We start from the raw sequence: 115343 nt of genomic DNA on the forward strand, positions 1-115343 counted from the left end.
CACCACCGGGCCCGGTGGCAGCCGTACCGACCAGTCGGCACGACCACAGGAATGGAAGTGATCACGCGCGTGCGCATCCCCCGTCCCCGCCCGATCCCGGACGCCCACTTGCCGGAGGGCCGCCTTCCAGGAGCCCGCCTCCTGGGCGCGGCGCTCGTCGGGGGTCTGGGCCTGACCGGCTGCTCGGCGGACGGGCCGTCGGCCTATCGGAGCGACTACGCGGCCCACCGGCCCCTGCGCGTCGTCGGCTATCCCTCCACGGGCAGTCTGGAAGTGGTGCAGAAAGCCGTGTGGCGCCTGGCGGACGGTGACGCGGCGGGCCTGGCCGCGCTTGCCGCGAAGGGGGGCCGGGCCGACGCGACGGCCCACAACTGGATCAGGGCGTTCGGGGCCGCGGCCCGGTCCGACGTGACGGCGGACTTCTACGACGAGGGCTCCACCCGCCAGGTCGTGGTGCTCTACTTCGCCGACGGCGAGCGGACCGCCGACGGCGAGCGGACCGCCGACGGCGAGCGGACCGCCGACGGCGAGCGGACCGCCGATGGCGAGCGGACCGCCGATGGCGAACGGACCGAAGGGGTCAAGGAGATCGAGGTGCGCCTGGACGGCGACGCCTGGGGCATCACCCTCGACGAACCGACACTCTCCGAAGCCGCGGCGAAACCCTCCTGGGCGCCCGCCGAACCCGGCGGCTCCGGCTCCCGGACGGCCGACGGGTAGCGGGCCGGCCGACGGGTCGCGGACGGCCGGTGGCAGCCGTTCGCGGCCGACGGCCGACGGGCGGCCGACCATGGTCCCGCGACCGACGGGGCCGGACACCGGAGAAGAACGTTCCGCCCGGTTGTCCGATAGCGCATGACGAGAACTTTGTCATGTCCGTCAGGAAAAGAACGCATGTAGAGGGCACACGGTCGGACCGTGGTGCACACTCTGGCAGACACTGCTTCGTGTCAATCGCGTGGGGAGGCGAGGGCGTGTTCGCAGGGATCGAAGAGGTCGACTGGGCCTCGATGGAGCATGCCTACGGGCCTGCCGATGACGTACCGGCGATGCTGCGGGGGCTCGCCTCCGACGATCCGGTGGTACGCGAGACCGCACTGGACGGCATGTACGGGGCCGTGCACCACCAGGGCGAGGTGTACGCCTGCACCCTGGCCTGCATTCCGTTCCTCTTCGAGCTGATCGTGGATCCGGACGTCCAGGACCGGGGCAGCGTCGTGGAGCTGCTCACCAGCATCGGCGGCATCGATCTGGGCGAGGACGACGAGGACGAGATCGCCGAGGAGGAGATCGAGGGGGCGGCGAACTACGCGATGGCGGCGACCGCCGTCACCGCGGGGTCCGGGGTGTTCTGCGAGCTGGTGGCGGACGAGGACCCCGGGGTGCGGCTCGCCGCACCGCTGGCGCTCGCCGGGCTCCACAGCCACCCGTCGCGGGTGCTCGCGCTGCTGCGGGAGCGGCTGCCGGTGGAGCCGTCCGAGGAGGTACGGCTCGCGCTGGTCGAGGCGGCCGGGCGGGTCGCGCTGCGGCACCGTTCGCTGGCCGGGGAGGCTTCGGTCTGGCTGACCCGGCTGACCGGCGAGGGGTTCCCGCCCGGGCTGCGGCTCGCCGCGCTGGCCCAGTTGGCGCGGTGCGCGCCGGACGCGCTGCCGGGCGATGTCGTACGGGTGGTGACGGGCCTGCTGCGTCAGCTGCGCCAGGCCCCCGCACGGCGCTCCGCCCCGACCGCCTACGGCACGGGCGAGCCCCGGCCCGGCCCGGCCGCCGACGTGATCGCGGCTCTCGACGCGCACCCCGAGGCGTCCGGCGCCGGGGAGCCGCCGACGGAGGAACGGGCCGCGTCCGCGGCCCGGCTGGGCCAGGCCCGGGCGCTGTCCGGCGAGGAGGTCCCGGCCCGCGCCGCGCCCTGGACCGCGGATCTGCTGCGTACGCTCCACACCGGCCTCGACGACCGGGTCGCCGAGCGGACGGCGCTGCTGACCGATCAGCTGCGCAGCCCCGACCACCAGCAGCGGATCGACGCGCTCCGGATGAGCAGTGCGTTGATCCGGGTCTGGCGGGGGTCCTACGACGAGCTGGTCCGGCTGGTCGGCGAACAGCTCGCCACGCCCGAGCCCCGGCTGGCCGGCGCCGCGGCCCAGGTGCTGGAGGACCTCTTCGGGCTGGCCGCGCCCGCCTCGGACGCGCTGGCGGCGCGGGTCGCGGCGGATCCCGCCTCGTGGGTACGGGACTGGTCCAGCGGTCCCCCGGCGCTCGGCAGCGCGGTGAAGTCGCTGGCCCGCCTCGGCGACCCCCGCGCCGTACCGGCGCTGGCCGCGGCCCTGGAGCGGCGCGAGATACCCCACGACGTGGGGTTCGCCATCGGCTTCCTGGGGCCGGCGGCGGCCCCGCTGGCGGGGGTGCTGCGCCGCAGGCTGGGCGAGGTCCGGCTGGACGAGGCGGCGTACGACCGGGCGAGCCCGCTGCTGATGGCCCTGACCGCGATACCCGCGGGCGAGGCGGTGCCGGAGGTGCTGCGGGTGCTGCGCGGCGCCCCGGCCTACCGGGGCGAGTGGCTGCGCACGGCGGCACTGCGGGCGCTCGGTTCGTTCGGGCCCGCCGCGCGTGACGCCGTACCGGATCTGCGGGTACTGCTGCGCGACCCCGGGGCGGTCTCGGCGGTGGAGGCCGTCGAGGCGGCCCAGGCCCTGTGGGCGGTCGACGGGGACACCGACGCCGTACTGCCGGTGCTGACCGAGGGGCTGCGGGCGGGACGTGTCCACGAGGTGCGCGCCGCCGTCAACGCCGTGGCCGGGCTCGGGGCGCGGGCGGCGGCGGCCGCGCCCCGGCTCCGTGCGCTGCTCCACCACGAGGAGTTGTGGCTGCGGGTGGACGCGGCGGCCGCGCTGTGGGAGGTTTCGGGACGGGCCGAGGAGTCCGTTCCGGTGCTGCTGACGGCCTGGGAGCGGAGCCGTCAGTCCCGGGTCCGCGTGGCGCGGTGCCTGGCGCGGATGGGGGCCGCCGGTGCCGGGCCGGAGGCGGCGGGGGCGCTGCGCGCCGAACTCGCCTCCGTGCGCCGCCACAACGCGATGGACGGCACCTTCGGCAGCCACGACACATACGACGACGAACAGCTGCTGGCGTTCTGTCGGCAGGCGCTTCTGGGCGACACGGGGAAGGGCCCCACGGCGTGATCATTTTCGGTACGCGGGGATATCTGTACCAGCTGGCCGTGCTGACGCTGGTCTGCGGCTGGTGCGGCAATCCGGCCGCGCACACGCTGCGCAAGCGGGTCACCAAGTTCACGCTGTTCTTCGTGCCGCTGTTCCCCTTCTCGACCAAGTTCGCGACGCAGTGCACGTTCTGCGGCGGGGAGCAGCAGATACCGAAGGAGCAGGCGGAGCAGCTGCTGGCACAGCACGCGACCGCGCAGCAGGGCAACCCGTTCGGACAGGCGCAGGGCCAGGGACACCCGGGGTACGCGCCGGGCGGACCCGGTCGGAACCCGTACCAGAACTGAGACCGACCACCTGCCGTACGCGGCGGCCTCGGTGATCAACACGCCGGGGTTTCGCGCTCCACTGCCCGGATTCCGTTCATAGAACGCCGACTTCCGGTCACAATCCGGTCAAGCCCGCTTCACCGTCACTTACCCCGCAGCATCCGGTCTGACAACATCACCGGAAGGTCTGGGGCGAGGGTGACAGCAGAGGCTTGGGGGAAGCCGAGTGACGAGGTATGGGGGGCGTTTCGCAGGGCGTTCGGGGCGTGCCGCGCTCGTCCTGGCGAGGGCGCGCGCGCATCGCCCGCTGATCGCCGCCGCGCTCGTCACCGTCCTGCTGACCACGTCCGTGCTGGCGGCCCTGGCCGCCTACTCGACCGCGATCGGCGACGCGGCCCTGCGCCACTCGCTGGCCGAACCGCGCAACGCCGCCGATGCCGCGCTGGTCGTCAAGGCCGAGGTGGCGGCCGAGCGTCGCCGGGACGCCGACGCCGCCGTACGCGACGGAGCGCGCCGGATCTTCGACGGACTGCCGGTGACCGTGCGGACGCTGGTGCGCTCCGGCCCGTACGCCCTGCCCGCGACCCCCCGGGCCGCAGCCGCCCGGCCCGGCGACAAGCCCGACCTCACGCACTTCGCGGCGCTCGACTCCACGCAGGTGCGGATCAGCGGGGGGCGCCTGCCACGCGCGGGCGCGTCGGAGGTCGAGGTGGCGATGCCCGAGACCGCCGCGCGGCGGCTGCGACTGGCGCCGGGCGCCCGCCTCACCGTCACCGACCGGCTCGACGGGCCGCCCGTGCGGATCCTCGTCACCGGCGTGTACCGGCCGACCGACCCGGCCTCCCCCTACTGGCTGCTGGACGAACTCGGCGGTCGGGGCGTACGGGCGTCCACCTTCACCACCTACGGCCCCCTGCTGACGACGCCCTCCGTCGTCACCGGCGACCGGGTGAGCGACGGAGGGTCGGCGTGGCTCGCCTCCGCCGACTTCGCCCGCCTCACCGCCGACCGCGTCGGCGCCCTGCGCGCTTCCGCGCGGACCGGGCCGGCCACCCTGCTCAAACTGCCCACGGGGGACGACAGCAAGGGCGGTACGGTCGGCGGGGCGACCGCGAGCACCGCCCTCCCCGAGGTCCTCGACCGGATCGAGCGCTCCCTGCTCGTCTCCCGCTCCACCCTCCTGATCGTCGCCCTCCAGCTTGCCCTGCTCGCGGTCTGCACGCTGCTGCTCGTGGCCCGGCTGCTCGCCGCCGAACGCACCGGCGAGACCCGACTGCTGCGCGCCCGCGGCGCCTCCCGCGCCACCCTCGCCGGCCTCGCCGCCCGGGAGGCGCTGCTGCTGGCCGGGCCCGCGCTGCTGATCGCCCCGCTGCTGGCGGGCCCGCTGATCCGGCTGCTGGCCGGGCAGGGGGCGCTGGCCCGGCTCGGGCTGGAGCTGGAGGTGCCGGCCGGCGGACGGCTCGGGGTGTGGCTGACGGCGGTCGGCGTGGCGCTGGGGTGCGCGCTTGCGGTGACCCTGCCGGCGGTCGCGGCGACCGGCTTCCGCGCGTCCCGCGCCCGCGCCCTGCCCGCTCCGCTGCGGGCCGGGGCGGACCTGGGGCTGGTGGCGGTGGCCGGAGTCGCCTACTGGCAGCTGGCCCGCCGCACGTCGGGCGCGGTGAGCGCGGACACGACCGGCGCCCTGGGCATCGACCCGCTGCTGGTCGCCGCGCCCGCCCTCGCGCTGCTGGCCGGCGCGGTCCTGACGCTGCGTCTGCTGCCGCCCGCCGCCCGGCTCGCCGAGCGCCGGGCGACGGGCGGGCGGGGGCTGGCCGCGGCGCTGGCCGGCTGGCAGCTCAGCCGCCGCCCGGGGCGCGGCGCCGGTCCCGTGCTGCTGCTCGTCCTGGCCGTGGCACTCGGCGTCCTGGCGATCGGCCAGGGCTCCTCCTGGGAGCGCTCGCAGGACGACCAGGCCGACTTCGCGGCGGGCGCGCCGGTGCGGATCCTGGGCACCGACGGCGGCGAGCTCGGCCGCACGCAGGATTACGCGGCCGTGCCCCATGTGCGCGAGGCCGTCCCCGCCGTGCGGACGACCCTGCCGCTGTCCGGGCGCCGCACGGCGACGGTGCTGACGCTGGACACCGCGCGTGCGGCGGACACCGTCCTGCTGCGTCCCGACCTGGCGCCCGCCCCGATGAAGCGGCTGCTGGCGGGGATGGGTCCCGGTGAGTCGGCGGGCGCGCGCGTGCCCGCCGGGGCGACCCGACTGACGCTGACGGCGACCCTGGCCGGTTCGGCGCGGGGCACGAAGAACGTGGCGACCGTGACCCAGACGCTGGAGGACGAGCACGGCGTCCCCTACCCGTTGGCGTCCGGCGAACTCCCCGCCGACGGGCGCCCGCACCCGCTGTCCGTCGACCTGCCGGGCAGCCACGGGCCGTTGACGCTCACCGGGGTGGAGCTCGTGCTGCCCGTACCGCCCCTCGGAGCCGAACAGCAGACCCTGACCCTCGACGCCCTGACCGCGACGACCGCCGATGGCACGGCACGGCGAGTGCCCCTGCCGGCGTCCTGGACGGCGGCCTCCGGCACCCACGGGCCGGGCTCGTCCGGCTCCGCGAACGCGCCGACCCGCCCGCGCGTCCGCCCCGCCGCGCACCCGACCGTGGTGTACGACACGGGCTACGTCCCGTCCTACCAGCTCTGGCTCAAACCGTCACTGACACTGCGTATGCAGGTGAAACAGCCCAGGACCACCGCGGTGGCCGCCCTCGCCACCGACCGCTTCCTCGCCTCCACCGGCGCCCGCCCCGGTCAGACGATGGACATCGCCTTCGACGGGCAGAACGTGCCCGTGCGTATCGTGCGCGCCCTGCGGCAGCTGCCGACGACCCAGGGCAGGGAGCAGGACGGCGACGGCGGCGCCGTGCTCCTCGATCTGCGCGCCGTGAACCGGGTCCTCCAGGCGCGCTACGGGGCCGCCGTCACGCCCACCGAGTGGTGGCTGCGGCCGGACTCGCCCTCGGACGGCGCGGGCATCGCCACCGCTCTGCGCGCCCGGCCCGACCTCGATCCCGGGCAGATCGTCGTGCGCGACGAGATAGCCGCCGAGCTGCGCGACGACCCGTTCGGGGCGGGCCCGGAGGCCGCGTTCACCGCGGCGGCCGGGGCGGCGGCGGTCCTGGCCGCGCTCGGGTTCGCGGTGAGCGCGGCAGGGGCACTGCGGGAGCGGAACGCCGAGTTCGCGATCCTGCGTGCGCTGGGCGCCCCGCGCCGCCGGCTGGCCCGTGCCGTCGCGGCCGAGCAGGGCGTCCTGGTCGCGTTGGCGCTGGCCGTGGGCACGGGCCTGGGCATCGCCCTGACCCGCGCGGTGCTGCCGCTCGTCGTCCTGACCGGCGAGGCCGCCCGCCCGGTGCCGGATCTGCTGGTGCAACTGCCGCCGCTGCGGGTGGCCGCCCTGCTGACGGCCGTGGCCGCCGTCCCGGTCGTCGTCGTGGCGCTGCTGGCGGTGCGCCAGGCCGATCCGGTGCGAACGCTGCGGGAGGGGGAGTGACATGGTGATCCCGTTCAGGCGTGTGGAACGTGCCGCCGCCCCCTGGGTCCGCACCCGTCTGCGGTCGGCTCCCGGTGCCGCGCTCGCCCTCGCGCTGCTGGTGGCGGTGACCGCCTGCCTGGCCGCCGCGTTCCCGCGCGCGCTGGAGCGGTACGAGGACGCGGGCCTGCGCCGCTCCGTCGAACAGACGCCCGCCTCCCAGCGCGTCGTCCATCTGTCCGCCCCGGCGCCCCTGACGGTGGAAAGGTCGCAGGAGCAGCGCGAGCAACTCATGCGCCCCGACACCATGAAGTACGACTACGAGAACATCCTCGGCACGGTCCGGCGCCCCTTCGTCCCCGACCTCGGCCAGTCGTCGTACGGCGTGACCACTTCCGTGAACCACGAGGCGCCCGACCCCTGGCTGCCCCGGCCGAGCGGGCTGCCCGCCCGGGTCGCCCTCGTAGCCCAGGCGGGGCTGGCCGACCACGCCCGGCTGCGCGAGGGCCGTCTGCCCCGCGCGTCCGGCACGGTCACCGCGACGACACCCGAGGTGGAGGCGGCGGTCAGCGCGGACACCGCCAAGAGCCTGCGCATCGAGGTCGGTTCGGTCCTGCACGTCCCCGGCGCGGACCAGAGCACGCTCACCGTCCGGGTCACCGGCATCGTCGCCCCGCGCGACCGGGACGGCGCCTACTGGGCCGCGGACCCCCTGCTGCGCACGCCCGCGCTGACGCGGGTGTCGCCCGCCGACCCGGACTCGCCCCGGTACTGGCTCGGCGCCCTGCTGCTGGCACCCGAGGCCGCCCCCGTGCTCCTTGGCGTCGAGGAGCTGCCCAAGCGCTACTGGCGGCTGGCCCCCGCCCCGGACACCCTGAACCACCGCGACCTGGGCGCGCTCGAATCCGCGGTCGCCTCCCTGGAGTCGGGCCCCGGTCTCCAGCAGGTGCGCGAGCGCGCCGACCTCCTCGCGGGGGCCTCCACCGATCTCGACGACGTGCTCGCCTCCTACTCCCGCCTGCGCTCCGGTGTCTCCACGCTGATCTCGATCGCGGCGTTCGGCAGCGGTACGGTCGCCGTCGTCGTCCTGGCGATGGCGGGCGGCCTGGCCGCCGACCGCCGCCGCACCGAACTGACCCTGCTGCGCGCCCGCGGCGCCTCGCTGCCGGGTCTCGCCACCCGTCTGCTCGCGGAGACGGCGGTGGTCGCCGTCCCGGCCGGGGCGCTCGGCCTTGCCATGGCGATGTGGGTCCTCCCCGGCGCCCGGGCCCTGCCCGCGGTCCTGGCCGCCCTCGCGGTCACGGTCGTCGCCTGCGCCGCCCTCCCGCTGCGCGCGGTCGCCGTCCACCGGCATGTCCACGTCCCCGCGGTCCGCCAGGACGTGACGTCCGTACGGCCGTCCCGGCGACGTACGGTCGCGGAGCTGACGCTGGTGGCGGTGGCCGTCGGCGCGGTGGTGACCCTGCGGCGGGAGGGCACGTCCGGCGGGTCCGGCGATCAGCTGGTCGCGGCGGCGCCCGTGCTGGTGGGGGTGATCACTGCGCTGCTGCTGGTCCGCCTCCACCCCCTCCCCCTGCGTGGCCTGGCCGGCCCGGCCGGGCGGCTGCGCGGGGTGGTGAGCCATCTGTCCCTGGCCCGGGCCGGCCGCGGGTCCGCGTCCGCGGTGCTGCCGCTGCTCGCCCTGCTCACCGCCCTCACCACGGCCGCGTTCGGCGGCTCGGTCCTGGCGAGCATCGGCGAGGCCCGGGACCACTCGGCGCTCCTCGCCGTCGGGGCCGACGCCCGACTGGAGTCGGCGGTGCGTTCCCTGCCCGCGGGGCTGCCCGAACGGGTGCGCCGGGTTCCCGGCGTGCGGGCGGCGACGGCGGTGAGCGTCGCGTACCAGGCGAAGCCGAACGACGGGCGTCAGGCGGTGCCGGTGGTGGGCGTGGATCCCGGCGGCTACGCGGAGCTGACGAGGCGGACGGGGCTCGGTGCCTTCTCCGAGAAAGTGCTGAGGAAGGACCGGGGCGGCCCGGGGGCCGACGCCGCGCTGCCCGCCGTGGCCTCCCCGGGCATGGCGGACGCCCACGGCTCGGATCCGTTCCCCGTCAGCACGGAGGACGGCAGCACTGTCACCGTCCGCATCGTCCTCGTCCGGGACATCACTCCGGCCGTGCTGGGCGCCGACTTCCTGGTGGTGGACCGCTCCGGCCTCGGCGCCACGGCGGCCACGCCGACGACGCTGCTGGTGACGGGCCCTGAGGCGGACGGCCGCGCCCTGCGCGAGGCGGCCGGGGACGCGGTGTCGGTCCACCTCCGCGCCGACGAGAGGGCCCGGTACGTCGACTCCCCCCTCCAGTCCGGTGTGGAGCGCCTCTACACGGCGGCGGTGGCGGCAGGCGCCGGCTACGCCGTGCTCGCACTGCTCCTGTCACTCCTGCGCGCCGCTCCCGAGCGCCTCGCCCTGCTCGCCCGGCTCCGCACCATGGGCCTCACCCGTTCGCAGGGCCGCCGCCTGCTCGTCCTGGAGTCCCTGCCCCAGGCCGTGCTCGCCGCGGCGGGCGGCGTCCTGACCGGCTGGGCAACGATCCGCCTGCTTTCCCCCGGCATGAACCTGACCGCAGTGGCCCTACCGCTCTGGGCCGCTCCCCTGGAACACACCCCGCTGCACACCGACGCCTGGTCGCTGACGGTGCCCGCGCTGGTCGTGGTGGCGGTGACGGTGGGGATCGCCGGCGTACAGGCGTGGTGGGCGGGGAGGAGAGGAGCGGTGCGGGAGTTGAGAGCGGGTGACACGAAGTGAGAAGGGCGGCGCGCCCCGTCCCCGGCGGCCTCGGCGCCGGATCCCGGGCGCTCCGGCGGCCCCGGCCCCTGCCCCCCGGCGGACTCGGCTGCCCCGGCCCCTGGCCGCGGCGGACTCGGCGGCCCCGGCCTCCGTTCCGGCGGCCTCACCCGTCCGCCGCAGCCCCGGCGCGCCCCCCGGCCGGCCGTGGCCCCCATAGACCAAGGAGCCCGATGACGACCAACCCCACCCTCGCCGAACTGGCCGACAAGGCGACCGCCACCCGCGACCGGCCCGCCTACGGCCACGACGCCCTCATCACCTGCGACCGTCTGGTCCGCATCTTCTCGGTGGAAGGCGTGGAGGTGCAGGCCCTCCAGGGCCTCGACCTGCTCGTCCGCAAGGGCGAACTCATGGCCCTGGTGGGCGCCTCGGGCAGCGGCAAGTCCACCCTGATGAACATCCTGTCCGGCCTGGACACCCCCACCGCCGGGGCGGCCCAGGTGGCCGGCCACAACCTGCTGGCCATGACCGCGAAGGACCGCCTGCACTACCGGCGCAAGGTGGTCGGCTTCATCTGGCAGCAGACCTCCCGCAACCTGCTGCCGTATCTCACCGCGGCCCAGAACGTCGCCCTGCCCCTCCAGCTGGCGGGCGGGCGGCGCCGCTCCCGGGCCCGCGCCGAACGCGCCCTGGAACTGTTGGAGTTGCTCCAGGTCGCCGACTGCCGAGGCCGCCGCCCGCACGAGATGTCCGGCGGTCAGCAGCAGCGGGTCGCGATCGCCGTGGCCCTCGCCTGCGATCCGGCGGTGCTGTTCGCCGACGAACCCACCGGCGAGCTGGACTCCCACACCGCCGGGCAGATCTTCGCCGCCTTCCGCACGGCGAACGAGGAGCTGGGCACCACGATCGTCATCGTCACCCATGACCGCGCCGTGGCCACCGAGGTCCGCCGCACGGTCGCCATCCGCGACGGCCGCACCTCCACGGAGGTCCTGCGCCGCAGCGAGGTCGACGAGACCACGGGCAACGAGACGCTGGTGGCCCGCGAGTACGCCATGCTCGACCGGGCGGGCCGCCTCCAGCTGCCCGCCGAGTACACGAAGGCGCTGGGCATGCGCGACCGGGTGGCGCTGGATCTGGAACAGGACCACATCACCGTATGGCCGGACGACAGCGGGCACAGCTGATCGCCGGCCGTGACCGGACAGCAGTGCACGGGCCACCGACGATCCCGGCCCATGTGAGGAGGAGCGGGTCGGGGGACGCCGTCGACGCAGTCCTGGCAGGCGATGGCTCGGCCTACTCCCCCGTCGCGTCCCGTATCTCCCCGTCGCGCAGTTCCAGCACCCGGTCGGCCAGGTCGAGCAGCGTCGCGTCGTGCGTGGCCACCAGGACGGCGACCTGTTCGCTGCGCACGACCGCACGCAGCAGTTCCATCACGGCATGGCCGGTCTCCGCGTCCAGCTGCCCGGTGGGCTCGTCGGCGATCAGCAGTGAGGGGTTGTTGGCCAGGGCGCGGGCGACGGCGACCCGCTGCTGCTGGCCGCCGGAGAGCTCGCCGGGCCGCTGGGCCGCGTGGTCGGCGAGGCCCACCAGGGACAGCAGCAGCTCGACTCGCTCCTCACGCTCCCGTACGTCGGCACGGCGCATGCGCATCGGCACGCCCACGTTCTCCGCGGCCGTCAGGATCGGGATGAGACCAAAGGACTGGAAGACGAAGCCGATCCGGTCCCGGCGCAGCGCCAGCAGGCCGTCCTCGCCGAGCTCCGACAGGTCCAGGCCGTCCACGGTGACCCGGCCCCGGTCCGGTGCGTCGAGCCCTCCGACGACGTTCAGCAGGGTGGTCTTCCCGGAACCCGAGCGCCCCTTGAGCGCGACGAGCTCACCGCGGGGGAGGTCGAAGGAGACGCCGCGCAGGGCATGGACGGCGGCGGCTCCCTGGCCGTACGACCTGTGGACGTCCTCGACGCGCACCATGGTCCCCGCGACAACCTGGCTCATGTGTCCTCCCTTGATCCCCCGTGGGCCGGTCGTCAGTATCGCGGCCTTCCGCCCGGCCCTCAATGCTTCTACGGCCCTTCACCCGACGCGGGAGCGATCTCCGAGGGGAGACGCGTGGGCCGAGGTCGCGGAGTTCCGCCGGTGCTCCATGTCCTGGGAAGGGCCCGTGCCGCGGGCGAGCCGTCGGTCCACGTGCCGAACCTACCGGGCGAGGACCCGGGAACCCGTGCGCGACCGGACGGACCCCCGCACCCGCCCGTACGAACCCGTCACCGTACGCGTCGCGAACCCGTCACCGTCCGTACGGAAGACGGATGTGGCCGTGCGCGCGACGGCGTCGATCGGAACCCCCTGTACCGCACCGGTACACGGCCAGTACTAAATAGGGATAAACGACTTCCCTCCGAATAAGGTCTAGTGCTGTGGCCGGAAACGTTTGCCGGGAAGCTCGCGGCATCCGGTGCGGTGCATCGCAAGGCGGAGGATCGCCCTCGTACCGGACGTACTCGGGTGATGCGACAACGCGGCGAGGGGCCGTGCCGGGCGTCGCGAGCCGGTAGACCTTTCCGGTCGCAGCACCAGGGGGCATGGGCCAAGGGAAGGGAGCGTGACATGCGTCCGCGTCGCCGCGTGCGGTGCCGTACGGCGTCGGCCCTCGGGGTCGCCGCCGGTGCCGTGCTGCTGGCCGGCTGCGGTGCGGGGGGCGGGCTGCGGAGCAACGGGCCGGCCCCGCACGCCGCCGGGCCCGCCCGGCTCTGGCCCGAGCTGCCGCCCGCCTCCGCCGCCCCGTACGACTACGGCGAGGGCGAGACCGCGCGCATCCCGGGGATCGAGGTGCCGGACGGCGACGTGCACCGGCTGGACCCGGTCGCGGTGGTGCGGGCCGGGCTGAAGGCGCGCTCCGAGCGGTCCGGCGGTGCGAAGGACCTCCCCGCCGAAACCGTCCGCCGCCTCGACACGTGCCGCGAGGAGCCAGCCTCCTGCCCGGTGCTGCGCCCCTACTTCCGCGATCTGACGGGGGACGGCAAGGACGAGATGGTGCTGGGCATCCGGTTGCCCGACCAGCAGATCTCCGTATGCGTCTACAAGCCGGAGGCGGGCGGTCTGACCCGGATCCTGTCCACCACGGACGCCGTGATCAGCATCGAGCTGGCCGGGCGGGACCTGATCACGCGGGTGCCGTCGGCCATCCGGGGGTACGAGTACCGCACCGCCTGGTCCTGGGACGCCCGGCAGCGCGCCATGCTGCCCACACGGGACGAGATCCTGCGGATGCCCTCGCCCGGTGCGCCGCGGACCCCCGTCGAGACCGGCCCGCCGAACCCGGTCCCGGACACCACCGCCACCCCCTCGGCCGGCGTCACCGCGGAGCGGCGATGAGACCGTACGGCCTCCGACGGGGTGCGGCGGCCCGGCGTCATGGATCCGGCGCACGGGCCGGCAGGGGGCCGCGGCGCCTGCGGATCCCGGCCTGGACGGCGACGCTCACCTGGAAATCGGCCGTCTTCATCACGGTGATGTGCTGCGCCCTCGCCGCCCTGCTCAGCGTGCTGGTGCACGGGGAGGTGACCCGCACGACCGTTGCCGAGGCCCGCGAGAAGGCGCTGTTCCGGCTTTCGGAGGTCACGACCGCGTACGAGGCGGGCGAGGCGCTGCCGCCGGGCTCGGGTATCGATCCGCCGGGGCTGCCCCCCGCCCTGCGCGCGCTGGCCGCCCGGGGCGAGCGCGGCACGCTGGTCGCCGACCGCGACGGGCATCCGGCCATGTGGGCGGCCGCCCCGGCCGACGGCGGGACACTGGCCACGACGGTCGACTACGGCCAGAGCGTCCGCACGATCAACTCGCTCGACCGGGCGATCGTCGGCTCCTCGCTGCTGGCCACGGGCGCCACCCTGCTCTTCGGCGCGTTCGCCGTCACCCGGGTCACCCGGCGGCTGCACCAGACGGCCCGGGTGGCCGGCCGAATCAGCGCGGGCGACCTCGACGCCCGGGTCGACGACCCACGCACGGCGCACCCCTCGCGTCCGCAGGACGAGGTGGCGATCGTCGCGGGCGCGCTGGACACCATGGCCTCCACCCTCCAGCGCAAGCTGCTGGCCGAGCAGCGTTTCACCGCCGATGTGGCGCACGAACTGCGCACCCCGCTCACCGGTCTGACGGCCGCCGCCGAACTGCTGCCGCCCGGGCGGCCGTCCGAGATGGTGCGCGACCGGGTCAGCGCGATGCGGGCCCTGACGGAGGACCTGCTGGAGATCTCACGGCTCGACGCCCGTACGGAACAGGTCGAGCTCGACGTGTTCGAACTCGCGCCGCTCATCGAGCGCGTGGTGCGCGCGTCCGGGACGGAGACCGAGGTCCGCCACGGGAAGACCGCGACGGGGGCGGGCGCGGGTACGGCGGCCGGGGCCGCGCGGCGGCGGGAGCACACGCCCGCGCGGCTGCCCGTGCCGGTACGGGTCGAGACCGACAGACGGCGGGTCGAGCGGGTGCTGGGCAACCTGATCGCCAACGCGCACAAACACGGCCGGCCCCCGGTGCTGCTGACCGTGGACGGGCCGACGGTGACCGTACGCGATCACGGGCCCGGCTTCCCGGAGTACCTGCTGGACGGCGGCCCGCAGCGGTTCCGTACCGAGAGCGGCGGCAAGGGGCACGGCCTGGGGCTGACCATCGCCGTCGGGCAGGCCGCGGTGATCGGCGCGGAGCTGACCTTCGCCAACGCCCCGGACGGCGGCGCGGTGGCACGCCTGACGCTCCCGGAGTACGCACAGCCGGACGACGACGGGACGTGCGTCCGACCGTCGGAGGGGGAAGCGTCGGACCGCGTACGGCGGCCGGACGGCGACGGAGCCGCGCGCACCCGGCGGCCCGACGAGGCGACGGCACGGGACGGGAACGCGAGAGCGCAGGACGGGAACCCCGGCTGACGCGCCCTGGTGGACGGGCTTCGGACGCCGGGCCCGACCGACGCGCACGGCCGGCGTTCCCGGCTGCCATGCCCGACCGACGCGCACGGCCGACGTTCCGGCCGCCGTGCCCGGTCGGCGTCCCCGGCTGACATTCCCGCTATGACATAAGGGAAATAGCCCCCGCGTCTTGCTACGTTGCGTGGCATGACCGTAACGACGGCGGACACACCCCCGCCCGCTCTGCGTCTGCCCAAGCGGCGCGGGGTCGAGTTACTGCTCCTCATCGGCGCCGTCCTCGTCCCGGTCTACGGCTACGCGGCCGTCGGGCTGGCCAGGAACGGCGCCGTCCCGCCCGACGTGGCCGGATACGGCGGCGGGCTGGGGCTGCTCGCCCTCCTCGCCCATCTCGCGGTCCGCTTCCGTGCCCCGTACGCCGATCCGCTGCTCCTGCCCATCGCCGTGCTGCTCAACGGGCTGGGGCTGGTGCTGATCTACCGGCTCGACCTGGAGACCCCGAAGGACCAGGCCGCACCCACCCAGCTGATCTGGTCGACGCTCGGTGTGGCGCTGTTCATCGTCGTGGTCGTCTTCCTGCGCGACCACCGGGTGCTCCAGCGCTACGCCTATCTCTCGGTCGCCACCGCGCTGGTCCTGCTGATCCTGCCGATCTTCTTCCCCGCGGTGAACGGGGCCAAGATCTGGATCCGGGTCGGTGGACTCTCCTTCCAGCCCGGCGAGTTCGCCAAGATCCTGCTCGCCGTGTTCTTCGCCGCGTACCTCGCCGCGAACCGCAACGCCCTCGCCTTCACCGGCCGCCGGATCTGGAGGCTCCAGTTCCCCACCGGCCGGGTGCTCGGCCCGATCGTGGCGATCTGGGTGCTCAGTGTCGGCGTACTGGTCCTGGAGCGCGATCTCGGCACCTCGCTGCTCTTCTTCGGCCTGTTCGTGATCATTCTGTACGTGGCGACCGGCCGGACCGGCTGGATCGCGGTGGGCCTGCTGCTGGCCGCGGTGGGCGCGTTCGTCGTCGGCTCCCTCGAACCGCACGTGCACAGCCGGGTCCAGGACTGGCTCGACCCGTTCGCCACCATCGCCGCCGGACGGGGACCCAGCCAGCTGGCCCAGTCGCTGTTCGCGTTCGCCGCGGGCGGGATGCTCGGCACCGGGCTCGGGCTCGGCCACTCCATCCTCATCGGCTTCGCCACCAAGTCCGACTTCATCCTGGCGACCGCGGGCGAGGAACTGGGCCTGACCGGGCTGACCGCGATCTTCCTGCTGTACGCGCTGCTCGTGGCCCGCGGCTACCGCGCCGGGCTGGCCCTGCGCGACCCGTTCGGGCGGCTGCTGTCGATCGGTCTCGCCTCGATCCTGGCCCTCCAGGTGTTCGTGATCGCCGGCGGGGTGATGGGGCTGATCCCGCTGACCGGCATGGCGATGCCCTTCCTCGCGCAGGGCGGATCGTCCGTCGTGACCAACTGGATCATCGTGGCGCTGCTGATCCGGCTCAGTGACCAGGCCCGCCGCCCTCAGCCCGCCCACGCGGAGACCGGGGTCGTCGCGGCGGAACCGAAGGACCCGGCACCCGGGCCGAAGGGCGGGGGCGCGGCGCCGGGACCGAAGGGCACGACGCCCGGACCGAAGGACGTGCCGTGATCCGCTGCATCCGCCGTGCCGCCGCCCTCTGTCTGCTGCTGCTGGTGGCCCTGCTGCTGAACGCGGCGCGCATCCAGGTCTTCGAGGCCGACAGCCTCGACGCGAACCCCGCCAACCGCCGCCTCACGATCACCCGTTACAGCCAGGCGCGCGGCGACATCCTGGTCGGCGGGACGTCCGTCACCGGCTCCAGGGACACCGGCGAGCAGCTCGCGTACGAACGCACGTACCGCGACGGCCCCGTGTACGCGCCGGTGACCGGCTACGCCTCGCAGACGTACGGCACCACCCTGATCGAGCACGCCGAGGACGGCGTCCTGTCCGGCACCGACTCGGCGCTCGCCCCGTTCCCGTTGTGGAACGAGATCACCCGGAGCCGCCAGCCCGGCGGCAACGTGGTCACCACGATCGACGCCTCGATGCAGCGCGCCGCCTACGAGGGGCTCGACGGGCGGCGGGGGGCGGTCGCCGCCGTCGAGCCCTCGACCGGCAGGATCCTGGCCCTGGTCTCGACCCCTTCGTACGATCCGGGGCTGATCTCCGGCACCGGTCCGTCCGTCACCGACGCCTGGCGGCGGCTGAACGCGGACAAGAGCCTGCCGATGCTCAACCGGGCGATCCGGCAGACCTATCCGCCGGGTTCCACCTTCAAGATCGTGACGGCGGCGGCGGCGCTCGACGCGAACGTGGTCGTCGATCCCGACGCCGGGACCGACACCCCGTCGCCGTACGTGCTGCCCGGCACCCGGACCACGCTCCCCAACGAGGCGGAGGGCTGCGAGAACGCCTCGCTGGCCGAGGCGATCCGGATCTCCTGCAACACCGTGATGGCCGAACTGGGGGTACGGGTCGGCCTGGACGGCATGGTCGACGCGGCACGGCGGTTCGGCTTCGACGACACCGGGCTGCGGATCCCGTCCGGGGTGGCGAAGAGCAACTTCGACACCGAGATGAGCGACGACCAGCTGGCGCTGTCGTCGATCGGGCAGTTCGACACGACGGCGACCCCGCTCCAGATGGCGATGGTCGCCTCGGCCGTGGCGAACGGCGGCGACCTCAAGTACCCGTATCTCGTGGACCGTACGACCACGAAGAACGGCTCGGTGGTCCGCCGGTACGACCCGCGCACCTACCGGCGGGCGATGAACCCGCGTACGGCGATGCTGCTGCGCGAGATGATGGTCGACGTCGTGGAACGCGGCACCGGCTCCAACGCCGCGATCGACGGTGTGACCGTGGGCGGCAAGACCGGCACCGCGCAGCACGGCGTCGACAACTCGGGCCTGCCGTATGCCTGGTTCATCTCCTGGGCGCAGTCGCCGGACTCGGGCCGCCCGGCCGTCGCGGTCGCCGTGGTCGTGGAGGACGCCGCCGCCCACCGGGCGGACATCAGCGGCGGCGGCAGCGCCGCCCCGATCGCGCGTTCCGTGATGGAAGCCGCCCTGGGCACCCTGCGAGACTGACCGCGCGGCGGATACGGGGGTGACCGTGTGACGGGCATGACCGGTACGGGCGATGCGGGCGCGGTGGTCTCGGCGCTGGAGCGGATCGGGCGGGACGACCCGCGTCTGTCCGCGTTCGTCGAGGTGTGGCACGAGCAGGCGGTCGCGGACGCGGAACGCGCCGCCCACCTCCCGCTGGGCGCCCTGCCGTTCGCCGTCAAGGGACGGGCCGGGATCCGCTCGTACGCGGCCCGGCGGCTGATCGCGGCCGGTGCGGTGCCGGTCGGCTCGACCTCGGTGCCCGGCCCCGGCACGCCCTGGCAGACATGGGGGCTGGGCGCACACGGCCGTACGGTCAACCCGTGGCGGGCCGATCGCACCCCGGGCGGGTCCTCGGCGGGCTCGGCGGTGGCGGTCGCGGCGGACATGGTGCCGCTGGCCACCGGGAGCGACGGGGCGGGGTCGGTACGGATCCCGGCGGCGTGGTGCGGGGTGTTCGGCCTGAAGACGACGAACGGTCTGCTGCCCTCGCCCGACCGGACCGGGCTCGCCTCCGCCGGGGTGCTGACGCGCTCGGCGGCCGGGGCCCTGACGTACCTGCGCTGCGTACTGGACGCGAACCGCGTCCGGGGCCCGGAGGGCCTGCCGGGCGTCCCGGGCGGACACCGCCACCGCGTCCCCGACGCGGAGCCGCAGGCGGCGCCCGCCCTTCCGGTCACGGCCGTCTTCAGCCCGGACCTGGGATACGCGGACGTCGAACCGGAGGTCGAGGCCGTGGTCCGGCGCGCCGTGGACCGCCTGGTGGCGGCCGGCGTGGTGCGGCCGACGGACCGCACGTGCGACCTGCTCGATCCCCGGGGGGCATGGCAGGAGGTCCGGGGCGGGGAGCCTTCCCCCCACACCCGCGAACTGCGGCGCGAGAACGACCGCCGGCTGGCCGCGCTGTTCGCCCGCGTGCCGCTGCTGCTCAGCCCGACCACCCCGAACCGTCCGCACGGCCACGACGGTCCCGGCGAGATCTACTCGACCGCCCTGACCTGGGCGTTCAACCTCAGCGGACATCCCGCCGCGACCATACCGGCCGGTTTCACGACGGACGGCTGCCCGGTGGGTCTGCAATTGGTCGCGGAGCACGGGGCGGACGTCTCGCTGGTCGAAACGGCCCGTGCGGCGCAGGACGCGCTGTCCACCGTGCGGTCATGACACACGCCGTCCGGTCCCGGCGGACGGCGTACATCCATTGTGGCCCCGGAGAGGGCCCCGTTCCGTCGTACCGTCGGATGATCTCGCTCCGATTTTCACGCCCTACCGTGGTCGCATGACTGTTCTTCACTTACGCGATCACGGTGGCGGCTCCGACGGCGGGCCGGTCCTTCTTCTCCTGCACGCCGCCTCGCGCTCCCTCGCCGACTGGGACGCCGTGGTGCCGCACCTCGGCCCCGGCCACCGGGTGCTCGCCGTCGACCTGCCCGGGCACGGCCTCGGCACCGCCTCGTCGTGGTCGTTCGACGCGGTGCTGGACGACCTGGACGAGACACTGAACGCCCTGGGGATCGCGGGCCCGGTGGTCCCGGTCGGGCACTCGCTGGGCGGGATGGTGGCGGCCTCGTACGCCGTCGAACGGCCGGGCCGCGTGCCGGGAGCCGTGAACCTGGACGGCTTCTGGTGGGGCACGCCCGCGCAGTACCCGGGGATGGACCCGGACGAGGTGGCGCGCCGTCTGGCCGACATCGGGGCCATGGCACGGGCCTCCGCGGGGCTGCGGATGCCCGCGGAGTACGTGGAGCAGCAGGCCGCGTACAGCGTGGGTCTGGGCATTCCGTACGAGCGGGCGGAGGCGTCGTTCCGCGCGTCCGTGCGCGAACTCCCGGACGGCGGTTGGCAGTTGCTGCCGGAGCGGGAGTGCGCCCTGGAGATGCTGGACGCCATGGACGCCCTTGATCTCTTCGCCCTGTTCCGCCGCGTCCACTGCCCGCTGCTGCTGGTCCGGGCCCTGCACCGGGTACCGGCGACCCCCGGCATGGAGTGGCTGGACGAGATGACGGAGGCGTACGGGCACGGCCTGGCCCGGGATCTGGCGGAGCTGGCGGCCGAACGGGCGGGTGTCACCGTCGAGGGCATCGAGGCGACGCACGCGATGCTGCTGGAGGCCCCCGAACGGGTGGCGGAGCTGGTACGGGGGTTCGTCGCGCGGCTCTGAGCCGGTGAGCGCGGGCGCGGCGGCCCCGGGCGCCCACCGGGCCCACGCGTTCCGCGGCGCGGGCGCCGCCTCCGGCCCGCGCGCCAGCGGCCCGCCCCCGCTACTCCCCCGGCGTGCTCGACGCGCCGTGCGCCACCGCCTCCTCGACCTCGGCGACCCGGGCGCTCTCCTCCGCCGCGAAGCGTTCCCGGTCCAGTCGCTCGGCCAGTTCCTCGTCCTGGGTCATCAGCAGGTCCAGGTCGGTGTCGCCGAGTTCGAGGACGCCCATGTCCACGTACGCCTGCTGGAGCCGTTCGCCCCACAGCCCGATGTCCTTGACGCACGGCACGATCCGGCTGAACAGCAGCCTGCGGAAGAGCTGGAGGAACGGCGAACGCTCGGACAGTTCGTGCGCCTCCTCCTTGCCTATGCCGAAGTTCTCCAGCACCTCGACGCCCCGGAGCCGGTCCCGCATCAGGTGGCAGCCCTCGATGACGAACTCCTCGCGCTCACGGCGCTCGGCATCGCTCAGCTGCTTGTAGTAGTCGCGCAGCGCCATCCGCCCGAAGGCGACGTGGCGGGCCTCGTCCTGCATGACGTAGGCGAGGATCTGCTTGGGCAGCGGCTTGTCCGTGGTGTCGCGGATCATGCCGAACGCGGCCAGGGCGAGTCCTTCGATGAGAACCTGCATGCCGAGGTACGGCATGTCCCAGCGGGAGTCGCGCAGGGTGTCGCCCAGCAGCGCCTGGAGGTTGTCGTTGACCGGGTAGAGCATCCCGATCTTCTCGTGCAGGAACCGGCCGTATATCTCCGCGTGCCGGGCCTCGTCCATGGCCTGGGTCGCGGAGTAGAACTTCGCGTCGAGGTCGGGTACGGACTCCACGATCCTGGCCGCGCAGACCATGGCGCCCTGTTCACCGTGGAGGAACTGGCTGAACTGCCAGGAGGCGTAGTGCTTGCGCAGTTCGCCCCGGTCCTTGTCGGTCATCTTCGCCCAGTGCGGCGTGCCGTACAGGGTCAGGGCGTCGTCGGGCGCGCCGAGCGGGTCGAAGGGGTCGACCTCCAGGGACCAGTCGATGCGCTTGTTGCCGTCCCACTGCTTGTCCTTGCCCTTCTGGTAGAGGGCGAGCAGGCGTTCACGGCCGTCGTCGTAGTCCCAGCTGAAGCGGGCGGCGCCGGTGGCGGGCACCTGCCACAGCGGTGCGTCGGGGGCGGTGGTGTACAGGTCGAGCGTCGACATGGCCGGCTCCTCACGCCTCGCGTACGTAATCCGTCACGTTCCTTGCCTGTCACATCGGTTGGCAGGTTCACACGCTGATAGACACCGGGTCAACAAGTTGCGCGCAAGGGATTGACGACTTTGCTGACAAGCAGTCTCATAAGGAGGTGACCGCCGGTAACACCGACCGATCGCCCCTGCCGCCCACGTCTCCGCCTTCTCCCCGATCCCCCATTGTCACCTTCATCCCTCTTGTCGTCCTTGTGAGAGGTACCCCAGCCATGACTCCAGTGACCGAACGTGACGTGCGGCTGCTCCGCGACGCGATCGGCCCGCTCCGGGACCGCGAACAGATCGCCGCGCGCCTGCTCGACTCCTCGGCCAAGCACTCCTTCGATCCGGACAAGGAACTCGACTGGGACTCGCCGCCCGAGGACGGCAAGTGGCACTGGCCGCCCGAGCTCGTCTCGCTCTACGACACCCCGCTGTGGCGGCGGATGTCCGAGGAGCAGCGGCTCGACCTGTCCCGGCACGAGGCGGCGTCGCTGGCCTCGCTCGGCATCTGGTTCGAGATCATCCTCATGCAGCTGCTGGTCCGGCACATCTACGACCGGCCGGTGACCAGCGACCACGTCCGCTACGCGCTCACCGAGATAGCCGACGAGTGCCGGCACTCGATGATGTTCGGCCGCATGATCAAGTGGAGCGGGGCGCCCGACTACCCCGTACCGCGCGTCTATCACAACCTCGCGCGGGTGCTGAAGACCGTCTCCACCACGCCCGGCTCGTTCGCGGCGACCCTGCTCGGCGAGGAGATCCTCGACTGGATGCAGCGCCTGACGTTCCCGGACGAGCGCGTCCAGCCGCTGGTGCGCGGCGTGACCCGTATCCACGTGGTCGAGGAGGCCCGGCACGTCCGGTACGCGCGCGAGGAACTGCGCCGCCAGATGGTGACCGCCCCGCGCTGGGAACGCGAACTGACCCGGCTCAGCTGCGGCGAGGCGGCCCGTGTCTTCTCCGTCTGCTTCGTCAACCCGCAGGTGTACGAGAACGTCGGCCTGGACCGCCGCGAGGCCGTCGCGCAGGTGAAGGCGAGCCGCCACCGCGCGGAGGTCATGCAGAACGGCGCGAAGCGGCTGACGGACTTCTTCGACGACATCGGGGTGCTGAACGGGCTGGGCCGCAGGCTGTGGAGGAGCTCCGGCCTGCTGGCCTGAACGGGGACGGACGCGGCGGGCCCCTCCCGGGTCCCGCACCGGTCCGGCCGCGGTCCGCTCACCGGGGCCGGTCGCGGGTCGGGCGCCCGGATCCGGTCGCGGTCGTGTCGCTCGCGGTCGCGTCGCCCACGGCAGGGTCGCTCGCGGCCCGTCCCCGTACGGCAGGGCTCGCTGAGCCTCGATCCACCGGGTCTCCGCCGGTCCAGGGCTTGGACACGAAGGCGCGGATACCCTCTGAGCTGGGACGATGGGACTGTCTAAGGACTCCGCTGCTGCCCGGTGCCAGCGAGACGCCCTGGGTGAGGTTCGCCGTAAGTGGCTAGTAGGAGCGCCTTCTGACTGGGCTACGAGCGCACCGACACGGACCGCCTGGGTGCGGCCGGCAAGGACATCGTCCCCCCGCGCCCAGGAACGCGCCTACGCGACCCTCGACGGCCACGACACGCGGCGCCTGGCAGGGAGTAGCAGAAGGCCCCGCCCACGGTCAGTCAGCCCGAAGGCCGACCGACGCCGCCAGCTCCCGAACACCGGTCGTCTGCGGGTGGCGGGCGTAGATCTCTGCTGTGATCCGGCGGATTGACGGGCGGTCGCGGACCTCGCTCGGGGACACCCGTGCCGCGGACAGCAGCTCGGCGGCCGTCTGCTCGGGCTTTCCCCACTGCCACCAGGCCCGTGCCAGGTCCGTGTGCATCCTGCCGCGGCGCTCGGCCGTTTTGAACTGACCGGCTCGCAGGCCCCGGCCCGCTTCGAGTGCTGCGCCTGCGTCACCGAGAGCCCAGTGGACGCTCACGGCATAGAGGTCAACCGATGCGGGGGTGACTGGGAACAGGCGCCCCGCCGGGGGTTCGACGGGCAGGTCCCGGGCGGCCCGCGACGCCTCTCGGATCATGGCGGTGGCCTGCTGCCGGTCGCCAGCCACCGCCGCGGTGTAGGAGGTCGTACAGAGCATCTGCGCATAGGCCGATGCCTGGGCGTCTGTCTTGAGGCCGGTGGCTTCGACCCGGGAGACGGCTTCGAGGATGTGGCGCTGAGCTGCGGCGGGTTGGTCCTGGTGGCGAAGGACGATGCTGAGTTCGCGGGCTGCGGCTGCGGCTGCGAGCGGTGAGTCGGAGAGCTCGGCGTACACGGTTGCCCGGTCAGCGGTGAGGCGGGCTTGGTCGTGGCGGCCGACCTTCACCAACACCTGCGAGGCGAGGCTGTAGGCCGACGAGAGCCGCGCGTACGCGAGGTTGCTGCGGGACCGGCGCGCACTGTCGTGGCTGTCTGCGAGAAGCCCTGGAAGCGCGCGGAGAAGCTGATCGTTGTGACCGGAGTCGAATGCGGCATGGCCCGCTGCCAGACGATGGTCGAGCGGGACAGGAGATCCAGTGGGCTCGGGCATGCTGGCCAGTGCCGAGTCCATCCCGGCGAGCAGTCCGACCGGGGCGGCCAGGCCGGCGGCGGCCAGCAGGGTACGGCGGCGCATGGGGTCCTCCTCGACTCGTGGACCTACCGCCGTCACTCTAGTGGTGGCAGGTCTTGATAACCCCAGAGCCTCCGCTAGGACATTTGTAGGCATACCGACTTTTAACGCTGCCTGCTTGAGAAGTTGCAAGTCAGTGTGGCTCCCGCGCTGTTCCAGGCGCGACACCGTGGAGGCCGAGCAGCCGATACGCTTCCCGAGATCCGCTTGACGCCACTCCAGCTCCTCGCGGGCCAGCCGGATAAGACCGCCGACATCATGGGCGGCTACGAGCATGCTCACTCGGGGGGAGCGCCACAGTGATTGGACGGTGCGCATCGCTCCTCCACTGGCCAAGGTCACAGAGAGCCGTCTCCCCACGGTATGCGCCGAGACAGGGCCCCGTATATGCCGTGTGCAGGACGTGCAAACGGCTTGCACACAAAGGGCGTTGCCTTCCTAGCGTCGGCCGATCGAGGTGTCCTTGAGTCAACGCCCCCAGCCACGGGGGCCCCGCAGAAGGAGCACCGCGATGACCGCAGTCGTTGAGACCCCCGTCCATGGAACCACCAACCCCCTCTCTCCCGCCCGCAGCCCCCACGACTACATCGGCGACGCCCAGTGGGCCAAGCTGGTCGGGCTGCTTATGCGGGACTACCCGTTCGACTCAGTCATGGCCGAGCGCGTCCTCGGCCAGGCGATGGCCTACCTGATCACGGCCATGGAGAACAAGGGCCGTGGTCTCGGCATGGGGCCGGGCAAGATCGTCGACATCGGTGTCCACATGGTCATGCTGGACACCAAGGCGTACTTCGCGCTGTGCGACCGGTACAACGGGGGAAGCTACCTGCACCACGTGCCCGAGGTTGACATGAAGGGCGACGGATCCGTCGCCCGCACAGCGGACATCCTTGCCGCAGCGGGCTGGGACGTCGACCAGCCGCTGTGGGCGGCCGACTCCTCCTCGTGCACACCGTGTCGGCCAGGGGAAGACGGCCACTGACGGTGGCCCCAGCGCTCCGCCCGGCAGGACCGGGCGGAGCTGTTCCACGCGCGGGTGCAAAACCGCGAGGCCGCCACACCGATCATGAACGACGGGCCAGTATGTGCCCGTGCACTCAACCACACTGGCCTCACAGGCAGCCCCGGAAGACCTCTGGCACCAGTACGGCCGGAACCCGGCCGCACGCACACTGAGTGGCATGCGCTGGGACTGGTACCAGCGCATGGGCCCCGGCGACGAACTGCTGGGCGACCTGAGCGGCCTCACCGTCGCCGAGCTCGGCTCCGGCGCCGGGCACCAAGCCGCGTACATCACCACCGCGCTCAAGCCCGCCCGGCTCATCGGCCTGGACAGCTCACCCGCGCAGCACTCCAACAGCCGGACGCTGTACGGGCACATCCCCGAGCTGGAGTTCGTCCACGCCGACGCCGCCACGTTCCTGAGCGGCAGACCGCAGAGTCTCGACGTCGCCTACTCACTCTTCGGCGCCCTCGACTTCTCGGACCCGAAGGCCCTCCTGGAAGCCCTCGCGACAGCACTGCGGTCAGGCGGCCGACTCGTGTTCTCAACGCTCGGCCACTACAAGAACGGGACCGTCCCAGCGACGGAGTGCCGGCCCGCAGACATCTCCACGCGCCTGGCTGACGGCACCCCCGGCACCATGCAGCGCTGGGTGCTCGACACACCCGTCTGGGAAAAGCTGCTGACCGAGCACGGCTTCAGCGTGCAGGACTGCGACGCTGTTCGTGACCCGGGTCTGGACGGTGCCGCACCGATGACCACCACACTCATCCGCGCCCGGCGTCGCTGAGCCACTCGGCGGATCGAGGCTTAGGCTTCCTCGTATGACCTCTGCCGCCGCCCCGCCGAAGCGCGCGTACCGAAGGCTCAGCGTCGAGGAACGCCGCTCCCAGCTCCTCGCCGCGGCGCTCACCCTGTTCGCCCACCGGGCGCCCGACGAGGTGTCGCTCGACGAGGTCGCGGTGGTCGCGGGGGTCTCCCGCCCGCTGGTGTACCGCTACTTCCCGGGCGGACGGCAGCAGTTGTACGAGGCGGCGCTGCGGTCCGCCGCCGAGGAACTGATCCTGTGCTTCAACGAGCCGCCCGCGGGCCCGCCCACGGTACGGGTGCTGCGGGTGCTGGACCGGTATCTGGCCTTCGTGGACGAGCACGACACCGGGTTCAGCGCGCTGCTGCGGGGCGGCAGCGTCGTCGAGACGTCCCGTACGACGGCGATCGTGGACGAGGTGCGGCGGTCGGCGGCCGAACAGATCCTGCTGCACCTGGGCCGGGGCGGCGAGGGCCCGGGGCCCGGACCCCGGCTGCGGATGATGGTGCGCACCTGGATCGCCGCCGTCGAGGCGGCGTCCCTGATCTGGCTGGACGAGGGCAAGCGGCCCGCCGCGTCCGAGCTGCGCGACTGGCTGGTGGACCAGCTGATCGGGATGCTGGCCACGACCGCGGCGACGGATCCGGAGGCCGCGGCGGCGGTGGCGGCGCTCCTGTCGCTGGAGGACGAGGCGGGCCCGGCCGGGCGGCTCGCACAGCGGTTGCTCCCGGTCGTCGGCGGGGCGGCCCACCTGCTGCCCGAGCGCTGACCGGCCGCTCCCGGCGCATCGGGGCTCCCCGGGGGACGGTCGGCCGTTCCCGGAACGTCGGGACGTGGAGGCACCGGGGCGTCGGCGGCACCGCGGCGTCCCGGGAGCCGGCCGGTGCGTGAGACTGGGGATGTGCGAAGCGAGAACACACCCTTCACCGGCGGCCCGCTGGACGGGCGGGTCCTGCCCGTCCTGGTCGGCCCGACCGGTCATCCCCCCAAGTGGTACGAGGTCCCGGTGCCGGCCGCCGACGGGGGTCCCGCCACCGTGCACGCGTACCGCAGGGCGCCGGCCGGTCACACCAAACGGCTGGGGATCCAACGCGGCTGGGTGTACGAGTACGTCCCCGAGGGACGGACCCGGCACAGCCCCAAGTGGCCCTGGTCAAAGCCGAACTGAGGGGACGGCCCCGGTCCGGACCGGGGCGGCGGTCCAACGACCTGGGGACCGATGGGGAGCGGGCTCGCGCCGCCCTGCGACTCCGCTTGCGGCGTTGTCGTCGGTTGTCGATGCGCCGCATCGGCTCCCTCCTCCGCCTTGCGATCGAAGCCGCATGACGACGCTCCCTGACCCACTCCCCATCGCTCCCCAGGTCGTAAGATCGACGCTCTGGTGCCGGGCACGGTCAGCGGTCAGCAAGGGGGGTGCGCCATGGAGGCGCTGCGTCAGGACGATCCACGTCGCATCGGACCGTACGCCTTGCTGGCACGGCTCCGGGAGACCGCGAGCGCCGTGCAGTACCTCGCGCACGGGACACCCGCCGATGAGTCCGAGCCGGCCGCGGACGGCACGGAACCGGCCGTCGTGGTCACCGCCGCCCGCCCCGAACTCGCCGTACTGCCCGCCTTCCGGCGCCGGTTCCAGGCGGAGGCCCGTACGGCGGCCCTGCTGGCCGCGGACGGGGACGGGCAACGGCCGGGGTCCGGCGCCCCCGTCGACGGCACGGACGGCGAACTGCCCTGGACGGCCGCCCCCTACGTGCCCGCCCTGACGCTCGCCGACGCCATCGAGGTCTCGGGCCCGCTCCCCGAACGGGCCGTACGGATACTCGGGGCGGGCCTCGCCGAGACCCTCTCCCGGGTCCACGCCACCGGGGCCGTGCTCCAGGGGCTGGCTCCCCGGACGGTGCTGCTGGCGGAGGACGGCCCCCGGCTCACGGCGTTCGGCCCGCTGGGCGCCGCGGCCGCCGCCGAGGCCCGGCCCGGCGGGCAGTTGTCGGTACGGCTCGGCTACCTCACCCCCGAGCAGGTCGAGGGCGAGGAGCCCGGTCCCGCTTCCGACCTCTTCGTGCTCGGCCTGCTGCTGGCGTACGCGGCGACCGGCACGACCCCGCTCGCCGACGGCCCGGCCGCCGAGGGCGCCGAACGCATCGCCCGCACGGATCCCGAACTCGGCGCGGTCCCCGAGGAGTTGCGCGGCCCGATCGCCCGCTGTCTGGCGAAGGACCCCGCCGACCGGCCCGACGCGGGGGCGGTGGCCTCCGAACTGGCCCCACAGGGATCGGCGGACCTGACGAGGGACGGCTGGCTGCCGGAGCGCCTGGCGGCCGCAGTGCGGCAACAGTCGCTTCAGGTACGGGAGTTGAGCGCGACCCGCCACCTGCCGGAATCACCGGCCACCGAACCGGCTCCGCGGGCCGCCCCCGGCCCTGCTCCTGCCTCTGCCCCCACCCCCGCCACGGAATCCCCTGTCGCCACGGACACCGGTACCACGCAGCTCGGGAACATCGCGCGGCGCGTGCCGACGACCGACCGGGCCACCACCCGGCTGTCCGTCCCGCAGGGGCTCACCGGCGCCCCCGCGTCCCCCACCCCCGCGCCGACGCCCGCACCGGCCGCCGCGCCCGCGCCGCCCCTTCCGGCGGCACCCGTTCCGTCGGCGTCGCTCCCGCTCGCGGCCCCTGCGGCATCCCCCGCCTCTCCCGCCTCTCCCGCTTCCGCCATCCCGTCCGCCTCGCCCGCCCGGCCCGGCGTCGACCGGCGCGGCCTGTTCATCGGACTCGCGGCCGGTGTCGCGGGGCTGGCGGTCGGTGGCGGCGGGGCGTTCGCGCTGGCGTCCGACGACGGAGCAGCGGACGATCCCAAGCCCGCGCCGAGCCGGGCCGGCGTGGCGGGGCTTCCGCCGCGCCCGCGTTGGGTGTACCGGCATCCGGCGGCCGAGCCGTCCCCGCTCGCCGCCGCCCTCTGGAACGACCGGCTGCTGGTGCTGACCGGCGAGAACGGGGCGACCGCTGTCGACCTGCGCACCGGACGCCGCCTCTGGGCGGGCCCGGAGGCCGCCGAGGGCCACACCGTGCTGCCGGCCGGGAAGGACCTCTGCTTCGTCGCCGCCCCGGCGGAGTTCCTGTGGCTGTCCGCGAAGGACGGCAAGGTCGTGCACCGGGAGGCCCACGCGGAACGGGTCCCCGGCGCTCCGGACCTCGCGGTCGCGGGGGTCGTGGGCGCGTCCGGGCCCGTGGTCTGGTTCACCGGCTCGCACAAGGTCACCGTCAAGGCCCCGCCCCCGAAGAAGGGCAAGAAGCGCGGCAAGGACCGTCAGGTCGTCAACTCCTACCTGTTCGCCCACGACGTCGTGCGCCGCGCGGAGCTGTGGCGCACCCCGGTGCCGACCGGGCGCGGCCCCGCCGCCCCCGCCTACCGGGTGATCGCGGTCCGGGAGAACGACGTCGTCGTGCGCCAGACCCCGGCCACGCTCACCCCCGCCGACATCGGGGCGGCCAAGGGGAAGGCCGTGTTCCGGAGCTTCGACCGGAAGACCGGGAAGCAGCTGTGGGCCAGGGCGATCGGCGCGGTCGCACCGGCCGGCGCGGCCACGGGCGACGAGCAGGGGCTGCTGTACGCGGCGGTCGGCGACGGCCTCCAGGCGTTCGAGACGCCCACGGGCAAGCCGAAGTGGACGCTGAACGGCACCAGCGGCGCCCCGTACGGCACCCCGGTCGTCAGCGGCACGCTGCTGCACATCAGCAACCTCGGCCAGGAGGTGGGCGCGGTCGAACGGGCGACGGGCCGGCTCCGCTGGCGTCGCTCGACGGAGGCCGTCCCCGGCAGCGCCGCACCCGCGGTGACGGTCAGCACGACCGGCAGGACGCTGCTGGCCTCGGACGTCTCCCAGGTCACCGCCTTCGCCGCGCAGGACGGACGGCGGCTGTGGAAGTTCCAGGACATCGGGGCCCAGGAGCCGGACGGTCCGACGATCACCGCCCCGTACCGCGTGCTGGCCACCGACGGCACCGCGATCGTCCAACGGGACCGGGTCTTCTACGCCTTCCCCGTCGCCTGAAGCCCACGACCGAAGAGGTCCGCCGGGAGGCCCGCGGCCTGCCGACGCGTCGGCACCCACCAGCCGCCCTCCGGGTGAACCGGCATGCCGCCACACCGCACGGGTCCTTGCATTCCCTCGGCATCGAGTGACCGTATTGACCGTTACGGCCACTTACGGGGTGTTTTCGTGATGCACCCCGTGCCCGGAGGTGATGTCGTGTCAGGCGGATTCCCTCGTGCGATGTGCACCGCGGTCCTCTCCACGCTCGTCGTGGCCTGGTCCGCGACCGCGGCCCAGGCGACCCCGGGCCCCCTGGCGGGCAGCACGGAGAGGCCGCCCGGCGACCCCAGGACACCGGTACTGGCATCGGCGTCCGTACCGGCACCGGGACCGGGCCGGGGCGGTGTCGCGCAGCTCCTCACCCAGCTGCACAAGCTGTACCAGCAGGCCGAGGAGGCCACCGAGGCGTACAACGGCACCGCCGCGGAGCTGAAGAAGCGCGCGGCGCAGGCGAAGAGGCTCGACGCCTCCCTCGCCACCGCGCGGGCCGCCCTGGCCCGGAGCCGCGAGGAGGCGGGGCGGCTGGCCCGGGAGCAGTACCAGGGCCGGTCCGACCTCTCCTCGTACGTGCGGCTGCTGCTGTCCCGAGACCCCGAGCACTTCCTGGACCAGGAGCACGTGGTCCGGCGTATGGCGGCCGGACGGGCGGCCACGGTGCAGCGGCTCACGGCGGCCGAGAAGCGCGCCGACGGACTCGCGGCCGAATCCCGCAAGGTACTGGACCGGCAGAAGGTCCTGACCGCGCAGCGGAAGAAACAGCGGGACACCGTGCGCTCCCGCCTCGAAGCCGTCCAGAAGAAGCTGGCCACGCTGTCGGCCGCACAGCTCACCGAACTGTCCCGGCTGGAGCGGGAGGGCATGGCGAGGGCCCAGGACGCCCTGGTCGCGTCCGGGGCGCTGTCCGCCGCCGGAGCACCATCCTCGGCGGGCGGCGAGGCGGTGCGGTACGCGATCGAGCAGGTCGGCAAGCCGTACGTGTGGGGCGCGGAGGGTCCCGACTCGTTCGACTGCTCCGGTCTCACCTCGCGGGCGTGGGCGAGGGCGGGCCGGCCCATCCCCCGGACCTCGCAGGAACAGTGGCGGCAGCTGGCCAGGGTGCCGCTGAACGCGCTGCGCCCGGGCGACCTGGTGATCTACTTCCCGAAGGCCACTCATGTGGCGCTGTACATCGGCAACGGCCTGGTGGTGCAGGCCCCCCGGCCCGGCACACGGGTGAAGGTGTCGCCGGTGGCGTCCAATCCGCTGCTGGGCGCCGTACGGCCGGACCCGGGCAGCGCGCCGCTGGCCGCGTACGCGCCCCCGCCGCTCCCCCGGGGCGCGACCGCGGGCTCGGACACCGGCTACGGCTCGTCCTCCGCACCTGCTGAATAGGCCCCGGGGCAAACGGCACGGCCCGTAGGCGGCCGGGCCGGGCGCCGTCGGTGATCCGGACGGGCGCCCGGCCCGGCCGTCGCGGTCAGACCGCCGACGCGGCGCCCGTCACCTCGGCGAGATACGCGTTGGTCTTCTCCGGGTCGAAGAAGAAGTTCTCGAAGTCCGCCGGGTTGTTGAAGCCGTTGGCGAACCGGTTGGCGATCGCCTGGAACCGATTGCCCGCGCCGAGCAGGTTCAGCACGTGCTCCGGCGGGACGCCGAGCATCGCGTTGGTCCACTTCACGACGTGCTGCGCGGTCTCCCAGTAGCGGTCGAACGTGGCCTGCATCCAGGTCTCGTCGAACGGCCGGTCACCGTGCTCGAGGATCGAGTCCAGGTACGAGTTGGCGCACTTGGAGGCCGAGTTGGAGCCCTGGCCGGTGATCGGGTCGTTGGCGACGACGACGTCCGCGACGCCGAGCACCAGGCCGCCGCCGGGCAGCCGGCCGATCGGGTTGCGGACGGTCGGGGCGTAGCGGCCGGCCAACGTGCCGTTCGCATCGGTCAGTTCGACCTTGGTGGCACGGGCGTACTCCCACGGCAGGTACCGCTCCATGAGCTCCAGCGTCTTGGCGAGGTGCTCGGAGGGGTCCTTGATGCCCTGGAACACGTCGACCGGACCGCCGGGGACGCCCTCCCAGAAGAGGATGTCGGCACGGCCGGACGTGGTCAGGGTCGGCATCACGAAGAGTTCGCCGACGCCGGGGACCAGGTTGCAGCGGACCGCGTCGAACTCGGGGTGCTCGGGGCGCGGGCCCATGCCGTGGACGTAGGCGACGGACAGGGCGCGCTGCGGGGCGTCGAACGGGGAGCGCGAGGCGTCCCGGGCGAACATGGAGACCAGCTCGCCCTTGCCGGCCGAGACCAGCACCAGGTCGTAGGTGCGGGAGAAGTAGTCCAGGTCGGAGACGGCCGCGCCGTGGATGACGAGCTGACCGCCGCGCTGGGCGAACGTCTCCATCCAGCCGGCCATCTTCACGCGCTGGTCGACGGACTGGGCGAAGCCGTCCAGCTTGCCGACCCAGTCGACGGCGCGCGAGGAGTCGGGGGCGGCGACCGAGAGCCCGAGGCCCTCGATGCGCGGGGCCTGCGACTCCCAGAAGTTGAGCTGGTAGTCGCGCTCGTACTGGAGCGCCGTGTGGAACATGCACTGCGTCGACATGACCCGGCCGGAGCGGATCTCGTCGGCGGTGCGGTTGGACATCAGGGTGACTTCATATCCCTTGGACTGCAGTCCGAGGGCGAGCTGGAGGCCGGACTGCCCGGCCCCGACTATGAGTATTCTCCGCATCGCGGTTCTCCGATGTTCTGCGTGACTGTCGCACGGAAGGACCGGCCGGTGCGGCCGGCCGTCCCGTCAGGGGGTGGCGTCCAGGGCGTGACCGACGAGGGCGAGCAGCGACTCGACGACGGTGATCCTGTTACGCGCGTCCATGATCACAACAGGCACGTGCGGAGGGATGGTCAGGGCCTCCCGGACGTCCTCCGCCTCGAACTCCGTTGTTCCCTCGAAGTGGTTGACAGCGACGATGTACGGCAGGCCGCAGCTCTCGAAGTAGTCGAGCGCGGGGAAGCAGTCGGCGAGGCGGCGGGTGTCGGCGAGCACGACCGCGCCGATCGCCCCGCGCACCAGGTCGTCCCACATGAACCAGAAGCGCTGCTGGCCCGGGGTACCGAAGACGTACAGCACGAGGTCGTCGGCGAGCGTGATGCGGCCGAAGTCCATCGCGACGGTCGTCGTGAGTTTGTCGGGCGTCGCGGTGAGGTCGTCGGTGTCCTCACTGGCCTGGGTCATCATCGCTTCGGTCTTCAGCGGGGTGATCTCGGAGACCGACCCCACGAACGTGGTCTTGCCCACGCCGAAACCGCCCGCGACCACGATCTTGGTGGCGATGGGTGCCCGGGTGTGGTCCAACTGCCAGGACTGCAGCGATTCCTCGGCCTGGTCCACGGCGCCCGGCTGGCGCGGGGCGAAGAGCGACGTCTCAGAGACGACGGAGTCCATCGAGCACCCTTTCGAGCAGTGCGCGGTCGGGCTGCCCGGCGCCGTGGCCGGTCCCGTACACGCGGATCTTTCCCTGGTCGGCCAGGTCGCTGAGCAGGACCCGGACCACACCGAGCGGCATCTTCAGCAGGGCGGAGATCTCCGCGACCGTACGCATCCGGCGGCAGAGCTCGACGATGGCCTGGAGCTCCGGCATCAGGCGGGGCTGCGTGCCGTTGGTCAGCTCGCGGCGCTCCTCGGGTGCTTCGAGCGCGGCCACGAAGGTCTCGACGAGCAGGACGTGGCCGAAGCGGGTGCGTCCGCCGGTGAGCGAGTACGGGCGGACCCGCGCGGGCCTTCGGTCGGACCCGCGGACCGGGAGCCTGCGGGCGGGTTCAGCGGCGGACGTCACTGGGTGCTCTCCATCGATTTGCGCAGCTCACTGCGGAGTTCGGGGGTGAGTACGTGTCCGGCTCGGCCGACGAACAGCGCCATGTGATAGGCGATGACGCTCATGTCGCAGTCCGGGGTGGCGTGCACACCGAGCAGCGAGCCGTCGCTGATCGACATGACGAAGACGCTGCCCTCGTCCATGGCGACCATGGTCTGCTTGACCCCGCCACCGTCCATCAGCTTCGCGGCGCCCTGGGTGAGACTGCCGATACCGGAGACGATGGTGGCCAGGTCGGCGCTGGACCCCTTGGGCCCGTCCTGCCGACCGGTCGCCTGGGCGTTCAGGTGGCCAGGGTCGGAGGAGAGCAGCATGAGCCCGTCGGACGACACGACGGTGACCGAGTGGACCCCTGGCACCTCCTCCACCAGATTGCTCAGCAACCAGTGAAGGTTCCGGGCCTCGGTGCTCAGCCCGAATGTGCTGGGCGCAGTCAACTGCGTGCCTCCTCGACTGTGTCCCCCGTCTCATCGGTTCGGTCGTTGGTACGGTCGGCCGGCCCGCTGTGGTCGATGTGCGGGGTGCGCCCGGCGGGTACTGCGGTCCCGGGGAACGAACCGGTCGCCGGGGCCGTGGCGAGTTCCGCCTCGACGTCGCGGCGGCCGTCCTTGGCGCCCTGGTGGAAGCCGCCGAGCCGACGGCGCAGCGCGTCCTTGTCCAGGGTGCCCTTGCGCTCGGTGGTCTGCGCCGTGCTGGGCTTGACGACCCTCGGGGTGCGCTTGGGCAGCCCCTTGTCCGTGACGGTCTCCTGATGCGGCTGCTCCGGCCCGCGGGGGGCCGGTACGGTCTCGGCGGCGGGTGCCGGTGCGGGCGCCGCGTGCGGCTCGGGGGTGCCCGTCGGGGCGTACGGCTCGGGGGCTCCGTCGGCGGTGCGCTCGTGCCGGTCGGGCCCGATGGCGTACGCGCCCGTGTCCGCGGCGGCCGGAGCGGGGGCGGCCGCGGCACCGACGCCGTACGGGTCGGTGATGGTGAGATACGGGTCGGGCGCCGTGGTCGCGGGGGCGTCCGTGGTGTCCGGGGCCGTCGGGAGCCGGACCTGCATCGTGATCTCGGACTCGGCCTCGACCGCCCCGGTGGCCGGGGCGGAAGCGGGCGCGGGATCCTGCGGGCCTGGGACGGCGGGCGCCTCCGGGGCCGGGGTGTGGTCCGCGGACCGGTCGGCGGGGTGGTCCGTGCCGCGTTCGGCGGTGTGACCGATGGCGTGGTCGAGGCCGGGCGCGGGTTCGGCCGCGCGGATGGCGCGCTCGGCGGCGGCGATCAGCGGGTCGTCGCCCGACCCACCGGGCGTGGTGCGTCCGGGCAGCGCGTTGGAATTGGCCTCGGCGACCGATCCGGGCAGGTTGAGCCCGGGGCCGTCCCCTGCGACCTTCACCGGGGGCGGCGTGGCGACCGGCGGCGCCTTCGGCAGCAGGGACGTGGGCAGCACGACGACCGCGGTGATCCCGCTGCCCGTGTGGTCGCGCAGCTGGACCCGTACGCCGTGGCGCGCGGCCAGCAGGGCGGTGACGTGGAGGCCGAGCCCCGCGTCGGGCATCCCCTTGTCGTCCCGCCCCGTCGAGTCGAACAGGGCGGGGTCGGCGAGCCGGGTGTTGAGGTCGGCCATCCGCTCGGCGGACATCCCGATGCCCTCGTCCTGGACGGAGAGCATCACCTCACCGGTCTCCAGCAGCCAGCCGGAGAGCTGGACCTGGGAGTCCGGGGGCGAGAACGAGGTCGCGTTCTCCAGGAGTTCGGCGACGAGGTGGCTGAGGTCGTCGGCGGCGAAGCCGGCGATCTGCGCGTGCGGCGGCAGGGACTGGATGGTGACCCGCTCGTACCGCTCGATCTCGGAGACGGCGGCGCGCGCCACGTCCACCAGCGGGATCGGGTTCGCGTGCCCGTGCCCGTGCTCGGCGCCCGCGAGAACCAGCATGTTCTCGCTGTGCCGTCGCATGACCGTGGCCATGTGGTCGAGCTTGAAGAGGGTGGACAGCCGCTCCGGGTCGTGCTCCCGCTCCTCCAGGCTCTCGATGACACCGAGCTGACGCTCGACGAGGCCGAGCGTGCGCAGCGAGAGGTTGACGAACGTGTGGTCGACGGTGTCCCGCAGCCGTTCAAGCTGGGCGGTCAGATCCGCGGTGAGGACCTGGAGTTCGGCGCGCTGGCGGGTGAGCGCCTCGCGTCCGGCGATCAGTTCGGACCGTTCGGCCTGGAGGCTCTCGACCCGGCCGTCGTGCTCGCCGTGCAGGGCCCGGAGCCTGCCGTGGAGGGCGTTGACGGACTGTACGACCTGGGCGAACTCGTCGTTGCGGCCCTTGTAGCGGATGGGCTCGGCGGTGGCGGGTTCGGCCGCGAGGCGGGCGGCTCCGATCCGCAGGACGGCGAGCGGCTGGGTGAGGGTGCGGGCCACGGCCGTCGAGACACCGACCGCGATCAGCAGACAGCCGCCGAGCAGCGCGATCCTCAGTTCGAGCGCGGTGACGTCGTCGTCACGGAGCTGTTCGAGGCGCCGGACCTGTTCGGTGCCGAGGGCGGACTCGACGCCGCGCATCCGGTCGACCCGGGCGGACAGCGCCTCCTCGACCTTCTTGGCGCTGGTCCCCTGCTCGGACTCGGACAGCTCGGGCCGGTCGGTGAGGGAGTCGAGGTACTTCTCCGCCTTGGAGACCTCGGGCCCGGTCACGGTGGTGGACAGCTTGTCGCGGGTGGTGGAGCCCGCGCTCCGGTCGAAGTCGGCGAGCGCGGCGAGTTCGGCGACCCGGGCCTGCTGGGCGGCGGCGCTCAGTTCGTCACGGGTGCGGTCGTCCTTGCCGCCGCCCCCGCCCTGGCCCTGCACGGGCAGGCCGGTGACGGGGTCGATCTGCGGGGCCGTGTCCGCCCGGGGCACGGAGAGGGCGGCGACCAGCAGCCCGCGGGTGGCGGACGCCTGCTCGGTGGCCCGGCCGAGAGCGAGCGGGGCGCGGGTGGCGTCGGCGGCGCGCGGCGGGGTCTTCTCCATGAGTTCGGCGGCCACGCCGTGGAGCTTGGCGATGATCTCGGAGTACGCCTGGTGGGCCTCCAGCGCCGTGCCCTTGCCGCTGAACACGTCGCGGCGCAGGGACGGAATGGTGGCGAGGTCGCGGCGCAGCGCGGCGGGGGCGGCCGACCTGATCTCGTCCACCTGCCGGTCGACACGGGCGCCGGAGTCGCCCTTCTTCCCCCCGGCCTTCCCGTCACGGCCGGCCGCGATGCGGCCGACGGCGTCGTCGCGCTCGTCCGCGAGAGCGTGCGCGAGCGCGATCGCCTGCTGGTTCAACTCGGCGAGGCTGACCAGCCGCTGCGACTCGTTCAGATCGGCGGAGACGCCGAGGATCGCCGGGGCCCCCGCGGCGATGACGGTGACTCCGACGACCGCGACACCGGCGACCAACCGGCTGCGCACACGCACGGCTCGTCGGGCGCTCGCACTTTCGGCGGGCGCCGGGGGCGTCACCCCGGAACCGCTGTTCTTGCCGCCCTTGCTCCGAGGCCGCTTCTTCTGCACCGGTGCTCGCAATCTTGACTCGTCCGCCCTTGAAGCAGAGGTGACGCGCGGTCACGTGTGAGCGAGCGCCCCGACCCCTGGTACGGCTTCCGACCATCCCAGTGCTTTTGAGAAGGGGGGCGCGCATCAACCGCTCCGCCACCCGAACGAGTGAACATCACTCCAGAGTTGACGAACAAGTCTCCCCCGGAAGCCTCCCGGCCACACCTGGCCCGTCGGCTGGAACTTCGGTCCAGGCTTTGGCAGGATGCCCGCCCGCACGCGGCACGGAGCCTCTGCTTCCGCTCGGCGCACGCCCCTGACCTGCTGGTATAGGCCAATTTCGGCCATGTGCAGGGGCCGTGAAGACGTCGTGCAGACTGACCGCATGCGCATCGAACTCGCCACCGTCGCCGGTTGCGCCGACCGCCCGAACGAGGACTGGGCCGCCACCGCCCTGCCCGCCTCCGGCCAGGGCGGAACACTGGTTCTGCTCGACGGGGTGACCCCGCCGCCGGACGATGACGGCTGCATTCACCCCGTCCCCTGGTTCACCGCTCGACTGGGCGGCTCACTGCTCGAACTGTCCGGTTCGCGCCGAGATCTGAGTCTCCAGGAGATCCTGGCCGAGTCCATTCGGCGCACTGCCGAGGCCCATGACCCTCCGTGTGACCTTTCTCACGTACGGACGCCGCAGGCGACGGTCGTCATGGCGCGCTGGGGCGAACAGGAGATCGAGCACTTGGTGCTCTCCGATTCCGTACTGTTGTTCGGTATGTCCGACGGGACCGTACGCCCCCTTGTCGACGACCGCCTGGATCGGCTACCGCCGGGCTCGCTGACCGACGCGGCGACCGTGGACGCGCGGTTGCGGAACAAGGAGGGCGGCTTCTTCACCGCCGCGGCCGACCCCTCGGTGGCGGCCCGCGCGATCACCGGCCGCACCCCGCTCGCCGATGTACGGACGGTGGCGGCACTGACCGACGGCGCGACCCGCTGGACCGAGACGTTCCACGAGGGCGACTGGGCGGACTGCCTCGCGGTGCTCCGCGAGGAGGGACCGGAGGCGCTGATCGGCCGGGTCAGGGCACTGGAGGACGCGGACACGGATCGCGTGCGGCTGCGCCGCGCCAAGAAGCACGACGACGCGACGGCGGTCTGCGTGACCCTGTGACGGCATGCCGTGCGGAACGAGGCGGGCCAAGGCGAGAACGCGCCGGAGCGCGCATCCCGCGCCGGGCGCACGCGCCCTACGTATCGCGGCATGCCCCGTGCCCGCCCGCACCCGCCGTCCGGCCCCGGCCCACGGACGGGCGGAGCACCGACGACACACGGGCAGAGGCCGCGGCGACACACGAGACCGGGGTGACAGGCGAACGGAGCACAGGCCAGGGGCAGCGCGTGAACAGGGCGCAGGCCGGGCGCGGGCCCGGCTCAGTCCTCGGCGCGGGCGTTCAAGTGGTGCAGCAGCCGGGCCAGTTCGGCGACCTCGTCCCGGTCCCAGTCGGCGAGCTTGCGCACGTAGCGGTCACGGCGGGCGTCGCGGACACTGCGGTAGCGGGCCAGCCCCTCGTCGGTGAGATGGACCAGGGAGGCCCGCCCGTCGGCCGGATCGGGCTCGCGCGCCACCAGTCCGAGGCTCTCCAGGGCGCGCAGTTGACGGCTCACGGTCGCCTTGCCGACGCCGAAGTAGGCCGCGAGGTCGGTGGCCCGCTGCCGCCCGGCGGACTCCAGCCGTACGAGCAGGCCGTAGGCGGCGGGCTCCAGTTCGGGATGGACCTCGCGCGCCATCTCGCCGGAGTTGGCGCGCGCCCGGCGCAGGAAGACGGCCAACTCCCGCTCCAGAGCGAGGAATGCGTGGTCCACACCACTTTCGCTGGTCGCGCCGCGTTCACTACCGCTTTCGCTCCCGTGCACGTCAACACCCCTCATGAGCTTTTCCAACGCTGAAAGTTTCTTCCGCCGCCGGTCATCACCGCAGCTCGGCCAGTATTTCGCAGGCCTAGACCACCGGCGGCGCCCAGACCCCCTTCCGAAGCACGGGTCTACGTGCGTAGCGTCATGTCTGGCATGTTCACACCATGACATGCCGGCAGGGGGTGCGCCCGGCTCCCCCTGGATCAGCACGTCCCCCCACCAACGCCTCGGAGGCAGTCACATGCCGGTGCTCAGATCCGGATCCGGAACGTCCCGCCGCTCGCGCTTCGCCGCCGCGGGGACCCTGCTCGCAGCCCTTTCCCTCCTTCTCACCCTGCCCGGCGCGGCGAGCGCCACGGGCTCCCCCGACGCCGCCGCCCGCAAGCCCGCCCGCGGCACGGCCACGATGGGCATGGGCGTCGTCGCCCACGACGGCCAGGGCGGACTGCCCCGCGACACGCGCGCCGTGCAGACCGAAGGCGTGGACGTCAGCGGCCACCAGGGCAACGTCGACTGGGCGACGCTGTGGAACAGCGGCGTGAAGTGGGCCTACGTCAAGGCCACCGAGGGCACGTACTACACGAACCCGTACTTCGCGCAGCAGTACAACGGCTCGTACAACATCGGCATGATCCGGGGCTCGTACCACTTCGCCACCCCGAACACGACGAGCGGAGCCGCGCAGGCCAACTACTTCGTGGACCACGGGGGCGGCTGGTCGCGGGACGGCAAGACGCTGCCCGGCGTGCTCGACATCGAGTGGAACCCGTACGGCGACCAGTGCTACGGGAAGAGCCAGTCGGCCATGGTGTCCTGGATCCGCGACTTCGTGAACACGTACAAGGCGCGCACCGGACGCGACGCGGTCATCTACACCGCGACCAGCTGGTGGACGACCTGCACCGGCAACAACGCGAGCTTCGGCGCCACCAACCCGCTGTGGGTGGCCCGCTACAACACCACGGTCGGTGAACTCCCGGCCGGCTGGGGCTTCTACACGATGTGGCAGTACACCTCGTCCGGCCCGTACGTGGGCGACCACGACCGCTTCAACGGCGCCTACGACCGTCTGCAGGCCCTCGCGAACGGCTGACCCGGGCCCCACGCCGCGAGCGGGACCCCACCGCGAGCCGCCGAGACCGCGACCGGCACGGCCCATCGAGCCGCTGAGCCGCGCCCGCCGCATCCGTCCGGCGCGCCCGCATGCCGCACCGTTCCATCCGACCGAACCCCTGGTGACCACCCGTCACCGGGGGCTCCGCCCTTTCCCGCTCCCACTGCCCCGCCCCTCCCCGACCCTGTATACATACCGTGTATACACCATATGTATAGTCCGTTCCGCCGCGCATCGCGTGCCCGGCCGAGCTACGGAGGAGTGACCCGCCTTGTTCTTGAAGACGAAGTCGACCGGTACGGCGTTGGCCGCCGCCCTTGTGACGGCACTCACCCTGACGCTGGCCGGCTGCTCCTCGGACACCACCGCGCCCTCGGACGCGCGCGCCGACGCGGGCTCCGACGCCAAGGGCGCCTTCGGTCCGGTGGACTGCCGCAAGGCGAAATGCATAGCCCTGACCTTCGACGCGGGGCCGGGCAAGGACACTCCGCGCCTGCTCGACATCCTCAAGGAGAAGAAGGTGCACGCGACCTTCTTCCTGCTGGGCAAGAACCACGTCAGGAAGTACCCGGACACCGTGCGCAGGCTCGCCGCCGAGGGCCACGAGGTGGCCAACCACACCTGGACGCACGGGATCCTGACGGAGCAGAAGCCGGCCGCCATACGGACCGAACTGGAGAAGACCCAGGACGCCATAGCGGAGATCACCGGGAAGAAGCCGCGCCTGATGCGCCCGCCGCAGGGCCGCACCGACGAGACCGTCGCGGAGATCAGCAAGGAGCTGGGGCTGGCCCAGGTGCTGTGGAGCGCCACCGCCAAGGACTACTCGACGACGGATTCGGCGCTGATCGAGAAGCGCATCCTGGACCAGGCGAGCAAGGACGGCATCATCCTGCTGCACGACATCTACGACGGAACGGTGCCCGCCGTGCCGGGCATCGTCGACGCGCTGAAGGAGCGGGGCTACACCTTCGTCACCGTCCCCCAGCTGATGGCCCCCGCCGAGCCGGTCCCGGGGACGGTCTACCGCCCCTGACGAGGAGCGGGTGCCCCAAGTCCCGCCCCTGGGCGCGCGGAACGGCCCGCCCACCCGTCGTGACGGAGAGGCGGGCCGTCCGTACCGGTCGCGTGCGCGGCGCCACGTCCGTCACGCCGTGGCGGCTACGCCGCGGCCGGGATCCTCTCCCCGGGCCTGGCGGCCGAGGCGGGCGCGAGGGCGATCTCCAGCACCTGGCGGACGTCCGTCACGGGGTGGATCTCCAGGGTGTCCAGGACCTCGGCCGGGACGTCGTCCAGGTCGGCCTCGTTCCGCTTGGGGATCACCACGGTGGTGATCCCGGCCCGGTGCGCGGCCAGCAGCTTCTGCTTCAGGCCGCCGATCGGCAGCACCCGCCCGGTCAGCGAGACCTCGCCGGTCATCGCCACGTCGGTGCGGACCAGCCGCCCGGAGAGCAGCGAGGCCAGGGCCGTGGTCATCGTGATGCCTGCGCTCGGGCCGTCCTTGGGGACCGCGCCCGCCGGGAAGTGGATGTGCACGCCGCGGTCCTTGAGGTCCGCGACCGGCAGTTCCAGTTCCGCGCCGTGCGACCGCAGGAAACTCAGCGCGATCTGCGCGGACTCCTTCATCACGTCGCCGAGCTGCCCGGTGAGGGTCAGTCCGGACGCCCCGGTCTCCGGGTCCGCCAGCGACGCCTCGACGAACAGCACGTCCCCGCCGGCCCCGGTCACCGCGAGTCCGGTGGCCACGCCCGGCACAGCGGTGCGGCGCTCGGCCGGGTCCTGGGCGGACTCGGGCACGTGGTGCGGGCGTCCGATCAGTCCGCGCAGATCCGCTCCGGTGATGGTGAACGGCAGCTCGCGGTCGCCCAGTTCGTGCTGGGCGGCGACCTTGCGCAGCAGCCGGGCGACGGCGCGTTCCAGGTTCCGTACGCCCGCCTCGCGGGTGTACTCGCCGGCCAGCGCGCGCAGCGCGGACTCGTCGAGCGTCACCTCGTCCGCCTTCAGACCTGCCCGCTCCAACTGGCGCGGGAGCAGGTGGTCGCGGGCGATGACGACCTTCTCGTCCTCGGTGTATCCGTCGAGCCTGACCAGTTCCATGCGGTCGAGCAGGGCTTCCGGGATGGCTTCGAGGACATTGGCCGTGGCGAGGAAGACGACGTCGCTGAGGTCGAGCTCCACCTCCAGGTAGTGGTCGCGGAAGGTGTGGTTCTGCGCGGGGTCGAGGACTTCGAGGAGGGCGGCGGCCGGGTCGCCCCGGAAGTCGGAGCCGACCTTGTCGATCTCGTCGAGCAGGACGACCGGGTTCATCGAACCGGCCTCCTTGATCGCGCGGACGATCCGGCCCGGCAGCGCGCCGACGTAGGTGCGCCGGTGGCCGCGGATCTCCGCCTCGTCCCGCACACCGCCGAGCGCGACGCGGACGAACCTCCGGCCCATGGCGTGCGCGACGGACTCGCCGAGCGAGGTCTTGCCCACGCCCGGCGGCCCCACCAGCGCCAGCACGGCACCGCCGCGCCGCCCGCCGACGACGCCGAGACCGCGGTCGGAGCGCCGCTTGCGTACCGCCAGGTACTCGATGATCCGTTCCTTCACGTCCTGGAGGCCCGCGTGCTCCGCGTCCAGGACCTCCTGGGCTCCGCGGATGTCGTAGGCGTCCTCGGTGCGCTCGGTCCACGGCAGTTCGAGGACCGTGTCGAGCCAGGTGCGGATCCAGGAGCCCTCGGGGCTCTGGTCGGAGGCGCGCTCCAGCTTGTCGACCTCCTTGAGCGCCGCCCCTCGGACGTGCTCGGGAAGGTCGGCGGCCTCGACGCGCGCCCGGTAGTCGTCGGACTCGTCCTCCGGGTCGCCGTTGAGATCTGCCAGCTCCTTGCGTACGGCGTCGAGCTGGCGCCGCAGCAGAAATTCGCGCTGCTGCTTGTCGACGCCCTCCTGGACGTCCTTGGCGATGGACTCGGCGACGTCCTGTTCGGCGAGGTGTTCACGGAGCCACTCGATGGCGAGCCTCAGCCGGGCGACCGGGTCCGTGGTCTCCAGGAGCCGCACCTTCTGGGCGGTGGTGAGGAAGGGCGAGTAGCCGGAGTTGTCGGCGAGCGCGGAGACGTCCTCGATCTGCTGGATCCGGTCCACGACCTGCCAGGCACCGCGCTTCCTCAGCCAGCTCGTGGCGAGCGCCTTGTACTCCTTGACCAGCTCCGCGGCGATTCCGGGAGCGATGCCTCCCCGGCCGGGCTCGTACGAGGGCGAGGAAGGATCGGGGGCGGTCTCGTCGACCCGTGTCCCCTCCACCCAGAGCGCGGCGCCCGGCCCGCTGGTCCCGGCCCCGATCCGCACCCGGCCCCGGCCGCGGATGAGCGCGCCCGGATCCCCGTCCGACAGCCGCCCCACCTGCTCGACCGTGCCGATGACACCGGTGCCGGTGTACGTCCCGTCGATCCGGGGCACCAGCAGCACCTCTGGCTTGCCGCCGCTCTCACGGGCCGCGGCCTGAGCGGCCTCCACGGCGGCCCGCACATCGGCGTCGGACAGCTCCAGCGGCACCACCATCCCGGGCAGCACGACCTCGTCGTCGAGCGGCAGCACGGGAAGGACGAGCGGAGTGACCGCGTTGGACTCGGTAGCCATGATCTCCCCTTCGGCAGTCAAGTTGAGCTATGCAGACTCAATGCTTCTGAGTCCGGCATTGTTCCCCGACCCTGTTCGCCGTGAGCGATCAGACGGAAGCCGTCCGCCACGGCCGCGCCGTCCGTCAGGGCCGCCGCGTGCCACGCCGCTCGGCAGCCGCCCTTCGCGACCTGAGAGGATCCCGGAACCACACGGATACGCAGGGGGAAGCATGGCTGTTCTGGTACTGGTCGGGGTCCTGGCTCTCGCCGTCGGCGGATGCGTGTGCGTCGTGTGGGCCGCCCGCGGCGGACCGCGCTGGGCCCGCGGCGTGGCACACGTGACGCTCGCCTCGGGCGAGCTGGTGCGCCGCTCCCAGAAGAGCGGACACGGGGGCGGGGGCCGGGGCGGCGACGACGACTGAGCGGCGGGCCGGGACTCCCGGACCGCGCCTCCCGCACGCTCGTCCCGACTCCGGGACCGCGCGCCTTCCGCGCACTCAGCCCGGACTTCCACCCCCGCCCCCGGTCCTGCGCAGGAGCGGCCAGCAGGCCACGCCCAGCAGCAGCGCCAGCGGGTGCCCCCAGTCGGCCAGGGGATCGGCGAGCCGGAGGAGATCGTTCAGCAGCATCGCGCCGACACCGCCGAGCACCAGCGCCCGCAGCCACGGCGTGAGCAGCCCGGCGAGTGCGCCGACGCTCGCCATCAGCCCGAAGCTGATGCCGTAGTCGAGCCGGTGCAGCGAGGACCTCGGCAGGTGTCCGGCCACCACGGACAGCCCGACCGGGATCTCCGTGGCGAGCGTCGCCACGACATGGCCGAGCAGGAACACCCCGGCAGTGCGCCACCCGCCGATGCGGCGTTCCAGGGCGGTCAGTACGAAGGCGAAGCCGAGGACGTACGGGGAGGCGAACCCGTCCACGACCCACAGGGCGCTGGCGCCCAGCACGAGCAGCGGGGTCCGGCCCAGGTGCGCGACGTCCGTGCTCGACGCGCTCAGGAGCTCGTCGACGGTGTGCGGATCGGCGTACGTCATGAAGAGGGACGTGGCGGCCAGCACCAGCAGGTACCCGAAGGTGAAAGGGGTGCCGGTGGGGGTCGGCAGCAGTCGCACCCACCTGGCCCGGCGCGGCGCGGACGCGAAGGACGCCGGCGAGCCCGGGAAGGAGGAGGCGGTCATGGCCGCGGGGGCGGTGACGCCGGCGCGGGCGGGCCCACGGTCCGCCGGTTCCTCGGTACGGCGCTGGCGCGGTATGCCGTCGAGCAGCGGCGCCGCGCCCCGCTCCCCGGCCCGGCTCCTCGCCCCGTGCGCCGCGCCGTCCGTCGTCCCGCGCGCCGCGTGCGGCCCTTCTCCGTTCCGCCCCCGAGACAACGCCGGCAACGTCCCACCCTCCGCGATCGCCCCGTACCGTCATGGCCCGGCCCGCGGACAGGCGTCGCACCCGGCCCGGCCCGCAGACAACCGGAACACATCCCTCCGACCTGTCCGACAGTGCACGCTACCCCGGAGCGGCACGGCGACACCCCGGACACGGGACCGGAGGCCGGTTGGCCGCGGACCGTGCCGACCGGCCAGGATGGCGGTGACCCGTCCGTCCGCCATCGGAGATCCGCACCATGCCCGACAGCATCGGCCCCGACGCCCACACCCCCGTCACGCTCGACCGCCGCGAAGGCCCGTACGGCGAGGTGGTGCTGCGAGGACGTGGGGACGACTTCGAGATCATCGCCAACGGGTGCTTCCTCATGGACACCTCCGACGGGCGCTCCGAGCGGCTGCTGATCGACGCGGCGCTGGCCGCGCTGCCCGACGACCGCCCGCACCCGGCGGTGCTCATCGGCGGGCTCGGTGTCGGCTTCTCACTCGTCCGGGCCGCCACCGAACCCCGGTGGGGACGGATCGCCGTCGTCGAGCGGGAACAGGCGATCGTGGACTGGCACCTGGAGGGTCCGCTGGCCCGGATCTCCGGCGCGGCGCTCGCCGATCCGCGCACCGAGATCCTGACACGGGACCTCGTCGCGTACCTGCGGACGACTACGGACCGTTATGACGCGCTGTGCCTGGACATCGACAACGGGCCGGACTGGACGGTCACCGAGGACAACACGAGCCTGTACTCCCCCGCCGGTCTGGCGGACTGCCGGGAGCGGCTGACACCGGGCGGGGTTCTCGCGGTGTGGTCCGCCCAGCCGTCCGCCGACTTCGAACAGGCCCTGCGGAATGCCGGATTCAGCGGTGTACGTACGGAAGAGGTCCGCGTTGCCCGAGGTGTTCCCGACGTGGTGCATCTCGCGATCCGGACAGCCTGAGGAAGCCCACCGGCCCCGCCCGACCTCCGGACACCCGGGGGCCAAGCGCCACAAGGCCGACACTCCGCCACTCCGCCGCGCCTCGGCTGATACACCCTGCGTAGCCGAGAACAGCCCGCTGCCCTTACGCTGCTGACCGGTGACGGGATCACCCATGAAATCCACAAGCGAAGACCGCGCGTCCGGGGGAATGGCCCCCCTGAGGACGGGCAGGGGCGGGGCGATGGAACAGACACACACCACCCACAACGGCGTCGCCGCCACCCCGGGCGCTCAGCGCCGGGTGCTGGTGGTCGAGGACGACGCCACGATCGTCGAAGCCATTTCCGCCCGGCTGCGGGCCGAGGGCTTTCTGGTACAGACGGCACTCGACGGGCCCGCGGCCGTGGACGCGGCCGAGGCGTGGCAGCCCGATCTGATGGTCCTCGACATCATGCTCCCCGGCTTCGACGGCCTGGAGGTCTGCCGCCGGGTGCAGGCACAGCGGCCGGTGCCGGTGCTGATGCTGACCGCCAGGGACGACGAGACCGACATGCTGGTCGGGCTGGGCGTCGGCGCCGACGACTACATGACCAAGCCGTTCTCGATGCGCGAGCTCGCGGCCCGGGTGCACGTCCTGCTGCGCCGGGTCGAGCGGGCGGCGCTGGCCGCGGTCACGCCGCGCAGCGGCATCCTGCGGCTGGGCGAGCTGGAGATCGACCACGCGCAGCGCCGGGTCCGGGTGCGCGCCGAGGACGTCCACCTCACGCCGACCGAGTTCGACCTGCTGGTCTGCCTGGCGAACACGCCGCGGGCCGTGCTCTCCCGCGAGCAGCTGCTGGCCGAGGTCTGGGACTGGGCGGACGCCTCCGGCACCCGTACCGTCGACAGCCACATCAAGGCGCTGCGCCGGAAGATCGGCGCGGAGCGGATCCGTACCGTGCACGGCGTCGGCTACGCGCTGGAGACCCCGGTCCCATGACCCGGCCCGGTTCGACCCGGTCCGGATCGGCCCGGCCCGGCACCTCCCGGCCCGGTTCCGGACTGCGCCCCTTCTCGATCAAGGCCAAGCTGGGCACGCTCGTGGTGGTCTCGGTGTTCATCACCACCGGGCTGCTGATGGTGGCCCTGCGGACCAGGACCGAGCTGCGGTTCATCACGGTGTTCTCGGTGATCGCGACCCTGTTGATCACGCAGTTCGTGGCGCACGGCCTGACGGCGCCGCTGGACGAGATGACGACCGTGGCCCGGTCGATCTCGCACGGCGACTACACCAGACGGGTGAGCGGCGCCGACCGGCGCGACGAGCTCGGCGACCTGGCCCAGACGATCAACCGCATGGCGGACGACCTGGAGGCCGTGGACCGGCACCGCAAGGAGCTGGTGGCGAACGTGTCGCACGAGCTGCGCACGCCGATCGCGGCGTTGCGGGCGGTGCTGGAGAACGTCGTGGACGGGGTGTCCTCGGCCGATCCGGAGACGATGCGGACGGCGCTGAAGCAGACCGAGCGGCTCGGCAGGCTGGTGGAGACGCTGCTGGACCTGTCCCGGCTGGACAACGGGGTGGTGACGCTGAAGGCGAGCCGCTTCGAGGTGTGGCCGTACCTGTCGGGGGTGCTGAAGGAGGCGAACAACTTCGCCGCCGCCCACCGCCACCTGTCCTCCGGTTCGGGGAACCACAGCCGCAAGGACGTGGCCCTGGCGCTGGACGTGTCGCCGCCCGAGCTGACCGCGTACGCGGACACGGAACGGCTGCACCAGGTGGTGGCCAATCTGATCGACAACGCTGTCAAGCACAGCCCGCCGCACGGCCGGGTCCAGGTGCTGGCCCGGCGCGGGGACGGGCCGGAGTCCCTGCACCTGGAGGTGCTGGACGAGGGACCGGGCATTCCGGAGTCGGAGCGGTACCGCGTCTTCGAGCGTTTCAACCGCGGCGAGGTGTCCTCCCCGCACGGTCCCGGCAGCGACGGCGGTACGGGGCTGGGCCTGGCGATCGCCCGCTGGGCGGTGGATCTGCACGGCGGACGCATCGGCGTGGCCGAATCCGCTCGCGGTTGCCGCATCCGCGTCACTCTTCCGGGGGTACCGCAATCGCGAGGTTGACATAGGGTTCGAACCGGAAGGGCACGTTCTGCGTGCTCGCTTTCAGGGGTACGGTCCAGGGGGGCCGTAGCCGCGGTCCCGCGTACCCGTAGTGCAGCGGAACCAGGCTTGTTTCCCGCCAATCCCTGCGCCGAAACCCGCCTTTCGATGTGACTTGCGCGACGAAGGGCGGCCCGGCCTGCATGGAACGGCCCGGGAGGCGTAGCCTTGATTTCCGCTGTCCATCACCTTGTGAAGCGGAAGAGGGCGGTTGCCGCCGTGTCGTCTCAGTCCCCCAGTAACTCGAGCATCTCGACCGATCAAGCCGCCCCGGGTACCGACCCGGCTGCCGCTTTCGGCCCCAACGAGTGGCTCGTCGACGAGATCTACCAGCAGTACCTCCAGGACCCGAATTCGGTCGATCGTGCCTGGTGGGACTTCTTCGCCGACTACAAGCCGGGGGCGTCCGGCACGGCGGACAAGCCCGTTCCCGGCACCCCGGCCACCGCCGCACCGGCCGCCGCACCCCAGGCCGCCCCCGCCCCGGCTCCCGCCGCGAAGGCTCCGACGGCCCCCGCACCCGCGGCCCCGGCGCCCGCGCCGACCGCCCCGGCCGCGCCCGCCGCACCGGTGAAGGCCGCCCCGGCCCCCGCCGCGAAGGCCCCCGTCCCGGCCAAGCCCGCCGCCGCGCCGGCCACCGAGGCCGCCGAGGGCCCGGAGTACGTGACGCTGCGCGGTCCCTCGGCCGCCGTCGCGAAGAACATGAACGCCTCGCTGGAGCTGCCGACGGCCACGTCCGTGCGCGCGGTCCCGGTCAAGCTGCTCTTCGACAACCGCATCGTCATCAACAACCACCTCAAGCGCGCCCGGGGCGGGAAGATCTCCTTCACGCACCTGATCGGCTACGCGATGGTGCAGGCCCTCAAGGCCATGCCGTCGATGAACCACTCCTTCACGGTGAAGGACGGCAAGCCGACCCTGGTCAAGCCGGAGCACGTCAACCTCGGTCTGGCCATCGACCTGGTCAAGCCGAACGGCGACCGCCAGCTGGTCGTCGCGGCCATCAAGAAGGCCGAGACGCTCAACTTCTTCGAGTTCTGGCAGGCGTACGAGGACATCGTCCGCCGCGCCCGCAGCGGCAAGCTCGGCATGGACGACTTCACCGGCGTCACCGCCTCGCTGACCAACCCCGGCGGCATCGGCACCGTCCACTCGGTGCCCCGCCTGATGCCCGGACAGGGCCTCATCATGGGCGTCGGGGCCATGGAGTACCCCGCCGAGTTCCAGGGCACCTCCCAGGACACCCTGAACAAGCTGGGCATCTCCAAGGTCATGACCCTGACCTCGACGTACGACCACCGCGTCATCCAGGGTGCCGCGTCCGGCGAGTTCCTGCGCATCGTCTCCCAGCTGCTGCTCGGCGAGAACGACTTCTACGACGAGATCTTCAAGTCGCTGCGCATCCCCTACGAGCCGGTGCGCTGGCTCAAGGACATCGACGCCTCGCACGACAACGACGTGACCAAGGCGGCGCGGGTCTTCGAGCTGATCCACTCCTACCGGGTCCGCGGCCACGTCATGGCCGACACCGACCCGCTGGAGTACCGCCAGCGCAAGCACCCCGACCTGGACATCACCGAGCACGGCCTCACCCTGTGGGACCTGGAGCGGGACTTCGCGGTCGGCGGTTTCGCCGGCAAGTCGCTGATGAAGCTCCGCGACATCCTCGGTGTGCTGCGCGAGTCGTACTGCCGCACCACCGGCATCGAGTTCATGCACATCCAGGACCCGAAGCAGCGCAAGTGGATCCAGGACCGGGTCGAGCGCACGAGCACCCCGCAGCCGGAGCGCGAGGAGCAGCTGCGCATCCTGCGCCGGCTGAACGCCGCCGAGGCGTTCGAGACGTTCCTGCAGACCAAGTACGTCGGCCAGAAGCGGTTCTCGCTGGAGGGCGGCGAGTCCGTCATCCCGCTGCTCGACGCGGTCATCGACTCCGCCGCCGAGGCCCGCCTCGACGAGGTCGTCATCGGCATGGCCCACCGCGGCCGGCTGAACGTGCTGGCGAACATCGTCGGCAAGTCGTACGCGCAGATCTTCCGCGAGTTCGAGGGCAACCTCGACCCCCGGTCGATGCACGGCTCCGGCGACGTGAAGTACCACCTGGGCGCCGAGGGCACCTTCACCGGTCTGGACGGCGAGCAGATCAAGGTCTCGCTGGCCGCCAACCCCTCGCACCTGGAGGCGGTGGACCCGGTCCTGGAAGGCATCGTCCGCGCCAAGCAGGACGTCATCAACAAGGGCGGCACGGACTTCACGGTCCTGCCCATCGCGCTCCACGGCGACGCGGCCTTCGCGGGCCAGGGCGTCGTCGCCGAGACGCTCAACATGTCGCAGCTGCGCGGCTACCGCACCGGCGGCACCGTGCACGTGGTGATCAACAACCAGGTCGGCTTCACCGCCGCCCCGGAGTCCTCGCGCTCCTCGATGTACGCCACGGACGTGGCCCGCATGATCGAGGCGCCGATCATCCACGTCAACGGCGACGACCCCGAGGCCGTGGTCCGGGTCGCCCGGCTGGCCTTCGAGTTCCGGCAGGCGTTCAACAAGGACGTCGTGATCGACCTCATCTGCTACCGCCGCCGCGGTCACAACGAGGGCGACAACCCGGAGTTCACCAACCCGCAGATGTACACCCTGATCGACAAGAAGCGCTCGGTGCGCAAGCTCTACACCGAGTCCCTCATCGGTCGCGGCGACATCACCCTGGAAGAGGCCGAGCAGGCGCTCCAGGACTTCCAGGGCCAGCTGGAGAAGGTCTTCGCGGAGGTCCGCGAGGCCACCTCGCTCCCGGCCCCGGCGCACACCACCGAGGCCCGGCCCGAGTTCCCGGTCGCCGTGAACACCGCGGTCTCCTCGGAGGTCGTGAAGGTCATCGCGGAGTCCCAGGTCAACATCCCCGAGCGGATCACCGTCCACCCGCGTCTGCTCCCGCAGATGCAGCGCCGCGCCGCCTCGGTGGAGAACGGCACGATCGACTGGGGCATGGGCGAGACCCTTGCCATCGGTTCGCTGCTGATGGAGGGCACCCCGGTCCGGCTCGCCGGCCAGGACTCCCGCCGCGGCACCTTCGGCCAGCGTCACGCGGTCCTCGTCGATCAGGTGACCGGCGAGGACTACACCCCGCTGCTCTACCTCTCCGACGACCAGGCCCGTTACAACGTCTACGACTCGCTGCTCAGCGAGTACGCGGCGATGGGCTTCGAGTACGGCTACTCGCTGACCCGCCCGGAGTCGCTGGTCATCTGGGAGGCCCAGTTCGGTGACTTCGCCAACGGCGCCCAGACCGTCGTCGACGAGTTCATCTCCTCGGCCGAGCAGAAGTGGGGCCAGACCTCCGGCGTCACGCTGCTGCTGCCGCACGGCTACGAGGGCCAGGGCCCGGACCACTCGTCCGCCCGCCCGGAGCGCTTCCTCCAGCTGTGCGCGCAGAACAACATGACGGTCGCCATGCCGACCCTGCCGTCGAACTACTTCCACCTCCTGCGGTGGCAGGCGCACAACCCGCACCACAAGCCGCTGGTCGTCTTCACCCCGAAGTCGATGCTCCGCCTCAAGGCGGCCGCGTCGAAGGCGGAGGAGTTCACCACCGGCGGCTTCCGCCCGGTGATCGGCGACGACACGGTGAAGCCGGAGGACGTCCGCAAGGTCGTCTTCTGCGCCGGCAAGGTCTACTACGACCTGGAGGCCGAGCGCGCGAAGCGCGGCGCCACGGACGTCGCGTTCATCCGCCTGGAGCGCCTGTACCCGCTGCCGGGTGCCGAGCTCCAGGCCGAGATCGCCAAGTACCCGAACGCCGAGAAGTACCTCTGGACGCAGGAGGAGCCGGCCAACCAGGGTGCCTGGCCGTTCATCGCCCTGAACCTGATCGACCACCTGGACCTGGCCGTCGGTGCCGACGTCCCGCACGGTGAGCGCCTGCGCCGCATCTCGCGGCCGCACAGCTCCTCCCCGGCGGTCGGCTCGGCCAAGCGCCACCAGGCCGAGCAGGCGCAGCTGATCGCCGAGGTCTTCGAGGCCTGACCGGCTGAGAGCCTGTCGGGTGACCTTCGATCGCCCGGTCAGAGGTCACCCGACAGGCTCTGAAGCACGCACGAGGGGCCCGGTCCCGCGAGTCGATCGCGGGACCGGGCCCCCGGCGTGTGCGGGCTCTCGGCGGGTACGCGGACGAGCCCGGTGCCGCACCGGCTCGCGGTTCAGATCATCTGGGGTTCGAAGTCCCAGTACGGGCGGTTGCGGGAGCGGGCCGAGACCGTGTGGACGTGCTGGGCGCCCAGGGTGGTCTCCAGGTCTCCCAGCGCCTCCGTCTCGATCTTGTCCGCCCGCTGCCGTTCCCGCAGGCCGCGCAGGTCCGCGGCGTGGGCGATCCGGGCGGACAGGGTCAGCGGATGCGTCCGGCCGAGGACCTCGACGGCCCGGGCGACGACCGTTTCCGTGAGGGCGGCGGCGGACTCCGGGTCCCCCACCAGATTGCGCAGCGCCGAGGCGTTGATCGCGCAGCCCAGTGTCCAGGGGTGGTTCTCCCCCACGGCCCGGGTCATGCCGGCGAGCGCCTCCTCCAGGAGCGCGTGCGCGTGGTCCCGCTCGCCCACGTTGCGCAGGATCAGCGCGTGGTTGGCCCGGGTCCCCGCCACGTAGGGGTGCTGGTCGCCGAGCATGGCCACGTATCCGGTGACGACCCGGGCGCTTATGGCCCTGGCCTGGTCGATGTCGGCGTGCTCGCGGGCGAAGAAGCTCTGGCCGGCCGCGAACATCATCGTCAGCGGGTCGTTCTCGCCCAGGACGCGTTCGGCCCGTTCCAGCACCCGGGTGAAGAGTTCGCCGGCCCTGCCGCGGTCTCCCGAACGGTACTGGCTGAGCGCGAGGTTGTGTTCGGCGCGCAGGGTCTGCGGGTTGTCGGCCCCCATGACCAGCCGGTGCACCCGGACGCTCTGGTTCTGGAGCGACAGGGCTTCGCCGTACCGGCCGAGCAGCCGCAGGTCGGTGGCGTAGTTGATCTCCGAGTAGAGCGTCCAGCTGTGGCGCGGGCGCAGCAGCCGGCGCCGGGCGTCCAGGGTGTGCCGGTTGAGCTCCAGCGACTCCTCGTACCGGCCCAGCAGACGCAGCGAGACGGCCAGGTTGTTCTGCGCGTTGAGGGTGCGCGAGTCCTGGTCGCCCAGGAGTTCGCGGTAGGCGCCGAGGATCCAGCCGGAGATCTCCATGGCCTCGTCGTACCGTCCCAGTCCGCGCAGGTCGGCGGCGAGCCCCCCGGCGGCGCGGAGATGTTCCAGGTCCCTGGGGCCGCGTTCGGCGCGCAGGTGGTCGACCGCGGCCCGCTCGATGGCCTCCGTCTCGGCGTACTCTCCGACGGCCCGCAACAGGTTGGCGTAGTGGTACCGGAGGTCCCAGAGCCTGGGGTGGTCCTCGCCGAGGAGTTCCCGCCAGGCCTCCATGGCGCGCGCGCCGAGCTTGATCCCGGCCCGGTACTCCCCGGAGAGGTACATGTAGCGCAGGCAGTTGAGCACCAGGGTCTGCACCGAGGAGTCGGTGCTCCTGAGCACGTCGGCCCACTTCAGGTGCGGGGTGATCTCGGCGTAGGCGGGCCACAGCCGGGTGTCGGTGGGGCGGCCGGGGTCGGCTGCGGCGAGGGCCCGGCGGACCACGTCGATGAACTCCCGGCGGTCGCTCTCCGGCATGTCCTTGCCGATGATCTGGTGGACCATGCGGTGCATGTAGAGGGCTTCGCCGGACGACGCCTCCTCACCGGCCGTCTCGTGGGACTCCAGGCGGACCACGGAGTACTGGCGGAGCTGGGCGATCGCCCTGTTCCACAGCAGCGGGTCGTTCATCAGTCCGGAGATCTGTTCCGGCAGTTCGCCGGGCGGCATCTCCCTCAGCAGCCGTACGGGGATGGAGCCCGGTGCGAAGAAGCTGCACAGGCGCAGCAGGTCGACGGACTCCGGGACGGTGTCCCTGAGCTTGTTCAGCAGTATCGACCAGGCGGTCTGGAAGGCGAGCGGAAAGTCCGCGGAGACCTTGACGACGTCCTGGTCGATGCCGCCTTCGAGGAGTCCGATGTACTCCTCCACCGACATGTCGGATTCGTTGAGCCAGCCGGCGGTCTGGTCGAGGAGGAGCGGCAGGTCCTCCAGTGCCTCGGCGAGCCGGCCGGCCTCGGCCCGGGTCAGCCGCGGGGCGCGTCGGCGGATGAAGGCGACCGACTCGTCGCGGGCGTAGACGGGGACCCCGATCAGGTTGCTGTTGTGCTCGCGCCACTCCCGGTTGCGGGAGGTGATCAGGACGTGGCCGGGGCCGGTCGGCACCAGGTCCCAGATGTGTTCGGGTTCGTCGGCGCCGTCCAGGACGAGGAGCCAGTGGGAGTGCGGTTCGCCGCGGCGCAGGGCGTCGCGTACCGCGCGCAGCCGTTCGCCGTACTCGGCGCCCGTGGACAGGCCCAGTTCGGGGGCGAGTTCGGCGAGTTTCTGGCGGTAGAGGGCGCGGCGGTCGGCGGGCACCCACCAGACGGCGTCGTACTCGGAGCTGAAGCGGTAGACGTACTCCGCGGCCAGTTGGGTCTTGCCGACGCCCGGCATCCCGTGCAGGGCCACGACCCCGGCGCCGGGCCCGGCGTCCTGGAGGGTCTGGTACGTCCTGCTGAGGAGTTCGTCGCGGCCGGTGAACCGGGTGTTGCGCCGCGGCACCCCGCCCCACACCTCCGGGGTGTCCGCCGGATACCGCGGCCCGGGCCTGGCCTCGACCGCGTCCGGCAGCGGGGCGGTGGGCAGTCCCAGGCGTACGAGGAGCCGTCGTTCGGCCTCGTCGGCGCCGACGTTGGTCAGATCGGCCGCTCCGAAGACGGACGTGGCGCCGGGCAGCGCGGACGTGGTCACGCGCACGGCGGCGAAGCGGTCGGGGTCCGGCGCGACGACCTCGCGCAGGGCCCTGTTCCACTCCGCGGTGCTGCGGGGGCCCAGCTGGAAGTACCAGTCGCTGAGGATCAGCAGGACGTCGCCGCGCGACAGCGTCAGATCCCGCAGCGACTCCTCCAGTGCCGCTTCCACCGGGGGGTCCCAGCGTTGTTGGACGACGATGACGCCACGCCGCTCCAGACGGTCCGCGATCCACGCCGCCCAGGCGCGGTTGAAACCGGCGAAACTGATGGTGACGGTCTGCGCGCCGATCGCCCCAACTCCATTACCCGTTGCGGGCATTCAACCATCTCCCTGCCTCGGTACAGGACCTGTCAACATACACCGGGGCCAGAGCGCCCCGGCCGGAATTCACGGTGACTCCCGCGGATGACGCGGGCCGTTCCTCTGCTGCCATATCACCTTGGCGGTGGCCACGTACGCCTCTGCGCGCGCCGAATGACCCGCGGGGGGCGGACAATCGTCCAGTCGGTGGTAGAGCGCGATCATCTCGTCGACGAGCACCCGGCCCTCACGGGTCAGCGCCGCCGATCCGGCCAGCACCGGCAGTACGGCTCCGACCTGTTCGCGGCAGCGGGCGTGTTCGGTCCAGGCGAGGTCCCGGTGGGTGACACGGCGGGCCCCGAGCGCGAGCCGCTGCCAGTGGTCGGCGAGCGCGAGGTGCGAGTAGGCGCCCTGGAGGAGGCCGTCGAAGGGCCTGGGATCGGGGCGCCAGGGGGCGAAGTGGCGCGGTGTCGCGTCCTCGTGGTGCAGCGGTGCGAGCGCGGCGAGCGCGGACAGTTTGGTGTGCTGGAGTTCGTGGACGAGAGTGGCGGCGAACCGGGCGGGGTCGGCCGGTCTGCTGCTGAGGACCGCCCCGAACGCCTCGCGGCGGGTGGCGCTGCAGTGTGCCGCGCTCCCGCCCGCGGGCCCGGATCCGGGCGGCCGGCCGAGCGGCACCAGACAGCGCAGCAGCACGGCCGTCTCGGTCAGCCGGTGTTCGCCGCCCATGCGGAGCAGGGACGGCACCCGCGACCAGGACTCGGCCCATGCCTTGCGCTCGTGGTCGTCGAGGTGGGGCGCGGCGCGCAGCCCGTGGTGCCGGAGCCCGCTGTCGTCGGTGCGGTACGGGTCGACGTCGTCCAGGGGCACGGGAGCGGCGCCGGGCCGTACGGGAGGCAGGGCGAGCACCGGAAGCCAGCGCGGGTCGGCCGCGCCGGTCGTCGCGTCGTGGTGCACATGGACGGTGAGAGGCGCACGCCAGGAGGTGTGACGCAAAGTCAGTTCATCGCGTGCGAAGGCGAGTTCGACCAGGCCGGACGGGGTGCGCAGAGCGCCCAGGGTGGGCAGCGACAGGAGTCCGTCGTGGGCGGTGAGCCGGGTCGTGAACGCGGTTGCGGAACGGATCGCGGCCGCGGCGGCCAGGGCGCTCAAGTGGTCGAGGTCGGCCCGGAGCCCGGCGCCGGGGACGGGGGCGTCGGTCGCGGGGGCGGAGAGGCCGCGCAGGCAGCGTTGCGCCCAGGGGCCGGTGAGGGGGTGGAGCAGGACGGCGCGCACGGCGTTCCGGTCGGCGCGTTCCGCCGTCTCCAGCAGCGCCCAGTCCTGCCGCAGCCGGTCGAGGGCCCGGGGCGGGCAGAGCGCGGCGGGGGCGTCCTCGGCCGCGTCGAGCAGGGCGCGCACGAGGAGCAGCCGGCGGGTGTCCTGGTCGCGTGCGAGGGCGTGGAGAGCGCCAGGGCCGCCTTCCGTGCGGCCGAGCCGACGCAAGGCGTGGTCCGGGAGTGGCGGGCTCATCGGTGTGCTCCTGCGGTCGCTTCGGACAGCCGGTCCGCGATGTGGCGCACCAGCCGTTCGAGATCGGCACAGTAGACGGACGGGTTGGCGAAGCCGTTGTCCGCCCGGTAGCGGTGTGCGTAGTGGCCGCCGCCGCAGACGGTCAGCAGCGGGCAGGCACGGCAGGCGGGGGCGAGCGCCTCGGCGCCCGCCTGCCGCGCGACGACACCGGGGTGGCGCAGGGCGTCGTCGAAGGTGTGGCGGAAGACGTCGAGACCGGTGGCTGCGGCGGTGTCGTAGGCCGACTTGAGGGAGTCGACCTGCTCGATCGTCCCGTCGGTCTCGACCACGATCGCGTCGACGGGGTCGAGGCCGAGGGACTCGGTGGCGGCGGGCAGGCCCAGCAGCAGGGCCACGCACTCCTCGAACAGCCGGACCCTGGTCTCGCGCCGCCCGGCCCGCCACCAGCGGTCGAAGACGGTGGCGAGCCAGTCGCCGTACGGGGTCGGCCGGTTCGGGCCGGGGACGGGAGCGGTGCGGGGCGTTCCGGTGGGGGGCAGGCCCGGTGGGGGGTTCGTCCAGTTGCCGTGCGGCAGCAGCAGGTCCAGTGACGGCGGGCGCAGGGACAGCAGCGACTCGTACGTCTCGACCGGATCGGTGCGGGGGTCGACGACGGTGAGGATGCCCGCGTACGCGTCGGGGTGGCGGCCGGCGAGGAGCCGGGCGCCGCGTGACGCGGCGGGCCAGGAGGGGCGTCCGGCGTGGTCGACGCGCAGGGCGTTGTGGGCGGCCAGGCCGCCGTCGAGGCTGATGCCGACGCTGATGCCGTGCCGGGCGAGCACGCTCACACGGGCGTCGGTGAGCAGGGTCGCGTTGGTCTGCACGGTGGCGTGCACGGAACAGTCCGCCGGGGTGAGCTCACGGACGCGGTCGGCGAGGGCGGCGAGGCGGCCCGCACCCGCGAGGAGCGGCTCGCCGCCGTGCAGGACGAGTGCGATGTCGCGCAGCGCGTGGGCCGCCGCGTGTTCGGCGATCCGGTCGGCGGTGCGGTCCAGTACGGCGGCCGGGGCGGAGGCCGGGCGGGCGCGCCAGGTCCGGTCGGGGCCCTCGTAGAGGTAGCAGTAGCGGCAGGCCAGGTTGCACCGGCCGTGCACCTTGACGATGAACTGCCGGAACGGGAAGGGCCCCCGGCCCGCCGCGGCGGTGTCCGCGCACCGGCGGGGGCACCGCGTCACCTGTCGAGACACGCCGGCACCCCCGTGCTGCGTGGCGCGGGGCCCGCCCCCGCTGCCGGCCCGGGAGGGGTCTGCCCGGCCCGCCGCGCGGGCAGACCCGGTCCGGGCCACGACGTCCCGTCCGGCCGGGTCCCGGGCCGGATCCGTGCGGCCGGTGCCCCGGCCCGCGGGGCCGGGCGGCCGGACGTCTCAGAACGCGCTGGTGAATCCCCAGAGCGTCTCCCGCGGCTGCCCGGCTCGTCCACGCAGATCCGCGACCACCTCGCGGAGCACGGGGTGGTCCAGCGTCCGCAGCGTCTCCAGATCGAGCTCCAGCAGCTCGGGCAGCGCGCCCGGACCACCGGGCACCTCGTCGGATGCCGTGTCGGACGCGCCGTCGGCCGGTGCGTCCGGCGTCCCGACGCCGGGCCGGCCGTTTCCCGTCGGCTCGTTCATCATGCCTCCCCGTGTCCCCGTTGGTTCCCGTGTCCCCGTGGTTCCCTGTGTCCCCGTGGTTCCCTGTGTTCCCGTGGTTCCCCGTGCCGGTCCGGTGGTCCCGGTGTCCTGCCGGTGGTTCCCCGTGTTCCCGTCGCACGTGCCCTCGCGACGGACCCGCGGGGATCCGCTCGTCGTCGAGCGCGTCCCGTCGGGCCCGTGTCCCTGACATCGGTGCGTGTGACCGCGTCGCGGCGGTCTCCGTCCGCCTCGGCCTTCACCGCGGTGGCCACCCGCCGCCGTCGTACCCCGTTGGTGCCGTCGGCGCCGGTGCGGGACTGGTGCCCCTCCCGGCAACGTTTGCCCCGTCGCGCCGCCCAGTACGCACGGGCTGCTTCTGTACCGATGCCCCGCACGGACCGGCCTACGCCTTCCTGCGCGGACCGGCGACCGGCGTCCGTCGTACGCCGGTCGCAGACGGCGCGAAGAACGGCGGCCGGAGAGCGACCGTCGCGGCGGGCGGCCCCGGGCGGACGGCGATGTCCCGGTGCGGCGGGCGGGCCGCGTCGGCGTTCCGGCGCGGCCGGGGCCGGGGTCAGCGCTCCAGCTCCGCCAGCCGTGCCGCCGTCTCCTCGCCCGCGGCGCCGCCGCCGTCCGGCAGTCCGCGCCATTCCCGGCGGGCCGACCGGTAGGCCTCGCGGGCGGCCCTGGGCCGGCCCGCCCTCTCGTACGTCGTACCCCGCCAGTGGTGGGCCGTGGCACACAACTCGACTGCCTGACGCCGCTGTTGCGGGTGGACCGACTCCTCCGCCGCCGTGCCGGCCGCTTCGGCCGCGCCCCGGAACGCCTCGGCCGCCTCGTCGAGCCGGGTGGGGCGCCCCAGCACCCGGGCGGCGTCGAGGTGGGCCAGGCCCAGTTCCAGCCAGCAGTCCGCCGCCGACAGCGGTTCGGTCGCCTCCCTGGCGGCGAGCCCGAAGAGGTGCTCGGCCTCCCGCAGATCGACCCGGTCCTCGGTGGCGCGGTGCCGCAGCATCAGCGCACGGCCCAGCATCAGCAGCCGCTCGGCCTGGCGCGCGTCCCCCGCCGCCGTCTCGGTACGGCAGTCGCGCAGCACCCTCACCGCCGCCCCGATGTGCACGCGCCCGTCCGGCAGCCGGGCCCGGCGCAGCAGGATTCCTCCCCACTCGGCGAGCAGATCGGCGTGTGCCTGCGAGTCGCGCGGCACACCGCGCGCGGCATGGGCGAACCGGTCGGCCGCCTCGACGAGTTCGTCCGGGTCCCCGGTGTGCTCGTACCGCGCGACGTGCACCCGGGCGGCCCGGGTGAGCAGCGAGGCCCGCAGCCGCTGCTCCCGCGCGGTCTCCAGGGCCTGCTCGACCAGCGTCGCCGCCTCGTCCGGCTCCGCGCCGGAGCCGAGCAGGGCGTCCACCAGGTCCAGCACGATGCGCGTCCCGGTGCCCAGCGTGCGCCGGCCGCCGCCCTGCCCGAACGCCGTGCGCAGGGAGCGGGCCGCCTGGGCGGCGTAGACCCGGGACTGTTCGGTGTCGACGGTGGCCCCGGAGAGTTTGAGCAGCGCACGGCCGTGTGCCAGCGGCAGGGCGGCGGGCCGGTTCTCCTGGTCGGGCCAGGCGTCGGCGAACGCCTCCAGCATGCCGCACGCGGCCTGGAGCGAGGAGGCGTCACCGTCGAGCCGCCACTGCGACTCCAGGGCCCGGACCCGTTCCAGCGTGAGCCGGAGGGCCTCGGCCGGTTCCAGTCCCGGGGCCGAGCAGGCGGCCGTGTACTCCCGGTCGGCGCGGCGCAGCAGTTCCAGGGCGCCTCGCCGGTCACCGCGCGCCCGCCGGTCGTCGGCCGCGGCGTGCAACACCTTGGCCAGAGCCGCCCGTTCGTGTGAGGCGCCGGGGTGAGCGGCGGCCCGTTCGGCTGCGTACTCGGCCTCGCGGAGCAGCTCCGCGTCGCCCTGGACCTCCCACAGGCGCAGGACGCAGCGCGAGTACTCCGCCCACAACGCCGGGTCGGCGCCCGGCCGGCCCTCGCGCTCGGTGGCGCCGCGCAGCAGCTGCACGGCGTCGATCAGGTACTGGACCATGCCGTCCGAATCGAAGTGCCGCAGCAGGACGCGGGCGCTCTCCACGGCCGCGTTCGGCGTCCGCAGGACGGCATCGGGCCGGTTCCGGTCGGTGTCGACGACGAACTGCTCGGGCAGCGGCATGAATCGCTCCAGTACGCGGACCGCGACCTCGGCGAAGGGGTGGGGCACGCGTGGCCCGCCGCGCCCGCCGTGCTCGTCCCCTTCCTCGATCCCGTCCTCCGGTCCGGTCCGGCCCCCGGTTCCGTGTCCGGGCGGTCCGGGGGTGCGGGTGAGCCGCACCGGCCCGTGCCTGCCCTCGCCGAGCTGGGCGAAGGCCAGCGCGGGGAAGTTCGGCCCGCCCCTGCCGAACCGCTGCTCGATGTACTGCGAGCAGTGCTTGAGCACGAGCAGCGCCTCGTCCCGGCCGAGCGGGCCGAGCAGCGACTCGCGGACGCCGGGCGCGAACTCGTACCACTGGCCGGCGGCCTCGCCGTCCGTCCCGGCTGCGTCCTCGGTCCTCGCCCGTGACAGCAGTCCGCTCAGCAGGACCTCGGCCAGTTCCGAGGGGCCGGAGTTCGGCAGCATGGTGCGCTGCACCAGTTGCATCACCGGCAGATACAGCGGGGCGGCCGCGAGGTACACGGCGAGCTGTCCGGCGGCCGGGGAGGCCGTCGAGCGGAAGCGGCTGACCAGCTGGAGCGAGGACAGACCGTCGCCGGGGCGCTGCACGGCCGCCGGGGGCTGGTCGGCCCGCACCCAGCCGACGGCGCCGGACACCTGCCCCGCGCCGGTGCCCGAGAGCAGCTTCGCCCAGGCCGCCAACGCCCCTTCCACGGGCGGGAGCACGGGTACGGGAAGGGCGCCCGGGTGCACGGCGGGGCCCGCTCCGGCATGCTCCGCGACCTTGAGGACGGTGGTTCCGGCCGGCCCGTCGCCCCGGGACAGGGAGCCGTAGGTCACCGGCAGCCGGGTACGGTTCCACATCCGCTGCGGCAGGGGCTGGAGCACGGCCGTCGGCGCCTGGCCGGCCAGGTGGTGCAGCAGCCGGTGGGCCCGTCCGCTGCGCCAGAGCGGGCCGGCGCAGTCGCTGACCACGAGGGTGACGCGGCGGCCGGTGGGGTCGCTCAGCCGGTCCGCGGAGCTCAGCGGCGCCACGGCCGGGTCCGGGCTGCGGCTCACCACGGCGGCCCCGTCCGGCCCCTGGTGCAGATAGCGCGTCCAGACGTCCCTGAAGGCACCCAACTGCCCGAACAGGTCCTGGAGTTCGCCGAACAGCCGGTCCCACACCAGCATCGAGGACGAGGCGTCCATGACGCACTGGAGCAGCGACTCGCCCCGGGACGCGCCGCGGAAGACCGGGATGATCAGCCCTCCGGCGCGGGCGCTGCGTTCGACGGTCTCCGCCTCGTCGAGGAAGTGACGCATCGGGGGCGCGGCGGGGCGGTAGCGCTGCAACGGCCGTAATGCCCGTTGGAGTTCGAGCGGCGCGGGAAGGGCGGGGGCGGCGGGCACGCCGAGGGCGAGCGTTCTCGTCCGGCCACCGGCGGCGGGAGCGGTTCCGCGTCCGGGCGGACGGTCGCCGTCGCGGCCCGGGGCGCGGGAGGCCGCGCGGGGCACGGGGTGGAGCGGGACCCGTCGGTCCGCGTCCCCGGGTTCGTGCCGGTCCGCGCCCCCGTCCCCGTCCGGCGGGAGACCGGCCTCGTGGCCCTCCGGTACGAGCGGGCCGGGGCGTCGCTCCGGCCGGTCCGCCCGGTCCGGGCCGACGGGCGGCGGCGGTACGGCCGCGCGGTCGCCCTGGCCGCCGTCGTCGTCCGGCGCGTCGGGGTGGCGGGTCCAGCGGGCCAGCCAGAGGGCGTCGCAGAGCTGCTCGGCGTCGGGGTCGAGCCCGGCGCCGCGCAGCCGGGCGACGAACGCGGACAGCAGCCCGCCGTCGTCCGGCGACGCGCCGTCGCGCGTGGACGCACCGTCACCCGGTGGCGCACCACCGCCGCCCGCCGGCGCGCCGTCGAACCGTGCCGCCCCGTCCGGCCGCGCCTCGTCACCGGACGACGACACGTCCTGCGGCCGGTGTGCGTCGCCCGGCCGCGACGGCGCGCCGCGGGCCTCCGTCGCTTCCTCGAAGCCCTCCACCGGGTCGCGGGGGCTGTCGTCGGGGCGGCGTCCCCCGCTCTCCGGTCCGGGCCGCGCCCCGCCACCGGACATCGGCATCACCTCGGCCGGTCGAGTCGCTGGATGAGCAGGTCGGCGAGGCGGTCCCGGCCCGCGGGCGCCGCCGCGTCGGTGAGGTAGATCGCGTTCAACAGCTGGTCCGTGGCCAGGAGTTCGCTGCGGGAGCGCTCCAGGAAGTGGGCGATGAGATCGTCCCCGGCGCGCGCCGCCTCGTCGCCGAGATGGGCGCGCACGAAGGTGGCGAGACGCTGGTGGTCGGGGCGTCCCAGCTCCAGATGGACGCAGCGGCGCATCAGGGGTGCCGGGAAGTCCCGCTCGCCGTTGCTGGTGAGGACCACGAACGGGAAGGCCCGGCACTGGACCCGGCCGCCCTTCACCCTCACCTTGTTCCCGTCGTCGTCGAGGACCTCCGCCTCGCCGTCGGGCAACCGGTCCACGATCCGTTCCAGCTCCGGAATGCCGAACTCGCCCTCCTCCAACACGTTGAGCAGGTCGTTCGGCAGGTCGATGTCGCTCTTGTCGAGCTCGTCGATGAGCACGACCCGCGGCCGGTCCGAGGGCATGAGCGCCGTTCCGAGCGGGCCGAGCCGGATGTAGCTGCCGACGTCCTCCACGGCCCCGGCACCGGACGCCCCGGCCCCCGCGCCGTGTGCGGCGATCTGCACGTCCTGGAGCCGGGCGATCGCGTCGTAGCGGTACAGCCCGTCCTGGAGCGTCGAGCGGCTGACGATGGGCCAGCGCAGCACCCGGCCCAGCCCCAGCTCATGGGCGACGGAGTGGGCGAGGGTGCTCTTCCCGGCGCCGGGACTCCCGGTCACCAGCAACGGACGGCGCAGGTAGAGCGCCGCGTTGATCATCTCCAGCTCCTCGGCGCCGGGCCGGTGGAGCTCGGCGATGTGCCGGTGGCCGCCCAGACGGCGGTCGGCCGACCCGTCCGATCCGGCCGGACCGTCGCCGTTCTCTCCGTCGCTCCCGTCCCGCCCGTCGGCGGCCGGGGCGCCGTGGCCCGCGAAGTCCCGCCAGGGGGGCGGGGGCGGCAACCGGTCGATGCCCTCGTGCGGTTCGCCGGCCCCTCGGTAGATGAGCCACTCGCTGGGTTCACTCATAGCGTGTTCCTCGTCGTCACTCGTCCGCCAGGGGCAGCTGTCGAACGTGCTTCACGGTAGCGATCCGGGGCACACCCCGTAAGGGGCCGGGCGGCTTCCGTCACACCTCCGAAGGGCGGGCCCGCCATCACGGCGCCTCGAAATAGAGTTCGTCGCCCGGCAGTTGATGCCGCGGGTCGTCGTAGAGCAGGGCGACCCCGTCCGACCAGTACGCCTCCGTGCGCCCCGCGTGCACCCCTCTCCTCAACTCGTGCATCGTCTTCGGAAGACGATCGGCCGTACGGGCCTCCGCGACGGCGTCGGCGGCGCGCCGGTGGAAGTCGGTGCAGACCGCGGTCCGTTCGTCCGTCCGGCGCCGCCGCCACAGGGCCAGCCCGTACCCCGCGTCGAGCAGCCGTCCCAGGCCGGTCGTGCTCTCCGGTCCGGGCCGGTCGCCGTATCTGCACAGCACCGGAACGGTCTCGTACGCCAGTTGTCGCATCCGGGCCGCCACCGGTACGGGCATCCGCATCCCGTCCTCGCAGTCGACGACGGCGGCGCGCATCGGGGCGGTCATGGCGCGGTTCCAGCGGGCCTCGCGCTCGGCCGGTCCGCCGTCGGCCCCCGCCGTGCCGCCACCGGTGCCCGCCGTGCCCCGGTCGAGGGGGCGGACGACCACCGGACGGAGCACTCCGAGCGGCCTCCCGTCGGGACGCGTCCGCCATTCGTCGACCCCCAGCCCCATGAGGGCCGGATCCACCGCCACGTGGAGGACCGCCGGGTCGTCCGGCTCGTCGCACCGGCGGAACGCCTCCGCGAGCGGGCTCGCGAGCCGGTCGGGCAGGGCGTGCAGCGCGGTGCCCCGGCTGTCCTCGGCCACGGGCCGGAAGTCCCCGGGCCTCGGCACGACCGCGACCCGCCAGTCGTAGAGGTCCGGTTCCCAGTGCCGCGACTCCAGCCGCAGCAGGACGAACGGGGCGTCGTGCGGCCTGGCCGGCTCGGGCGTCGGCGCGGGGGCACGGGAATGCTCGCTGCCGGTGGGGGTCCGCCGGTCGTTGTACCGGAGTCCGATGAGTTCATGACGGAACTTCCGGGAGAGGCGGTCGTCCGCCACCCGCTTCACCCATCGCCACAGGGCCGCCTCGGCGTCCGGGGTGGACGGCAGTACGTAGGGGCGTTCGGCGGACAGGGCGCTCATGCAGTACCTCAGGATCAGTTCCAGCGCGCCGTCACCGCCCGGGGCGTCGTACAGCGTGCCCAGTCCGTCGCGCCAGCCGCGCGGGGCCGCGTGGTGCTCGCGCGGGTGGGTGTCCGGGAGCTCGTCCAGGAGATCGAGGAGGCCGCGCGTGCTGAGCGGGGGAGGGAGTTCGGCGAGCCGCCCGAGCAGGTCGACGCGCTGCTGGGGGCTGAGGGCGAGCCCCGCCCCGGCCCCCAGCTCCCGCTGGAGGTCGGCCCAGGTCCGCTCGGTGCCGACCGGGCTGGTGTGCCGGTCGGCGTGGTAGCGGTCGTGGGCGTGGAACAGCGCCTGGTACGGGTCGTCGGCCTCGCCCGCCACCGTTCCGGGCGGCACGGGCAGGGTGCGCAGCCGCTCGACGCCGATCGAGGTGCCGCCCGTGGTGCCGTCGGAGCGGGACTTGAGCACCCCGACGACCTCGCCGCGCGCCAGGTCCACCACGGGTCCGCCGGACAGGCCGGGGTACATCCGGTCGCCGTCGAGCCGCATCTGTTCGTCGTCCTCGGCCCAGTCCCCGAAGGTGCCCATCACCTGGCATCGCCCGCTGAACCGGGTCAGCTGCCCGGATCCGCCGTCGGTCCAGCCGGTGTAGAGGACCGAGCCGCCGCCGAACATGCCCGCCGGGCGTTCGGTGACGTACACACAGGGGTGCTCGACGGGGCGCAGCAGCCGGATCAGCGCGAGGTCGGGGGCGGGCCAGCCGCCCGGCGCGGCGCCCCATGTGCCGCCGGGGCCGGGTGCGGCGCGCCGGTCCTCGGGCATGGCGGCGACCACGGCGCCCTCGACCGTCGTCTCGGCGCCGCCCGGGTCCGGCTTGAACACCACGCTCACCCGACGCCCCTCCCCCGCCATCGCCACGTGCGCGCACGTGAGGACCCAGCTCGGGGCGACGAAGAAGCCGCTCCCCAGGAAGCCCCGGTCGGATCCGTCAGGGGCATACCCGGGCTCCGGGCGGTGGATGCGCACGGTCGCCGCCATCACGAGGCCCGTGAGCGCACGGTACGTGCTCTCGGAACGGCCCCCCGCGCCCCTGCCCGGCGGCTGGGTCATGAGCGGTCCCCGCCGTCCGGCCCGGCCGCGCCCGGACGCATCGGTGCGCCGGTGGACGCCCCGGGCACGGGCGGGGGGTCGGCCGGCATCGGCGGGGCGGGGCGGGGCGGGGTCGGCCGAGACGTCCGCGCCGCGGGTGGGGGCACGGGCGGCGTCCCGGCAGCCGTACCCCCTGGCGCCCCTCCCGCTCCCTGTGCGCCGCCCTGCGCCGGGCTCGCCGGTTCTACGGGCGGGCCGCCGCCGTGCCATGTGAGCGTGACCGTGATGCCGCCCTTGGCCTCGCCGTCCGCGAGAAGACCGACGACCTTGCCCGCCTTCGCGGTGAGCTCGATGCCGAACTCGACGCTCACCTCGTCGGGCCGCACCGCGCGCAGCGGCTCGGCCAGCGAACGCGCGACGCTGGTCACGACGGCGTTGAGGCTCTCGACGCGGGCCTGCACCTGGTCGACGAAGTCCGCGTAACCGATGTCCGTGAACGCCGGCCCCCGCGCGGGCCGCGTCAGCTCCTCCGCTCCCGAGACACGCGCCCAGACCGGCGTGCCGTCCGGCATCTCGATGCGCGCGATACGAGCCCCGCTGTCGGTCATGAAAACCCCCCGATTCCCAACTACCCGCAGGCTAACGGCAGTACGCGACCCGCGCGAGGTCCGTGGACCAGGACGCCGGGACGCCGTGCGACGGTTCTGAGAGGGCTCGCGCGACCCCCGCGAGCCTTCGCCGACGGCGTGCTCCCGGCCGTCGCGGGGCTGTCACCAGGCATTAGGCTTGCCGCATGTACTTCACCGACCGCGGTATCGAGGAACTGGAGAAGCGCCGGGGCGAGGAAGAGGTCACTTTCGAGTGGCTCGCCGAGCAGCTTCGTACGTTCGTCGACCTCAACCCCGACTTCGAGGTGCCGGTCGAGCGCCTCGCCACCTGGCTGGCCCGTCTCGACGACGAGGACGACGACGAGTAGCCGGGGACGGGCGGCGGAGGCGGGCGACCGGGACGCGTAGCCGGCCGCCCCGGCCCGTCGGACGCCGGTCGACGGACGGCCACCGCGGGCCGGTGGACCGGCGTCAGGCGACCGGACGGACCGGGTTCCCGGAATCGTCCGCGCCCCCGGCATCACGGACCAGCCCCTCCGGCCTCCCGCCGAACCGGTCCTGCGCGAGGCCGAGCGCCCCGTGCGCCATCAGCAGGCCGCCCGCGAAGACCCGGCCACCCCTGCGACGCCCGGCGCTCCACAGGACGAGCGGGCAGTCCCGCCGCCGACCGGGCGCCGCCCGGTACCCGGGCTCCGGGACCGCGCACCCACGGACCCGAGAACACCGCTCCCGACCCCGTCGGGCCCGGCCCTCACCCTTTCGCGCCCGCCGTCCCCGACGAGCGGTTCCGCCCCGGGCAGCCCGTCGGCCACCGTCCGGAGCCCGTCCGTGGACGCGCCCGGCTCCAGGCCGGACGGCAGGGCCGGCCCGATGCGCGCGAGCACGGCGAGCACCCCGAGCAGCCGGCTGCGGGCATCGGCATCCGTGGCGGAACGGGCCTGCCCGTCGAGCACCTGGACGTCCAGGACGGTCCGGCCCCAGACCGCTCGGCGAACGTACGCATGGCCTCGCCCTCACCTGCGGGCGGGCCGTCCGCGAACCACACGTACTCGACCGGCCGCCGGAAACCCGGACGCGAGGACGTGCCCGGCGCGGTCGCCGTCCCACCACACGGCCAGGGCCGGCCAGGAGGAGCCGACCGCGAGGGCGGCGGCCCGGTCCGCCACGGCCGGGTCGACCGGCTCCGCGGCCGCCCGGCCCGTCACACCTGCCCCTGCCGCCCTGCTTCTCCGGCCTGCCCCATGCGTCCCACCGGTCCCGTCCGCCAGGTCCGTCCCAACCGTCCGGCCCGTTTCACCCGCCCCGCCCCCGGACGTCCCGGCCGCCCCGGCCGTCCCACACGCCAGGACATATCGCGCGATTCCGACGCGATGGGGCCGCCTCGTGACCCCGCGTGCCCGCACTCCGCATCCGCCCGCTCCCTCGGCCTCCCTTGACTTCCTGGAGCCGCGATATATCGTGACAACCAAGAGACGCGATATGTTGCGTCATTCCGCGTCAGCCGGGAGGCCAGATCCATGCCTGTGTCGACATGGGCCATCGCCGAGCCCCAGAAACTGACCTTCGACGCCCCGGTGACCTCGCTCGACGTGCGCATCGTCGGCGGCGCCGTCAACGTCGTCGGCACCGACGAGCCGACCGCCCGGCTGGAGATCTCCGAGATCGAGGGCCCGCCGCTGATCGTGACCCACGAGGACGGCGCGCTCACGGTCGCGTACGAGGGCCTGCCGTGGAACGACTTCCTCAAGTTGTTCGACCGCACCAGCTGGAACCGCCGGGCGGTCGTGTCCCTGGCCGTACCGGCCGGGTCGGCGGTGGCGGTCGGCGTGGTCGGCGCCGGGGCGGTGGTGTCCGGGATCGACGGACGCACGGAGGTACGGGGCGTCAGCGGCGACACCACGCTCGTCGGGCTCTCCGGCCCGATCCGGGCCGAGACGGTGTCGGGCAACGTGGAGGCCCAGTCGGTCACCGGCGAGCTGCGCTTCCACACGGTCTCGGGCGATCTGACGGTCGTCGAGGGTGCCGGGACCTCGGTCCGGGCGGACTCGGTCAACGGCAACATGGTGCTGGACCTGGATCCGTCGGGGCGGCCCACGGACGTCCGGCTGACCACGGTGTCCGGCGAGATCGCGATCCGGCTGCCGCATCCGGCGGACGCGACGGTCGAGGCGAACACCGCGAGCGGCACCGTGTCCAACGGCTTCGAGGACCTGCGGGTCAGCGGCCAGTGGGGCGCGAAGAAGATCACCGGCACCCTCGGCGCCGGGACCGGGAAGCTGCGGGCGACGACGGTCTCGGGGTCGATCGCCCTGCTGCGCCGCCCGGCGCCCGAGGACGACCCGTTCGACTCCGGCCCGTACGACTCCGAGCCGACCACCGCGGAACCTCCCGCCACTGGGCCGACCGCCTCCGGTCCGACCGGAAAGGTGCTCTGACATGCCACCCGTATTCGCCCACGGCCGCCTCCGCCTCTATCTGCTGAAGCTGCTCGACGAGGCCCCGCGCCACGGTTACGAGGTGATCCGCCTCCTGGAGGAGCGTTTCCAGGGCCTGTACGCGCCGTCGGCGGGCACGGTCTATCCGCGGCTCGCCAAGCTGGAGGCCGAGGGGCTCGTCACGCATGCCACCGAGGGCGGGCGCAAGGTCTACTCGATCACCGACGCGGGCCGCGCCGAGTTGGCGGGCCGCTCCGGTGAACTGGCCGATCTGGAGGAGGAGATCAGGGACTCCGTCTCCGAACTGGCCGCCGAGATAAGGGACGACGTGCGCGGCGCGGCCGGCAAGCTGCGCAGCGAGATGCGCGCCGCGGCGCACGAGACCAGACAGGGTCACGCCGGTTCCACCGACCGCGAGGGCGACCGGGACTTCCCGTTCGGCGAGTTCGCGGACCTCGGCGACAAGGAGTCCTGGTCGTCCGTGAAGGAGGAGCTGCGCAGGGCCAAGCAGGAATGGAAGGAACAGGCCCGTCGCGCGAAGGACGAGTCGCGCCGGGCGCGCGAGGAGGCCCAGCAGGCCCGCCGCCAGGCCAAGGAGGCCCAGGACAGGGCGCGCGAGCAGATGCAGAACGCCGCCCGCCAGGTGCAGGAGCACTTCGCGCGGGGCGACTGGCCCTCCGGCGTGCGGGAAGGACTGGCCGAGATCACCGGACAGTTGGGCACCTTCGCCAGGACGGGCAGCTGGCCCCCGTACATCAAGCCGGAACCCGCGGGCGCCGACCCCGAGTGGGGACGGGACTCCGTGGGCACCGGCGAGCCGGCCCGCGACCTGGAACGGCTGCTGGACCGGTTCCGCGACGACATCCGTGACGCCGCCCGCGACCACGGCGTCACCGAGGAGCAGCTCACGGAGGCCCGCCGCCATCTGTCGACGGCCGCGGCCCACATCGGGACGCTGCTGCGGAAGGACGACGGCGAGAAGGGATGAGCCGCCGGGAAGAGACCGGGGCCGGACGAGGGGCGACGGGCGCACGGCCCGCGCGCGAGCCCGACGGCCCGGCAGCCGACGGGCGGGAACCGGCGGGCGAACGTCTGACGGACGGGAACGACGGCCGAGGGGCCCGCTCGGGCTCAGCCCGCCCTCCGCATCCGCCCCGCTCCCCCGTCCTCCCCGTCTTCCCCGTGCTCTCCGCGTTCCCCGCCTCCTCCGTACAGCGCACGATCCACCGTCTCGTACGTCGCGCCGTGGGCGGCGAGGACATCGGCGAGAGCGCCGCGGCGGGCGGTGAGCGCCAGGAGGATGCGCTCGTCGCCGATGCGCCGGCCCTGCCGCCCCACCGCGATCCGCGGCGCTCTCGCCAGGACGTCCTTCGCCCCGCGATCGAACGGGCGGTGCCGCATGCCGACCGTTCGACCGGGCCGGTCCAGCACGTCCGTGCCGTGGGCCTCCTCGACACGGGCGACGATCGCGTCGACGCCGACGCCGATACCGGCGAGCGCGTCCGCGTCGGGCCGGGTCGGTCCGCCACGGCGGCGCGCGGCGGCCAGATCGGTTTCGACCGCCGCCCGGCGGCCGGTGAGGCCGAGTGAGGCGGCGACGGAGGCGGCCCGGCCGCTTCGCCGGTCCGGCAGGGCCGGCAGCGGGTGTTCGTCCGTGACCGATGCGGCCCCGGCCCGTTCGGCGTGAACCACGGCACCGGTCACGGCCGTACGGGCCTCCGTCGTGTCGGGAGGCGTTCTCAGCCGCGCCCCGCCGGGGCCACCGTGACCGTGACACGGGAACCCGGCCGGGCCCGGACCAGCACCTCGCCGCCTTCCCTGCGCGCCCTCGCGTCACCGGTCACCGAGATCCGCCACGCCCCGGTGGCCGACGGCAGGGAGATCTCCGTGACACCGCGCCGACCCGCCGTGTAGGCGAGCCGGTAGACGCCGGTGGCGTCGTCGTACGTGTCGGAACGGACGGTTCCGGCGACGGCGGGCGCGTACGGCGTGGCGGTGCGCTCCTTGTTCTTCGCGAAGGCGCCGGAGGCGTCCAGGGCGCAGTATCCGCCGCCGTAGCACCACACCCACCCGGCCCAGCCGGAGCTGTAGCGGCTCAGCGAGGACATCGCGTCCCGGTAGAAGCGGCCCATGTTCGGGAGCGTGTTGTTGAGCGGGCCCCATTCACCGACGACGATCGGGACGCGGTACCGCGCCGGATACCGGGTGACGGCGGCCTCGTACGCCTCGACCCAGCCGGCCGCCGGGTCGTAGTCGCCCCCCGCCTCCATCACGGCGTTGTAGAAGTGCGGCGAGTAGACGGTCCGTCGGTCCGCCACGGCCCCCAGCCCGGTGGGGACGCCCTCGCCGACGATCGGGGTGGGTTCGACGAACAGCCAGGTGGACCGGTCGACCGAACGGATCGCGCGGGCCAGCCTGTTGTACATCGGGGTGATCTGCCGGGCCTCGATGCGGCGGGCGGCCGCCGCCAGGTCCTCCCCCTCCCGCATCTCCCCCATCGGCTCGTTGATCAGGTCGTAGCCGAGGACGGCGGGGTGGTGCGCGTAGCGGGCGGCGAGCACCTGCCACATCCGCGCCTGGGCGCGCTGGAGGTCGGGGTCCTCGTAGAGATGGGTGAAGGCGCGCTGCACGGCGGGCTCGAAGTACTCGGAGAACCAGTCGTCGGGGTGCGGGGTGAAGGGCAGTCCGTCGGTGCGGGTCGCCCAGGCCGGGATGCCCCGGCTCCCGAACGCCGGGCCGAAGACGTCCTGGTGGGCGTCGATGAGCACCTGGATGTCGTACTTCCGCGCCCAGTCCAGGATCCGGTCGATCCGGCGCAGATACGCGGTGCTGTAGTGGCCCCGGCGCGGCTCCAGATCGTCCCAGAAGACGAGGAGGCGGGCGAGGCCGAAGCCCCTGGCACGCAGATCGCGGAAGTGCTTCTCGGTGATGGCGGTCAGGGCCTGGTCGCCGCTGTTCGCCTTGTCCGCGACGTTCCAGCCGCGCAGGGTGAGGACACGCCCCTGGTCGTCGGTCAGGCGGGGGATGCCGTCGGCGGGCCGGTGGGTGCCGGGACGGTCCGGCGGAGCGGGGCGCGCGTCGGCGGCGGGGGCGAGCGCCCCCGCCACGAGCACGAACGAGGTGAGGACGGCGGTGACGGCCGAGGCGAGGACACGCCCTGTCCGCGTCCGGCCCCGTACGCCCGCCCGTCCCGGTGTTACCGCAGGTATCAGTTTTGGCATGGCCAGATAAGAGCAGGACGCCCCGTACACCTCAAGTGCAGGTGAGCACGATTTTTCCGAACTGGTCGCCCGACGCCATCCGTTCGAACCCCTCGCGGGCCCGGTCCAGCGGCAGCACCTCGTCGATGACGGGCCGCACCCCGGTCGTCGCGCAGAACGCCAGGAGGTCCTCCAGCTCGTCCTTGGAACCCATGGTCGAGCCGACGACCTTGAGCTCCAGGAAGAAGATCCGGGTCAACTCGGCGTGCGAGGGCCGGTCACCGCTGGTCGCGCCCGAGATCACCAGCGTGCCGCCGGGGCGCAGCGACTTCACCGAGTGGGACCAGGTGGCGGCGCCGACGGTCTCGATGACCGCGTCGACGCGCTCCGGCAGCCGCGCGCCGGGCTCGTGCGCCGCGACCGCGCCGAGTTCGACGGCGCGCTCGCGCTTGGCCGCGTCGCGGCTGGTGGCGTGGACCCGCAGCCCGGCCGCCCGGCCGAGCACGATCGCGGCGGTGGCGACACCGCCGCCCGCGCCCTGGACGAGAACCGAATCGCCGGGACGCACCCCGGCGTTGGTGAACAGCATCCGGTACGCGGTGAGCCAGGCGGTCGGCAGACAGGCGGCCTGTTCGAAGGTCAGCTCCTTCGGCTTGGGCAGCACGTTCCAGCTCGGGACGGAGACCTGCTCGGCGAAGGTGCCCTGGTAGCGCTCGGTGAGAATGGAGCGCGGCTCCTTCGGGCCGACTCCGTGCCCGGTCTGGCCGATGACGGAGTGCACGACGACCTCGTTGCCGTCCTCGTCGATCCCGGCGGCGTCGCAGCCGAGGATCATCGGCAGCTTGTCCTCGGCGAGGCCGACACCGCGAAGGGACCAGAGGTCGTGGTGGTTGAGCGAGGCGGCCTTCACCTTGACGGTCGTCCAGCCGGGGCGCGCCCCGGGGGCGGGACGTTCACCCAGTTCAAGGCCGTCGAGGGGACGGTCGCGGTCGATGCGGGCTGCGTAGGCGGCGAACATGGCCCCGACGATAGGCCGGGGCGCGGGCCGGCGTAACCGGCCGCCGGTGTGACGCGCGCCGCGCAGCCCGGCACAGCCACGGAAATCCGGAGGGACCACGGGAAAAGCACGAAAAAGGGGCGGACGGGTAGCGGACCCGCCCCAGACGCACCCCGCATCCGGGCACCCGTACCCGCACCGCCCCACCGCAGACCTCGGTGCCGGACCCAGGTCCGGGACCGCGACCACAGCCCGGCTCGAACCCGGCTCGAACCCGGCCCGAACGGGCCTCGGTCCGGAACCGGGCCACGGCCCCGAAGGCCTCGGTCCGGAACCGGGCCACGGCCCCGAAGGCCTCGGTCCGGAACCGGGCCACGGCCCCGAACGGACCTCAGCGCCGGGCCACGCCCTCCGCGCGGGCCGCGGCGGCCACCGCGGCCGTCACCGCGGGCGCCACGCGCTCGTCGAACGGCGACGGGATCACGTAGTCGGGCGCGAGCTCGTCGCCCACCACGTCCGCCAGCGCGTTCGCGGCGGCGATCTTCATGCCCTCGGTGATCCGGGAGGCCCGGACCTGGAGGGCGCCCGCGAAGATGCCCGGGAAGGCCAGCACGTTGTTGATCTGGTTCGGGTAGTCCGAACGACCGGTCGCCACGACGGAGGCGTACTTGTGCGCGATGTCGGGGTGGACCTCGGGGTTCGGGTTGGCCATGGCGAAGACGAACGCGCCGGGCGCCATCGACGCGACGGCCGCCTCGGGCACCGTGCCGCCGGAGACGCCGATGAACACGTCCGCGCCGGCCAGCGCGCTCTCCAGCGTGCCGGAGATCCCGGCCCGGTTGGTGATCTCGGCCAGCTCCCGCTTGACGGCCGTCAGGTCCTCGCGGTCCCGGCTGACGACGCCCTTGCGGTCGGCCACGGCGACGTCGCCGAGCCCCGCCTCCAGCAGGAACTTCGCGATGGCGACCCCGGCCGCACCGGCGCCGGAGATGACGGCGCGCAGGTCACCGAGCTCGCGGCCGGACAGCTTCGCCGCGTTGCGCAGGGCCGCGAGGGTGACCACGGCGGTGCCGTGCTGGTCGTCGTGGAAGACCGGGATGTCGAGCCGCTCCTGGAGCCTGCGCTCGATCTCGAAGCAGCGCGGCGCCGAGATGTCCTCCAGGTTCACGCCGCCGAAGGACGGCGCGAGTCGGACGACGGTCTCGACGATCTCGTCCGCGTCGGTGGTCGCGAGCGCGATCGGCACCGCGTCGACCCCGCCGAACTGCTTGAAGAGGATCGCCTTGCCCTCCATCACGGGCAGGGACGCCTCGGGCCCGATGTCGCCGAGGCCGAGGACCGCGGTGCCGTCCGTCACGACGGCCACGACCTGCGACTTCCAGGTGTAGTCGTGGACCAGCTCCGGGTTCTCCGCGATGGCGCTGCACACCTTGGCGACGCCCGGCGTGTACGCGAGGGAGAGGTCGTCCTTGTCACGGACGGGAACGGTGGCCCGCACGGCCATCTTGCCGCCGCGGTGCAGGGCGAAGGCCGGATCGAACGGCTCGTCGGTGGTGCCGTTGTCGGTACCGCTGTCAGTGGTGCTGTCGCTGCGAGGATTGACGATCTCCGCTGCCATGGTGTTGACCCCTTAAGTCTTTCATCGTTTGAGGGTGGCCACTCCTGGTTGAGGAGGGGTGGGCGGGCACCGCGTACGCGCCCTGCGCCCGGCGGTTGGCCCGCCCCGGCAGGGGGGAGATACATACGCGCGGGGCGCGCCGCACACGCGCCCTGAGCCCCGGATGAGGGGTGTAAAGGTCTTTCTTACCGGACGGACCGCATTACGGACGAGTTCATGACCACGCGGTGACACGACTCATAGTCGGAAACCAGGACAAACTCAGTCGATCGACACACGACATCCACTGGCCCGGACACACCGGAGATCCTCCGGCACGCGAGGGGAGACTTCGCGGAAGGTCCGGCCCCGAAGGTCCGGTGCGACGAGATCCGGGGATCGCCCGTTATCTGATTTTGACATGCTCGGACCACTAAAAGCACTGGTCAGAGTGGCAAGATGCCCTCACTATTCAGAGCGACGACACCTGAGAACAGGTGTCGTTCATCGCTCGGCAATGCCCCCTTCATCCGCTGGAGGATTCCGATCATGACCGCAAGCACCTTTGGCCGTACGGCCACGAAGTCCCGAATGGCGGCGGTCGGCACCATCGCGCTCGCCGGAGTCATGCTGCTGACCGCGTGCGGCGACCAGACCAAGAGCGGATCCAACAGTTCCGGCTCGACGAGGCCCGGCGGCACGGACTCCGCGGCCGCCGCGCTCCTGCCGCCGGAGATCAAGGCCAAGGGTGTCGTCAGGGTCGGTTCGGACATCGCGTACCCGCCGGTCGAGTTCAAGGACAAGTCGGGCAGGACGGTCGGCATCGACCCGGACATCGCCGCCGCGCTCGGCAAGGAGCTCGGCGTGACGTTCCAGTTCGAGAACGGCACGTTCGACACGCTGATCACGGGTCTGCGCTCCAAGCGCTACGACGCGGCGATGTCGTCGATGACCGACACCAAGGACCGCCAGAACGGCGTCGACTCCGAGACCGGGAAGAAGGTCGGCGAGGGCGTCGACTTCGTCGACTACTTCACCGCCGGGGTCTCGATCTACACCAGGAAGGGCGACGACCAGGGCATCAAGACCTGGGCGGACCTGTGCGGCAAGAAGATCGCCGTGCAGCGCGGCACCGTCTCGCACGACCTCGCCAAGTCCGAGGCGAAGAAGTGCCCGGGCGGGAAGACGATCGCGATGGAGACCTTCGACAACGATCTGGAGGCCCAGACCCGGCTGCGCAGCGGCGGCGCGGACGCCGGCTCCTCCGACTTCCCGGTGGCCGTGCACGCGGTGAAGACCTCGGGCGGCGGCAAGGACTTCGAACTCGTGGGCGAGCAGGTCGAGGCCGCGCCGTACGGCATCGCCGTCGCCAAGGGCAACGACCAGCTGACCAAGGCGATCCGGGCGGCCCTGGACGCGATCATCAAGAACGGCGAGTACGGCCGGATCCTGGCCAAGTGGGGCGTGGAGGCCGGTGCGGTGACCAAGGCCGAGGTGAACGGCGGATCCTGACCGGTTCGGCGCTGAAAGGTTTCTCCCGTGACTGACATCAAGAAGACGGACCCGGCCGGCCGGCCACCCGTGCCCCCCGCCTCGTCGGCCGCGCCGCAGTCGGTCAAGGCCATTCCGGTCCGGCACTACGGCCGGTACGTCTCCGCCGTCGTCGCCATCGCGGCGCTCGTCGCGATCGTCTACGCCTTCGGCCAGGGCCGGATCAACTGGGGCGCGGTACCGGAGTACTTCTTCGACGACCGCATCATGACGGGCGTCGGCAAGACCCTGCTGCTGACCGCCCTGTCGATGGTGATCGGCATCGCCGGCGGTGTCCTGCTGGCCGTCATGCGGCTGTCGAAGAACCCGGTGACCTCGTCGATCGCCTGGTTCTACATCTGGTTCTTCCGCGGCACCCCGGTCCTGGTCCAGCTGTTCGTCTGGTTCAACCTCGGGCTGGTCTTCGAGTACATCAACCTCGGGCCGATCTACAAGGACTACTGGTCGAGCTTCATGACGCCGCTGCTGACGGCGCTGCTCGGCCTGGGGCTCAACGAGGCCGCCTACATGGCGGAGATCTGCCGGGCGGGTCTGCTCTCGGTCGACGAGGGCCAGACGGAGGCGGCGCACGCGCTGGGCATGAGCCACGGCAGGACCCTGTGGCGGGTCGTGATCCCGCAGGCGATGCGGGTGATCGTGCCGCCCACGGGCAACGAGGTCATCAACATGCTCAAGACGACGTCCCTGGTGGCCGCCGTCCAGTTCTACGAACTGTTCAAGTTCGCGCAGGACATCGGGCAGTCGTCCGGCGCCCCGGTCGAGATGTACTTCCTGGCCGCGGCCTGGTACCTGATCATGACCTCGGTGCTGAGCGTCGGCCAGTTCTACCTGGAGCGGTACTACGCCCGCGGCTCGACCCGCAGCCTGCCGCCCACCCCGTTGCAGAAGGTCAGGGCCGTCCTGCTGTCCCTGGGCCGCCCGAAGGGAGGCGTGGCATGAAGGCCACGGCCATGGTGAAGGCCGAGGGCGTCCACAAGTCCTTCGGCGCCGCGCACATCCTCAAGGGCATCGACCTGGAGGTCGCCCCGCGCGAGGTCTTCTGCCTGATCGGCCCGTCCGGTTCCGGCAAGTCGACCTTCCTGCGGTGCATCAACCACCTGGAGAAGATCAACGCCGGACGGCTCTACGTCGACGGCGAGTTGGTCGGCTACCGCCAGAAGGGCGACAAGCTCTACGAGCTGAGGGACAGCGAGGTCGCCCTGAAGCGCCGGGACATCGGGATGGTCTTCCAGCGCTTCAACCTCTTCCCTCACATGACGGCGATCGAGAACGTCATGGAGGCCCCGGTCCAGGTCAAGCGCGAGGCGAAGGCCGTGGCGCGGGCCCGCGCCGAGCGGCTGCTGGACCGGGTGGGCCTGGCCGACAAGGCGGGGAACTACCCCTCCCAGCTGTCCGGCGGCCAGCAGCAGCGGGTGGCCATCGCCCGCGCCCTGGCCATGGAGCCGAAGCTGATGCTCTTCGACGAGCCGACGTCGGCGCTCGACCCGGAACTGGTGGGCGACGTCCTGGACGTCATGCGCTCGCTCGCGGAGGACGGCATGACGATGGTCGTCGTCACCCACGAGATGGGCTTCGCCCGCGAGGTGGGCGACGCGCTGGTCTTCATGGACAACGGCGTGGTGGTCGAGTCGGGCCACCCGCGCGAGGTCCTGACCAGGCCGCGGCACGAGCGGACGAAGTCGTTCCTGTCGAAGGTGCTCTGACCGGCCGGGACACCGAAGGGAGGGCGGTGCGGGCCCGGCCGGGCCCGCACCGCCCTCCCTCACGTCAGCACCGCCCTCCTCACGTCAGCACGGACGGAGCCGCGACGGCCCCACCACCCGCGCCACCGGCACCGCCCGCCTCATTTGACGGCGAGCACCAAGGTGTCCGACGGCGACGCCCAGACGGCGCGCGCCTCGCCGAACCCCGCCTCGCGCAGGGTGTCGACGTGCCAGCGCACCGACGGCATGTCACCGTCCGCGTGCTCGCCGTAGATCCTGTACCGCTCGGCGGTCGGCTCGGCGAGCACCGGGTCCTTGGCCGCGAGGGCCCACCAGTCCGCCCAGTCCACGGCTCCCGCGGCCTTGGCCCGGTCCATCCCGGCGTGCCGGTGCGCGCGCTCGGCCGCGTTGATCCGGGGCGTGTCGGTGTCGATCATGTGATCTGCGTTCATGAACACCCCGCCGTCCCTGACGAGCCCGCCGATCCGCCGGTAGAGCGCGGTGAGCGGCTCGGCGTGCAGCCAGTGCAGGGCGGTGGCGGTGAGAACGGCGTCGTACGAATCGTGCGGCAGCCGCCCGGCCCAGTCGGGGTCCTTGAGGTCGGCGGTGACGAACGTGACGCGCTCGTCGCCGTCGAAGTACCCGCGGCCGATGGCGAGCAGCGCGGGGTCGAGGTCGACGCCCGTACTGGTCGCCTCCGGGAACCGCTTGAGCAGCCGGTCCGTAATACTTCCCGTACCGCATGCGAGATCGAGGACGCGCGGCCGGGGCCCCACGAAGGCCTCGACCATGTCCAGCATCACGCGGAACCGTTCCTCACGGTCGGGCATGTACCACTCCTGCTGCCGGTCCCAGCTCTCCTGCCAGGCCGCCCAGTCGGTGTGCGCGGTCGTCTCCGCCACGAGATACCTCCATGTAATACCCTGGTAAGGAAAAAGCCCGTTACAGCGTTCGGCAAGACTTTAGACCGACTCCGTAAGGACTACAAGTGGAACTGGCCTATTACTCGGACTACGCCGTGAAACTGGTCAACACCGAGGAGCCGGCCCGCAGCAAGGACTCCCTCACCTCGGTCGAGGCGGTCCGCGAACTCTTCGGCGCCAACCAGCAGGCGGCCCGGCGCGCCACCGACGCGGACGTGACCCGTTTCCGGTCCGTACGGGCCCGCCTGCGCGCGGTCTTCGAGGCGGCCGACGGGGGCGACGAGACGCTCGCCGTCGACCTGCTCAACTCCCTGCTGCTGGAATTCCCGGTCAGCCCGCAGATCTCCGGGCACGATGTGCGCGACGTGGACGGCAAGCCGGACTGGCACATGCACCTGGCGGACCATCCGTCGAACGCGACGGCCGGGTACGCGGCCATCGCCGCGATGGGGCTCGCGTTCCACCTCACCTCGTACGGCGCGGACCGGCTCGGGCTGTGCCAGTCGGCACCGTGCCGCAACGCCTACCTGGACACCTCGACCAACCGTTCCCGCCGCTACTGCTCGGACCGCTGCGCGACCCGCGCCAACGTGGCCGCCTACCGGGCCCGCAAGCGCCTGGAGACGGAACGCGCCGCCGAGACCGGCCGCACGGCGCGGACCGCCCAGGCGAGCACCCCGCGCAGCGTGCGCTGATCCTTCTTCAGCGGCCGGTACCGCACCCGTGCCCGGGCCAGTACGAACTCCTCGGGCACCGTCCCGTAGTCCGTGCTGTCGCCGCCCGCGAACGTGTTGTCGGCCAGCACCCACCAGCCGCCCCGGCGCCGCTCGGCGGCCCGCTTGACGATCAGCAGGTCCTGCTGGAACGGGTGACGCAGAATCACCACGTCCCCGGGGCGCACCGTCGCCCCGTAGTGCACGAGCAGCCAGTCGCCGTGATGGAGCGTGGGCACCATCGACGGCCCCGTCACCTCCACCACCTGGAACGGCACGCGTCCCGTCGGCCCCCGCCCGGACCGATCCCGCGTCGGCTCAGGCACGTCCGGCACCTCCGGCACCTCTCTCATCTCTCCGGCACCTCCCCGCTCCGTCCAGCACCAGGATCCACCACACCGTCCCCTACAGCGTTCCGTACTTTCGGCCACCGGACCCACGCTCACACCGGACTTTTGGCCTAAGCCCCCGGGGCCACCCACGAAAACCGGTCTCTCACGGAGTAATGTCCCACCTGAGAAGACGATCACGAGGAAGGACAGCTCCATGCTTTCCCGCCTGTTTGCCCCCAAGGTGAAGGTCAGCGCCCACTGCGACCTGCCCTGCGGCGTGTACGACCCGGCCCAGGCCCGCATCGAGGCGGAGTCCGTCAAGGCCGTCCAGGAGAAGTACCAGGCCAACGAGGACCCGCACTTCCGGGCCCGTGCCACGGTCATCAAGGAGCAGCGCGCCGAGCTGGCCAAGCACCACATCTCGGTGCTGTGGAGCGACTACTTCAAGCCCCCGCACTTCGAGAAGTACCCGCAGCTGCACCAGCTGGTCAACGACGCCCTGAAGGCCCTGTCGGCCGCGAAGGCGTCCACGGACCCGGCGACGGGCCAGAAGGCGCTGGACTACATCGCCGAGATCGACAAGATCTTCTGGGAGACCAAGAAGGCTTGACCTTCGGTTAGGCCGTCTGACCTGCGGTTTCGCTCGTCATGTCGCCTACCGGTCCGCACCCGGTCCGCAGGCCGCCGAGCACGGCGTCCATGACGGCCCGGGTGCGGCCTTCTTCGCCCGGCCACAGGTGCGCGTAGATCCGCAGCGTGATGACGGCGGACGCGTGGCCGAGGACGATCTGCACCTGCTTGACGCTCGCGCCGCCGGCGATGAGCGCGGAGGCGTAGAAGTGCCGCAGGTCGTGGGTGACCATGTGCGGCAGCTCGACGGGCTTGCGGCCCTCGTGCTTAGCCGCCTCGCTCTCCTCCGCCTGGAGTGCCCTACGGGCGCAGTTCCACTCGGTCTTCCAGCGGCGGTAGTTGAGCGGTTCCCCCTCCTCCATCGTGAAAAGCCACTCCGGGGACGGACGTGCGGCGAGATGCGCGAGGAGCGCGTCGGTGACGACCTCCCCGACGGGGACCGTACGCCGGGATTTGGCGGTCTTCGGCGGACCGACCTTCCCCGACTGGAGCCGCTGTCGGTCCACGCGGATGCTGCCGGCCTTGAAGTCGACATCCGCCACCTTGAGGCCGAGCAGCTCTCCTATCCGCAGACCTGATCCGGCGAGCGTGACGACGGCCGCGCGGATGTACGGCGGCATCACCCGCGCCATGGCCTCGACCTGGGCGACGGTGGGCGGAGTGACCTCCTCGTCCGGCATGACCGGAAGGGTGATCCGGCGGCACGGACTGGAGGCGATGACCTTGTCGTCCACGGCCGCCGTCATGACGCGCACGAGGACGTCGTAGACGTTCCGCACGCTGCCGGGGCCGAGCTGGTCGGACAGGTGCTTGAAGAGCACCTGTATGTCGTTACGGCGTATCGCCGCCAGTGAGCGGGCGCCGAGCGCGGGTACGAGGTGGAGCCGGAGCGCGTTGTCCGTGATGCGCTCACCCGCCTCGCTCGCGATGAGCGAGCCCTGCCACCTCTCGGCGTACTTCTCGAAGGTGACGCGGCCGGCGCGGGGGTCGACGTACTGGCCGGTGACCATGCTGGCCGTGACCTCGTCGATCCACCGCTGGGCGTCGATCTTCCGCTCGAAGTGGCGGGCGTGCTCCTTCCCGTCGAGGTCGCGGTAGCGGGCGCGCCATTTGCCGTTGGGGCGCTTCTGAACGTTGACCAAGTGGCCTCTCCTTCGTTTCGGTTGTCAGTAGTGGCCGCCGTCCTCGATGTCTCCGCTGAGGAGGCGGGCGTCTCGCTCGTCGCCCATGAGGCGGAGGCACTGCTCGTGGATCGCCCGCGAGCTGTCGGGGTGGGCCTTGATGTGGTCGGCGACGGCGACCACGGCGCGGTGCAGGCGGCCGCGGGCGTCGCGGGTCTCGTAGAACGCCTCGACGGCTTCCTGGACAAGCCGTCGGCTGTCGATGTCGAGCCCTTCCAGGGGCGGGGACATCAGCTCTTCGAGGGGGAGCTCGAAGACGCGGGAGAAGGCGAGCGCCTCATCGAGGTTGATCCGCCGGCGAGGTGAGCCGTTCTCGATGCGCCAGACGGCCGTCTGGTTCATCTTCACGCCGGCTCTGGTCACGCGCTCGGCCAGCTGGGTCGTGCTCCACCCTCTGACCTCGCGCTCCAGGGCTACGCGGCCAGCCACGTTGCCTTCGCTGTAGAGCAGCGGCACCTCGCCACCTTCGGGCCTGTCGCCTGCCATCGAACCTCCATCATGACCGTCTCTATCCGAATTGAAAAATACGCTTCCCGATTTAGTTAACCGCCGATCGCGGGGTACAACTCTATGTAGTTCGAATCGCAACCTAGTCGAATGGGAATGTATGCGATACCTGACCACCGCCGAGGTCGCCGAGCGCTACCGCACGGCCGAGAGCACCGTCCGCTACTGGCGCCAGATCAAGAAGGGGCCGCGCGGCATCAAGGTCGGCAAGCGGGTGCTGTACCCCGAGGCAGAGCTGCTGCGCTACGAGCGCACGCTGATCGACGGCCGAGACGAGTTGGGTCTGGCCTCATGAGCCGCCGGCAGCCCCGGACACAGCAACGGCCCCCGGCGCGCCAACGCCGAGGGCCGGAGATTCCCCTGCACGTCGCCCATCCCTGAACGAACGAACCGGTGAGGGGCGGGACCTTGCCCGTCCCGTCCCTCACCTGAGAGGAACGTCTATGGAGGACTCTACGTCCCCCCGCCAGCTCGAACGCATCCGAGGTTGTCTGGCCTGTCGCTGCGGTCCCCGGCCAGGGCATCCCCTGGCGCGATGGGGACCGAACGGAGTCACGGTCCCCTGTTGCACGCTCCACCGACGATGCTTCGGCGGGTGTTCCGGTCGGGGACCGAAACACCCCCAGCGCGGAACATGCGCAGGTCAGTGCCCTGGGGACCGGTCCCGTCGAACCGGACGCCGGGGACCGGACAGAGACTTCCGGCCCGCCGGTCCCCGAACCCGGTCCCCGATTCCCGGGCGAGCGTGCCGTAGTCCGAGCCGGTGGCGAGAGCCACGGTCCCCACGTATCTGCGGGGACCGTGGTCCCCGACGGCGGATCGGGGACCGGGGACCGCGCCGGTGCGAGCGACAAGACGGCCGACGAAGGAGCCGCGCTGCTAGACGATCTGCGCGCGGTGATCGGCCGGTAGGTGGTGCTGCCGAGCGACGAGGCCCTGACAGCGGTCACCTTGTGGGTGGCGGCCTCCCATATCCAGCCCGCCCTCCAGCACGCGCTGCGGCTGGCGGTGGTGGGACCGACCAAGGGATGCGGCAAGTCCCGCGTCCTGGACGTGCTCCACGAGACCGTGCACCAGCCGATGATGACGGTGAACACGTCGCCTGCGGTGGTCTTCCGAGTCATCGGCAAGAACCCTCCGACGCTGCTGGTGGACGAGGCCGACACGATCTTCGGCCCCAAGGCCGGTGACAAGGAGGACCTGCGGGGCCTGTTGAACGCGGGGCACCAGCGCAACCGGCCCGCCTGGCGAATCTCCGGGTCGGAGCACAAGCCGACGGCGTTTCCCACCTTCGCCATGGCGGCGCTCGCCGGGATCGGCGACCTGCCGGACACGATCATGGACCGGGCGGTCGTGCTCCGCATGCAGAAGCACAAGCCGGGCGAGCGCATCGCCCCGTTCCGCTCGCGGTACTCCGTTCCGGAACTGAACGCGCTGCGCGACCGGCTGACCGCCTGGCTGACTCCGCTGCGGAGTACCGCAGAGGGCTTGGTTCCGCAGATGCCGGTCGAGGACCGCGCCGCCGACACGTGGGAGCCGCTGGTGATCGTCGCCGACCTGGCCGGCGGGCACTGGCCCTCGCGGGCCCGTGCCGCCTGCCTGGCGATGACGCGCAACGAGGTGGTCCAGAACGAGCAGACGACGCTGAAGACGCGGCTGCTGCGCGACGTCCGCCGCGTGTTCGAGCAGGAGGGCAACAAGGAGGCTCTGCGCAGCCAGGACCTGCTCGCCGCCCTCCTCCAGGACGCGGAGGGGCCGTGGGCCGAGTACGGCACCAAGGGCCTGAACGCCTACCACCTGGCCAACCTGCTCCGCGACTTCGGCATCAGCCCGGCCAATCACCGTTTCGAGAACGGCAGGCAGGCGAAGGCGTACGCCCGAAACCAGTTCCTCGACGCCTGGGCCCGCTACTGCCCCGACCCTGCCCAACCGGCACCCGCAGCAGAGGAGACCGTGCCCGCACGTCGAGTCCCGGGCAAGCAGCCCGCCCCTCCGTCCGGGATGTTGCCCATCGGTCCGCCCGGCGGGCCTGCCGGCCCCAGGCCCACTCGCTGACACCAGCTCCGTATCAATCCGTCGCATCCGTCCCCGCGCAGGTCAGCGCGGGGACGGAGTGCCTTGCCGATACGGATCACTCCGTACCTGTGACCGCCTCCGTACCTGTCCTGACCAGCTACGGGACGGATGCAACGGACGTGACGAAGCCCCACACACACGACCACCGGAGCACCACCATGCCCGAAACGAGCACCGACAACGCCCCCGCCCGCCGCCGCAAGGGATTCTTCGGCCTGACCCGCCGATCACCAGCAAGCTGGAGCGAACGAGCCTCTAACGAGGCTTCGTCCGCGCTTGCCCCCGCCCCAGGGGTGGCGGAGGGGAAGGCCGAGCGCCAGTGGGCGCCCGAGCCGGAGGAGGGTATAGCCGAGACCAGCTGCCCGCCCGCAGCCGACTCCGTCGCCCCGCGCACTCAGCCGCCGGCCGATGTCCCACCGCCCGTCGAGCAGCCCTCCTGGCGGGATCTCGACGCCCCCGTCCTGCCCACACTGATGAACCGCAAGCGCACGGTGGAGAAGCGCGACCAGGAGAAGACCATCCGCTTCACCCGGACCGCGGTCCGCGTGAACAGCGCCGCCGCTCACCAGCGCGGTCAGAAGTTCGCCGGATTCGTGGGGGACTCCGCCCTGGCCGTCGCCCTGGGCAAGGCAGGACTCGTCGGCAGCCTAGAGGACGATCCTCTCCGCCCGCTGATCGAGGCCGTCGAGGCACACACGGTCGCGCTGAACCGTATCGGCGGCAACCTCAACCAGATCACCGCAGCCATCCACCGAGGAGCGGTGCCCGAGCGTGCCGAGGCGGTGCTGGACCGCGTTGAGCGAGCGGCCCGGAGTAGCTACCGACTGATCGACCAGCTCCTGACGGAAGGCACCGCACATGGTTCCTGACATCTCCACCGGCTCCGACACCCGCGGACTGATCGTCTACCTTTTCGGCCCCGGCCGCCGAGACGAGCACACCGACCCCCATATCCTCGCCGCCTGGGACATGGCCGGCGCCCCCGACCCCGGCCGCGACCCGGCAGCCACCTACTCCCAGCTCGCCAAGCGCCTCGACCACCATGTCGACCTGCGCACCCGCGAGCTGGGCGGCAAGAAGCCACCTCAGCACGTCTGGCACTGCCCGGTCCGTACCGCGCCTGGAGACCGCTACCTCACCGACGCCGAGTGGGCCGAGGTCGCCCGCCGCATCCTTCACGCCGCCGGCATCGCCCCCGAAGGCGACGACAAGGCATGCCGATGGATCGCGGTGCGCCACGCCGACGACCACATGCACATCATGGCCACCACCGTCCGCGCCGACGGACGCCGCCCCCGCACCCACCGCGACGGACAGCGGGCCCAAGCCGAGTGCCGCAAGATCGAAGCCGAGTTCGGCCTGCGCCGCCTGAAGTCCGGCGACCTCACCGCGCCCCGCACCCCCACCGGCGCCGAACGCGCCAAGGCGGAACGTCAGGGCCAGACGGTCACGGCACGGCAGTGGCTGCGAGAGCAGGCGTACGCGGTCGCCGCCGCCGTACGAACCGAAGCCGACTACTTCACCGTGCTGCAGTCCCTCGGCATCAAGGTCAAGACACGCCTCGGCCCCGAGACCGGCGACGTCATCGGCTACAGCCTCGCCGCCCCCCGGCGACACCAACGCGGCCGGTGAACCCGTCTGGTACGGCGGCTCCAAACTCGCCCCCGACCTCTCCATCAACCGCCTGCGCGAACGCCTCCTCGACCAGGAGGTGGCCGACCGCCCCCGATATGTGGCGGACCCCACCGACCCATGGCGCCACACCACCACCGCCATACACACGGCACGCACCGTCCTCGACTCTGATGACGATGCCGCCGCCCAAGGCCACCTGGCCGCCTTCGGCGACGCCCTGTACAACATCGCCAGCGCCACGACCGGCCCACACAGGGCGGAACTGCGGTCGGCAGCCATGGTGTTCAACCGCGCCCGCCGCTCCGCAATCCGTGCCGACCACCAGGCCGCCACCGCCCTGCGCAAGGCCGCCAAGGAACTCGCCTACGCCTCCAACGAGCCGGGCGGACTCGCCATCGCCCTGCTCTTCGCCACCGTGCACCTGGCCCGCGCCGCCACCAAGTGGCACGAGCAACGCGGCCACGCACAGCAGGCCGCTGCGGCCGAAGAAGCCTTCCGCCACCTCCAGGCGGGCTACCAGCAGGCCGCCACATTCGTTTTGGCTGACCTGACCCGCCGCACACCACGAGCCGCAATTGCCCGTCGCTTCGAGCAGGACGTTCGCGCGGCCCTCCCCAACCACGCCGACCGGATCCTCGCCGACCCCACTTGGACCGCCCTGACCACAACCCTCGCCCACGCCGAGACCGCCGGCCACAATCCCCGACGTCTCCTGACCGAGGTGGGCGCCCAGCGAGAGCTCGACAGCGCCGAGCACCCCGCCGAGGTCCTCAACTGGCGCATCACCGCTCAGCCGAACCGGCGGGCTCAAGCGGCTCGCAAGCGAAGTACGGTCAGTGGCACGTCGTCCGTGTCCGCCGCGCCAAACCCGCCAGCCACACCAGTGGCCACGAGGCCCGAAGAGCCCAGTCGACACCGCTGACGCCCCGGTCAGATGCCCTCGCACGCGTTGTGGCGGGGCGCCGTCCAAGGTGTGCAAGCACAAGACCTGTAGCTCAACTCATTCTGAAACGATCAATTAAAGTACCGGAGGCACCCAAACAACCCTTCCCTGGCGAAAGTTGATCACTTTCGATCAGAAATGAGAAGTTCGAGTGTCGGCGACCTTAGGATCGGGGGATGACTATCGCTATTGCAGAGCCGGAAGAGCCGGAGCGAAAACTCGCCTCACGGGTCGTCAAGGTAACCCCCGAAATTGCCGAGATCTTTCTGTCCAGGACTTCGTTCAATAGACGCCTGAATATGGGCCAGGTGAGAGCCCTGGCCGAGACCATTCTCCGTGGTGAATGGAAGTTGACTCATCAGGGAATCGCTTTCGACGAAGCTGGCGCACTTCTCGATGGTCAACATCGCCTCCGTGCAATTATCGAGGCAAACGCTCCCGTCGAGATGCTCGTTTTCGACGGTCTATCAAGAGACGTTTTCCCGGTTCTTGACACCGGAAAGCGTCGGAGTGCAGCGGATACGCTGCTGTCGACGGGCGCAAAGTACCTGCCGCTGCTTTCCTCCACTATCCGTCACGTGATTCTCTTCAAGACGATGCCGAACGCTCCCTGGAGTGGTGGCCGGGCCCAGTTATCGAACGACCGAATCCTGGCCGCATACAACGGTGATAAAGACAGGTACGAGGAAGCGGTGACCATCGGTCGCGAGCTTTCCAAGCACCTGTTCGCAAGTCAGACCGCTGTGGCAGTGGGGTTCTTTCTGACCACTGAAGTGGCGCCGGCCGCAGATATCGACGAGTGGATCTCAGGTCTCAAGTCGGGCGCGAATTTAGATCCGAGCGATGCGCGGCTCGCTCTGCGAGAGGTACCGAGGGACACACGGAAGCGAGGTTCCAGGCGCAGGACGGGCATGCGAGACCAGGTGTCAATTTATATCAAGGCATGGAATGCCTGGGTTGAGCTTGAAAAGGCTAGCGAATTGCGCCTTCGACGCCTGAGGAAAGGGGAGAAGATGCCAATTCCGGTCGAGGTTAAGTTCGAGCGCTAGGAAGGCTTTAGTCAGGGGAGGTTGCTGCGAACAATCACTTCCCCAGCCTCCCCCAGTACAACTACCTCCCGGCCCAGGGACTTGGCGAGCCGCTCGACAAAATCGCGCGAAATTGACTTTACAGACCCACCTGAACTCTGCGCTGCAATGACTACACTTTCACCCTCCCAGGAGGAGCGAACAGCATTCCATCCGATCTTTGCGAATGAGGAAGAAATGAACTTCTCTTCGCTGATCCGGCGAATTTCCCGAGACGGTCGCCTCGGCATCCCGTCCGCCAGTAGCGCATATCGCTCGATCTCCGCCATACGGTGATCGAGCTGCCGGGAAATGAGAAGGATCTCCTCCGTCATGTCAGCTTCAGATCGCTGCACCTTATTCGAAATATTGCCCCTCAACGAGATTGCACCGATGCCCCTAATGCTGTTCTCGAACTCCGGCCAACTTCTCTGGAAGGCGCGCTCCAACCTTTCACGCGGGATTGCCAGGCCGCCCGAAATTTCATTGATTTCGAACAGAAGCTTCTGTACGTCGTCTTTACTGTTTCCGATGACGGCCTGGAACTGACTGAGAGGGCTGATGAGATCAGTAGTTTTCATACCGATCAGGAACGGGACGACGTAGCCACCCTCGACCTGCTTGGAAAGGGCCCCAGCTTCGAAGTTGATCCAGGTGGAAGTTTGGTTCTCCGGGGTCACGCAAATGATCCCAAAATTTGTTTCAGAAAGCTCGTCCGTAATCTCTCGAACTCCTCTCCTCCCTGCAGAAATGTCCAGACTGGAAAGCCATGGGTTGATGTATTGGAGGACGTCCGGCAACCAGGACCATAAGGTCTCAGCGGTCTTCTTAGAGCGCTCTCCGGACCAGCTCAGGAATAGCTTGATAGCGACCTCCGTCCATTTTGACCAGTGCGCCTATTACTGGAATCCGATCCGATTTTCCTCACGCGCCGCCTCGAGGAGGAGCGCATGTTCCGCTTTGAGCGATCCGTACGACTCGCGAACGTAAGAAAGGAACCCGCTTCCCGGATGGCGGACCAGCGTGGATTTAGTTGGATCGGCTCCGTCCCAGTTCGCCAGAAGGGCATCATAGGTCGCTGCGTGCGCGCAAAATTCGAGGACCACGGGCGGCACCTCCCCCTCGACGATCAGATCGCCCCGGGTAGTGATGATCTCCCGCATTTTCTGGGCCGCCGGGGCGAACACTGCTTCTACCCACGTGCGCCACCGAGCCTCCTCCGATTCCGACAACGGAATATCGGCAGGGCCTACACCAATTGGCAGAATATAGCGTCTACAGTACTCGCTCCACGCCTTCTCATTCGTTTCCGTGAGAACAAGAAGGGGACCGTAGAGATCTTTTAACTGACTGCTCACCCGGTCGATTCGCGCCTCCCTCTGAGATCTTCGACTCTCGCCATGATGGTTCAGCCAGTAGGCCATGATGGCAATCAGGATGCTGGCACAGGCCGTAACGATTGCTGTGATCATCGAAGTCTCCATGGCGCCGCTTCGCGTGGTATTGAAGCATGGCATAGGAGGATCCCGCCACCCTACGAACAGCACCCTCCCGGAACTCAAAGTGGAAGTCGCGAAGAATTGCTAGTAATATCTTCCGACTGCTGCCGCGATGGTTCCATCCGTCGCGACGGCCGTTGCATATTTAGCAGAGTCTTTATGGAACTCCAGGGGACCTCAGTTTCAATGCGCCTCATCAGGGCAACTGCAGCCCTCTGCCCGGGTTCGCCTCAGGCTACTTAGGTATCGTTCGGAGCAGTGGGGCAACAGACCGGGCAGCGAGCAGCCGCTCCGCCCATTCCCGGGCCTCTGCCAGGTGGTCGGCCTGGAGCCCTGCGCAGGGGTCGGGTTGGATCAGGAGAGTCGCGGCCCCGCGAGTGGTGCGCTGTGCGGCCCGGGCGTGGTCGAGGCTGGTGAAGTCGTCGTCGATCCAGATAGCAGGCGCCTCGCCCAGCCAAGCGTCGACGTGGTCGCGCTTCCAGAGGTAGCCGTTGGGGTGGCTGGTGGTGATCTGGGGACGTGGCAGGTCGACGTACGGCAGGGTCGGAAGGCCGAGGAGCGGGCCGATGAGGGCGGTGGCGTCCTGGCGCCAGCTGGTGCACCAGACCGGGGTGACCAGGCCGGTACGGATGACGTCCATGAGCAGGCGGCCGTGGTCGGGGTTGAGCCAGACAGTGACCGGGTTGTCGGCGCTGCGGCCGGTCGGGACGACGTCGTGGCGGGCGTGGGTGGCCGGGGTCGAGCCGTGCTCGTCGGGGAAGGGTATAAGGACGCCGTCGATGTCGAGGAGCAGGTAGGGCGGGCGCATGGGTCCTCCATAGGCCGGATGAACGCGGCTGTCAGAGCTTGCGGGCGCGGATCAGCAGGGTGGTGGGCCAGTGGCCCATGCGGGGGTCGTGGAACTCCTGGGCCGAGGTGAGCCAGAAGCCGGCCTGGCTGAGGTGCTTCTCCCAGCGGTCGGTATCGAACTCCCAGCGGGCGATGGGGAGCCGGGAGCGGTCGGGCAGGGTGACGTGGTCGCGGCGGGGACGGTCGTCGCCCGAGGGGCTTCGGCCGCCACGCTGCGGGTGGGGGACGGAGAAGGCGAGCACCCGGCCGGGCGTGAGGCGTTGGGCGATGGCCGGGAGCAGGAGCTCGGGGGCGACGAGGCCGATGGCTCCGAAGACGGAGTAGATCGCGTCGAACTGCTCGTCGGAGGCGTGCAGGTAGTGCAGGGCGTGGCCAGCGACGAAGGTGAGGTTGTTCAACCGTCCGTAATGGGAACGGGCGCGGCGCACCTGCAAGCCGACCAGGTCGACACCGGTGACGTGGGAGCCGTGGCGGGTGGCGAGGTGGGCGGCGTTGTGGCCGGGGCCGCAGCCGATTTCCAGGAGTCGCTTACCGCGCAGGTCGGGGCCGAGGATCTCGGCGCCGGGACCTTGGCCGGGTCTCGTGGTCCATTCCATCCGGGCCGGTACGGAGAGAGGTTCGGCGAGTCCGGCGGCGGTGCGCTGGACGGCGTGGACGTGCCATGGGGATGCCTGGGCGAGCACGTCAGATCTCCAGGAGGTGGAGGACGTCGGTGAGGTGGCGACGGACCGCCTTGAGGTAGGCGGGATCGGTGGCCGGGTCGTTGATCCAGCGGATGGACTGCTCCATGAACCACTCGGCGGCCCACATGCGGTGCCAGCCCAGGGCCCAGTTCTCGGCGGTGAGCCCGCCGCGCGGGGCGAGGGCGTCGGGGGTGCCGCCGGCGGTGACGTACTGCTCCAGGAAGACGCGCAAGCGCACGGGGTGCGGGGGCTCGATGGTGCCGTGCCAGCTGGCGAGGTCGAGCAGGCCGGAACCGGTGAAAGCGCGGGCGAAGTCGAGCAGTCGCCAGCCGCGCTCGCCGATGTGGAGGCTGGTGGGGTGGAACTCGGAGTGCACCCAGCCGAAGGGCGCCATCGTCGCTCCGGCCGAGCGGGCCTCGGCGGCCTGGGCGATCCGGTCGAGCGCGTCCTCGACGTCGTCGGCGTCCTGCCACCGGTCGACCTTGTGTAGCCGTTCGAGATGCTCCAGCGCCCGGGCCGGGAGTGTGCGCAGCCGGTCCTGGTCGAGGACGGGCAAGGGCGGAGCCGTACGGGTGCCGTGCAGGACCACGGCCGCGGCCACGCCGTCGAGGTCGTCGGCCTCGCGGACGGACGGTCCGAGGTCCTCCATGAGCATGCCGAGCCAGCCGTCCAGGATGGCGGAGGCGTGGACCTGGGGGACGGGTACGCCGAGGGTGTGGGCCAGGCGGAGGGCCTGGTCCTCGCTGTCGAAGGGCTTCTTGGCGTACTTGAAGATGGCCGTGGAGCCGTCGGGGAAGGTCACGCGCTCGACGCCGGACATGGACCACACGCGTACCTCCTCCCGTACGGCGGTGGTCCGGCCGGTCGAGGTGAGCAGGTTGTCGAGGAGTTCGGCGCTGGGGTTCGTGGTCACGTGGGGGCTCCGGGGTGGGGTGGTGGCGTCCGGGGCGGGCGAGGGATGCCGGCCCGCCCCGGAGCCTGATCGGGTGGGGTTACGCGGCCGGGTTCACGCGGTAGGCGTAGACCTGCTCGATCCAGCCCGCCTTGAACGCGGCGAGGTCGTCACGGAAGTTCGCCATCGAGGCACCGTAGGGTGCGACCACGCCGCCGGACTGGTCCGGCACGGACTGGCAGCCGTGCACGAGCCGGCCGCCGAGCGCGGCGTGGGCCTTGATGGACTCGATGCGGCGGTGCTCGTTGAACCAGCCGCCGTGGTAGACCTCGTCGAGCATCCCGCCCATCTCGTCGTCCAGGTCGAAGACGACGGAGGTGGCGGCGGGGAAGAACCAGCACGGGCCGACGTTGGAGATGTGCCCGTCCAGCTCGACCTTGTTGAGCGCCATGAGCGTGGCCGCCTCGCGCAGCATCCGCAGGTGTCCAGCGGTGATCTGCGGCAGGCCGAGGCTGGCCAGGTGATCGTCGCGGAAGAGGTAGGCGTACACCTCGTACGCGGTGGCCAGGACACAGGCGGCGTCGGAGGTGGACTCGCCGTTCTGCTTGATGAAGTCGAGCGCGAGCTGCTCGACGGCGCTCTCAGTCGTCTCCTCCACGTCCAGGAGCTGGGCCTTGACCAGATCCCAGTCGGCGACGAGCCAGGTGTTCGACTCGAAGCGGAAGAAGTACTCGGCCGGGTCGATCGTGATGCGCCGGCCGTCGACCTGGATGCCGGGCAGGCGGCTCCAGCGCGGGTCGAACGCCTCGGGCAGCTCGACCGTGATGGTCGCGGTGTCGATGGTGGTCACCGTGGTCTCCGTCTCTGATCGGCCAGGTTCGGGCACAGGAATGCCCGAGCCTGGTGTGGGCGTACGGAACTTCGGGGTGCCGCCCGGACCAAGGGGGGAGCCTGGATCACGGTCGCGCCGTTCCGGGCGGCTGCTGATAAGTGAACCTGTGGTCATGCTCAGTGGGTACGGTGGAAGGCAGTTGAAGCGGTATACGCGGTCTACAGCTCCGGAGTGGAGGCGATCGTGGCGGCGCAGAGAGAACCCAACTCCCGTCTGCGCGATGCCATCGAAGCGGCTGGCTGCACCTACGAGGCCCTCGCCAGAGACGTACGGCGCATCGCCGCCGAGAACGGCGAGATCCTCCAGACCAACAAGTCGGCTATCTCGCACTGGGTGAACGGCACCCGTACCCCGTCGGGCCGGGTAGGCCCGTACCTGGCCGAGGCGTTGTCCCGCAGAGCGGGGCGCACGGTCACCCAGACCGAGATCGGCCTCCAGGCCGGTGATGACGAAGAGCCGGCGGAATCCGACCCGGTCCTCGCGGTCACCGGCCTGGGCCGGGCCGATGTCGAGCGCCGCCGCTTCCTCGCCATCGCGGCCTTCACCACCGCCGGGGTCGCCATGCCGCTCGGTTACGACCACGAGGCCACCGCCCGCATGCTCCGCGCCCGCGCCGGCACGTCCCTGATCGGTGCAGAGGACGTGGACGTCGTACGCCAGATCACCGCCGCCTTCAGCGCCGCCGACGAGCGCCTCGGCGGCGGTCACGGACTGACCACCGTCACTGCGTACCTCGCCGACACAGCCGCCCCCATGCTGCGCGGACGCTTCCCCAGCGAAGCCTTACGCCGGGCCGCCTTCGGCGCCGTCGCCGAACTCGCCTACCTCGCAGGGTGGAAACACCACGACCTCGGCCAGGAAGGCGCCGCCCAGCGCTACTACCAGGTCGGCTACCAGCTCGCCTGCGAAGCCGACCCCCACGGCCACGCCGCCTGGATGATGCGCGCCCTCGCCCACCAGGCCCTGAGCCTCAAGCAGCCCCACCACTGCGTCGACCTCGTCGAAGGCGCCCTCCGGGCTGGACTCGGTCACGTCGACGGTCAGACCGAGGCCCTGCTCCACATCACCCACGCCCGCGCCTACGCCGCAGTCAACGAGAGCCCCTTGGCCGCGCGCGCCCTGCTCTCCGCCGAGGACGCGCTCCTACGGGACGACGGCCCCCAGCCCAGCTACTCCTGTGTGAGCGGTCCCGCCGCCGGCACGGTGGCCAGCCACACCGCCCGCACCCTGACCGACCTCGCCGACCACGTCGGCACCGAGCAGCAGCACCGCGATGCCCTCACCCGCTGGGACCCCGCGAAGTACAAGCGCGTCCACGCTCTCACCCACGCCGACCTCGGCGACAGTCTCGCCGCCCAGGCCCGCGCCGACGAAGCCGTCGCCGCCTGGACCCAAGCCCTGGTCCTCATGGAGGGCATGACCTCCGACCGCACCCGCAAGGCGATCGCCTCGATCCGCTCCACGCTCGCGGTCTACCAGCGCCGCCGCGTTCCCGGCGCCGCCGATCTCGCCCGCCGCGCCCGCGAGGCCCTCGCCTAACATGCCCAACAACCCGCCCGACGAAGGGAACACCGTGACCCAGCAGACCGGCGACCAGCCGAAGGCCCTTAAGCCGGCGCTCGAATCGATGACCCTGCTGGTCGCCGCCGTCATCGTCCACGACAAGGCCGCCAATTGCGTGGTCCTTCTCCAACGCAGCGAGAACGCGAAGTTCGCCCAGGGAATGTGGGACCTCCCCGTCGGCAAGAGCGAGCCAGGCGAGCCCATCACCGAAACCGCGGTCCGCGAGCTCTACGAGGAGACCGGCCTCACGGTGAAGCCCGAGTCCCTCAAGGTCGCCCACATCATCCACGGCGCCTGGGGCGTCGAGGCCCCAAACGGCTTCCTCACCGTCGTCTTCGCCGCCCACGAATGGACCGGCGAACCCGAGAACCGCGAACCCCGCAAGCACTCCCAGGTCCGCTGGGTTGATGCCGAAGCCATCCCCGGAAATTTCGTCGACACAACCGCCAGCGCCCTCCACCGCTACCTCGCGGGAGGTCCGGAGGTTTCCCTCGACGGCTGGCAATAGCGGCCCATGCGTCGTCTTGGACACCTCAAAGCCACCTCGCCAAAAGAGCCAGCGATTGACTTACCGTCACTCGTAGGGTGAGTCCTTGGCCAACGGTGAGCCCCTTCGATGAGGAACCAAAGTGACAATAGGCAGTGATCGAGATCAGGTTCGCACTGTTCCCCAGACAGGTGGGAACCATGCCGGATCAGGACAACCGCGCTGGGCGTGGTGGGTCGTTGGGATTGTCATCCCCGTCATCGGCATTCTTGTCACACTACTCGCCAGCAGGGCGGGCGATCCGGGCCCGGAGGCTCGCGGAGACAGCGGAAAGCCTCCTGCGGGGAGTTCCGACTCGGATGGGCTACCGGCACCCGACCCACAGCAAGCTCCAAAGATCATGTACGGGCCGGAAGCGATCGCGGTCAAGGTAAGCGCCTACGGCTCGAACCTGGAACTGGACTCGTCGAAACCGATGCCACTGGCTTCGGGAAAGGGCTCAGATCTCACCGCAACGTCAGCCGGAGACGGCACAAACGCCAGCACAAGATTCTTCGCACCCCCTGCTGAGGACCGGCTCGCACCGCTACCCCAAGGGTCCCCCAAGCCCACGGCCGCCGCGTGCGGTGAAGCCATTCGACGGAACGCCTCCTATGAGATAGACAATCTCATCTCGGGACGGCAGTTCTGCATGTACACGGACGAAGGACGAACGGCTTACGTCCGGGTGATCTCAGCACCGGCAGCCGGCAATGTGATCAAGATAGAGGTGACCGTCTGGAACCTGGCCTCCTAATTTCCCGACGGGCCAAGTTCCGCCTGGATCGGCAACTACCTCAGCCGAAGGCAGCCCAGCCAGTCCGCACACAGTCCGCAGGACACCCGATTAAGACCGTCGCGCCCCATCGCCAGCCATCAGCAAAAGGCCAGGTCAGCGGCCCACAGGGAAGATCCCCGCAGGTCACCGACCTGGCCGATTACTAGGAGACCAAGAAGGCGTGACCTTCGGTCATGCCTTCTGACCCGCGCCTTCCTCGGTCACCGGGTCCTCCAGACCGAACCCGGTCCGCGGGCCGCCGAGCACGGCGTCCACGACGGCCCGGGTGCGGTCCGTTCCGCCCGGCCGCGGGTGGGCGCGGATCCGCGGCGTGATGACGGCGGACGCGCGGCCGAGGACCGGCCGGACCTGCTCGACGCTCGCACCGCCGCCGACGAGGGCGGGGTGCAGAAGTGCCGCACGTCCTGGGTCACCACACGCGGTAGCACGACGAACCTTCGGCTCTCGCGCTCCGCCGCTTGCAGCGCCCTGCGGGCGCAATTCCACTCCGCCTTCCAGCGCCGGTAGTTGAGCGACTCCCCCGCTTCCATCGTGAACAGTCGTTACGTCAGGCTGCATCGGTTTCGCTCGGCACAGCGGGTGCGGCAGTCCGCACAGCAAGCAGCCGTCCCGCCCAGGCCCGGACCTCGGCCAGGTGTTCAGCCTGGAGCCCGGTACGAGGGTCGGGTTGGATCAGGAGGGTCGCCGCGCCACGAGCGGTGCGCTCTGCGGCCCAGGCGTGGTCGAGGCTGGTGAAGTCGTCGTCGATCCAGATGGCAGGGGCGTCTGCCAGCCAGGCATCGACGTGGTCCCGATGCCAGGCGGTGCGATGACCGCGCGACCAGGGCGGCCGAAACCGCCTGCGCAGCCCGGCTTCGGCTGGTGCCACTGGCACCGAGACCCATCCGGCGCCGCGGTCCTGATCAACGTCATCGAGCAGGCTCCGGTGCCGGGGTCGGCCTGTACGCGTGCGCCCAGTGTCGGGAGCAGCGCCGACTGCGTCCGTGCGGTGAGCGGCCGTGACCGGGCTCGTACCGGCCCGGGAAGGGCTCGCGTCGGCGTGCCGGATCGGTGAGCACGAGGAGTGCCCGGGGCCGGGCGTCACCCGGCCGGAACCGCCCCCGCCCCGCTCCGGAAGCGCGACGCACCGCATCCGCGGGACCGTGCGTAGCGGCGCCGAAGGCCCTGGGCCCCGGCCCCAACTCCCGTCCGGCAGCGCACCGTTCCCCGCGCGAGCGTGGTCGCCCTCGTCCGCAAGACCCGAACCGGCCTAATTGTCACCCCGATTGTGAACGTGGTTCGGACAGCCGGTACCTTCTCGATCAACGTCGGGAGGGCACCGCGTCGCCATCGGGCGGCGCGGGGATTCGGCGTCGCCCCGGTGCGGTGATGAGGCACGGCTCATGGACCGCCGAAGCCCGCCCCGGACATCCCGGCAGGAGCGACGCGACCCGTTCGGTCGCGGCGAACACCTGGGCGAAGAACGGAAGATGTGACCTGCGCTCGACGGGGCGCTCGGCGCGTTGACCGCCTTCTCGAACGCGTTGCCGGTGATGATGGCCGTACCGACGTGAATTCCGATGCCTCCAGTGTGCGACCGACAAGTCCCCTGGGCGGGATCGGTCGATATGAGTGGACATGCGTATCCGGCGGGTATGCGCTCACGACAGGAGACAGGGATGACCACCGAGGGCTTCACCACGTGTCTGTGGTTCGACGGGCAGGCCGAGGAGGCGGCGGAGTACTACCTCTCGGTGTTCAGGAACTCCCGTCGCGGCAGGACCGTGCGGTACACGGAAGCCGGGCCCGGGCCCGCGGGGTCGGTCATGACCGTCGAGTTCGAGATCAACGGCCAGAGGTTCATCGGGGTGAACGGCGGACCGGAGTTCACGTTCAACGAGGCCGTCTCGTTCCAGATCGGCTGCGCGGACCAGGACGAGGTGGACTACTACTGGGGCCGGCTCACCGACGGGGGCGAAGAGGGGCCCTGTGGCTGGCTGAAAGACCGCTACGGCGTCTCCTGGCAGGTCACCCCCGACCTGCTGGCCGATCTGCTCGCCGATCAGGACGCGGCGCGGGCCGCGCGGACCACCGCGGCGATGATGACCATGAAGAAGCTGGACATCGCCGCGCTGCGGAAGGCGCACGACGCGGGCTGAGGCGTGGCGGGGGAACGAGCCCGACGACGAAGTCGACGAGGGCGCGTCAATCCGCGGAACGGGGCCCCGGACCCGCCGGCCACAGGCGTCCGCGCCCGCCGCGTCGTCGACGCGTCAGCGGAACGCGCCACGGCTCGCCGGGCCCGGGGCGGCACCGGATGTCGTGCACGTACGGCGGCGGGTCCCAGGGCCCCACGGCGCCTCCGTACGCCTCGCCTCGTGACCCTCCGCCCTGTTCGGCTCCCGGGCGTCCCGGTCAGTCCGGCGGCGACAAGTGCCGGTAGCTGTCCGGATGTTGCCTCAGGTAGGTCGCCAGGTCCATCGCCGGGTGGCCGGTGAGGGTCGGCACGGCGTCCGAGACCACGGCCATCTCGCCTGCCGCGATGGCCTCGTACGACGTCACCCAGCCGGTCACCTCCCAGTCCTCGGCGCCGTACCGCGCCCGCGAGGCGTACGCCTCCTCGCGGGTCTCCGGGACATAGGTGATGGTCCGGCCGGTGGCCCGGCTGAGCTGTTCGGCGGCCTCGGCGAGGGTGAACGCCTCGGGGCCGGTGAGGTCGTAGGTGGCCCCGTCGTGGCGGGTCGCGTCGCTCTCGGTGTCGGCGAGGAGGACGGCGGTCGCGGCGTCCGCGATGTCCTCGTGCGCCACCGCCGCCAGCCGGCCGTCGCCGCCCGGACCACGCAGGACGCCGTCCGGGCCGGTCATCGCGGGGAGCGCGGCGAGGTACAGGCTGTCGCGCAGGAAGGTGTGGCGGACGTCGGCGACCCGGATGTGCGCCTCGGTGTACCAGTGGTCCCGGGCGAACGTGAACGTGGCGTCCGGCGAGGCGCCGAGGAAGGAGACGTACACGATCCGTTCGACGCCGACGGCCACCGCCGCGTCCACGGCCGTCATGTGCTCGCGTACCCGGTCGGGGCTCTCGTGCGCGGAGACGAGGAAGAGGGTGTGCGCCCCGGCGAGGGCGAGTCGCATGGCCTCGCCGTCCCCGTAGGAGGCGGGCGGCGCGGCCACGGCTCCGGGTAGTTCGGGCAGCCGGGACAGGTCGCGGGTGAGGAGCCGGACGGGGACTCCGGCGCGCGCGAGGCGTCGTGCGACGCGTCCGCCGACGGCACCGCTCGCGCCCGTGACGGCGATGACGGGCGCGGCGTGGGCAGAGGAACCCGGAGCAGGGGAACTCGGGACAGTGGGGCCGGTGCGGTCCGAGGGGTTCACGCGCGCTCGCCTCCCCCGCGCGGCCAGGGGCGCACCTCCACGACGGCGTCCACCGGGACCGGTCCGTAGATGTGCGGGAAGTCCTCGCCGCCGGGCACGGCGGGTTCGTACCGTACGGGGACCGGCAGCCGGTCCGGGTCGATGACGAGGACCACCAGGTCCTGGTCACTGGCCCCGGCCCGGCTCCCGGCGCCGTACAGCATCTCGGCCACTCCGTCGAGCTGGTGCGGCAGCGAGCAGTGGATGAAGCCCTCTTCGTGCAGGGTGCGACCGCGGGTGGACATCTCGTACGTCCCGATCCCGCGGGCCGCCTCCCACAGGGGGCCTTCGGTGAGGTGCAGCAGCAGTTCGGCCATGGGCCAACGCTAAGGGCTGCCCCGTGATCCGTGGTGGATCAGCGCGCGGCGTCGGAGGGGGTGCACCGCAAGGGGCAGGAGCGTCCGCACACCGGATGTGTGCGGACGCTCCGACGGCGCGGCGAGGCGCCGCGGCCGTCGTCGGGCGGCGGCGGGGGTGCCGGACAGGCCCTCAGCCGCGCCGACGGGTCCTCCGTGCCATCAGCGTGGCCGCCGATCCGGCGGCGAGCAGAAGTGCCGCGGTGCCGCCCAGCACCCAGGATCCCCGGTCGAGGCCGGTCTTCGGGAGCGCGCCCCCGGGACCGCCGGACTCACCGGAACCGCCGACACCGCCGGAACCTCCCGGCGTGTAGGGCGGCAGGCCGTGGAACGGGGTCGGTCCGGGCGCGGGGCTCGTCGGTGTGGGAGTGGGGGTCGGGGCGGGGGTCCGCGTCGGAGCGGAGGTGGGCGTGGGGCTGGGAGCGGGGGTGGACGTATCGGTCGGGGTCGGAGTGGGGGTGGGGGTGGGCGTGGGGGTCGGTGTCGGCGTGGGCTCGGCACCGCAGGTGGGCAGGTCCCCTTCGAAGGGGTACGCGTGCAGTTCCTGGCCGCCCGACTGCCCCTCCGACGTGTGGGTCAGCGAACCGGCGGTGTAGAAGCGGCCGTTGGTGCCGCTCATCGCGAGCGTCGTCGTGCTCGACGGGTTGCCGACCAGCACACTGCCCTGGAACTGCCCGGCGCCCCTCAGCCCGATCCCGGCCGCGTCCGGGAAGTTCCACATCAGGCGTTCACGGAGCCCCTCCCGAGGCAGCGACCCCATGAAGGTGCTGATGGCGCGGCTGCCGCCGTAGATGTTGACGAGCACGGTCGCGCCGTCCGGGATGCTCTCGAACCTGATGTCCTGCTGTCCGCCCTGGGCGTTCGTCACGTCGGCGTCCAGGGCGAAGACCTGGAGCGCGGAGGTGCCGTCGCCCGTGAAGACGGTCTCGAAGCCGTGGTTCTCGACGGTGCCCGTGGCCGGGCGCCGGTGGTCCTCGCCGTCGTCGTACGCGTAGCAGCGGCTGGCCCGGGTCAGCCGGTCGCGCAGGGCGGTGTACGGCGCCGTGGCGTCGGGGTCCTCGACGGCGGTCGGGATCACCGTTCCGTCGAGGTTCCGCGCGTACTTCACCACCCCGTGGCTCGTGCCCTCCTCGGCGAGCAGTCGTTCGCCGCTCGCCACGGTCAGGTCCCCGCCCACGGTGAGGTAGTCGGAGCCGTCGGGCGGCGGCACCCGGGAGCCGACGCCGGCGACGCCGACGTTGTAGATCTGCGAGGCGTCAGGACGTTTGTCCATGTCGAAGTCGCCGAGAACGACGACCTTCCCTTCCGCCTCCGCGGCGGCCTCCCGGACCAGGAAGTCCCCGCCGACGAAGATGTTGATGTTGCTGTCGTGGTGGGTGACGGTGCCGTTGTTCGGGTCGGTCCAGTTCGTCGGGCAGTCGCTCCCCAGGCAGGGGCCGAGACCGCCGGGCAGCGGATCGGCCATGGCGGCGGGTGCCGGCGCGCCGACCATCGCCGCGGCCGCCACCACGGTCACGGCTGTTCGGACGCCACTTCTGCCGACCCCGCCTCCGCCCATGCCGCGTCTACGCATAAATGTAGCCATACAGAGCAATATGCATATTTATTTCGGGAACGCCCGCTATGCCACGCCGAAAGCGCCTCGAAACATCCAAGCGCATCCCGAAACGCCCGGAATGTCGACTACTCCGAGGCGCCGGCCGGGCGGGACACGGCTCACGCGCGTGAGCGCGACGAGCGCGAGAGGCACGCGCACGGGTGGCGCGCGCAGGTGATCGGGTGGTGGCCGGGTGACGGGGTGATCGAGTGACCGGGCGGCGCGCGCGGGTGGCCGGGTGACGGGGTATCCGAGTGACGGGGTGACGCGGGCCGGTCACGGAGCCCGCGAGACACCATGGCGACGCGCTACGGGGCGCTGACGAGCGGGCTGCGGTTGCGCAGCAGCCATTGGCGGTACCCGGCCGCCCGGTGGGCCGCCTCGCGGTAGGCCGCCTCCAGCTCCGCGTACACCGTCCCCATGTCGGCGCCCGGCCGGGACACCAGCAGCAGTCGTACGGCGAGGGGATCGTCGCGCAGGGGGCGGATGGCCATGTCGTCGCGCGGTCCGGACGTGGGCTGGCACGGGGCGACCGCCTCGCCGAGCACGACCAGGGACGCGGCGGTGAGGTAGTCGCCGTGCAGGACGGTCGGTGCGAGCCCCGCCTCGTCGAGCACCCGGCGCAGCCCGTCCCACTCGCCGTCCACCGTCGGGTCGACCATCCAGCGGTCCGCGGCCAGGTCCCCGAGGTCGACGACGGACCGGGCGGCGGCGGGATGGTCCCGGGCCATGCAGACGAACTGCGGTTCTCGGTCCAGGAGCACGCGTTGCGTCAGCCCCTCGGGGACGGTCAGCGGGCAGCCCTCGACCTCGTGCACGAACGCGACGTCGAGCCCGCCGGCCTCGACCGTGCGCAGCAGGGCACCGGCCGACACGTCGACCCGCAGCGAGATGTCCGTGTCCGGCAGCCGGAGCCGCAGCCTGCGCAGCCAGCCGCCGACGACCCGGCTCGCGGTGCTGCCGATACGCAGCCGGGGGCCGGACGCCCGTACCGCGTCGGCCTCCGCCTTCGCGTCGCTGACCAGGGCGGTCATGCCGTCGACCAGGGGGCGGGCCCGACTGAGGACCGCGCGGCCGAGCAACGTCGGGCGGCAGCCGGTCCGTTCGCGGCAGAACAGTTCGGCGCCGAGGGTCTTCTCGATCCGCCGCAGCTGGGTGGTCAGGGAGGGCTGGCTCACGCCCAGCCTGCGGGCGGCTTGGTGCAGGCTGCCCGCGTCCGCTATGGCGCACAGCGCCCTGAGGTGTCTCACCTCAAGCTCCATGCCGTCGAGCGTAGGACGGCGGGCAGCCGTCGCACCAGATGTCCGAACCCCTTCAAAGTCCATGAATTCACCGGGAGTTGGCCATACGGCCGGGGTCGGTACCGGAGCCGGTGATAGGGCGGGGCTATCGCCGGTTGACATCATCCGCCGGGGCTTCCGTTCCCCGACACTCTCTCCGTACCGCTCCCGTCCGATTCCGTTCATCGGACGGTCCCTCACATCGGTAACCGGTAGGAGACCCCCCATGAGACACCCCAGGACCGTCATGTCGGCCGTGGTCGGCCTCGGCTTCGGGCTCGCGGCCGCACTGGGCACCGCACCCGCCATCGCCTCCTCCCCCGCTCCCGCCCCCGCCGCACCGGCGGCCCAGGCCGGCTACACGGCTCAGGCCGGTTCGCACGAGGACGCCGCGGCCAACGAGGCGTTCTTCGAGGCGGTCGTCAAGTCCGTCGCCGAGAAGCGGGCCGCGAACCCGGGCGCCCAGGCGGTCACGATCGTCTACAGCGCGGCGAGCGCGCCGAGCTTCCGCACCCAGATAGCCAACAGTGCGCAGATATGGAACAGCTCGGTGTCCAACGTGCGGCTCCAGGAGGGCTCGAACCCCGACTTCAGGTACTACGAGGGCAACGACTCGCGCGGCTCGTACGCCAGCACCGACATGCACGGCCACGGGTACATCTTCCTCGACTACGCGCAGAACCAGCAGTACAACTCGACCCGCGTGACCGCGCACGAGACCGGGCACGTGCTCGGGCTCCCGGACCACTACTCCGGCCCCTGCAGCGAACTGATGTCCGGCGGCGGGCCGGGCCCGTCCTGCACCAACGCCTACCCCAACACGACCGAGCGCAGCCAGGTCAACTCCCTGTGGCAGTACGGCTTCGCGGCCGCCCTGGCACGCCAGTCCTCCTGAAGGCCGTCCGGCCCGGACCGGACGTCCGGTCCGGCTGACCGGTGACGAGCGGGGCCACTCCGTAGGACGGGGCGGCCCCGCCCCCGCCGTCGGCCGGACGGCGACACGGCCCTGCGGCACGACGCGGCACGGCCGCGGAGGGCCCCCGCGGTACGGAGACCGGCCGGAAGCGGACGGACACCGCTCGGCCCGGCGGTACGGTCGCGGGAGAGCCGGGCGTACACGGGCCCGGCACGGACGGCCGTCCTACGGTTGGTTGAGCGCGCCACGGACCAGGGCCAGCAGCTCGTCCTCCGTCAGACCCAACTCGCGTGCGTCGGACACCACTTCGCGTACGCGCTCCAGCAGCCGGGCACGGTGCGGGGAGGCGCCGCCGGTGACGACCGCGCCGCGCCCCCGGCGCAGTTCGATCAGCCCTTCCTCGCGGAGCTGCTGATAACCACGCAGCACGGTATGGACGTTGACCCCGAGGGACTCGGCGAGGACCCGGGCGGCGGGCAGTCGCTCGCCCGAGGTCACCGTGCCGTCGGCGACCGCCCGGCGGACGGAGGCGGCGATCTGGTCGCCGAGTGGCGCGGTGGACGTGGGATCGACCCTGAAGAGCATGGTCAGCGTTCCGCCCGTCGCTGGTCGATCAGAGTGTTGAGGAGCGCGGCGGCGGTCGCCGAGTCGTCGACGGTCACCGCGAACTCCCGGCCCCCGGCCAGGGTCGCCACGACGCCCTCGCCCGAGCGGACCATGAGCCCACTGCGCGCGGGCCGGATGCGATAGCCCCATCCACCGAACTCCGCGAGGGGGTTGATGTCCCGGCTGACGGCGGACTCGATCCGGTCGAGCGGCACCCTCAGCCGCGGCCAGGGCAGCATGCCCGAGATGGTGACACCGCGCCGGTCGACCACGACGTACGGCCGGGCGAAGACGACCAGCAGCACGCCGAGGACCAGCGGCGGAATCGCGGCAGGCCAGCCCGAGGTGAGCAGCAGTACGACCCCGCCGGCCACGAGCGCGAACGCGAGCAGCGGCGTCCACCAACTCCCCGCGCTGCGGGCCCATCCGGCGACCTCCCCATCGGCGAGCGTGATCCGCGGACCGTCCTGTGCCGGCACCGCCTCGGGGGGCTCCGGCACGGGCAGGAGCGTCGCCGCCGCCAGCCCCAGTCCACCGGCGACCGCGGCGACCGCCAGGGCGGCCGCGAGCTGCCACATCGGGAACGACACGCCCTGCGCCTCCCCCTGCGCGTTCGCACCGGCGTCCACGTTGGCCAGCAGCGTGGCGGCCATCAGCCAGCCCAGGAACCCGACGAAGGCGTATCCGGCGGCGACCATCAGGTGGTGGGCCCGCCCGTAGAACTTCCCCCGCAGGAACGTCAGGGTCCACAGCACACCCGTCGTCGCGAACAGCACGGAGCCGCCCACGACGTGCCACTCCCGCCCCATGTACCGGTCCGCCCGGCCGTCGGGGCGGAAGTGACCGGCGATCTGCTCGGGAATCCGGTCGCGGAGGACGACGAAAGACACCAGCTCGACCACGAGCGCCAGCAGGAACGGGAACGCGACGACGACCGCGCCGCCCAGGTTCTTACGCTTCATGAAAACCTCCCTTGTTAGCATGATAGTAGAACAATGGAGTGGCGGGGAGGAAGTCCGGGGGACGGAGGAACGTCTCGACCGGGCCGGACGCCGCGGGCCGGACGGGACTTTCGAAACACGCCCCGGCCACGGAGCCCGTGCCGTCGGTCGCGGCCGGTCGTGGCCGGCGCCCTCGGCCGGACGCGGCCCTTGCGGTTCGTACGGTGACGTGAGGCGGGGCGCCCCGGCCCGCGGGTCGGCGGGACGGCGGGGCGGCAGGACGCCGGGGGAAAGCCGATACGGCACCGGTGCGGCACGGCGGAACGGAGGCGCTCCGCCCGGCCGTGCCCGGGCCGCCCGGGCACGGCCGGTAACGGAGCACCGAGGGCCGGTCGATTCAGCGAAAGGTCACGGCGCCGGACTCTTCCAGCCCGTTCCGGACCAGTTCATGACAGTCGATCGCGGTTCGGAACGGTGCCGGATCAGGCCAGTTCCAGGGGGAACGCGCCCCGGTGCCCGGTACCCGCGCCCTGCTCCGGCCGGGGCTCGTACTCACGGCAGCTCCAGATCTCCTGGACCAGCCCCGTCCGCCGGCCCCACAGCTCCCGGACGGCCCCCTCGCCGGCCGCCTCGCGGTAGGCGTCCTTGACGCCCCGGAAGCAGGCGAGCCCGCCGGACAGGCCCCGGCCGGAGGCCGGAAGGTAGTCCGAGAAGGCGCAGGCGATGCAGGACTGGAGGCGGACCCCCGGCGGCAGGGCGCGCTGGATCGTGGCGAGCGCGGAGGCGAAGTCGCTCTCCGCGCGGTGGGATCCGTACGCGGCTCCGCCGAACTGCAGCTCCAGGTACAGATACGGATCCGGGCGGCGCAGCGACAACAGGCAGCTGAGCGTGGCCTGATGGACGGTGCCGTCGCCGAACACGGGGAGCGGGAGGTCCCACTCCAGGACGCAGTCGCCCAGCACGCCGTCGACCAGGGCGAAGATGCCGTCGGGCGGCGGGGTGCCGGCCACCGGGCCGAGCCCGTCGAAGCTCTCGCCCTCGAAGTCGACGCCCCTGGTGCGGAGGCGGAGTTGCTGCCCGTCGGTGGTGAGGATGACGGCGTCGGAACCCTGCCGGTCCCGGTACCACCCTGCCCATGACTCATCTGTCATGGGCAGGGACTGTAGCCCGTGCCCATGACAGTCGCCCCGTCACCCTCCGCTTCGTCCCGCGGGCCCCGTGACCTCGGCGCCCCTGCCGTTCCCGCCGCCTTCAGTACGTACGACGGGTGACGAATTCCGCCAGGGTCAGGAGGTCACCGCCCCGGTCCGGATCGGGCACCGCGCGCGAGAGGTGGTGGACCGCGCGCCCCATCCGGTCCGCCGCGCACACCTGGGCCCAGTCCCGGCCGCCGGCCCGTTCGATGGCGTCGGCCGCCCGGTCCACCTCCGCGGGTGTGTTCATGGATCCCCGGTAGAGCGCGGCGAGTTCGGCTGCGGCCGGGGTTCCGGACGTCAGCGCGGCGACCACCGGCAGGGACTTCTTGTGGGCGGCCAGATCCGCCCCTACGGGCTTCCCGGTGCGTTCCGGGTCTCCCCAGATCCCGATCAGGTCGTCGATCAGCTGGAAGGCGAGGCCCGTCTCCCGGCCGAATCCGTCCATGGCGCCGACGGCCCGCTCCCCGGCACCCGCGTACAGCGCCCCCAGCGCGCACGCGCAGCCGAGCAGGGCGCCGGTCTTGGCCGTGGCCATGGTCAGGCACTCGTCCAGCGAGACCTCGTCCGGCCCGCGGTCCTCGAAGGAGCAGTCGGCCTGTTGCCCGGCGCAGAGTTCGACGACGCAGGTCGACAGCCTCGCCGAGGCACGGGCCGCCACCGGGCCGTCGTCCTCCGCGAGCAGCCGCTGGGCGAGGGCGAGCATCGCGTCACCGGTGATGATCGCGGCCGGGATGCCGAACACCGTCCAGGCGGTGGGGCGGTGACGGCGCGTCCGGTCCTCGTCGATCACGTCGTCGTGCAGCAGGGTGAAGTTGTGGACCAGTTCCACGGCGACGGCCGCCCGTACCGCACGCCGCGGGTCGCCGCCCAGCGCCCGGGCGGCGGCGAGCACGAGCGCGGGCCTGATCGCCTTGCCCGCCGCCCCTCCGGAGGGGGTGCCGTCGGCCCCCCGCCAGCCGAAGTGGTACATCGCGACGCGACGGATCGATCCGGGCAAGGAGTCGATGGCCGCGCGCAGTCCGGGATCGACGAGCGTCCTGGTCCGTTCCAGGAGAGCCGCGGCCTCCAGGCCCGGCATCACGGCAGCGGGCTCCGGAACCGGTGCGGCCGAGACGGCCGGACCGCCGCCGGAGATCACGGAAGCGACCCGACCGCCGCCGGAGGCCACGGAGACGGCCGTGCCGCCGCCGGGGGGCGCGGAAGCGGCCGGACCGCCGCCGTCCGGGGCCGCGGACACCGCCGGCCCCACGCGGTCCAGGCTCATGAGAGGGGCCGGACGGTCGTCGTCCGGGGTCCGGGGGGTGGGTGAGGGGATTGCGTGGTGCGTCTTCACTGAGGCGTCGTCCTCCCGATGCCGCCCCGGGCCCGACGGCCCGGGGCGGGGTTTGTCCGGGGCCCGGCTCCGCCGCCCGGCCCCCGAGCGGCTACCGCCAGCGGCTGACCTCGACGTTCTCCAGGACGCCGAGCGCGTCCGGCACGAGGACGGCCGCCGAGTAGTAGGCCGTCACCAGGTAGGAGATGATGGCCTGCTCGTCGATGCCCATGAAGCGGACCGACAGGCTGGGCTCGATCTCGTCGGGGATGCCGGACTGCTGGAGCCCGACGACGCCCTGCTCCGCCTCGCCTGTCCTCATGCAGATGATCGACGTGGTCCGGGCGTCGGTGATCGGGATCTTGTTGCACGGGAAGATGGGCACGCCCCGCCAGGCCGGTACGTGGTGCCCGCCGACGTCCACGCTCTCGGGCACCAGGCCGCGCTTGTTGCATTCGCGGCCGAACGCCGCGATGGCCCGCGGGTGGGCCAGGAACAACTTCGAGCCGCGGCGGCGCGAGAGCAGTTCGTCCATATCATCCGGGCCGGGCACGCCGTCGTGCGGCTGGATCCGCTGCCCGTAGTCGCAGTTGTGGAGCAGGCCGAACTCGCGGTTGTTGACCAGCTCGTGCTCCTGGCGCTCGCGCAGCGCCTCGACCGTCAGCCGCAACTGCTGCTCGGTCTGGTTCATCGGCTGGTTGTAGAGGTCGGCGACCCTGCTGTGGACCTTCAACACGGTCTGCGCGACGCTCAGTTCGTACTCGCGCGGCGAGACCTCGTAGTCCACGTACGTGTGCGGGATCACGGCCTCGCCGACATGGCCGGCGGAGAGGTCGATCGCCGCCTCGCCGTACTTGTTGGTGCGCTGCTGCGGGACGTTGAGCAGTCCGGTGAGATGCGCGCGGAGCGAATCGGCGCGCTCGGCGAGGTTCAGGACGTCCGCGCGGCTCAGCGTCAGTACCGTGCACGCGGTGAGCGCACGGGCCGTGTACTCCCAGACGGCCTCGCCGTCGAGCAGGGAGCGGTCACCGAAGTAGGCCCCGTCGGCGTGGACCCCGAGCACCGTCTCGCCGCCGTACTGACCGGTGCCGACCTTCTCGACCTTGCCGTGCGCCAGCAGGTAGACGCGATCCGCCCGGTCCCCCGCGGCGGCCAGCACCTGCCCCGCGGCGACGTCCTGCTGCTCGCACCGCCGGGCCAGTTCACCGAGCACTTCCTCGTCGCCGAAGTCCCGGAGCGCGGGGAGCTCTCCGAGCTCGGCGGGGATGACCGCGACCCGGTCACCGGTCTGCACGAAGGTCACCCGGCCGTCCCCCACCGAGTAGCTCAGCCTCCGGTTCACCCGGTAGGTGCCGCCCTGCACCTGCACCCACGGCAGCATCTTCAGCAGCCACCGCGAGGTGATCTCCTGCATCTGCGGGGCGGACTTGGTGGTCGTCGCGAGGTTCCGCGCCGCCGCCGTGCCCAGACTCTGCTGGGGCGGCAACGTCACGTGCTGAACCTCTTCACCAACGGACATCTGTCGTCCTCTCGAATGACTCTCGAATGATCGGCTGACCAGCGCGAAGAAGCCTTTCAGCACCCGAGGGCGGCGCACCATTACACAAAAGAGTGTGACTAATTGGGGTTTGGACTGGGCACGACGCCCGTCGGTCCCGGTGGGCGCCGACGGGCACCCTTAAGTTGCATCCGCGATGCAACTTATCTACCGTGACGGTCATGCGGCTGACGAAATTCACCGACGTGGCGCTTCGCGTACTGATGCGCCTCGCGGTCGTCGAGAACGAGGATCCGCCGACCACCCGGGAAGTGGCGGCGACCATGCAGGTGCCGTACACCCACACCGCGAAGGTCGTCGCCAGGCTCCAGCACCTCGGTCTCGTCGAGGCGCGCCGGGGCCGCGGCGGCGGGCTCAGCCTCACCGGGGCCGGCCGCTCCGCCTCGATCGGCGGAATCGTCCGGGAGCTGGAGGGCCCGGGCGACGTCGTGGAGTGCGAGGGCGCCACCCCGTGCCCCCTGCGCTCGGCCTGCCGACTGCGCGGAGCCCTGCGCCAGGCGGAGGACGCCTTCTACGCCTCGCTCGACCCGATCACCGTCGACCAGCTCGTCGCCTCGCCCACCGGGCCCGTACTGATCGGTATCAGCGGCATCCGGCCGGCTCCCGCCTGAACCGGCCCGGGCCGTCACCGCGCGCCCGCGCACACCCCCGTCCCGCACCCCCGAGACCTCCGGGCACCACCTGCCCGGATCCACCCTGCCCAAAAATGCGAATCTGAGATACCAATTCTGATTCGCATCGAGACCGCCGAGACCAAGGAGTCATCGATGCTGTCCGAGACGTCGACCGCCACCGTCCGCGCCACCCTCCCCGCCGTGGGGGCGGCCATCGGGGACATCGCCGACCTCTTCTACCGCAAGATGTTCACCGCCCACCCGGAGCTGCTGCGCGATCTCTTCAACCGCGGCAACCAGGCGTCCGGCGCCCAGCGCCAGGCGCTCGCGGGCTCCATAGCCGCCTTCGCGACCCACCTGGTCGCGCACCCGGACACCCGCCCCGACGTGATGCTCGGCCGGATAGCCCACAAGCACGCCTCGCTCGGCGTCACCGCCGACCAGTACGACATCGTGCACAGGCACCTGTTCGCAGCCATCGCCGAGGTGCTCGGCGACGCGGTCACCCCCGAGGTCGCCGCCGCCTGGGACGAGGTCTACTGGCTGATGGCGAACGCGCTGATCTCCCGCGAGGCGCGGCTGTACGCGGAGCAGGGCGTGGCCGCCGGTGACGTGTGGCGCGAGTGGGAGGTGGTCGGCCGGACCGAGGAGACTCCCGACGTCGCGACCTTCCGGCTCCGCCCGGCCGACGGGGAGCCCGCGCCCGCCTTCCGCCCCGGCCAGTACGTCTCCGTTCAGGTGGAACTCCCCGACGGGGCACGGCAGATACGCCAGTACAGCCTCTCCAGCGCCCCTGGATCGGCGCTGCGCTCGATCACCGTGAAGCGGGTGCACGGGGGCGGCTCCCCGGACGGCGAGGTCTCCTGCCATCTGCACGCGAAGGTCGCGGCCGGCGACCGGCTGCGGGTCTCCGCCCCGTACGGCGACCTCGTGCTGGACGACGCCGACGCCCCGCTGCTGCTCGCCTCCGCCGGGATCGGCTGCACCCCCATGCTGTCGATGCTGGAGCACCTGGCCGCGACCGGCCACAGCGCCCCGGTCACCGTCGTGCACGGCGACCGCTCCCCCGCCGACCACGCGCTGCGCGACGACCACGTGACGCTCGCCGACAAGCTCCCCGACGCCACCACGCACTTCTGGTACGAGCACCCGGAATCCGGCCACAGCACCGACCGCACCGGTCTGGTGGATCTGGGCGACTTCACGATCGCGTCCGGCACCCACGCCTACCTGTGCGGCCCGCTGCCCTTCATGCGCGCCGTGCGCACCCAGTTGCTGGCCAAGGGGGTCCCGGCCGCCGACATCCACTACGAGGTGTTCGGCCCCGATCTCTGGCTCGCCCAGGACTGAACGCGGCCGGCCCCGCACGCCCCGCCGGCGCGGCCCCTTCAGGGAGCCGACGGCGGGGCATGCGTCCGCCCGGCGACCGCGGCCGTCGGCCCGGGCCTGGTCAAATGGAGGGGTGAACCGTCCCCCGGACCCCGAAGCGCTCCTGCGGCCCCGGCTGCCCTCCCCGCTGGAGGAGGTCCACGACGACCGCTTCGCCCGTCGGGGCGTGCGGCTGCTGCTCAAGCGGGACGATCTGATCCACCCGGATCTTCCGGGCAACAAGTGGCGCAAGCTCGCTCCCAGTCTGCGGGCCGCCGCCGGGCGCACCGTCCTCACGTTCGGCGGGGCGTACTCCAACCACCTGCGGGCCACCGCCGCCGCCGGACGGCTGCTCGGCTTCCGCACCATCGGGGTGGTGCGCGGCGACGAACTGGCCGGCCGCCCCCTCAACCCCTCGCTCGCCCGGTGCGCCGCGGACGGGATGACCCTGCGCTTCGTGGACCGTGCGACCTACCGCGCCAAGGCCGACCCCGAGGTGCTGGCCGGGCTGCGGCGCGCCTTCGGGGAGAGCGACTCCGGGGAGTGCTTCGTCGTCCCCGAGGGCGGCAGCAACGCCCTGGCCGTGCGGGGCTGCACCGAGCTGGGGCGCGAGCTGCACGGGCGGGCCGATGTGGTCGCGGTGGCCTGCGGCACCGGGGGCACCCTCGCCGGTCTCGCCGCCGGTCTGGCGCCGGGGCAGCGGGCGCTCGGCGTCCCGGTGCTGCGCGGCGGCTTCCTCGGCGAGGCGGTGCGGGAGCTGCAACGGGAGGCGTTCGGCGGGCCCGAGGGGACGTGGTCCCTGGACGAGCGCTTCCACTTCGGCGGCTACGCCCGTACGCCCCCGGGGCTGCACGCGTTCGCGGACGACTTCGAGCAGCGGCACGAGCTGCCCGTCGAACGGCTCTACGTCGCCAAGCTGCTGTTCGGGCTCACCGCGCTGGCCGAGGAGGGCGCGTTCCCGGCGGGGGCGACGGTCGTGGCCGTCGTCACGGGCCGCCCCTGACGTCCGGGGGACCCGTGCCCGCGCGGGCCGCCCCTGACGTCCGGCAGACCGTGCCCGCACGGGTCTCCCCCGTCAGGCCCGCCCGCCCGGCCCCGCGCGCTCACGCCGTGCCCGGCTCCTCCCGGTAGGCCGCCGCCTCCTCCAGGTCGAGCCGTCTGAGCAGGGTGCGGAGCATCTCGTCGTCGATCCGCCGCTCGTCCCTGAGCCGTACGAAGACCTCGCGTTCGGCGTCCAGCGTCTCCCCGGCCAGCCGCCGGTAGGTGTCGTCCGCCGACTCCCCGGTCACCGGGTTGGCGGCGCCCAGCCGCTCCCACACGGCGTTGCGGCGCCGTTGCAGGACGGCGCGCAGACGGTCGGTGAGCGGCTCCGGGAGGGCGTTGCGGGGGTCGGTGAGCAGGGTGTCCAGCCGGGCCTCGGCGGCGGCGGACGCCTCGCTCTGCGCCTGGGCCTCGGCCAGGGTCTCGGCGGTCGCGTCCCGGCCCGGGAGTCTCAGCGCGCGCACCAGCAGCGGCAGGGTGAGCCCCTGGACGACCAGGGTGCCGATGACGGTGGTGAAGGTCAGGAACAGCACCAGGTTCCGGGCCGGGAACGCCTGCCCGGCGGTCGTGAGCAGGGGGATGGAGAACGCGATGGCGAGCGAGACGACCCCGCGCATCCCGGCCCAGCCGACGATCGTCGGCGCCTTCCAGTCGGTGTCCGGTTCGCGCTCGCGGATCCGTTTCGACAGCCATCGGGGCAGGAACGTGGCCGGGAAGACCCAGACGTAGCGGACCACGACGACGGCCGCGAACACCGCCACCGCGTACCAGAGCGCGTCCGCCACGGCGTACGCGCCGAGCCCCCTGAGCACGAAGGGCAGCTGGAGCCCGATCAGCGCGAAGACCGCCGACTCCAGGACGAACGCGACCATCTTCCATACGGCCTCCTCCTGGAGCCGGGTCGCGAAGTCGACCTGCCAGGCACGGTGGCCCAGGTAGAGCGCGACGACGACCACGGCGAGCACCCCCGAGGCGTGCACGCGCTCGGCCGCCGCGTACGCCACGAAGGGGATCAGCAGCGACAGCGTGTTCTGCAACAGGGCTTCCCTGAGGTGGGTACGGAGCCAGTGCAGCGGCACCATCAGCGCCAGGCCGACCACGACCCCGCCGAGCGCGGCCACCAGGAACTCACCGATCCCGGAGCCCCAGCTCATGCCCTCGCCGACGGCGGCGGCCAGGGCCACCTTGTACGCGGTGATCGCGGTGGCGTCGTTCACCAGGGACTCGCCCTGGAGGATCGTGGTGACCCGGCCGGGCAGCCCGACCCGCCGGGCGATCGCGGCGGCGGTGACCGCGTCCGGCGGGGCGACGACCGCGCCGAGCACCAGCGCGGCGGTGAGCGGCAGGTCGGGCACCACGAGGTGGGCCAGCCAGCCGACCGCCACGGTCGCGAAGAGGACGTAGCCGACGGAGAGCAGCGCGACCGGCCGCATGTTGGCCCGCAGATCGAGGTACGAGCTGTCGACGGCCGCCGTGTAGAGCAGGGGCGGCAGCAGCAGCGGCAGCACGATGTCCGCGTCCAGGGTGTACGACGGCACCCCCGGCACGTACGAGGCGATCAGCCCCACCGTCACCAGCAGCAGGGGCGCCGGCACGGGGGTGCGGCGGGCCGCCCCCGCGACGGCGGCACTCGCCGCGACCAGCGCCACCAGCGGCAGTACGTCCATGTCCACGGTCCTCGCATCCGTCGTAACCTGACCATCATGAGTGACTGCTCGCACGTGCTCGCGTTGCCGCACCCCGAGCCGGAGCCTCTGAGCGGGACCTGCCCGGAGTGCGTCGCGGCGGGCACGCAACCCGTGCATCTGCGGCTGTGTCTGGTCTGCGGCCATGTCGGCTGCTGCGACTCGTCCCCGCTGCGGCATGCCACGGGGCACTTCGAGGAGACCGGTCATCCGGTGATGCGGAGTTTCGAGCCGGGCGAGAGCTGGCGCTGGTGCTATGCCGACGGTTCGATCGTCTGAGGCCCGGGTACGTCAAAACGGCGCCGGTTGTCCGTAATTGATCGCGGCAGACCCCTAGCCACCGTGTGTGGTCATTGACTTACCATGAGTGACAACCATGGGCTGGGTCCTGTTCGAGCCTGATCCGCCGCCGGGGCCCGGGGGTTCGGCGACACGGCATCATGGATCGCGATAGCGTCGCCGGGCCAGAACCGAAGACGTACCACATGGCTCCGGGGTGCCCTTCCCGGATCCTCGGAAGAGTTTGTGCCACCTTGGAGGTGAGGGTGTCCCAGATCGCAGGCGAGCCCGGGAATCAGGACTTCGTAGAGGTCCGGCTGCCCGCTGCGGGTGCCTACCTGTCGGTGCTGCGTACGGCCACGGCCGGTCTCGCGGCACGCTTGGACTTCACGCTCGACGAGATCGAGGATCTTCGCATCGCGGTCGACGAGGCCTGCGCGATCCTGCTCCAGCAGGCCGTGCCGGGCTCCGTCCTCAGCTGCGTCTTCCGGCTCATCGAGGATTCCCTGGAGGTGACGGTGTCCGCACCGACCACGGACGGGCGGGCACCGGAGCGCGACACCTTCGCCTGGACGGTGCTCTCCGCGCTGGCCGGGAAGGTCGACTCCTCGGTGGCCGACGACCGTACGGTCAGCATCAGCCTCTACAAACAGCGCGGCGCGGGACCCGGGCCGGCGTGAGCAACGGAAACGGGGACGGTCCGGTGCGGGACGAGACGATCCGACCAGGGGTGGTGCGTGCGGCGGCCATCCCGGAACAGCAGGCCCTGCCCCATCCGGAGGACGGGGCGGACGAGCCCGCGAGCCGTGCGTTCGCGGTGGAGCAGTCGCAGGCGGAGCGGGCAGGCCAGATGAGCGAGCACGGGCACCACGATCCACAGGACCGCAGCGGGGCGCGGGCGCTCTTCGTCGAACTGCGCGCACTTCCCGACGGTTCGCCCGAGCGGGCGGAGCTGCGCAATCAGCTGGTGCGGATGCATCTGCCGCTCGTGGAGCACCTGGCCCGCCGGTTCCGCAACCGCGGCGAGCCGCTCGACGACCTGACGCAGGTCGCCACGATCGGTCTGATCAAGTCGGTGGACCGGTTCGATCCGGACCGCGGCGTCGAGTTCTCGACGTACGCGACCCCCACGGTCGTCGGCGAGATCAAGCGCCACTTCCGTGACAAGGGCTGGGCGGTCCGGGTGCCGCGTCGGCTCCAGGAGCTGCGGCTGTCGCTCACCACGGCGACCGCCGAACTCTCCCAGCTGCACGGCCGCTCGCCGACGGTGCACGAACTGGCCGAGCGCCTGGGCATCTCCGAGGAAGAGGTGCTGGAGGGGCTGGAATCGGCCAATGCGTACAGCACGCTCTCGCTGGACGTGCCGGACACGGACGACG

92 protein-coding genes and 2 pseudogenes (1 of these 94 cut by a window edge) are annotated in these 115343 nt (G+C 72.2%); 50 read left to right on the plus strand and 44 right to left on the minus strand.

What is annotated here, in order from left to right; all coding sequences use genetic code 11:
• Positions 1-57 precede the first annotated feature (57 nt).
• The 6 genes from AB0E67_RS01925 to AB0E67_RS01950 all read left to right on the plus strand — a co-directional run bounded on the left by AB0E67_RS01925 (position 58) and on the right by AB0E67_RS01950 (position 10946).
• Positions 58-720 (plus strand): hypothetical protein, encoded by a 663-nt coding sequence (locus tag AB0E67_RS01925; RefSeq protein ID WP_362019640.1) that lies wholly within the window; start codon positions 58-60, stop codon positions 718-720.
• A 254-nt stretch (positions 721-974) separates the two neighbouring features.
• Positions 975-3173, plus strand: coding sequence for a PBS lyase (locus AB0E67_RS01930; RefSeq protein WP_362019643.1), 2199 nt, complete (start codon positions 975-977; stop codon positions 3171-3173).
• Positions 3170-3499, plus strand: coding sequence for a zinc-ribbon domain-containing protein (locus AB0E67_RS01935; protein WP_362019646.1), 330 nt, complete (start codon positions 3170-3172; stop codon positions 3497-3499). Before AB0E67_RS01930 ends, AB0E67_RS01935 begins: the two co-directional genes overlap by 4 nt.
• A 208-nt stretch (positions 3500-3707) precedes the next feature.
• On the plus strand, positions 3708-7013 hold the full coding sequence (locus AB0E67_RS01940) for an FtsX-like permease family protein (protein WP_362019649.1): 3306 nt from the start codon (positions 3708-3710) through the stop codon (positions 7011-7013).
• Position 7014: 1 nt separating this feature from the next.
• Positions 7015-9777, plus strand: a complete 2763-nt coding sequence (locus tag AB0E67_RS01945; RefSeq protein WP_362019651.1) for an FtsX-like permease family protein — start codon at positions 7015-7017, stop codon at positions 9775-9777.
• A 212-nt stretch (positions 9778-9989) separates the two neighbouring features.
• Positions 9990-10946 carry an ABC transporter ATP-binding protein gene (locus AB0E67_RS01950; RefSeq protein WP_362019654.1) on the plus strand — a complete coding sequence of 319 codons (957 nt, stop codon included), beginning with the start codon at positions 9990-9992 and terminating at the stop codon, positions 10944-10946.
• A gap of 112 nt (positions 10947-11058) precedes the next feature.
• On the opposite strand, the gene AB0E67_RS01955 is transcribed toward AB0E67_RS01950, so the two are convergent.
• The gene (locus AB0E67_RS01955; protein ID WP_362019656.1) at positions 11059-11760 is read right to left on the minus strand and encodes an ABC transporter ATP-binding protein; all 702 of its coding nucleotides are present in this window, start codon (positions 11758-11760) and stop codon (positions 11059-11061) included.
• Between the two features lie 612 nt (positions 11761-12372).
• On the opposite strand from AB0E67_RS01955, the gene AB0E67_RS01960 reads away from it, so the two are divergent.
• From AB0E67_RS01960 to AB0E67_RS01985, 6 genes are all read left to right on the plus strand, one after another.
• Positions 12373-13140, plus strand: a complete 768-nt coding sequence (locus AB0E67_RS01960) for a hypothetical protein (RefSeq protein WP_362019658.1) — start codon at positions 12373-12375, stop codon at positions 13138-13140.
• Entirely contained in the window at positions 13137-14687 is a 1551-nt protein-coding gene (locus tag AB0E67_RS01965; protein WP_362019661.1) for a HAMP domain-containing sensor histidine kinase, read from the plus strand. The genes AB0E67_RS01960 and AB0E67_RS01965 overlap by 4 nt, the downstream gene beginning before the upstream one ends.
• A gap of 186 nt (positions 14688-14873) precedes the next feature.
• Positions 14874-16322, plus strand: a complete 1449-nt coding sequence (locus AB0E67_RS01970; RefSeq protein ID WP_362019663.1) for an FtsW/RodA/SpoVE family cell cycle protein — start codon at positions 14874-14876, stop codon at positions 16320-16322.
• Complete coding sequence (locus AB0E67_RS01975) at positions 16319-17785, plus strand: penicillin-binding protein 2 (protein WP_362019666.1); 1467 nt, start codon at positions 16319-16321, stop codon at positions 17783-17785. Before AB0E67_RS01970 ends, AB0E67_RS01975 begins: the two co-directional genes overlap by 4 nt.
• A 36-nt stretch (positions 17786-17821) precedes the next feature.
• Positions 17822-18967 carry an amidase gene (locus AB0E67_RS01980; protein ID WP_362021379.1) on the plus strand — a complete coding sequence of 382 codons (1146 nt, stop codon included), beginning with the start codon at positions 17822-17824 and terminating at the stop codon, positions 18965-18967.
• 115 nt (positions 18968-19082) lie between these two features.
• Positions 19083-19964: an alpha/beta hydrolase gene (locus AB0E67_RS01985; protein ID WP_362019668.1), complete on the plus strand. Its 882-nt coding sequence runs from the start codon at positions 19083-19085 to the stop codon at positions 19962-19964.
• Positions 19965-20064: 100 nt separating this feature from the next.
• Here the strand turns inward: AB0E67_RS01985 and AB0E67_RS01990 are convergent, their stop codons facing one another.
• Positions 20065-21183 carry a ferritin-like domain-containing protein gene (locus AB0E67_RS01990; RefSeq protein ID WP_362019671.1) on the minus strand — a complete coding sequence of 373 codons (1119 nt, stop codon included), beginning with the start codon at positions 21181-21183 and terminating at the stop codon, positions 20065-20067.
• Positions 21184-21443: 260 nt separating this feature from the next.
• Between AB0E67_RS01990 and AB0E67_RS01995 the strand changes: the two genes are divergently transcribed.
• The gene (locus AB0E67_RS01995) at positions 21444-22379 is read left to right on the plus strand and encodes a diiron oxygenase (protein ID WP_362019674.1); all 936 of its coding nucleotides are present in this window, start codon (positions 21444-21446) and stop codon (positions 22377-22379) included.
• A 484-nt stretch (positions 22380-22863) separates the two neighbouring features.
• Here AB0E67_RS01995 and AB0E67_RS02000 read toward each other — a convergent pair whose 3' ends face one another.
• Positions 22864-24159 (minus strand): helix-turn-helix transcriptional regulator, encoded by a 1296-nt coding sequence (locus AB0E67_RS02000; protein ID WP_362019677.1) that lies wholly within the window; start codon positions 24157-24159, stop codon positions 22864-22866.
• Positions 24160-24352: 193 nt separating this feature from the next.
• Between AB0E67_RS02000 and AB0E67_RS02005 the strand changes: the two genes are divergently transcribed.
• From AB0E67_RS02005 to AB0E67_RS02030, 6 genes are all read left to right on the plus strand, one after another.
• On the plus strand, positions 24353-24823 hold the full coding sequence (locus AB0E67_RS02005) for a hypothetical protein (RefSeq protein ID WP_362019679.1): 471 nt from the start codon (positions 24353-24355) through the stop codon (positions 24821-24823).
• 199 nt (positions 24824-25022) lie between these two features.
• Entirely contained in the window at positions 25023-25634 is a 612-nt protein-coding gene (locus AB0E67_RS02010) for a class I SAM-dependent methyltransferase (RefSeq protein ID WP_362019682.1), read from the plus strand.
• 34 nt (positions 25635-25668) lie between these two features.
• On the plus strand, positions 25669-26421 hold the full coding sequence (locus AB0E67_RS02015; RefSeq protein WP_362019685.1) for a TetR/AcrR family transcriptional regulator: 753 nt from the start codon (positions 25669-25671) through the stop codon (positions 26419-26421).
• Positions 26422-26553: 132 nt separating this feature from the next.
• Entirely contained in the window at positions 26554-26820 is a 267-nt protein-coding gene (locus AB0E67_RS02020) for a hypothetical protein (protein WP_073781934.1), read from the plus strand.
• Between the two features lie 252 nt (positions 26821-27072).
• Positions 27073-29700 carry a PQQ-binding-like beta-propeller repeat protein gene (locus tag AB0E67_RS02025; protein WP_362019688.1) on the plus strand — a complete coding sequence of 876 codons (2628 nt, stop codon included), beginning with the start codon at positions 27073-27075 and terminating at the stop codon, positions 29698-29700.
• A 222-nt stretch (positions 29701-29922) separates the two neighbouring features.
• A complete protein-coding gene (locus AB0E67_RS02030) occupies positions 29923-31113 on the plus strand; it encodes a C40 family peptidase (RefSeq protein WP_362019691.1) in 1191 nt (396 codons plus the stop codon).
• An 85-nt stretch (positions 31114-31198) separates the two neighbouring features.
• Here AB0E67_RS02030 and AB0E67_RS02035 read toward each other — a convergent pair whose 3' ends face one another.
• From AB0E67_RS02035 to AB0E67_RS02055, 5 genes are all read right to left on the minus strand, one after another.
• Positions 31199-32446 (minus strand): styrene monooxygenase/indole monooxygenase family protein, encoded by a 1248-nt coding sequence (locus AB0E67_RS02035; protein WP_362019694.1) that lies wholly within the window; start codon positions 32444-32446, stop codon positions 31199-31201.
• Positions 32447-32512: 66 nt separating this feature from the next.
• Complete coding sequence (locus tag AB0E67_RS02040; protein WP_360115311.1) at positions 32513-33160, minus strand: ATP/GTP-binding protein; 648 nt, start codon at positions 33158-33160, stop codon at positions 32513-32515.
• The gene (locus AB0E67_RS02045; RefSeq protein WP_362019697.1) at positions 33141-33551 is read right to left on the minus strand and encodes a DUF742 domain-containing protein; all 411 of its coding nucleotides are present in this window, start codon (positions 33549-33551) and stop codon (positions 33141-33143) included. The genes AB0E67_RS02040 and AB0E67_RS02045 overlap by 20 nt, the downstream gene beginning before the upstream one ends.
• Positions 33548-34027, minus strand: coding sequence for a roadblock/LC7 domain-containing protein (locus AB0E67_RS02050; protein WP_360115317.1), 480 nt, complete (start codon positions 34025-34027; stop codon positions 33548-33550). Before AB0E67_RS02050 ends, AB0E67_RS02045 begins: the two co-directional genes overlap by 4 nt.
• Positions 34024-37092 (minus strand): nitrate- and nitrite sensing domain-containing protein, encoded by a 3069-nt coding sequence (locus AB0E67_RS02055; protein WP_362019700.1) that lies wholly within the window; start codon positions 37090-37092, stop codon positions 34024-34026. The genes AB0E67_RS02050 and AB0E67_RS02055 overlap by 4 nt, the downstream gene beginning before the upstream one ends.
• Positions 37093-37459: 367 nt before the next feature.
• On the opposite strand from AB0E67_RS02055, the gene AB0E67_RS02060 reads away from it, so the two are divergent.
• A complete protein-coding gene (locus tag AB0E67_RS02060) occupies positions 37460-38245 on the plus strand; it encodes a hypothetical protein (RefSeq protein ID WP_362019703.1) in 786 nt (261 codons plus the stop codon).
• 260 nt (positions 38246-38505) lie between these two features.
• Here AB0E67_RS02060 and AB0E67_RS02065 read toward each other — a convergent pair whose 3' ends face one another.
• Positions 38506-38988 carry a MarR family transcriptional regulator gene (locus AB0E67_RS02065; RefSeq protein ID WP_362019706.1) on the minus strand — a complete coding sequence of 161 codons (483 nt, stop codon included), beginning with the start codon at positions 38986-38988 and terminating at the stop codon, positions 38506-38508.
• A 241-nt stretch (positions 38989-39229) separates the two neighbouring features.
• On the opposite strand from AB0E67_RS02065, the gene AB0E67_RS02070 reads away from it, so the two are divergent.
• Positions 39230-40081 carry a lysozyme gene (locus AB0E67_RS02070; RefSeq protein WP_362019709.1) on the plus strand — a complete coding sequence of 284 codons (852 nt, stop codon included), beginning with the start codon at positions 39230-39232 and terminating at the stop codon, positions 40079-40081.
• Between the two features lie 292 nt (positions 40082-40373).
• Positions 40374-41138: a polysaccharide deacetylase family protein gene (locus AB0E67_RS02075; protein WP_362019712.1), complete on the plus strand. Its 765-nt coding sequence runs from the start codon at positions 40374-40376 to the stop codon at positions 41136-41138.
• 125 nt (positions 41139-41263) lie between these two features.
• Here the strand turns inward: AB0E67_RS02075 and lon are convergent, their stop codons facing one another.
• On the minus strand, positions 41264-43723 hold the full coding sequence (gene lon, locus AB0E67_RS02080) for an endopeptidase La (RefSeq protein WP_362019714.1): 2460 nt from the start codon (positions 43721-43723) through the stop codon (positions 41264-41266).
• 211 nt (positions 43724-43934) lie between these two features.
• Between lon and AB0E67_RS02085 the strand changes: the two genes are divergently transcribed.
• Entirely contained in the window at positions 43935-44126 is a 192-nt protein-coding gene (locus AB0E67_RS02085) for a hypothetical protein (RefSeq protein WP_362019717.1), read from the plus strand.
• Positions 44127-44201: 75 nt separating this feature from the next.
• Here AB0E67_RS02085 and AB0E67_RS02090 read toward each other — a convergent pair whose 3' ends face one another.
• Positions 44202-45083, minus strand: coding sequence for a rhomboid-like protein (locus tag AB0E67_RS02090; protein ID WP_362019720.1), 882 nt, complete (start codon positions 45081-45083; stop codon positions 44202-44204).
• 236 nt (positions 45084-45319) lie between these two features.
• On the opposite strand from AB0E67_RS02090, the gene AB0E67_RS02095 reads away from it, so the two are divergent.
• From AB0E67_RS02095 to AB0E67_RS02110, 4 genes are all read left to right on the plus strand, one after another.
• On the plus strand, positions 45320-46012 hold the full coding sequence (locus tag AB0E67_RS02095; RefSeq protein ID WP_362019723.1) for a spermidine synthase: 693 nt from the start codon (positions 45320-45322) through the stop codon (positions 46010-46012).
• 223 nt (positions 46013-46235) lie between these two features.
• Positions 46236-46973 carry a response regulator transcription factor gene (locus AB0E67_RS02100; RefSeq protein WP_073781918.1) on the plus strand — a complete coding sequence of 246 codons (738 nt, stop codon included), beginning with the start codon at positions 46236-46238 and terminating at the stop codon, positions 46971-46973.
• Positions 46970-48094: an ATP-binding protein gene (locus tag AB0E67_RS02105; protein ID WP_362019726.1), complete on the plus strand. Its 1125-nt coding sequence runs from the start codon at positions 46970-46972 to the stop codon at positions 48092-48094. The genes AB0E67_RS02100 and AB0E67_RS02105 overlap by 4 nt, the downstream gene beginning before the upstream one ends.
• A gap of 258 nt (positions 48095-48352) precedes the next feature.
• Positions 48353-52153: a multifunctional oxoglutarate decarboxylase/oxoglutarate dehydrogenase thiamine pyrophosphate-binding subunit/dihydrolipoyllysine-residue succinyltransferase subunit gene (locus AB0E67_RS02110; RefSeq protein WP_362019729.1), complete on the plus strand. Its 3801-nt coding sequence runs from the start codon at positions 48353-48355 to the stop codon at positions 52151-52153.
• 173 nt (positions 52154-52326) lie between these two features.
• On the opposite strand, the gene fxsT is transcribed toward AB0E67_RS02110, so the two are convergent.
• The 8 genes from fxsT to AB0E67_RS02150 form a co-directional block, all read right to left on the minus strand.
• Positions 52327-55320 (minus strand): FxSxx-COOH system tetratricopeptide repeat protein, encoded by a 2994-nt coding sequence (gene fxsT, locus AB0E67_RS02115; RefSeq protein ID WP_362019732.1) that lies wholly within the window; start codon positions 55318-55320, stop codon positions 52327-52329.
• 69 nt (positions 55321-55389) lie between these two features.
• Positions 55390-56808, minus strand: a complete 1419-nt coding sequence (locus tag AB0E67_RS02120; protein ID WP_362019735.1) for an HEXXH motif-containing putative peptide modification protein — start codon at positions 56806-56808, stop codon at positions 55390-55392.
• Positions 56805-58022 carry an FxsB family cyclophane-forming radical SAM/SPASM peptide maturase gene (locus tag AB0E67_RS02125; RefSeq protein WP_362021382.1) on the minus strand — a complete coding sequence of 406 codons (1218 nt, stop codon included), beginning with the start codon at positions 58020-58022 and terminating at the stop codon, positions 56805-56807. Before AB0E67_RS02125 ends, AB0E67_RS02120 begins: the two co-directional genes overlap by 4 nt.
• A gap of 189 nt (positions 58023-58211) precedes the next feature.
• Positions 58212-58370, minus strand: coding sequence for an FxSxx-COOH cyclophane-containing RiPP peptide (gene fxsA / locus AB0E67_RS02130; RefSeq protein ID WP_351520829.1), 159 nt, complete (start codon positions 58368-58370; stop codon positions 58212-58214).
• A gap of 661 nt (positions 58371-59031) precedes the next feature.
• Positions 59032-62709 (minus strand): SAV_2336 N-terminal domain-related protein, encoded by a 3678-nt coding sequence (locus AB0E67_RS02135; RefSeq protein ID WP_362019738.1) that lies wholly within the window; start codon positions 62707-62709, stop codon positions 59032-59034.
• 5 nt (positions 62710-62714) lie between these two features.
• The gene (locus tag AB0E67_RS02140; protein WP_362019741.1) at positions 62715-63782 is read right to left on the minus strand and encodes a MoxR family ATPase; all 1068 of its coding nucleotides are present in this window, start codon (positions 63780-63782) and stop codon (positions 62715-62717) included.
• A gap of 127 nt (positions 63783-63909) precedes the next feature.
• Positions 63910-66045: a trypsin-like peptidase domain-containing protein gene (locus AB0E67_RS02145; protein ID WP_362019744.1), complete on the minus strand. Its 2136-nt coding sequence runs from the start codon at positions 66043-66045 to the stop codon at positions 63910-63912.
• Positions 66042-66632, minus strand: a complete 591-nt coding sequence (locus AB0E67_RS02150) for a CU044_2847 family protein (protein ID WP_362019747.1) — start codon at positions 66630-66632, stop codon at positions 66042-66044. Before AB0E67_RS02150 ends, AB0E67_RS02145 begins: the two co-directional genes overlap by 4 nt.
• A 185-nt stretch (positions 66633-66817) precedes the next feature.
• Here AB0E67_RS02150 and AB0E67_RS02155 point away from each other — a divergent pair, with 185 nt between their 5' ends.
• The 3 genes from AB0E67_RS02155 (at position 66818) to AB0E67_RS02165 (ending at position 70055) form a co-directional block, all read left to right on the plus strand.
• A complete protein-coding gene (locus tag AB0E67_RS02155) occupies positions 66818-67000 on the plus strand; it encodes a DUF6104 family protein (RefSeq protein WP_019075209.1) in 183 nt (60 codons plus the stop codon).
• Positions 67001-68149: 1149 nt separating this feature from the next.
• Positions 68150-69067: a hypothetical protein gene (locus tag AB0E67_RS02160; RefSeq protein ID WP_362019750.1), complete on the plus strand. Its 918-nt coding sequence runs from the start codon at positions 68150-68152 to the stop codon at positions 69065-69067.
• A 1-nt stretch (position 69068) separates the two neighbouring features.
• Positions 69069-70055 (plus strand): helix-turn-helix transcriptional regulator, encoded by a 987-nt coding sequence (locus AB0E67_RS02165; protein WP_362019752.1) that lies wholly within the window; start codon positions 69069-69071, stop codon positions 70053-70055.
• 143 nt (positions 70056-70198) lie between these two features.
• Here AB0E67_RS02165 and AB0E67_RS02170 read toward each other — a convergent pair whose 3' ends face one another.
• The 4 genes from AB0E67_RS02170 to AB0E67_RS02185 form a co-directional block, all read right to left on the minus strand.
• Positions 70199-70771 (minus strand): Clp protease N-terminal domain-containing protein, encoded by a 573-nt coding sequence (locus AB0E67_RS02170; RefSeq protein ID WP_362019754.1) that lies wholly within the window; start codon positions 70769-70771, stop codon positions 70199-70201.
• Positions 70772-70806: 35 nt separating this feature from the next.
• The gene (locus tag AB0E67_RS02175; RefSeq protein ID WP_362019756.1) at positions 70807-72288 is read right to left on the minus strand and encodes a cellulase family glycosylhydrolase; all 1482 of its coding nucleotides are present in this window, start codon (positions 72286-72288) and stop codon (positions 70807-70809) included.
• Positions 72289-72319: 31 nt separating this feature from the next.
• The gene (locus tag AB0E67_RS02180; protein ID WP_362019759.1) at positions 72320-73285 is read right to left on the minus strand and encodes a zinc-binding dehydrogenase; all 966 of its coding nucleotides are present in this window, start codon (positions 73283-73285) and stop codon (positions 72320-72322) included.
• Positions 73286-73655: 370 nt separating this feature from the next.
• Positions 73656-74882 carry an NADP-dependent malic enzyme gene (locus AB0E67_RS02185; RefSeq protein WP_362019762.1) on the minus strand — a complete coding sequence of 409 codons (1227 nt, stop codon included), beginning with the start codon at positions 74880-74882 and terminating at the stop codon, positions 73656-73658.
• A gap of 528 nt (positions 74883-75410) precedes the next feature.
• On the opposite strand from AB0E67_RS02185, the gene AB0E67_RS02190 reads away from it, so the two are divergent.
• The 3 genes from AB0E67_RS02190 to AB0E67_RS02200 are packed head-to-tail and all read left to right on the plus strand — an operon-like array spanning position 75411 to position 78115.
• A complete protein-coding gene (locus AB0E67_RS02190) occupies positions 75411-76373 on the plus strand; it encodes an ABC transporter substrate-binding protein (RefSeq protein WP_362019765.1) in 963 nt (320 codons plus the stop codon).
• Between the two features lie 27 nt (positions 76374-76400).
• On the plus strand, positions 76401-77351 hold the full coding sequence (locus AB0E67_RS02195) for an amino acid ABC transporter permease (protein WP_362019768.1): 951 nt from the start codon (positions 76401-76403) through the stop codon (positions 77349-77351).
• A complete protein-coding gene (locus AB0E67_RS02200) occupies positions 77348-78115 on the plus strand; it encodes an amino acid ABC transporter ATP-binding protein (protein ID WP_351520827.1) in 768 nt (255 codons plus the stop codon). The genes AB0E67_RS02195 and AB0E67_RS02200 overlap by 4 nt, the downstream gene beginning before the upstream one ends.
• Before the next feature lie 140 nt (positions 78116-78255).
• On the opposite strand, the gene AB0E67_RS02205 is transcribed toward AB0E67_RS02200, so the two are convergent.
• Positions 78256-78945 carry a class I SAM-dependent methyltransferase gene (locus tag AB0E67_RS02205; RefSeq protein WP_362021385.1) on the minus strand — a complete coding sequence of 230 codons (690 nt, stop codon included), beginning with the start codon at positions 78943-78945 and terminating at the stop codon, positions 78256-78258.
• A gap of 158 nt (positions 78946-79103) precedes the next feature.
• Between AB0E67_RS02205 and AB0E67_RS02210 the strand changes: the two genes are divergently transcribed.
• The gene (locus AB0E67_RS02210) at positions 79104-79733 is read left to right on the plus strand and encodes a CGNR zinc finger domain-containing protein (RefSeq protein ID WP_351525366.1); all 630 of its coding nucleotides are present in this window, start codon (positions 79104-79106) and stop codon (positions 79731-79733) included.
• On the opposite strand, the gene sodX is transcribed toward AB0E67_RS02210, so the two are convergent.
• On the minus strand, positions 79637-80104 hold the full coding sequence (sodX, locus tag AB0E67_RS02215) for a nickel-type superoxide dismutase maturation protease (protein WP_351525367.1): 468 nt from the start codon (positions 80102-80104) through the stop codon (positions 79637-79639). The genes AB0E67_RS02210 and sodX overlap by 97 nt on opposite strands.
• A 193-nt stretch (positions 80105-80297) precedes the next feature.
• Between sodX and sodN the strand changes: the two genes are divergently transcribed.
• The gene (gene sodN / locus AB0E67_RS02220) at positions 80298-80693 is read left to right on the plus strand and encodes a superoxide dismutase, Ni (RefSeq protein ID WP_073781898.1); all 396 of its coding nucleotides are present in this window, start codon (positions 80298-80300) and stop codon (positions 80691-80693) included.
• A 7-nt stretch (positions 80694-80700) separates the two neighbouring features.
• Here the strand turns inward: sodN and AB0E67_RS02225 are convergent, their stop codons facing one another.
• On the minus strand, positions 80701-81855 hold the full coding sequence (locus AB0E67_RS02225; RefSeq protein ID WP_362019773.1) for a site-specific integrase: 1155 nt from the start codon (positions 81853-81855) through the stop codon (positions 80701-80703).
• A 24-nt stretch (positions 81856-81879) separates the two neighbouring features.
• Entirely contained in the window at positions 81880-82380 is a 501-nt protein-coding gene (locus AB0E67_RS02230; RefSeq protein ID WP_362019776.1) for a helix-turn-helix transcriptional regulator, read from the minus strand.
• 121 nt (positions 82381-82501) lie between these two features.
• On the opposite strand from AB0E67_RS02230, the gene AB0E67_RS02235 reads away from it, so the two are divergent.
• The 5 genes and pseudogenes from AB0E67_RS02235 to AB0E67_RS02255 all read left to right on the plus strand — a co-directional run bounded on the left by AB0E67_RS02235 (position 82502) and on the right by AB0E67_RS02255 (position 88104).
• Entirely contained in the window at positions 82502-82696 is a 195-nt protein-coding gene (locus tag AB0E67_RS02235) for a helix-turn-helix domain-containing protein (protein WP_362019779.1), read from the plus strand.
• A 617-nt stretch (positions 82697-83313) separates the two neighbouring features.
• A complete protein-coding gene (locus tag AB0E67_RS02240) occupies positions 83314-84456 on the plus strand; it encodes a DUF3631 domain-containing protein (RefSeq protein ID WP_362019782.1) in 1143 nt (380 codons plus the stop codon).
• Between the two features lie 314 nt (positions 84457-84770).
• Positions 84771-85346, plus strand: a complete 576-nt coding sequence (locus AB0E67_RS02245; protein WP_362021388.1) for a hypothetical protein — start codon at positions 84771-84773, stop codon at positions 85344-85346.
• Positions 85336-87034 (plus strand): annotated as a pseudogene (locus tag AB0E67_RS02250) (mobilization protein). The gene AB0E67_RS02245 and the pseudogene AB0E67_RS02250 overlap by 11 nt, the downstream one beginning before the upstream one ends.
• Positions 87035-87231: 197 nt before the next feature.
• A complete protein-coding gene (locus tag AB0E67_RS02255; protein WP_362019785.1) occupies positions 87232-88104 on the plus strand; it encodes a hypothetical protein in 873 nt (290 codons plus the stop codon).
• 11 nt (positions 88105-88115) lie between these two features.
• Here the strand turns inward: AB0E67_RS02255 and AB0E67_RS02260 are convergent, their stop codons facing one another.
• The 6 genes from AB0E67_RS02260 to AB0E67_RS02285 all read right to left on the minus strand — a co-directional run bounded on the left by AB0E67_RS02260 (position 88116) and on the right by AB0E67_RS02285 (position 92895).
• Positions 88116-88988, minus strand: a complete 873-nt coding sequence (locus tag AB0E67_RS02260) for a TIR domain-containing protein (RefSeq protein ID WP_362021391.1) — start codon at positions 88986-88988, stop codon at positions 88116-88118.
• A 33-nt stretch (positions 88989-89021) separates the two neighbouring features.
• Positions 89022-89594 (minus strand): hypothetical protein, encoded by a 573-nt coding sequence (locus AB0E67_RS02265; RefSeq protein ID WP_362019788.1) that lies wholly within the window; start codon positions 89592-89594, stop codon positions 89022-89024.
• A gap of 262 nt (positions 89595-89856) precedes the next feature.
• Entirely contained in the window at positions 89857-90429 is a 573-nt protein-coding gene (locus AB0E67_RS02270) for an HAD domain-containing protein (protein WP_362019790.1), read from the minus strand.
• A gap of 31 nt (positions 90430-90460) precedes the next feature.
• Entirely contained in the window at positions 90461-91153 is a 693-nt protein-coding gene (locus AB0E67_RS02275; RefSeq protein WP_362019793.1) for a class I SAM-dependent methyltransferase, read from the minus strand.
• A gap of 1 nt (position 91154) precedes the next feature.
• Positions 91155-92066, minus strand: a complete 912-nt coding sequence (locus AB0E67_RS02280) for an aminoglycoside phosphotransferase family protein (protein ID WP_362019795.1) — start codon at positions 92064-92066, stop codon at positions 91155-91157.
• A gap of 79 nt (positions 92067-92145) precedes the next feature.
• On the minus strand, positions 92146-92895 hold the full coding sequence (locus AB0E67_RS02285; RefSeq protein ID WP_362019798.1) for a hypothetical protein: 750 nt from the start codon (positions 92893-92895) through the stop codon (positions 92146-92148).
• A gap of 225 nt (positions 92896-93120) precedes the next feature.
• Between AB0E67_RS02285 and AB0E67_RS02290 the strand changes: the two genes are divergently transcribed.
• Together AB0E67_RS02290 and AB0E67_RS02295 are read left to right on the plus strand one after the other, a co-directional pair.
• The gene (locus tag AB0E67_RS02290; protein ID WP_362019800.1) at positions 93121-94476 is read left to right on the plus strand and encodes a tetratricopeptide repeat protein; all 1356 of its coding nucleotides are present in this window, start codon (positions 93121-93123) and stop codon (positions 94474-94476) included.
• Position 94477: 1 nt separating this feature from the next.
• Positions 94478-95008, plus strand: coding sequence for an NUDIX domain-containing protein (locus AB0E67_RS02295; RefSeq protein ID WP_362019802.1), 531 nt, complete (start codon positions 94478-94480; stop codon positions 95006-95008).
• 1364 nt (positions 95009-96372) lie between these two features.
• On the opposite strand, the pseudogene AB0E67_RS02300 reads toward AB0E67_RS02295, so the two are convergent.
• A pseudogene (locus AB0E67_RS02300) lies at positions 96373-96624 on the minus strand (hypothetical protein); the annotation flags it as partial.
• 859 nt (positions 96625-97483) lie between these two features.
• On the opposite strand from AB0E67_RS02300, the gene AB0E67_RS02305 reads away from it, so the two are divergent.
• The gene (locus AB0E67_RS02305; RefSeq protein WP_362019805.1) at positions 97484-97963 is read left to right on the plus strand and encodes a VOC family protein; all 480 of its coding nucleotides are present in this window, start codon (positions 97484-97486) and stop codon (positions 97961-97963) included.
• A gap of 256 nt (positions 97964-98219) precedes the next feature.
• On the opposite strand, the gene AB0E67_RS02310 is transcribed toward AB0E67_RS02305, so the two are convergent.
• The 4 genes from AB0E67_RS02310 to AB0E67_RS02325 all read right to left on the minus strand — a co-directional run bounded on the left by AB0E67_RS02310 (position 98220) and on the right by AB0E67_RS02325 (position 102430).
• Positions 98220-99098 carry an NAD(P)H-binding protein gene (locus AB0E67_RS02310; RefSeq protein ID WP_362021394.1) on the minus strand — a complete coding sequence of 293 codons (879 nt, stop codon included), beginning with the start codon at positions 99096-99098 and terminating at the stop codon, positions 98220-98222.
• A 74-nt stretch (positions 99099-99172) separates the two neighbouring features.
• Positions 99173-99532: a DUF952 domain-containing protein gene (locus AB0E67_RS02315; protein WP_362019807.1), complete on the minus strand. Its 360-nt coding sequence runs from the start codon at positions 99530-99532 to the stop codon at positions 99173-99175.
• Positions 99533-99704: 172 nt separating this feature from the next.
• Positions 99705-101156, minus strand: a complete 1452-nt coding sequence (locus tag AB0E67_RS02320) for a choice-of-anchor A family protein (RefSeq protein WP_362019810.1) — start codon at positions 101154-101156, stop codon at positions 99705-99707.
• A 320-nt stretch (positions 101157-101476) separates the two neighbouring features.
• Positions 101477-102430: a LysR family transcriptional regulator gene (locus tag AB0E67_RS02325; protein WP_362019812.1), complete on the minus strand. Its 954-nt coding sequence runs from the start codon at positions 102428-102430 to the stop codon at positions 101477-101479.
• Positions 102431-102674: 244 nt separating this feature from the next.
• Here AB0E67_RS02325 and snpA point away from each other — a divergent pair, with 244 nt between their 5' ends.
• Positions 102675-103343 carry a snapalysin gene (gene snpA / locus AB0E67_RS02330; protein ID WP_362019815.1) on the plus strand — a complete coding sequence of 223 codons (669 nt, stop codon included), beginning with the start codon at positions 102675-102677 and terminating at the stop codon, positions 103341-103343.
• Positions 103344-103589: 246 nt separating this feature from the next.
• Here snpA and AB0E67_RS02335 read toward each other — a convergent pair whose 3' ends face one another.
• The 5 genes from AB0E67_RS02335 to AB0E67_RS02355 form a co-directional block, all read right to left on the minus strand.
• Positions 103590-103949, minus strand: coding sequence for a GntR family transcriptional regulator (locus AB0E67_RS02335; RefSeq protein WP_362019818.1), 360 nt, complete (start codon positions 103947-103949; stop codon positions 103590-103592).
• Positions 103950-103951: 2 nt separating this feature from the next.
• Positions 103952-104932 carry a DUF1648 domain-containing protein gene (locus AB0E67_RS02340; RefSeq protein WP_362019821.1) on the minus strand — a complete coding sequence of 327 codons (981 nt, stop codon included), beginning with the start codon at positions 104930-104932 and terminating at the stop codon, positions 103952-103954.
• Between the two features lie 461 nt (positions 104933-105393).
• Positions 105394-106062 carry a DUF6304 family protein gene (locus tag AB0E67_RS02345; RefSeq protein ID WP_362019824.1) on the minus strand — a complete coding sequence of 223 codons (669 nt, stop codon included), beginning with the start codon at positions 106060-106062 and terminating at the stop codon, positions 105394-105396.
• Between the two features lie 100 nt (positions 106063-106162).
• Complete coding sequence (locus tag AB0E67_RS02350) at positions 106163-107185, minus strand: family 2 encapsulin nanocompartment cargo protein polyprenyl transferase (RefSeq protein ID WP_362021397.1); 1023 nt, start codon at positions 107183-107185, stop codon at positions 106163-106165.
• Between the two features lie 346 nt (positions 107186-107531).
• The gene (locus tag AB0E67_RS02355) at positions 107532-108938 is read right to left on the minus strand and encodes a family 2B encapsulin nanocompartment shell protein (protein ID WP_362019827.1); all 1407 of its coding nucleotides are present in this window, start codon (positions 108936-108938) and stop codon (positions 107532-107534) included.
• Positions 108939-109138: 200 nt separating this feature from the next.
• Between AB0E67_RS02355 and AB0E67_RS02360 the strand changes: the two genes are divergently transcribed.
• The 3 genes from AB0E67_RS02360 to AB0E67_RS02370 all read left to right on the plus strand — a co-directional run bounded on the left by AB0E67_RS02360 (position 109139) and on the right by AB0E67_RS02370 (position 111962).
• Entirely contained in the window at positions 109139-109588 is a 450-nt protein-coding gene (locus tag AB0E67_RS02360; protein WP_362019830.1) for an Rrf2 family transcriptional regulator, read from the plus strand.
• Between the two features lie 156 nt (positions 109589-109744).
• On the plus strand, positions 109745-110941 hold the full coding sequence (locus AB0E67_RS02365) for a globin domain-containing protein (protein ID WP_362019832.1): 1197 nt from the start codon (positions 109745-109747) through the stop codon (positions 110939-110941).
• A gap of 112 nt (positions 110942-111053) precedes the next feature.
• Positions 111054-111962 carry a pyridoxal-phosphate dependent enzyme gene (locus tag AB0E67_RS02370; RefSeq protein ID WP_362019835.1) on the plus strand — a complete coding sequence of 303 codons (909 nt, stop codon included), beginning with the start codon at positions 111054-111056 and terminating at the stop codon, positions 111960-111962.
• A gap of 100 nt (positions 111963-112062) precedes the next feature.
• Here the strand turns inward: AB0E67_RS02370 and AB0E67_RS02375 are convergent, their stop codons facing one another.
• Positions 112063-113667: a Na+/H+ antiporter gene (locus tag AB0E67_RS02375; protein WP_362019837.1), complete on the minus strand. Its 1605-nt coding sequence runs from the start codon at positions 113665-113667 to the stop codon at positions 112063-112065.
• A 36-nt stretch (positions 113668-113703) separates the two neighbouring features.
• Between AB0E67_RS02375 and AB0E67_RS02380 the strand changes: the two genes are divergently transcribed.
• The 3 genes from AB0E67_RS02380 to AB0E67_RS02390 all read left to right on the plus strand — a co-directional run.
• On the plus strand, positions 113704-113964 hold the full coding sequence (locus AB0E67_RS02380; RefSeq protein WP_362019839.1) for a UBP-type zinc finger domain-containing protein: 261 nt from the start codon (positions 113704-113706) through the stop codon (positions 113962-113964).
• Positions 113965-114230: 266 nt separating this feature from the next.
• Complete coding sequence (locus tag AB0E67_RS02385) at positions 114231-114644, plus strand: anti-sigma regulatory factor (protein ID WP_073781878.1); 414 nt, start codon at positions 114231-114233, stop codon at positions 114642-114644.
• A 23-nt stretch (positions 114645-114667) separates the two neighbouring features.
• Positions 114668-115343 carry the 5' portion of an RNA polymerase sigma factor SigF gene (locus tag AB0E67_RS02390; RefSeq protein ID WP_351524799.1) on the plus strand. The gene runs 251 nt beyond the window's last position, so only the first 676 of its 927 coding nucleotides appear in the window; its start codon is at positions 114668-114670; the stop codon falls past the right edge of the window.

It is taken from the genome of Streptomyces sp. NPDC032161 (assembly GCF_040636995.1).
Classification (GTDB): domain Bacteria; phylum Actinomycetota; class Actinomycetes; order Streptomycetales; family Streptomycetaceae; genus Streptomyces.

Excerpts from the sequence above, each read along its gene's own strand:
- AB0E67_RS01945 (WP_362019651.1), top strand. The coding sequence starts at position 7,015 with ATGGTGATCCCGTTCAGGCGTGTGGAACGTGCCGCCGCCCCCTGGGTC.
- AB0E67_RS01950 (WP_362019654.1), top strand. The coding sequence starts at position 9,990 with ATGACGACCAACCCCACCCTCGCCGAACTGGCCGACAAGGCGACCGCC.
- AB0E67_RS01955 (WP_362019656.1), bottom strand. The coding sequence starts at position 11,760 with ATGAGCCAGGTTGTCGCGGGGACCATGGTGCGCGTCGAGGACGTCCAC.
- AB0E67_RS01960 (WP_362019658.1), top strand. The coding sequence starts at position 12,373 with ATGCGTCCGCGTCGCCGCGTGCGGTGCCGTACGGCGTCGGCCCTCGGG.
- AB0E67_RS01965 (WP_362019661.1), top strand. The coding sequence starts at position 13,137 with ATGAGACCGTACGGCCTCCGACGGGGTGCGGCGGCCCGGCGTCATGGA.
- AB0E67_RS01970 (WP_362019663.1), top strand. The coding sequence starts at position 14,874 with ATGACCGTAACGACGGCGGACACACCCCCGCCCGCTCTGCGTCTGCCC.
- AB0E67_RS01980 (WP_362021379.1), top strand. The coding sequence starts at position 17,822 with ATGACCGGTACGGGCGATGCGGGCGCGGTGGTCTCGGCGCTGGAGCGG.
- AB0E67_RS01985 (WP_362019668.1), top strand. The coding sequence starts at position 19,083 with ATGACTGTTCTTCACTTACGCGATCACGGTGGCGGCTCCGACGGCGGG.
- AB0E67_RS01990 (WP_362019671.1), bottom strand. The coding sequence starts at position 21,183 with ATGTCGACGCTCGACCTGTACACCACCGCCCCCGACGCACCGCTGTGG.
- AB0E67_RS01995 (WP_362019674.1), top strand. The coding sequence starts at position 21,444 with ATGACTCCAGTGACCGAACGTGACGTGCGGCTGCTCCGCGACGCGATC.
- AB0E67_RS02000 (WP_362019677.1), bottom strand. The coding sequence starts at position 24,159 with ATGCGCACCGTCCAATCACTGTGGCGCTCCCCCCGAGTGAGCATGCTC.
- AB0E67_RS02005 (WP_362019679.1), top strand. The coding sequence starts at position 24,353 with ATGACCGCAGTCGTTGAGACCCCCGTCCATGGAACCACCAACCCCCTC.
- AB0E67_RS02010 (WP_362019682.1), top strand. The coding sequence starts at position 25,023 with ATGCGCTGGGACTGGTACCAGCGCATGGGCCCCGGCGACGAACTGCTG.
- AB0E67_RS02015 (WP_362019685.1), top strand. The coding sequence starts at position 25,669 with ATGACCTCTGCCGCCGCCCCGCCGAAGCGCGCGTACCGAAGGCTCAGC.
- AB0E67_RS02025 (WP_362019688.1), top strand. The coding sequence starts at position 27,073 with ATGGAGGCGCTGCGTCAGGACGATCCACGTCGCATCGGACCGTACGCC.
- AB0E67_RS02030 (WP_362019691.1), top strand. The coding sequence starts at position 29,923 with ATGTGCACCGCGGTCCTCTCCACGCTCGTCGTGGCCTGGTCCGCGACC.
- AB0E67_RS02035 (WP_362019694.1), bottom strand. The coding sequence starts at position 32,446 with ATGCGGAGAATACTCATAGTCGGGGCCGGGCAGTCCGGCCTCCAGCTC.
- AB0E67_RS02040 (WP_360115311.1), bottom strand. The coding sequence starts at position 33,160 with ATGGACTCCGTCGTCTCTGAGACGTCGCTCTTCGCCCCGCGCCAGCCG.
- AB0E67_RS02060 (WP_362019703.1), top strand. The coding sequence starts at position 37,460 with ATGCGCATCGAACTCGCCACCGTCGCCGGTTGCGCCGACCGCCCGAAC.
- AB0E67_RS02070 (WP_362019709.1), top strand. The coding sequence starts at position 39,230 with ATGCCGGTGCTCAGATCCGGATCCGGAACGTCCCGCCGCTCGCGCTTC.
- lon (WP_362019714.1), bottom strand. The coding sequence starts at position 43,723 with ATGGCTACCGAGTCCAACGCGGTCACTCCGCTCGTCCTTCCCGTGCTG.
- AB0E67_RS02085 (WP_362019717.1), top strand. The coding sequence starts at position 43,935 with ATGGCTGTTCTGGTACTGGTCGGGGTCCTGGCTCTCGCCGTCGGCGGA.
- AB0E67_RS02095 (WP_362019723.1), top strand. The coding sequence starts at position 45,320 with ATGCCCGACAGCATCGGCCCCGACGCCCACACCCCCGTCACGCTCGAC.
- AB0E67_RS02100 (WP_073781918.1), top strand. The coding sequence starts at position 46,236 with ATGGAACAGACACACACCACCCACAACGGCGTCGCCGCCACCCCGGGC.
- AB0E67_RS02105 (WP_362019726.1), top strand. The coding sequence starts at position 46,970 with ATGACCCGGCCCGGTTCGACCCGGTCCGGATCGGCCCGGCCCGGCACC.
- fxsT (WP_362019732.1), bottom strand. The coding sequence starts at position 55,320 with ATGCCCGCAACGGGTAATGGAGTTGGGGCGATCGGCGCGCAGACCGTC.
- AB0E67_RS02120 (WP_362019735.1), bottom strand. The coding sequence starts at position 56,808 with ATGAGCCCGCCACTCCCGGACCACGCCTTGCGTCGGCTCGGCCGCACG.
- AB0E67_RS02135 (WP_362019738.1), bottom strand. The coding sequence starts at position 62,709 with ATGTCCGGTGGCGGGGCGCGGCCCGGACCGGAGAGCGGGGGACGCCGC.
- AB0E67_RS02140 (WP_362019741.1), bottom strand. The coding sequence starts at position 63,782 with ATGAGTGAACCCAGCGAGTGGCTCATCTACCGAGGGGCCGGCGAACCG.
- AB0E67_RS02145 (WP_362019744.1), bottom strand. The coding sequence starts at position 66,045 with ATGACCCAGCCGCCGGGCAGGGGCGCGGGGGGCCGTTCCGAGAGCACG.
- AB0E67_RS02150 (WP_362019747.1), bottom strand. The coding sequence starts at position 66,632 with ATGACCGACAGCGGGGCTCGTATCGCGCGCATCGAGATGCCGGACGGC.
- AB0E67_RS02155 (WP_019075209.1), top strand. The coding sequence starts at position 66,818 with ATGTACTTCACCGACCGCGGTATCGAGGAACTGGAGAAGCGCCGGGGC.
- AB0E67_RS02160 (WP_362019750.1), top strand. The coding sequence starts at position 68,150 with ATGCCTGTGTCGACATGGGCCATCGCCGAGCCCCAGAAACTGACCTTC.
- AB0E67_RS02165 (WP_362019752.1), top strand. The coding sequence starts at position 69,069 with ATGCCACCCGTATTCGCCCACGGCCGCCTCCGCCTCTATCTGCTGAAG.
- AB0E67_RS02175 (WP_362019756.1), bottom strand. The coding sequence starts at position 72,288 with ATGCCAAAACTGATACCTGCGGTAACACCGGGACGGGCGGGCGTACGG.
- AB0E67_RS02180 (WP_362019759.1), bottom strand. The coding sequence starts at position 73,285 with ATGTTCGCCGCCTACGCAGCCCGCATCGACCGCGACCGTCCCCTCGAC.
- AB0E67_RS02185 (WP_362019762.1), bottom strand. The coding sequence starts at position 74,882 with ATGGCAGCGGAGATCGTCAATCCTCGCAGCGACAGCACCACTGACAGC.
- AB0E67_RS02190 (WP_362019765.1), top strand. The coding sequence starts at position 75,411 with ATGACCGCAAGCACCTTTGGCCGTACGGCCACGAAGTCCCGAATGGCG.
- AB0E67_RS02200 (WP_351520827.1), top strand. The coding sequence starts at position 77,348 with ATGAAGGCCACGGCCATGGTGAAGGCCGAGGGCGTCCACAAGTCCTTC.
- AB0E67_RS02205 (WP_362021385.1), bottom strand. The coding sequence starts at position 78,945 with ATGCCCGACCGTGAGGAACGGTTCCGCGTGATGCTGGACATGGTCGAG.
- sodX (WP_351525367.1), bottom strand. The coding sequence starts at position 80,104 with ATGAGAGAGGTGCCGGAGGTGCCGGACGTGCCTGAGCCGACGCGGGAT.
- sodN (WP_073781898.1), top strand. The coding sequence starts at position 80,298 with ATGCTTTCCCGCCTGTTTGCCCCCAAGGTGAAGGTCAGCGCCCACTGC.
- AB0E67_RS02230 (WP_362019776.1), bottom strand. The coding sequence starts at position 82,380 with ATGGCAGGCGACAGGCCCGAAGGTGGCGAGGTGCCGCTGCTCTACAGC.
- AB0E67_RS02235 (WP_362019779.1), top strand. The coding sequence starts at position 82,502 with ATGCGATACCTGACCACCGCCGAGGTCGCCGAGCGCTACCGCACGGCC.
- AB0E67_RS02255 (WP_362019785.1), top strand. The coding sequence starts at position 87,232 with ATGACTATCGCTATTGCAGAGCCGGAAGAGCCGGAGCGAAAACTCGCC.
- AB0E67_RS02265 (WP_362019788.1), bottom strand. The coding sequence starts at position 89,594 with ATGATCACAGCAATCGTTACGGCCTGTGCCAGCATCCTGATTGCCATC.
- AB0E67_RS02270 (WP_362019790.1), bottom strand. The coding sequence starts at position 90,429 with ATGCGCCCGCCCTACCTGCTCCTCGACATCGACGGCGTCCTTATACCC.
- AB0E67_RS02295 (WP_362019802.1), top strand. The coding sequence starts at position 94,478 with ATGCCCAACAACCCGCCCGACGAAGGGAACACCGTGACCCAGCAGACC.
- AB0E67_RS02305 (WP_362019805.1), top strand. The coding sequence starts at position 97,484 with ATGACCACCGAGGGCTTCACCACGTGTCTGTGGTTCGACGGGCAGGCC.
- AB0E67_RS02315 (WP_362019807.1), bottom strand. The coding sequence starts at position 99,532 with ATGGCCGAACTGCTGCTGCACCTCACCGAAGGCCCCCTGTGGGAGGCG.
- AB0E67_RS02320 (WP_362019810.1), bottom strand. The coding sequence starts at position 101,156 with ATGGCTACATTTATGCGTAGACGCGGCATGGGCGGAGGCGGGGTCGGC.
- AB0E67_RS02325 (WP_362019812.1), bottom strand. The coding sequence starts at position 102,430 with ATGGAGCTTGAGGTGAGACACCTCAGGGCGCTGTGCGCCATAGCGGAC.
- snpA (WP_362019815.1), top strand. The coding sequence starts at position 102,675 with ATGAGACACCCCAGGACCGTCATGTCGGCCGTGGTCGGCCTCGGCTTC.
- AB0E67_RS02335 (WP_362019818.1), bottom strand. The coding sequence starts at position 103,949 with ATGCTCTTCAGGGTCGATCCCACGTCCACCGCGCCACTCGGCGACCAG.
- AB0E67_RS02340 (WP_362019821.1), bottom strand. The coding sequence starts at position 104,932 with ATGAAGCGTAAGAACCTGGGCGGCGCGGTCGTCGTCGCGTTCCCGTTC.
- AB0E67_RS02345 (WP_362019824.1), bottom strand. The coding sequence starts at position 106,062 with ATGACAGATGAGTCATGGGCAGGGTGGTACCGGGACCGGCAGGGTTCC.
- AB0E67_RS02350 (WP_362021397.1), bottom strand. The coding sequence starts at position 107,185 with ATGCCGGGCCTGGAGGCCGCGGCTCTCCTGGAACGGACCAGGACGCTC.
- AB0E67_RS02355 (WP_362019827.1), bottom strand. The coding sequence starts at position 108,938 with ATGTCCGTTGGTGAAGAGGTTCAGCACGTGACGTTGCCGCCCCAGCAG.
- AB0E67_RS02360 (WP_362019830.1), top strand. The coding sequence starts at position 109,139 with ATGCGGCTGACGAAATTCACCGACGTGGCGCTTCGCGTACTGATGCGC.
- AB0E67_RS02365 (WP_362019832.1), top strand. The coding sequence starts at position 109,745 with ATGCTGTCCGAGACGTCGACCGCCACCGTCCGCGCCACCCTCCCCGCC.
- AB0E67_RS02375 (WP_362019837.1), bottom strand. The coding sequence starts at position 113,667 with ATGGACGTACTGCCGCTGGTGGCGCTGGTCGCGGCGAGTGCCGCCGTC.
- AB0E67_RS02380 (WP_362019839.1), top strand. The coding sequence starts at position 113,704 with ATGAGTGACTGCTCGCACGTGCTCGCGTTGCCGCACCCCGAGCCGGAG.